Origin of the sequence: Bacillus sp. L75, assembly GCF_003676355.1 — a bacterium.
Classification (GTDB): domain Bacteria; phylum Bacillota; class Bacilli; order Bacillales; family Bacillaceae; genus Bacillus; species Bacillus velezensis.
Map to the genome: position 1 here is coordinate 344628 of NZ_ML064901.1, position 115343 is coordinate 459970.

General features: G+C 48.8%; 114 protein-coding genes, 1 other RNA gene and 1 other annotated feature (2 of these 116 cut by a window edge). Of the genes, 89 read left to right on the forward strand and 26 right to left on the reverse strand.

Annotated elements, in window-relative coordinates; translation table 11 throughout:
• Nucleotides 1–197, forward strand: partial view of a YczE/YyaS/YitT family protein gene (locus D5S11_RS01800; protein WP_020956380.1) — the 3' portion only. It extends 433 nt beyond the left edge of the window; only the last 197 of its 630 coding nucleotides appear in the window; the start codon falls outside the window, past its left edge; it ends in the stop codon at nt 195–197.
• Between the two features lie 78 nt (nt 198–275).
• Nucleotides 276–806 (forward strand): dihydrofolate reductase family protein, encoded by a 531-nt coding sequence (locus D5S11_RS01805; RefSeq protein ID WP_032867038.1) that lies wholly within the window; start codon nt 276–278, stop codon nt 804–806.
• A gap of 31 nt (nt 807–837) precedes the next feature.
• On the opposite strand, the gene D5S11_RS01810 is transcribed toward D5S11_RS01805, so the two are convergent.
• The 3 genes from D5S11_RS01810 to slrR form a co-directional block, all read right to left on the reverse strand.
• Nucleotides 838–1038, reverse strand: coding sequence for a hypothetical protein (locus D5S11_RS01810; RefSeq protein WP_020956378.1), 201 nt, complete (start codon nt 1036–1038; stop codon nt 838–840).
• A gap of 151 nt (nt 1039–1189) precedes the next feature.
• Entirely contained in the window at nt 1190–2638 is a 1449-nt protein-coding gene (locus D5S11_RS01815) for a carboxylesterase/lipase family protein (RefSeq protein ID WP_020956377.1), read from the reverse strand.
• An 80-nt stretch (nt 2639–2718) separates the two neighbouring features.
• Nucleotides 2719–3174 (reverse strand): HTH-type transcriptional regulator SlrR, encoded by a 456-nt coding sequence (slrR, locus tag D5S11_RS01820; protein WP_007407395.1) that lies wholly within the window; start codon nt 3172–3174, stop codon nt 2719–2721.
• 244 nt (nt 3175–3418) lie between these two features.
• Between slrR and D5S11_RS01825 the strand changes: the two genes are divergently transcribed.
• The 15 genes from D5S11_RS01825 to D5S11_RS01895 all read left to right on the forward strand — a co-directional run bounded on the left by D5S11_RS01825 (nt 3419) and on the right by D5S11_RS01895 (nt 19133).
• On the forward strand, nt 3419–4126 hold the full coding sequence (locus D5S11_RS01825) for a YveK family protein (RefSeq protein WP_007407394.1): 708 nt from the start codon (nt 3419–3421) through the stop codon (nt 4124–4126).
• A gap of 5 nt (nt 4127–4131) precedes the next feature.
• Nucleotides 4132–4812, forward strand: a complete 681-nt coding sequence (locus D5S11_RS01830; protein WP_007407393.1) for a protein tyrosine kinase EpsB — start codon at nt 4132–4134, stop codon at nt 4810–4812.
• A 221-nt stretch (nt 4813–5033) separates the two neighbouring features.
• Nucleotides 5034–6851 carry a polysaccharide biosynthesis protein gene (locus D5S11_RS01835; RefSeq protein WP_020956376.1) on the forward strand — a complete coding sequence of 606 codons (1818 nt, stop codon included), beginning with the start codon at nt 5034–5036 and terminating at the stop codon, nt 6849–6851.
• Nucleotides 6852–6866: 15 nt separating this feature from the next.
• Nucleotides 6867–8006, forward strand: a complete 1140-nt coding sequence (locus D5S11_RS01840) for a glycosyltransferase family 4 protein (protein ID WP_020956375.1) — start codon at nt 6867–6869, stop codon at nt 8004–8006.
• Nucleotides 8003–8845, forward strand: a complete 843-nt coding sequence (gene epsE, locus D5S11_RS01845; RefSeq protein WP_020956374.1) for a glycosyltransferase EpsE — start codon at nt 8003–8005, stop codon at nt 8843–8845. Before D5S11_RS01840 ends, epsE begins: the two co-directional genes overlap by 4 nt.
• Nucleotides 8838–9974 carry a glycosyltransferase family 1 protein gene (locus tag D5S11_RS01850; protein ID WP_039063685.1) on the forward strand — a complete coding sequence of 379 codons (1137 nt, stop codon included), beginning with the start codon at nt 8838–8840 and terminating at the stop codon, nt 9972–9974. Before epsE ends, D5S11_RS01850 begins: the two co-directional genes overlap by 8 nt.
• A gap of 3 nt (nt 9975–9977) precedes the next feature.
• Nucleotides 9978–11081, forward strand: coding sequence for a biofilm exopolysaccharide biosynthesis protein EpsG (locus D5S11_RS01855; RefSeq protein WP_032867035.1), 1104 nt, complete (start codon nt 9978–9980; stop codon nt 11079–11081).
• Between the two features lie 18 nt (nt 11082–11099).
• On the forward strand, nt 11100–12137 hold the full coding sequence (locus D5S11_RS01860) for a glycosyltransferase family 2 protein (RefSeq protein WP_108724720.1): 1038 nt from the start codon (nt 11100–11102) through the stop codon (nt 12135–12137).
• A gap of 4 nt (nt 12138–12141) precedes the next feature.
• Complete coding sequence (locus tag D5S11_RS01865; protein ID WP_032867031.1) at nt 12142–13218, forward strand: polysaccharide pyruvyl transferase family protein; 1077 nt, start codon at nt 12142–12144, stop codon at nt 13216–13218.
• Nucleotides 13215–14249 (forward strand): glycosyltransferase, encoded by a 1035-nt coding sequence (locus D5S11_RS01870; protein ID WP_108724721.1) that lies wholly within the window; start codon nt 13215–13217, stop codon nt 14247–14249. Before D5S11_RS01865 ends, D5S11_RS01870 begins: the two co-directional genes overlap by 4 nt.
• Entirely contained in the window at nt 14246–15763 is a 1518-nt protein-coding gene (locus D5S11_RS01875) for an MATE family efflux transporter (RefSeq protein ID WP_007407384.1), read from the forward strand. Before D5S11_RS01870 ends, D5S11_RS01875 begins: the two co-directional genes overlap by 4 nt.
• On the forward strand, nt 15760–16368 hold the full coding sequence (locus D5S11_RS01880) for a sugar transferase (protein WP_032867027.1): 609 nt from the start codon (nt 15760–15762) through the stop codon (nt 16366–16368). Before D5S11_RS01875 ends, D5S11_RS01880 begins: the two co-directional genes overlap by 4 nt.
• Nucleotides 16365–17012 (forward strand): acetyltransferase, encoded by a 648-nt coding sequence (locus D5S11_RS01885; protein WP_007407382.1) that lies wholly within the window; start codon nt 16365–16367, stop codon nt 17010–17012. Before D5S11_RS01880 ends, D5S11_RS01885 begins: the two co-directional genes overlap by 4 nt.
• Before the next feature lie 4 nt (nt 17013–17016).
• Complete coding sequence (locus D5S11_RS01890) at nt 17017–18189, forward strand: DegT/DnrJ/EryC1/StrS family aminotransferase (protein ID WP_007407381.1); 1173 nt, start codon at nt 17017–17019, stop codon at nt 18187–18189.
• Nucleotides 18168–19133, forward strand: a complete 966-nt coding sequence (locus D5S11_RS01895; RefSeq protein ID WP_032867025.1) for a polysaccharide pyruvyl transferase family protein — start codon at nt 18168–18170, stop codon at nt 19131–19133. Before D5S11_RS01890 ends, D5S11_RS01895 begins: the two co-directional genes overlap by 22 nt.
• 13 nt (nt 19134–19146) lie before the next feature.
• Here D5S11_RS01895 and yvfG read toward each other — a convergent pair whose 3' ends face one another.
• Nucleotides 19147–19365, reverse strand: coding sequence for a protein YvfG (yvfG, locus tag D5S11_RS01900; protein ID WP_003151570.1), 219 nt, complete (start codon nt 19363–19365; stop codon nt 19147–19149).
• A gap of 77 nt (nt 19366–19442) precedes the next feature.
• On the opposite strand from yvfG, the gene rpoN reads away from it, so the two are divergent.
• Entirely contained in the window at nt 19443–20753 is a 1311-nt protein-coding gene (rpoN, locus tag D5S11_RS01905; protein WP_015240629.1) for an RNA polymerase factor sigma-54, read from the forward strand.
• Between the two features lie 37 nt (nt 20754–20790).
• Here rpoN and lutP read toward each other — a convergent pair whose 3' ends face one another.
• Entirely contained in the window at nt 20791–22467 is a 1677-nt protein-coding gene (gene lutP, locus D5S11_RS01910) for an L-lactate permease LutP (RefSeq protein WP_007407378.1), read from the reverse strand.
• A 205-nt stretch (nt 22468–22672) separates the two neighbouring features.
• Here lutP and lutR point away from each other — a divergent pair, with 205 nt between their 5' ends.
• The 5 genes from lutR (at nt 22673) to D5S11_RS01935 (ending at nt 27691) form a co-directional block, all read left to right on the forward strand.
• A complete protein-coding gene (gene lutR, locus D5S11_RS01915; protein ID WP_007407377.1) occupies nt 22673–23392 on the forward strand; it encodes an L-lactate utilization/bacilysin biosynthesis transcriptional regulator LutR in 720 nt (239 codons plus the stop codon).
• A 30-nt stretch (nt 23393–23422) separates the two neighbouring features.
• Nucleotides 23423–24613, forward strand: coding sequence for an aminotransferase-like domain-containing protein (locus D5S11_RS01920; protein ID WP_042635505.1), 1191 nt, complete (start codon nt 23423–23425; stop codon nt 24611–24613).
• Nucleotides 24614–24794: 181 nt separating this feature from the next.
• The gene (locus tag D5S11_RS01925) at nt 24795–25511 is read left to right on the forward strand and encodes a (Fe-S)-binding protein (protein WP_007613889.1); all 717 of its coding nucleotides are present in this window, start codon (nt 24795–24797) and stop codon (nt 25509–25511) included.
• Nucleotides 25512–25538: 27 nt separating this feature from the next.
• Nucleotides 25539–26969, forward strand: a complete 1431-nt coding sequence (locus tag D5S11_RS01930) for a LutB/LldF family L-lactate oxidation iron-sulfur protein (RefSeq protein WP_007407375.1) — start codon at nt 25539–25541, stop codon at nt 26967–26969.
• Complete coding sequence (locus D5S11_RS01935; RefSeq protein WP_032869628.1) at nt 26969–27691, forward strand: LutC/YkgG family protein; 723 nt, start codon at nt 26969–26971, stop codon at nt 27689–27691. The genes D5S11_RS01930 and D5S11_RS01935 overlap by 1 nt, the downstream gene beginning before the upstream one ends.
• A gap of 35 nt (nt 27692–27726) precedes the next feature.
• On the opposite strand, the gene D5S11_RS01940 is transcribed toward D5S11_RS01935, so the two are convergent.
• The 3 genes from D5S11_RS01940 to D5S11_RS01950 all read right to left on the reverse strand — a co-directional run bounded on the left by D5S11_RS01940 (nt 27727) and on the right by D5S11_RS01950 (nt 31656).
• The gene (locus D5S11_RS01940; protein WP_007407373.1) at nt 27727–29055 is read right to left on the reverse strand and encodes a GntP family permease; all 1329 of its coding nucleotides are present in this window, start codon (nt 29053–29055) and stop codon (nt 27727–27729) included.
• Nucleotides 29056–29081: 26 nt separating this feature from the next.
• On the reverse strand, nt 29082–30626 hold the full coding sequence (gene gntK / locus D5S11_RS01945) for a gluconokinase (protein ID WP_007407372.1): 1545 nt from the start codon (nt 30624–30626) through the stop codon (nt 29082–29084).
• A gap of 172 nt (nt 30627–30798) precedes the next feature.
• Complete coding sequence (locus tag D5S11_RS01950) at nt 30799–31656, reverse strand: MurR/RpiR family transcriptional regulator (protein ID WP_007407371.1); 858 nt, start codon at nt 31654–31656, stop codon at nt 30799–30801.
• Between the two features lie 151 nt (nt 31657–31807).
• Between D5S11_RS01950 and D5S11_RS19810 the strand changes: the two genes are divergently transcribed.
• Both D5S11_RS19810 and D5S11_RS01955 read left to right on the forward strand, forming a co-directional pair.
• Nucleotides 31808–31966 carry a hypothetical protein gene (locus D5S11_RS19810; RefSeq protein WP_007613883.1) on the forward strand — a complete coding sequence of 53 codons (159 nt, stop codon included), beginning with the start codon at nt 31808–31810 and terminating at the stop codon, nt 31964–31966.
• A gap of 91 nt (nt 31967–32057) precedes the next feature.
• Nucleotides 32058–32297, forward strand: a binding site (T-box leader).
• Nucleotides 32298–32359: 62 nt separating this feature from the next.
• A complete protein-coding gene (locus D5S11_RS01955; protein WP_007407366.1) occupies nt 32360–33700 on the forward strand; it encodes an amino acid permease in 1341 nt (446 codons plus the stop codon).
• A gap of 33 nt (nt 33701–33733) precedes the next feature.
• Here D5S11_RS01955 and D5S11_RS01960 read toward each other — a convergent pair whose 3' ends face one another.
• The gene (locus tag D5S11_RS01960) at nt 33734–34651 is read right to left on the reverse strand and encodes a DMT family transporter (protein WP_003151595.1); all 918 of its coding nucleotides are present in this window, start codon (nt 34649–34651) and stop codon (nt 33734–33736) included.
• 97 nt (nt 34652–34748) lie between these two features.
• On the opposite strand from D5S11_RS01960, the gene D5S11_RS01965 reads away from it, so the two are divergent.
• Nucleotides 34749–35627 carry a LysR family transcriptional regulator gene (locus D5S11_RS01965; RefSeq protein WP_020956365.1) on the forward strand — a complete coding sequence of 293 codons (879 nt, stop codon included), beginning with the start codon at nt 34749–34751 and terminating at the stop codon, nt 35625–35627.
• A gap of 33 nt (nt 35628–35660) precedes the next feature.
• On the opposite strand, the gene D5S11_RS01970 is transcribed toward D5S11_RS01965, so the two are convergent.
• Nucleotides 35661–36068: a hypothetical protein gene (locus D5S11_RS01970; RefSeq protein WP_003151600.1), complete on the reverse strand. Its 408-nt coding sequence runs from the start codon at nt 36066–36068 to the stop codon at nt 35661–35663.
• A gap of 275 nt (nt 36069–36343) precedes the next feature.
• On the opposite strand from D5S11_RS01970, the gene D5S11_RS01975 reads away from it, so the two are divergent.
• Nucleotides 36344–37351 (forward strand): LLM class flavin-dependent oxidoreductase, encoded by a 1008-nt coding sequence (locus D5S11_RS01975; protein ID WP_007409952.1) that lies wholly within the window; start codon nt 36344–36346, stop codon nt 37349–37351.
• 35 nt (nt 37352–37386) lie between these two features.
• On the opposite strand, the gene araR is transcribed toward D5S11_RS01975, so the two are convergent.
• Entirely contained in the window at nt 37387–38475 is a 1089-nt protein-coding gene (gene araR, locus D5S11_RS01980) for an arabinose utilization transcriptional regulator AraR (RefSeq protein WP_020956364.1), read from the reverse strand.
• 256 nt (nt 38476–38731) lie between these two features.
• Between araR and araE the strand changes: the two genes are divergently transcribed.
• From araE to D5S11_RS02070, 17 genes are all read left to right on the forward strand, one after another.
• Nucleotides 38732–40126 carry an arabinose-proton symporter AraE gene (gene araE / locus D5S11_RS01985; RefSeq protein ID WP_032867015.1) on the forward strand — a complete coding sequence of 465 codons (1395 nt, stop codon included), beginning with the start codon at nt 38732–38734 and terminating at the stop codon, nt 40124–40126.
• 264 nt (nt 40127–40390) lie between these two features.
• The gene (cggR, locus tag D5S11_RS01990) at nt 40391–41425 is read left to right on the forward strand and encodes a gapA transcriptional regulator CggR (RefSeq protein WP_003151607.1); all 1035 of its coding nucleotides are present in this window, start codon (nt 40391–40393) and stop codon (nt 41423–41425) included.
• A 33-nt stretch (nt 41426–41458) separates the two neighbouring features.
• Nucleotides 41459–42466, forward strand: coding sequence for a type I glyceraldehyde-3-phosphate dehydrogenase (gap, locus tag D5S11_RS01995; protein WP_003151611.1), 1008 nt, complete (start codon nt 41459–41461; stop codon nt 42464–42466).
• Nucleotides 42467–42787: 321 nt separating this feature from the next.
• Complete coding sequence (locus D5S11_RS02005; RefSeq protein ID WP_108724722.1) at nt 42788–43972, forward strand: phosphoglycerate kinase; 1185 nt, start codon at nt 42788–42790, stop codon at nt 43970–43972.
• A gap of 25 nt (nt 43973–43997) precedes the next feature.
• Nucleotides 43998–44759 (forward strand): triose-phosphate isomerase, encoded by a 762-nt coding sequence (gene tpiA / locus D5S11_RS02010; protein WP_003151618.1) that lies wholly within the window; start codon nt 43998–44000, stop codon nt 44757–44759.
• Nucleotides 44752–46287 (forward strand): 2,3-bisphosphoglycerate-independent phosphoglycerate mutase, encoded by a 1536-nt coding sequence (gpmI, locus tag D5S11_RS02015; protein ID WP_003151620.1) that lies wholly within the window; start codon nt 44752–44754, stop codon nt 46285–46287. Before tpiA ends, gpmI begins: the two co-directional genes overlap by 8 nt.
• Nucleotides 46288–46314: 27 nt before the next feature.
• Complete coding sequence (gene eno, locus D5S11_RS02020) at nt 46315–47607, forward strand: phosphopyruvate hydratase (protein ID WP_007409956.1); 1293 nt, start codon at nt 46315–46317, stop codon at nt 47605–47607.
• A gap of 168 nt (nt 47608–47775) precedes the next feature.
• Nucleotides 47776–49056: a M20/M25/M40 family metallo-hydrolase gene (locus tag D5S11_RS02025; RefSeq protein ID WP_032867010.1), complete on the forward strand. Its 1281-nt coding sequence runs from the start codon at nt 47776–47778 to the stop codon at nt 49054–49056.
• Nucleotides 49057–49319: 263 nt separating this feature from the next.
• A complete protein-coding gene (locus tag D5S11_RS02030) occupies nt 49320–50654 on the forward strand; it encodes a nucleotide sugar dehydrogenase (protein WP_108724723.1) in 1335 nt (444 codons plus the stop codon).
• A 48-nt stretch (nt 50655–50702) separates the two neighbouring features.
• The gene (locus D5S11_RS02035; RefSeq protein WP_012118481.1) at nt 50703–51833 is read left to right on the forward strand and encodes a DegT/DnrJ/EryC1/StrS family aminotransferase; all 1131 of its coding nucleotides are present in this window, start codon (nt 50703–50705) and stop codon (nt 51831–51833) included.
• On the forward strand, nt 51830–52759 hold the full coding sequence (locus D5S11_RS02040; protein WP_020956362.1) for an NAD-dependent epimerase/dehydratase family protein: 930 nt from the start codon (nt 51830–51832) through the stop codon (nt 52757–52759). The genes D5S11_RS02035 and D5S11_RS02040 overlap by 4 nt, the downstream gene beginning before the upstream one ends.
• A complete protein-coding gene (locus tag D5S11_RS02045; RefSeq protein ID WP_032867002.1) occupies nt 52725–53981 on the forward strand; it encodes an aminotransferase class V-fold PLP-dependent enzyme in 1257 nt (418 codons plus the stop codon). The genes D5S11_RS02040 and D5S11_RS02045 overlap by 35 nt, the downstream gene beginning before the upstream one ends.
• Before the next feature lie 11 nt (nt 53982–53992).
• Nucleotides 53993–54874 carry a GNAT family N-acetyltransferase gene (locus D5S11_RS02050; RefSeq protein ID WP_032867000.1) on the forward strand — a complete coding sequence of 294 codons (882 nt, stop codon included), beginning with the start codon at nt 53993–53995 and terminating at the stop codon, nt 54872–54874.
• Nucleotides 54847–55605, forward strand: coding sequence for a WbqC family protein (locus tag D5S11_RS02055; RefSeq protein WP_007409964.1), 759 nt, complete (start codon nt 54847–54849; stop codon nt 55603–55605). Before D5S11_RS02050 ends, D5S11_RS02055 begins: the two co-directional genes overlap by 28 nt.
• The gene (locus tag D5S11_RS02060; protein ID WP_032866996.1) at nt 55568–56245 is read left to right on the forward strand and encodes a PIG-L deacetylase family protein; all 678 of its coding nucleotides are present in this window, start codon (nt 55568–55570) and stop codon (nt 56243–56245) included. The genes D5S11_RS02055 and D5S11_RS02060 overlap by 38 nt, the downstream gene beginning before the upstream one ends.
• 7 nt (nt 56246–56252) lie before the next feature.
• The gene (locus tag D5S11_RS02065; RefSeq protein ID WP_043020634.1) at nt 56253–57173 is read left to right on the forward strand and encodes a TIM barrel protein; all 921 of its coding nucleotides are present in this window, start codon (nt 56253–56255) and stop codon (nt 57171–57173) included.
• On the forward strand, nt 57148–58383 hold the full coding sequence (locus D5S11_RS02070; protein ID WP_042635497.1) for an MFS transporter: 1236 nt from the start codon (nt 57148–57150) through the stop codon (nt 58381–58383). The genes D5S11_RS02065 and D5S11_RS02070 overlap by 26 nt, the downstream gene beginning before the upstream one ends.
• 43 nt (nt 58384–58426) lie before the next feature.
• Here D5S11_RS02070 and D5S11_RS02075 read toward each other — a convergent pair whose 3' ends face one another.
• The gene (locus tag D5S11_RS02075) at nt 58427–58888 is read right to left on the reverse strand and encodes a GNAT family N-acetyltransferase (protein ID WP_007409969.1); all 462 of its coding nucleotides are present in this window, start codon (nt 58886–58888) and stop codon (nt 58427–58429) included.
• A gap of 131 nt (nt 58889–59019) precedes the next feature.
• On the opposite strand from D5S11_RS02075, the gene D5S11_RS02080 reads away from it, so the two are divergent.
• On the forward strand, nt 59020–60810 hold the full coding sequence (locus tag D5S11_RS02080; RefSeq protein ID WP_015240608.1) for a zinc ribbon domain-containing protein: 1791 nt from the start codon (nt 59020–59022) through the stop codon (nt 60808–60810).
• A 40-nt stretch (nt 60811–60850) separates the two neighbouring features.
• On the opposite strand, the gene D5S11_RS02085 is transcribed toward D5S11_RS02080, so the two are convergent.
• Nucleotides 60851–61561 carry a hypothetical protein gene (locus D5S11_RS02085; RefSeq protein ID WP_032869650.1) on the reverse strand — a complete coding sequence of 237 codons (711 nt, stop codon included), beginning with the start codon at nt 61559–61561 and terminating at the stop codon, nt 60851–60853.
• 438 nt (nt 61562–61999) lie between these two features.
• Between D5S11_RS02085 and D5S11_RS02090 the strand changes: the two genes are divergently transcribed.
• Entirely contained in the window at nt 62000–62632 is a 633-nt protein-coding gene (locus D5S11_RS02090; RefSeq protein WP_007409973.1) for an NAAT family transporter, read from the forward strand.
• Between the two features lie 20 nt (nt 62633–62652).
• Here the strand turns inward: D5S11_RS02090 and D5S11_RS02095 are convergent, their stop codons facing one another.
• Nucleotides 62653–63210, reverse strand: a complete 558-nt coding sequence (locus D5S11_RS02095) for a GbsR/MarR family transcriptional regulator (RefSeq protein ID WP_007409974.1) — start codon at nt 63208–63210, stop codon at nt 62653–62655.
• Nucleotides 63211–63470: 260 nt separating this feature from the next.
• Here D5S11_RS02095 and opuCA point away from each other — a divergent pair, with 260 nt between their 5' ends.
• From opuCA to opuCD, 4 genes are read left to right on the forward strand one after another with little or no spacing between them, the layout of a single operon-like run.
• Nucleotides 63471–64610: an osmoprotectant ABC transporter ATP-binding protein OpuCA gene (gene opuCA / locus D5S11_RS02100; protein WP_003151651.1), complete on the forward strand. Its 1140-nt coding sequence runs from the start codon at nt 63471–63473 to the stop codon at nt 64608–64610.
• A gap of 20 nt (nt 64611–64630) precedes the next feature.
• Nucleotides 64631–65284 carry an ABC transporter permease gene (locus tag D5S11_RS02105; protein ID WP_003151654.1) on the forward strand — a complete coding sequence of 218 codons (654 nt, stop codon included), beginning with the start codon at nt 64631–64633 and terminating at the stop codon, nt 65282–65284.
• Nucleotides 65285–65321: 37 nt separating this feature from the next.
• Nucleotides 65322–66215, forward strand: a complete 894-nt coding sequence (gene opuCC, locus D5S11_RS02110) for an osmoprotectant ABC transporter substrate-binding lipoprotein OpuCC (protein WP_087920808.1) — start codon at nt 65322–65324, stop codon at nt 66213–66215.
• A gap of 17 nt (nt 66216–66232) precedes the next feature.
• Nucleotides 66233–66907, forward strand: coding sequence for a glycine betaine/carnitine/choline/choline sulfate ABC transporter permease OpuCD (gene opuCD, locus D5S11_RS02115; protein ID WP_012118473.1), 675 nt, complete (start codon nt 66233–66235; stop codon nt 66905–66907).
• Between the two features lie 33 nt (nt 66908–66940).
• On the opposite strand, the gene D5S11_RS02120 is transcribed toward opuCD, so the two are convergent.
• Nucleotides 66941–67474, reverse strand: coding sequence for a GbsR/MarR family transcriptional regulator (locus tag D5S11_RS02120; protein WP_003151660.1), 534 nt, complete (start codon nt 67472–67474; stop codon nt 66941–66943).
• 285 nt (nt 67475–67759) lie between these two features.
• Between D5S11_RS02120 and D5S11_RS02125 the strand changes: the two genes are divergently transcribed.
• From D5S11_RS02125 to D5S11_RS02165, 9 genes are all read left to right on the forward strand, one after another.
• Nucleotides 67760–68905 (forward strand): betaine/proline/choline family ABC transporter ATP-binding protein, encoded by a 1146-nt coding sequence (locus D5S11_RS02125; RefSeq protein ID WP_007409976.1) that lies wholly within the window; start codon nt 67760–67762, stop codon nt 68903–68905.
• Between the two features lie 16 nt (nt 68906–68921).
• On the forward strand, nt 68922–69575 hold the full coding sequence (locus tag D5S11_RS02130; protein WP_007409977.1) for an ABC transporter permease: 654 nt from the start codon (nt 68922–68924) through the stop codon (nt 69573–69575).
• A 14-nt stretch (nt 69576–69589) separates the two neighbouring features.
• A complete protein-coding gene (locus D5S11_RS02135) occupies nt 69590–70507 on the forward strand; it encodes an osmoprotectant ABC transporter substrate-binding protein (protein WP_108724724.1) in 918 nt (305 codons plus the stop codon).
• 18 nt (nt 70508–70525) lie between these two features.
• On the forward strand, nt 70526–71203 hold the full coding sequence (locus D5S11_RS02140; RefSeq protein ID WP_042635496.1) for an ABC transporter permease: 678 nt from the start codon (nt 70526–70528) through the stop codon (nt 71201–71203).
• A gap of 111 nt (nt 71204–71314) precedes the next feature.
• The gene (locus D5S11_RS02145) at nt 71315–72028 is read left to right on the forward strand and encodes a lantibiotic protection ABC transporter ATP-binding protein (RefSeq protein ID WP_003151665.1); all 714 of its coding nucleotides are present in this window, start codon (nt 71315–71317) and stop codon (nt 72026–72028) included.
• A complete protein-coding gene (locus D5S11_RS02150) occupies nt 72025–72759 on the forward strand; it encodes a lantibiotic immunity ABC transporter MutE/EpiE family permease subunit (protein ID WP_015240599.1) in 735 nt (244 codons plus the stop codon). Before D5S11_RS02145 ends, D5S11_RS02150 begins: the two co-directional genes overlap by 4 nt.
• Nucleotides 72756–73526 (forward strand): lantibiotic immunity ABC transporter MutG family permease subunit, encoded by a 771-nt coding sequence (locus D5S11_RS02155; protein WP_020956353.1) that lies wholly within the window; start codon nt 72756–72758, stop codon nt 73524–73526. Before D5S11_RS02150 ends, D5S11_RS02155 begins: the two co-directional genes overlap by 4 nt.
• A 21-nt stretch (nt 73527–73547) precedes the next feature.
• Nucleotides 73548–74210, forward strand: a complete 663-nt coding sequence (locus D5S11_RS02160) for a response regulator transcription factor (protein ID WP_007613820.1) — start codon at nt 73548–73550, stop codon at nt 74208–74210.
• Nucleotides 74201–75604 carry a sensor histidine kinase gene (locus D5S11_RS02165; RefSeq protein ID WP_020956352.1) on the forward strand — a complete coding sequence of 468 codons (1404 nt, stop codon included), beginning with the start codon at nt 74201–74203 and terminating at the stop codon, nt 75602–75604. The genes D5S11_RS02160 and D5S11_RS02165 overlap by 10 nt, the downstream gene beginning before the upstream one ends.
• Before the next feature lie 84 nt (nt 75605–75688).
• Here D5S11_RS02165 and D5S11_RS02170 read toward each other — a convergent pair whose 3' ends face one another.
• The 3 genes from D5S11_RS02170 to rghR form a co-directional block, all read right to left on the reverse strand.
• Nucleotides 75689–76006 (reverse strand): catDE operon transcriptional regulator CatR, encoded by a 318-nt coding sequence (locus tag D5S11_RS02170; RefSeq protein WP_003151672.1) that lies wholly within the window; start codon nt 76004–76006, stop codon nt 75689–75691.
• Nucleotides 76007–76087: 81 nt separating this feature from the next.
• Nucleotides 76088–76519, reverse strand: a complete 432-nt coding sequence (locus D5S11_RS02175) for a helix-turn-helix domain-containing protein (protein WP_003151674.1) — start codon at nt 76517–76519, stop codon at nt 76088–76090.
• Nucleotides 76520–76543: 24 nt separating this feature from the next.
• Nucleotides 76544–76954, reverse strand: a complete 411-nt coding sequence (rghR, locus tag D5S11_RS02180; protein WP_007409985.1) for a transcriptional repressor RghR — start codon at nt 76952–76954, stop codon at nt 76544–76546.
• A gap of 195 nt (nt 76955–77149) precedes the next feature.
• On the opposite strand from rghR, the gene D5S11_RS02185 reads away from it, so the two are divergent.
• The 8 genes from D5S11_RS02185 (at nt 77150) to D5S11_RS02220 (ending at nt 83330) form a co-directional block, all read left to right on the forward strand.
• A complete protein-coding gene (locus tag D5S11_RS02185; protein WP_087920807.1) occupies nt 77150–77335 on the forward strand; it encodes a helix-turn-helix domain-containing protein in 186 nt (61 codons plus the stop codon).
• Nucleotides 77336–77458: 123 nt separating this feature from the next.
• Nucleotides 77459–77689 (forward strand): preprotein translocase subunit SecG, encoded by a 231-nt coding sequence (secG, locus tag D5S11_RS02190; RefSeq protein ID WP_003151681.1) that lies wholly within the window; start codon nt 77459–77461, stop codon nt 77687–77689.
• Nucleotides 77690–77807: 118 nt separating this feature from the next.
• On the forward strand, nt 77808–78548 hold the full coding sequence (locus D5S11_RS02195; RefSeq protein ID WP_007409986.1) for an alpha/beta hydrolase: 741 nt from the start codon (nt 77808–77810) through the stop codon (nt 78546–78548).
• A gap of 18 nt (nt 78549–78566) precedes the next feature.
• Nucleotides 78567–80900, forward strand: coding sequence for a ribonuclease R (gene rnr, locus D5S11_RS02200; protein WP_031378334.1), 2334 nt, complete (start codon nt 78567–78569; stop codon nt 80898–80900).
• Nucleotides 80901–81039: 139 nt separating this feature from the next.
• Nucleotides 81040–81510 carry an SsrA-binding protein gene (gene smpB, locus D5S11_RS02205; protein WP_003151688.1) on the forward strand — a complete coding sequence of 157 codons (471 nt, stop codon included), beginning with the start codon at nt 81040–81042 and terminating at the stop codon, nt 81508–81510.
• A 167-nt stretch (nt 81511–81677) separates the two neighbouring features.
• Nucleotides 81678–82040: a transfer-messenger RNA gene (gene ssrA / locus D5S11_RS02210) on the forward strand.
• A 75-nt stretch (nt 82041–82115) separates the two neighbouring features.
• On the forward strand, nt 82116–82421 hold the full coding sequence (locus D5S11_RS02215; protein ID WP_015240594.1) for a barstar family protein: 306 nt from the start codon (nt 82116–82118) through the stop codon (nt 82419–82421).
• A gap of 114 nt (nt 82422–82535) precedes the next feature.
• Nucleotides 82536–83330, forward strand: coding sequence for an SDR family NAD(P)-dependent oxidoreductase (locus tag D5S11_RS02220; RefSeq protein ID WP_015418226.1), 795 nt, complete (start codon nt 82536–82538; stop codon nt 83328–83330).
• Between the two features lie 38 nt (nt 83331–83368).
• Here the strand turns inward: D5S11_RS02220 and D5S11_RS02225 are convergent, their stop codons facing one another.
• A complete protein-coding gene (locus D5S11_RS02225; protein WP_015240592.1) occupies nt 83369–84259 on the reverse strand; it encodes a LysR family transcriptional regulator in 891 nt (296 codons plus the stop codon).
• 151 nt (nt 84260–84410) lie between these two features.
• Between D5S11_RS02225 and D5S11_RS02230 the strand changes: the two genes are divergently transcribed.
• The 10 genes from D5S11_RS02230 to azoRB all read left to right on the forward strand — a co-directional run bounded on the left by D5S11_RS02230 (nt 84411) and on the right by azoRB (nt 92299).
• Nucleotides 84411–84950, forward strand: coding sequence for a GNAT family N-acetyltransferase (locus D5S11_RS02230; protein WP_003151702.1), 540 nt, complete (start codon nt 84411–84413; stop codon nt 84948–84950).
• Nucleotides 84947–85759, forward strand: coding sequence for an amino acid ABC transporter substrate-binding protein (locus D5S11_RS02235; RefSeq protein WP_020956347.1), 813 nt, complete (start codon nt 84947–84949; stop codon nt 85757–85759). Before D5S11_RS02230 ends, D5S11_RS02235 begins: the two co-directional genes overlap by 4 nt.
• A gap of 25 nt (nt 85760–85784) precedes the next feature.
• Nucleotides 85785–86597, forward strand: coding sequence for an amino acid ABC transporter substrate-binding protein (locus D5S11_RS02240; RefSeq protein WP_020956346.1), 813 nt, complete (start codon nt 85785–85787; stop codon nt 86595–86597).
• A 22-nt stretch (nt 86598–86619) separates the two neighbouring features.
• Nucleotides 86620–87342 carry an amino acid ABC transporter permease gene (locus D5S11_RS02245; protein WP_108724725.1) on the forward strand — a complete coding sequence of 241 codons (723 nt, stop codon included), beginning with the start codon at nt 86620–86622 and terminating at the stop codon, nt 87340–87342.
• 15 nt (nt 87343–87357) lie between these two features.
• Nucleotides 87358–88065 carry an amino acid ABC transporter permease gene (locus D5S11_RS02250; protein WP_020956345.1) on the forward strand — a complete coding sequence of 236 codons (708 nt, stop codon included), beginning with the start codon at nt 87358–87360 and terminating at the stop codon, nt 88063–88065.
• The gene (locus D5S11_RS02255; protein WP_108724726.1) at nt 88062–88841 is read left to right on the forward strand and encodes an amino acid ABC transporter ATP-binding protein; all 780 of its coding nucleotides are present in this window, start codon (nt 88062–88064) and stop codon (nt 88839–88841) included. Before D5S11_RS02250 ends, D5S11_RS02255 begins: the two co-directional genes overlap by 4 nt.
• Nucleotides 88838–89845, forward strand: a complete 1008-nt coding sequence (locus D5S11_RS02260; protein WP_012118455.1) for an LLM class flavin-dependent oxidoreductase — start codon at nt 88838–88840, stop codon at nt 89843–89845. The genes D5S11_RS02255 and D5S11_RS02260 overlap by 4 nt, the downstream gene beginning before the upstream one ends.
• 11 nt (nt 89846–89856) lie before the next feature.
• The gene (locus D5S11_RS02265; protein ID WP_108724727.1) at nt 89857–90144 is read left to right on the forward strand and encodes a glutaredoxin family protein; all 288 of its coding nucleotides are present in this window, start codon (nt 89857–89859) and stop codon (nt 90142–90144) included.
• Nucleotides 90141–91469, forward strand: a complete 1329-nt coding sequence (locus tag D5S11_RS02270) for an LLM class flavin-dependent oxidoreductase (RefSeq protein ID WP_108724728.1) — start codon at nt 90141–90143, stop codon at nt 91467–91469. Before D5S11_RS02265 ends, D5S11_RS02270 begins: the two co-directional genes overlap by 4 nt.
• Nucleotides 91470–91663: 194 nt before the next feature.
• Nucleotides 91664–92299, forward strand: coding sequence for an FMN-dependent NADH-azoreductase AzoRB (gene azoRB, locus D5S11_RS02275; RefSeq protein WP_003151719.1), 636 nt, complete (start codon nt 91664–91666; stop codon nt 92297–92299).
• A gap of 44 nt (nt 92300–92343) precedes the next feature.
• Here azoRB and D5S11_RS02280 read toward each other — a convergent pair whose 3' ends face one another.
• Nucleotides 92344–93384 (reverse strand): oxidoreductase, encoded by a 1041-nt coding sequence (locus tag D5S11_RS02280; RefSeq protein ID WP_020956340.1) that lies wholly within the window; start codon nt 93382–93384, stop codon nt 92344–92346.
• 138 nt (nt 93385–93522) lie between these two features.
• Here D5S11_RS02280 and csoR point away from each other — a divergent pair, with 138 nt between their 5' ends.
• From csoR to D5S11_RS02310, 6 genes are all read left to right on the forward strand, one after another.
• Nucleotides 93523–93828, forward strand: a complete 306-nt coding sequence (csoR, locus tag D5S11_RS02285) for a copper-sensing transcriptional repressor CsoR (RefSeq protein ID WP_003151723.1) — start codon at nt 93523–93525, stop codon at nt 93826–93828.
• A 75-nt stretch (nt 93829–93903) separates the two neighbouring features.
• Complete coding sequence (copZ, locus tag D5S11_RS02290) at nt 93904–94110, forward strand: copper chaperone CopZ (RefSeq protein WP_015240581.1); 207 nt, start codon at nt 93904–93906, stop codon at nt 94108–94110.
• A gap of 83 nt (nt 94111–94193) precedes the next feature.
• Nucleotides 94194–96623 carry a heavy metal translocating P-type ATPase gene (locus tag D5S11_RS02295; protein ID WP_108724729.1) on the forward strand — a complete coding sequence of 810 codons (2430 nt, stop codon included), beginning with the start codon at nt 94194–94196 and terminating at the stop codon, nt 96621–96623.
• Between the two features lie 149 nt (nt 96624–96772).
• Nucleotides 96773–98884 carry a heavy metal translocating P-type ATPase gene (locus D5S11_RS02300; protein ID WP_108724730.1) on the forward strand — a complete coding sequence of 704 codons (2112 nt, stop codon included), beginning with the start codon at nt 96773–96775 and terminating at the stop codon, nt 98882–98884.
• Between the two features lie 117 nt (nt 98885–99001).
• Nucleotides 99002–99673, forward strand: a complete 672-nt coding sequence (locus D5S11_RS02305) for a disulfide bond formation protein BdbD (RefSeq protein ID WP_012118444.1) — start codon at nt 99002–99004, stop codon at nt 99671–99673.
• The gene (locus D5S11_RS02310) at nt 99663–100082 is read left to right on the forward strand and encodes a disulfide oxidoreductase (protein ID WP_007410015.1); all 420 of its coding nucleotides are present in this window, start codon (nt 99663–99665) and stop codon (nt 100080–100082) included. Before D5S11_RS02305 ends, D5S11_RS02310 begins: the two co-directional genes overlap by 11 nt.
• Before the next feature lie 33 nt (nt 100083–100115).
• Here D5S11_RS02310 and D5S11_RS02315 read toward each other — a convergent pair whose 3' ends face one another.
• The gene (locus D5S11_RS02315; protein ID WP_007410016.1) at nt 100116–100916 is read right to left on the reverse strand and encodes a zinc-dependent metalloprotease; all 801 of its coding nucleotides are present in this window, start codon (nt 100914–100916) and stop codon (nt 100116–100118) included.
• 222 nt (nt 100917–101138) lie between these two features.
• Between D5S11_RS02315 and D5S11_RS02320 the strand changes: the two genes are divergently transcribed.
• The 5 genes from D5S11_RS02320 to D5S11_RS02345 all read left to right on the forward strand — a co-directional run bounded on the left by D5S11_RS02320 (nt 101139) and on the right by D5S11_RS02345 (nt 110324).
• A complete protein-coding gene (locus tag D5S11_RS02320) occupies nt 101139–101747 on the forward strand; it encodes a trimeric intracellular cation channel family protein (protein WP_007410017.1) in 609 nt (202 codons plus the stop codon).
• A 171-nt stretch (nt 101748–101918) separates the two neighbouring features.
• Nucleotides 101919–104234 (forward strand): RNA polymerase recycling motor HelD, encoded by a 2316-nt coding sequence (helD, locus tag D5S11_RS02325; RefSeq protein WP_108724731.1) that lies wholly within the window; start codon nt 101919–101921, stop codon nt 104232–104234.
• Between the two features lie 174 nt (nt 104235–104408).
• Entirely contained in the window at nt 104409–106217 is a 1809-nt protein-coding gene (locus D5S11_RS02330) for an assimilatory sulfite reductase (NADPH) flavoprotein subunit (protein WP_042635485.1), read from the forward strand.
• 27 nt (nt 106218–106244) lie between these two features.
• The gene (gene cysI / locus D5S11_RS02335; protein ID WP_052827842.1) at nt 106245–107960 is read left to right on the forward strand and encodes an assimilatory sulfite reductase (NADPH) hemoprotein subunit; all 1716 of its coding nucleotides are present in this window, start codon (nt 106245–106247) and stop codon (nt 107958–107960) included.
• 348 nt (nt 107961–108308) lie between these two features.
• Nucleotides 108309–110324, forward strand: a complete 2016-nt coding sequence (locus D5S11_RS02345) for a Na+/H+ antiporter (protein WP_108724732.1) — start codon at nt 108309–108311, stop codon at nt 110322–110324.
• A 39-nt stretch (nt 110325–110363) separates the two neighbouring features.
• Here D5S11_RS02345 and D5S11_RS02350 read toward each other — a convergent pair whose 3' ends face one another.
• The gene (locus tag D5S11_RS02350; RefSeq protein WP_108724733.1) at nt 110364–110849 is read right to left on the reverse strand and encodes a stress protein; all 486 of its coding nucleotides are present in this window, start codon (nt 110847–110849) and stop codon (nt 110364–110366) included.
• Between the two features lie 221 nt (nt 110850–111070).
• On the opposite strand from D5S11_RS02350, the gene D5S11_RS02355 reads away from it, so the two are divergent.
• Nucleotides 111071–111901: an aldo/keto reductase gene (locus tag D5S11_RS02355; protein WP_007410023.1), complete on the forward strand. Its 831-nt coding sequence runs from the start codon at nt 111071–111073 to the stop codon at nt 111899–111901.
• A 33-nt stretch (nt 111902–111934) separates the two neighbouring features.
• Here D5S11_RS02355 and D5S11_RS02360 read toward each other — a convergent pair whose 3' ends face one another.
• From D5S11_RS02360 to D5S11_RS02375, 4 genes are all read right to left on the reverse strand, one after another.
• Nucleotides 111935–113080 (reverse strand): ABC transporter permease, encoded by a 1146-nt coding sequence (locus D5S11_RS02360; protein ID WP_108724734.1) that lies wholly within the window; start codon nt 113078–113080, stop codon nt 111935–111937.
• Between the two features lies 1 nt (nt 113081).
• On the reverse strand, nt 113082–114176 hold the full coding sequence (locus D5S11_RS02365; RefSeq protein WP_108724735.1) for an ABC transporter permease: 1095 nt from the start codon (nt 114174–114176) through the stop codon (nt 113082–113084).
• Nucleotides 114177–114199: 23 nt separating this feature from the next.
• On the reverse strand, nt 114200–115135 hold the full coding sequence (locus D5S11_RS02370) for an ABC transporter ATP-binding protein (protein ID WP_020956334.1): 936 nt from the start codon (nt 115133–115135) through the stop codon (nt 114200–114202).
• 119 nt (nt 115136–115254) lie between these two features.
• On the reverse strand, nt 115255–115343 hold the final stretch of the coding sequence (locus D5S11_RS02375) for a sensor histidine kinase (RefSeq protein ID WP_047936429.1). The gene runs 1015 nt beyond the window's last position; 89 of the gene's 1104 nt are visible here — the last part of the coding sequence; its start codon lies beyond the right edge, outside the window — the gene reads right to left on this strand; its stop codon occupies nt 115255–115257.

The window sequence follows — 115343 nt, forward strand, 5'->3', positions numbered from 1 at the left end:
TCTTTTTTTCAAGAACGGTCATTTACTTCATATTTTTCATACTGGCCGTGATGCTAAAAGGTCCGGTAGGCATCGGAACGTTATTAACCGTTTGTTTAGGAGGGGTCATTCTCCATTTCTTTATGCCGATTACCGGAAGATGGATAGACGGCATAGTAACAGCATCTCCAAAACAGGAAGAAACGAAAACCCGGTAGCGGGGGTTTTTACCCGATTCTATCATTTTTCATTTCATCCGCATGTTCAAGGTATAATAAAAAAGGGGAGGGATTTTTATGAGCGGTCAAAGAAAGCTCGTTTTTTACGGAGCTGTCAGCGCAGATGGCTATCTTGCGCGGGAAAATCACTCTTTAGATTGGTTAATCGGAACTGAAGGTGAAGACGGCACCGATTATGAAGCTTTCTATGAATCTGTCGATACGATCATCATGGGCAGAAAAACATACGAGGACATATTGGTTTTATTGCCTGAGGAATTTCCGTACAAAGGTAAAGAATGCTATGTGTTTTCGCGGACATTGACCGGGCGTACTGAACATGTGCGGTTTGTTCATGAAGAGCCTGCCGATTTTATAAAAGCATTGAAACGCCAAGAAGGCAAGCGGATTTGGATTGTCGGCGGGAGTGATCTGCTGCACCCGGTTTTGGAGGAAAAACTTGTCGATGAGTTTATCATTCAGATCGCCCCCGTTCTGCTCGGACGCGGAATTTCTTTGTTCAAACCCGGAGACCGGGAGACAGGACTGAAGCTGACTGATGTCAGGCGTTACAAACAATTTGCGGAGTTGCATTATGAAGTGAGATAAAATGAAGTGTATGAAAGAAACCCAGTAAAGGTTACCGGGTTTCTTTTTCATGTCTGTTTTTATGTTTTGAAATGGTGTGGGCCGGCCCGCATGAAAATCCTGCAATCATGATAACAACCCCTATCCACCTCACGGCATAGAAATCAGTGTCGCGCAGGAAGATAAATGAAACTAAGGTCATAAGCGCCCCGATTATAACGGCAGCTGTGCCGATAATACTTGATTTCTCCATATAAAAACTCTTTTATGAATGTTTGGTTAACTTATTGGGTTAGAATATAACATATCAGGGGTAATGTGGAAATGGATATACTGCGAAACTGACTGATGTCTGAAGTAAGATGAAAACGAAACGCCAAGGGAGCCGGCTCCCTTGGCGTTTTTTATGCTTGAAACAGGATGCGGCGTTTTGCTGAATCGGGATCACTTTCGACAGCGGTATCCGTGTTGAAAAGCAAAGTTTCGCGTGAATCGGTATCATATTCAGGCCAATTGAAGTGAGAGGTGTTCGGGTTTCCGGTTTTTGCAAAAGTGAGCCATGCGGATTGGATTTGTTTGGAAAGCTGTTCTGCGTCATCACCGAGCGGTTCTTGCAGCGTCTTTCTCAAAGAATCAAAGTTTCCGAACACAAACGGCAATTCCAGAGCGTGAACGGCTTTATGAAACGGCGGTGTTTCGCCATGCCAATCAAAGCGGTACATCCAGACCGGTGCGTGCTGCGACTGTCCTTGTGCGAAAGCGACAGCCGGCCGCCAGAAAATCAGATCCGTCATCATATCGATTTGTCCCTTTAATGAATGCGGATATAAATCTGCCGCTTGCTCAGTGCAGTTCTCTCCGAGATGATAATGCAAATAATCTTGCTGTTTTTTCTCGGAATGAATGTCTGTATCAGGGGTGAAAAACAAATATGCTTCATCACGATTGGTTCCGATGATCATAGGTATGCCTTCTGCGGCCCCGTCTGCTATGGCTTTCACCGGTTCCGCAGGCAATGTGGCCGGATCGATGGCGGGCTGAAACAAAAGCTGAAAAATGTTTTGATCTAGTGAGCGCCGCACTTTATCCGCAGTCTTAAGCAGGTCATTAACGGAAAGCTCCTGCAATTGATCAGTGCCGGCTTCATGAATAAATGCCGCCGCGATGTCTTTTGCCATGTCCGCCGGGATCGTATGAGAGGCGCCGCTTTCTAAAATGGCTTTATGAAACAGGCCTTTTGCGTCAGGCATTGCCATAAGGGAGGCGATGCTCATGCCGCCTGCCGATTCACCAAATATCGTGACGTTATCCGGGTCTCCTCCAAATTCGGATATATTGTCCTTCACCCAGCGCAGGGCGGCGATCTGATCGAGCAGCCCGATATTGGCGGAATACGCGTCATGAATAGAAGACAAATGTAAAAAGCCGAACGGTCCGAGCCTGTAATTGAGTGTCACTACAATGACATCTCCGTCAGCGGCAAGGGCAGATCCGTCGTAAAGCGGTTCGCTTCCGGCACCTAAATAAAATGCCCCGCCGTGTATCCATACCATGACAGGCTTTTTTTCGCCCTCTGAATCGGGGGCGAAAACATTGAGGTAAAGGCAATCTTCAGATTGAGGCGGTACATCTCCGGAAAACGATATAGACAGCATATCATCCGGCTGCGGACAAACCGGTCCGAACGAATCGGCATGTTTTACGCCGTCCCAAGGTGCGGGCGGCTCCGGCGCTTTAAATCTGAGCTCTCCGACGGGCGGCTTCGCGTACGGTATGCCCTTCCATGTGCGGGCACCGCGGCCGGCAGTTCCTTTCAGTGCGCCGGAGCGGGTTTGAACGGTAAGTTTTGTCATGATTTCATCCCCTTTTTTCTTTTCATTATAAACAGAGATGAAGATATGAAGCGAATAAAAGCCCTTTCATCAGCATATCATCAGTAACGCTTCCGTTCTAAAAATGATCTGACTTCCTGAACGGACAAGCCGAGTTCTTTTGCTTCCTGCATCAGCGCTTTCCATTCTTCAATGTTGGATTCAGTCAGTTTTCTGTTGCGGTAGGGTGCGGGCTCCGGGCGTTTTTCAGTCAGTTTGTTCGTAAAGGTGAACAGTTCTTCTTTCGGCATGCCCGACTGCACGGCCTGCACAAGGTGGATGCGCCACTCATCTTCCGTGTCTCCCATGTGGTGCAGCATCGTTTCGGCATCAAAAAGCTCCGTCAGATCGACCTGCAGGGTGGCGGATACTTTTTTCAGAAATTGGATGGACGGATTTGAGTGAACCCCCCGTTCTATCTTGCTTAAATAAGATTTAGAGACACCTGCTTCAACTGCTAGCTGATTAATAGAGTAGCCTTTTCTTCTGCGGTATAAACGAATTATTCTTCCAATCATTGTGCTGAATTCTCCCCTGTATACTGGCATTTTTTTGTTCATTATAAGAAATTTTTCGTTCTTTATAAAATTTAAAATTATAAGGTAAGTGCAGTAAATAAGAGGAAAATCATGATAATGTTCTTTAAAAAGAACCAAATGGCTTAATTTGAAATTTTCAAATTTCGACCTTTTCTTTTATAATCCAATCATTAACAGAAGGGGGCGTTTAAGCCTGATGCAATAAGGATGAGGCTGTAATTACATGAATGAGAATATGAGTTTTAAAGAATTATTTGACATTATTAAACACAGACTTTTACTGATTTTTATCATGACAGCAGTTGTAACGCTGGTGACGGGATACATCCAATTCCGGGTGATTTCGCCCGTTTATCAGGCATCGACCCAAGTGCTCATTCATGAAACAAGCGGTGAAAAAAATTCGAATCTCAGCGACGTTCAGCTGAATCTTCATTACAACAATACATTTCAAACGATAATGAAAAGCCCGGTTGTGCTTGAGAAAGTGAAGCAGACGCTGCATCTTTCTGAGACGGCATCCGCTTTAAAAGCAAAGATCACGACAAGCAGCGAAACCGATTCAGAGATCATTACCGTAGCGGTGCAGGACGAGAACCCGAAACAGGCTGCCGCTATAGCGAACACGCTGATGAAGACATTTAAAAAAGAAGTCCGTGACAGGATGAATATAAAAGGCGTCATTGTTTTGTCTGAGGCAAAAGCATCGGAAAGCCCGATGGTCAAGCCTTCGCGCATCCGAAATATCATGATGGCGTTCGGTGCGGCTCTCATGGCGGGTGTGACGCTTGCGTTTTTTCTCCACTTTCTTGATGAAACCGTTAAAAGCGAGCGGCAGCTCAGCGAAAAAACAGACTTGCCTGTTTTAGGGGTTGTGTATGACATCAAAAATCAGCAGACACGGTCTGATGAAAAACATTTCGGGGAGTGAGGCGTTTGGGATTCAGAAAAAAGAAATCAAGAAGGGGACTGGCTCAAATATCCGTTTTACATCACAAATCATTGGTGGCTGAACAATACCGCACCATTCGGACAAATATTGAGTTCTCCTCTGTTCAGACCCATTTGCGCTCTATTCTCGTCACTTCTTCCGTTCCGGGAGAAGGAAAATCATTCAGCGCCGCCAACCTTGCCGCGGTATTTGCGCAGCAGGAAAAAAAGGTGCTGCTCGTCGATGCGGATTTACGAAAACCGACGATACACGAGACCTATCAGCTTGAAAATGTACAAGGCCTTACGAATGTGTTAGTCGGAAACGCTTCCCTCGGCGAAACGGTGCAAAAAACGCTGATTGATAACCTTTACGTCTTAACGAGCGGACCGACGCCGCCGAATCCGGCTGAACTTTTATCTTCAAAGGCGATGGGAGAGCTGATTCAGGAGATGTACAGCCGGTACAGTCTGGTTATTTTCGATTCACCTCCGCTTTTGGCTGTGGCGGACGGACAGATTTTAGCGAACCAGACAGATGGAAGCGTTCTCGTCGTCTTGAGCGGAAAAACGAAAATGGATACCGTCCAAAAGGCGAGAGACGCGCTCCAGCAGTCAAAGGCAAAGCTTTTGGGGGCGCTGCTGAATAAAAAGAAAATCAAAAAAACGGAGCACTACTCTTATTGAGCGGTGCAGGTGATGTCTCCTTACCTTTATCAACGGAGGCACTCGGCTCTGCTGTGGGCGGCGTTTTCCGCCGCCTTAGATGCTGGTCGTCGGTGGCGGGGTGTGAGGACGGGTTAAATGCCCAATTTTATCTTAAGATGATGCATTGTTATCGGCTTAGCTGTTATGTCTGTTTTTACGAAAACCGTATCAGCTAAACCGATAAATGAGGAGGGGAAAGATTGACTTACCGGAGAAGACTTTCAATGATTTTTGCATTGGATACGTATCTCGTTTTACTTTCCGTTGTTATAGGATATCAATTTTTTGAGGATTCTTATCACTTTTATGACTCCGGAGCGTTGCTGCTGACTGCCGTGAGCATGCTGATCAGCCATCATGTATGCGCTTTTATGTTTCACCAGTATAAGCAGGTATGGACGTACACGGGAATAGGCGAGCTGCTTGCCTTGATGAAGGGGATCACGCTGTCAGCAGCCGTAACGGCGGCCGTCCAATACGGGGTGTTCCACACGATTTTGTTCCGGCTGTTGGCCGTCAGCTGGATGGTTCAGCTATTGTTCATCGGAGGAAGCCGGATGATTTCCCGGGTGCTGAAAGAAACGATCGGCAGGAAGCAAAATGACTCTTCCCGGGCGCTGATCATCGGCGCAGGTGCGGGGGGGACGCTGCTCGTCCGTCAGCTTACCCAGAAAAATGATCTCGGAATCATGCCTGTGGCTTTTATTGATGATGATCAGACGAAGCATAAGCTCGAAATCATGGGCCTGCCCGTCATCGGCGGAAAAGAAAGCATTATGCCGGCGGTGCAGAGGCTGAGAATCCACCATATTATCATTGCCATTCCGTCTCTTTGCACCCATGAGCTTCAGACGTTATACAAAGAATGTGTGCAGACGGGCGCCCATATTAAAATCATGCCGCAATTTGATGAGATCCTGCTCGGAACGCAGGCTGCCGGACACATCAGAGATGTAAAAGCCGAAGATCTCCTCGGCAGAAAGCCGGTCACCCTTGATACGAGCAAAATTTCTGACAGCATCAAGGGAAAAACGATTCTGGTCACGGGCGCCGGCGGCTCAATCGGTTCTGAGATCTGCCGCCAGATCAGCGCGTTTCTTCCGCGGGAAATCGTCCTTCTCGGCCACGGGGAGAACAGCATTCATTCCGTACATACCGAGCTGTCCGCACGCTTCGGCAAAGAGGTGCTCTTTCACGCGGAGATCGCCGATATTCAGGACAGAGATAAAATCTTTACTTTGATGAAAAAATACGAGCCGCACGTCGTCTATCATGCGGCTGCCCATAAACATGTGCCGTTAATGGAACATAATCCGGAAGAAGCCGTTAAAAACAACATTATCGGCACGAAAAATGTCGCCGAAGCCGCCGACATGTGCGGAACGGAAACATTCGTGCTGATTTCTTCTGACAAAGCGGTCAATCCGGCCAATGTCATGGGCGCGACGAAACGGTTTGCGGAAATGGTCATCATGAACCTCGGAAAGGTCAGCCGCACCAAATTCGCCGCCGTCCGTTTCGGAAATGTGCTCGGAAGCCGCGGCAGCGTCATTCCGATTTTCAAAAAGCAGATTGAAAAAGGCGGACCCGTCACCGTCACGCATCCGGCGATGACAAGATATTTTATGACGATCCCCGAAGCGTCAAGACTCGTCATTCAGGCGGGGGCGCTTGCAAAAGGGCGGCAGATTTTCGTTCTTGATATGGGAGAACCCGTCAAAATCGTCGATCTGGCAAAAAACCTGATTCATTTATCAGGCTATACGACAGAACAGATTCCCATCGAATTCTCCGGCATCCGTCCGGGAGAAAAGATGTATGAAGAATTGCTGAATCATAATGAAGTACATACGGAGCAGATTTTTCCGAAAATCCATATTGGGAAAGCGGTGGACGGGAATTGGGCCGTGCTCATCCGTTTTATGGAGGAATTCAGCCGTCTGCCTGAAGAAGAGCTGAGAAAAAGGCTGTTTGAGGCGATCGAATCAGTACATGAAGAAGCGGCCGCAGGCGTGTGATGGGAGGACAGAAAGATGACGAAAAAAGTATTATTCTGCGCCACTGTCGATTATCATTTTAAAGCCTTTCATCTCCCGTATTTTCAATGGTTTCAGGATATGGGGTGGGAGGTGCACGTCGCGGCAGGCGGCAATATGAATCTTCCATTTGTTGATGAAAAGTTTTCCATTCCAATTCGGCGCTCGCCGTTTCATCCCGAAAATCTTTCTGTTTACAGGCGGCTGAAACGGCTCATTCAGGACAACGGCTACGACATGATTCACTGTCATACGCCGGTCGGCGGCGTGCTGGCACGCCTTGCGGCGAGACAAGCGCGCCAAAAAGGGACAAAGGTGCTGTACACCGCGCACGGCTTTCACTTCTGCGACGGAGCGCCCCTGAAAAACTGGCTTCTTTATTACCCGATCGAAAAATTTCTTTCTTCTTACACGGATTGTTTAATTACGATTAATGAAGAGGATTACGAACGGGCCAAGCAAATGAAAAAAACAGCTTGCGGCGCGAAAAAAATACACGGCATCGGGGTGAATACAGACAGGTTTCGCCCTGTGAGCCGGGAAGAGAGTGAACGTCTGAGAGAAAAATACGGCTTCGGCGCCGGGGAATTTATTCTCGTATACCCCGCTGAATTAAACGGCAATAAAAATCAGGGACTTCTCATTGAGACTGCGGCACTGCTGAAGAACCGCATCCCGGAGCTGAAACTCGTATTTGCCGGAGAAGGCGCGATGGAAGAGCCGTACAGAAAAAAGGCTGAATCACTCGGTGTATCTGACATTGTGCGGTTTTACGGTTTTTGCCGCGATATTCATGAACTGATTCAGCTTGCTGATCTGTCTGTCGCCTCAAGCATCCGCGAAGGGCTCGGCATGAATCTGCTTGAAGGGATGGCTGCCGAAAAGCCGGCCGTTGCCGCGGACAACAGGGGACACCGTGAGATCATCGAAGACGGTGTGAACGGTTTTCTCGTGCCGGCCGGGGACAGCGCGGCGTTTGCCGATCGGATTGAAAAGCTGTACCGCTCCCCGTGTCTGCGAAAAGCAATGGGGCAAAAAGGGCGCAGCACGGCGGAATGTTTTTCTGAAACACGTACGGTAAAGGAAATGGCGCACATTTACGCCGGTTATATGGATAAAAAGGAGAAAAGCGTATGAATGCAGGAGCACAACCGAAAATTTCCGTCATCATGGGAATTTATAATTGCGAAGAGACTTTAGCGGAGAGTATTGAATCCATCCTGAGCCAATCTTATAAGAATTGGGAACTGATTATGTGTGATGACGCGTCAACTGACGGAACGTATCAGATTGCGCGCCGTTACGCGGATCATTACGGCGACCGGATTACGCTGATTCAAAATAAGACAAATCAACGGCTTGCCGCTTCGCTGAACCGCTGTCTGACATACGCAACGGGGGATTATATCGCCAGGCAGGACGGTGATGACATCTCCAACCCGAGGAGACTGGAAAAACAGGCCGCTTTCTTAAACAAGCACGCCCACTATCAAGTCGTAGGCACGGGGATGCTCGTATTTGACGAATTCGGTGTAAGGGGCGCCCGCCTTTTGCCGCCCGTGCCGAAACCGGGAATTATGGCGAAAGGCACACCGTTCTGCCACGGCACCATTATGATGCGGGCTGAAGCGTACAAAGCGCTTGGGGGCTACCGGTCAGTCAGGCGGACGCGGCGGATGGAGGATATCGATTTGTGGCTGCGCTTTTTTGAAGCGGGTTTCCGGGGGTACAATCTTCAAGAAACGCTGTATAGAGTCAGAGAGGACAGTGATGCGTTTAAAAGGAGATCGTTTACGTATTCCATTGATAACGCGGTCCTCGTTTTTCAGGCATGCAGACGGCTGAAGCTGCCGCTTTCCCATTACGCGTATATCGCAAAACCGCTCATCCGCGCCATTACGCCGCCCGCGGTCATGAACCGTTATCATAAAAACAGGGACATCCGCCAAAAAGAAGGGCTTGCCGAACATGACTGACAAACCGATGCGGGTGCTGCACATCTTCAGCGGGATGAACAGGGGCGGCGCAGAAACGATGATGATGAATTTGTACCGGAAGATGGACAGAACGAAGGTGCAGTTTGATTTTTTAACCCATAGGAACGATCCGTGCGCTTATGATGAGGAAATTCTCGCTCTCGGCGGACGGCTTTTTTATGTGCCGAGCATCGGCAGCACAAACCCGATTACATTTGTGAAACAGGTCAAGCGGGTGATTCAGGAAAAAGGCCCGTTTGCCGCCGTGCACGCCCATACCGATTTTCAGTCGGGATTCATCGCGCTTGCCGCTCGTTTAGCCGGCGTCCCGGTGCGGATCTGCCATTCGCACAGTACGTCGTGGCGGGGGCGGGCGTCGCGGCTTGCCGGGATGCAGCTGTTTGTTTTCAGACGGCTGATTACCGCAAACGCCACGGCATTGTGCGCCTGCGGGGAAGACGCGGGCCGTTTCTTATTCGGGAAAGAAAAAGACGTGCATCTTTTGCCGAACGGCATTGATCTCGACTTATTTGCCGGCGGGTGCGCGGACACAGAAGTTGAAAAAAGGAAGCGGGGCATTGCAGTCGGCCGTTTGGTGATCGGCCATATCGGCCGCTTTACAGAAGAAAAAAACCATGAATTTCTGCTCCGGCTGGCCGCTGATATGAAAGAGCGGGGCATCGGTTTACAGCTGATTCTCGCCGGAGACGGTCCGCTTCGCACCGATATGGAAAATCTGGCGGCGAAGCTGGGGCTTGATGATGATGTGCGTTTTATCGGCATAGAAGACCGCGTTCATGCCCTGCTGAAAACGCTGGATGTATTTGTCATGCCGTCTCTTTATGAAGGGCTGCCCGTCACGCTCGTTGAAGCGCAGGCCTCCGGGGTGCCGTGCGTAATATCAGACGGCATAACGGAAGAAGCCGATGCCGGGCTCGGGCTGGTCAAAAGGCTCAGCCTCAAAGAACCGCCCGGACAATGGGCATCCGCGGTTTTACGGGCAGCAGAGGCGGCAAAGCCTGACGGGGAGCGCATTAAAGAAACCCTCAGACGGCAGGGATATGACGCGGGAGAAAATGCGGGGGCTGTTATGAAGCTTTACAATATGAATTGGAAAAAGGAACAGTAACGAATGATTGTATATGTAGTCAATATGGGAATTGTGTATATTTGGTCATGGTTCGCGAAAATGTGCGGCGGGCGTGATCAATCGCTTTCGACCGGATACCGGCCGAATCAGCTCGTCATGATCGTTCCGCTGCTATCGCTCGTATTGGTCTCCGGTTTGCGCTACAGAGTCGGGACGGATTTTCAGACGTACGCGCTGATGTACAAGCTGGCGGGAAATTACGGCAGCATTTGGGAGATCTTCGGGTTCGGAGCGAAAAAAGCAGCCGTTGATCCGGGGTTTACGGCTCTCATCTGGCTCATGAATTTTATCACGAAAGATCCGCAAATCATGTATTTCACCGTGGCGGTCGTGACGTGCAGCTTTATTTTAAAGGGGCTCGTTGAGTTCGGCCGTCCGTTTGAGCTGAGTGTGTTTTTGTTTTTGGGCACGTATCACTATTACGCTTCCTTTAACGGGATCAGGCAGTATATGGTGGCGGCCGTTTTGTTTTGGGCCGTCCGCTACGTGATCAGCGGAAGCTGGAAGCGTTATATGTCAATCGTGCTGCTGTGTTCGCTTTTTCATTCCTCAGCGCTGATTATGATTCCGGTTTATTTTCTCGTCAGAAAAAAAGCCTGGTCGCCCGCGATTTTCGGACTGTCGGCATTGTTTCTTCTTATGACGTTTCTGTATCAGAAGTTCATTTCGCTTTTTGTCGTCGTGCTGGAAAACAGCTCATACGGCCATTATGAGAAATGGCTGATGACCAATACGAACGGGATGAACGTCGTAAAAATCGCGGTGCTGCTTCTGCCGCTGTTTTTGGCTTTCTGCTATCGGGAGCGGCTGCGGAAGCTCTGGCCCGACATTGATGTCATCGTGAATTTCTGTCTGCTCGGCTTGCTCTTCGGTCTTTTGGCGACAAAGGATGTTATTTTCGCCCGGTTTAATATATATTTCGGCCTGTACCAAATGATCCTGATCCCTTATTTTGTGAGGATTTTTGATGAAAAATCAAATGCGCTGATTTATATCGCCATTATTGTCTGTTATTTTCTTTACAGTTACTTGCTTATGCCGGTCGATTCGTCTGTGCTTCCGTACAGAACGATTTTTTCCCGGTAATGGATATTGGAGGTTTATATGGAAACACCCGCGGTCAGTTTATTAATTGCTGTGTATAATACGGAAACTTATTTAGAAAGATGCTTAGATTCATTGCTCAATCAGTCGCTCGCCAATATCGAAATCGTGGCTGTTAATGACGGGTCAACGGATCAAAGCCCGGCGATTCTTGAAACCTATCAGAAGCGGGATGAGAGAATCCGGGTCATTCATCAGCAAAACCGGGGGCTCGGCGCAGTCCGCAACAAGGGGATCGAGGCGGCGCGCGGCGAATTTATCGCTTTTATTGATGCGGACGACTGGGTTGAACCTGATTATTGCCTGCGCATGTATGAAAAAGCGAAGGTTGATCAGGCTGATCTCGTGATTTGCGAATATGCGGCCGAATTTGCGGATACGGGGAAAACCGCCGTTTCAACGATCGCTTCAGCGTACGCGGGGCGCCCGAAACAATGGTACCTGAAAGATTTATTTGAAGGAAGGGTCAGCGGTTTTTCATGGAACAAGCTGTACAAAAGAACCATGATCGAGCATCATCAGCTGCGCTTTCCGCTTCGTGATGAGCTGGAGCACGTGGAGGATCAGTACTTCAGCCTCCGGGCGCATGTTTTCGCAGGTGCGGTCTCGTACGTGGATCAGCCGCTCTATCATTATCGGATTCACTTGACTTCCATTGTGCAAAGCTATCAGAAAAAGCTGTTTGACTCAGGTCTCGTTCTCTATCGGCTGAACGAGGCTTTTTTGCGTGAAAACGGCTGCTTACAGGAATACCGGCAGGAGCTGGATTTTTTCATCGTTCAGCACGGAACAGTCTGCCTGCTGAATGAATGGAAGCGGAATAACGGCGGCCGGTTTTCTGAGAAGTGGAAGAATATCAGCCGGATATGCGCTGATCCCGTGTTTCGCCTGAGCCTTTCCAAAACCGGAACGGCGCCGTTTGACGCCAAACGCTCATGCCTTCTGCTTTTGGCGAAGCTGAAGCTGATTCCGTTCGTGTCGCTGGCATCAGCCGCGTATCAGCGGGCAATCGAGTACAAAATGAAAATCAGAGGGTGAAGACATGTCGATACAATCTTTAAAAATCAATCTCGCGGAATGGCTGTTGCTTAAGGTCAAATACCCGTCCCAATTTCATTTCGGAACGGCAGCGGATGGGGCGGGGCTTACAGCGGCAAGAAAAAAGATCATTCTGACGCTGCTCCCGTCCCACGATAATCTCGGCGATCACGCCATCGCCTACGCAAGCAAAACGTTTCTTGAACGGGAGTATCCCGATTTTGACATTGTCGAGGTGGATATGAAGGATATATACAGATCCGCAAAAGCGCTGATCAAAAAGCGCCACCCCGATGATATGGTATTCATCATCGGCGGCGGGAACATGGGGGATTTGTACCGGTATGAGGAATGGACACGCCGCTTTATCATCAAAACATTCCGGGAATATCGGATCGTTCAGCTTCCGGCGACGGCTCACTTTTCTGAATCAAAAAAGGGACGGAAGGAACTGAAGCGCGCCCGAAAAGTGTACAATGCGCATCCCGACCTTTTGTTAATGGCGAGAGATGAGACGACGTATCAATGGATGAAGCGTCATTTTCCCGGAAAAACAGTGCTCAAACAGCCTGACATGGTCTTATATTTGGATAAAAGCGAGCGGCGCATCCCGCGGGAAGGGATCTACCTCTGTTTACGGGAGGATAAGGAGAGTGCGCTGACGGCTGAGGACAGAACGATGGTAAAAGAAGCTTTGGCAAAAGAGTACGGCGAGCTGCATTCCTTTACCACGACGGTCGGCCGGAGGGTCAGCCGCCATACACGTGAAAAGGAGCTGGAAGAGCTTTGGAATACGCTGAAAGGCGCGGAAGCCGTCGTCACTGACAGGCTTCACGGGATGATTTTTTGTGCGCTGACGAAAACGCCTTGTGTCGTCATTCGTTCGTTTGATCATAAAGTGATGGAAGGCTATCAATGGCTGAAAAACATACCGAACATGACATTGCTTGAACGTCCAGACCCTGAAGCCGTAACGGCCGCCGTAAACCGGCTGCTCAGCGGCAAGCATGAGGAAGGCGGTTCTTTGCGCAGTGTTTATTTTGCCGGGCTGCGCTCGAAAATCAGCGGTGATGCCCAATGACCGCGCCGCTTGTGAGCGTGATCGTGCCGATGTATAAGACAGAGCCTTTTATGAAAAAATGCGCGGTTTCTTTAACAAAACAGACGCTGAGAGACATCGAAATCATTTTCGTCAATGACGGTTCACCGGATCGGTCAGGCCGGATTGCTGAACAATTCGCCGCAGAAGATGCGAGAATCCGGGTGATTCATAAAGAAAACGGCGGCCTCAGCTCGGCCCGCAATGCCGGAATAAAAGCCGCCCGCGGCCGTTATATCGGTTTTGTGGACGGCGATGACTATGTGACGGAAACGATGTTCGAGCGGCTTTATGAAGAAGCGGAGAAGAACCGGCTGGATATCGCCGGATGCGGCTATTATAAGGAAACGCCGTCTAAGAAAAGAACATATATGCCGCCGTCCCTTCCGCCGGGTCGCGTCTTCACAGCGGATGAAATGACTGCATTGCTGACCCGTGCGCACGAACATCGGTTTATTTGGTATGTGTGGCGCTATATATACCGGCGAGAATCATTGCAAGGGCTGTTGTTCCATGAAGATATCCGGTTTGCCGAAGACTCTCCGTTTAATTTGGCAGCGTTCCGCCAAGCCGCGCGTATCAAAGTGATAGACGAAGGGCTGTATATCTACCGGGAAAATCCGCAAAGTCTTACAGAAACACCGTTTAAGCCCCACTTAGATCACGAACTGCAAAAGCAATATAAAGCGAAAATGGCTTTTTATGAGGAAAACGGGCTGACGGACGCCTGCCGGAGCGATATCAATACATATTTGTGCAAGCATCAGATTCCGATGCTGATCGCCAACGCATGCGCCGCCCCGCAGCCGTCACATCAGATTACGGCGCACATCGGCAGAATCTTAACGTATGACATGGTAAAAACGGCGGTGCGCAGGACGCCGTGCCGCCATAAACAGCTGCTGGCGGGGGAGCGCGTGGTGCTCGGCCTGTGCAAAATGCGCCTTCCTCTTCTTCTGCATGCGTTTTTCGAACGGAAATCGAAAGAGAAAGGCAGTGCGGAAGGAGCATGAAATTTGCCATTAATTTCGGCGCCAATGTGACGGCGTTTTTACTATCGGTGTTTTTATCAGTGTGGATGACGCCCTTTATTGTGAAAACATTAGGTGTGGAGGCTTTTGGATTTGTCCATCTGACACAGAATATCATTAACTATTTCTCTATTATTACCGTTGCGCTGAGCTCTGTCGTTGTGAGGTTTTTCTCCGTCGCCGCCCACAGGGGGAACAGGGATGAGGCCAATGCGTATGTAAGCAATTATTTAGCCGCGTCTGTCGTGATATCTCTATTACTCGCTGTGCCGCTCGCCGGGACTGCTTTTTTTATTGACAAGATTATGAATGTGCCGGCCGGGCTCTTAACGGATGTGAGGCTCTCTATCGTGATCGGCAGCGTGCTGTTTATGCTGACGTTTTTTATGGCGGGGTTCGCAACGGGGCCGTTTTTTGCCAACAAGCTTTATATCACAAGTTCCATTCAGGCCGTGCAAATGCTGGTCAGGGTGCTGTGTGTGCTCGCTCTGTTTACGTGCCTGCCGCCGAAAATCTGGCAGATCCAGCTTTCGGCATTAGCGGGAGCCGTCTGTGCGGCCGTGCTGACTTTTTTCTTCTTTAAGAAATTGATTCCGTGGTTTTCTTTCAGCCGTAAAACCTTGTCATTACAGACGAGCAAAGTACTGTTTTCGGCCGGTGCCTGGAGTTCTGTCAACCAGATCGGCGTGCTGCTGTTTCTGCAGATTGACCTCATGACGGCCAACCTCGTTCTGGGGCCGTCTGAGGCGGGTGTCTATGCGGCGATTATTCAATTCCCGCTTCTGCTCAGAAGTCTTGCAGGGACGCTTGCTTCACTGTTTGCGCCGGTTTTGACTTCCTATTACTCAAAAGGGGATATGGAAGGTCTCCTGTCTTACGCCAATAAGGCTGTGCGGATGAACGGGCTTCTGCTCGCGCTTCCCGCCGCATTATTAGGAGGGCTTGCCGAACCGTTTCTGGCGATTTGGCTGGGCCCGTCGTTTGTGCAGACGGCGCCGCTTTTATACATTCACGCCGGGTATTTGGCGGTCAGTCTCTCTGTCATGCCGCTTTTTTACGTATGGACGGCTTTTAATAAACAAAAAACGCCCGCCGTCGTTACTTTATGTTTAGGCGGACTGAATGTCATATTGGCCGTGGTTCTCAGCGGACCGGCACATCTCGGGCTGTACGGCATCACCATCGCCGGTGCAGTCTCTCTCATTTTGAAAAATGCCGTCTTCACGCCGCTGTATGTTTCGCATATTACCGGTTTTCAGAAAACCGCGTTTTACAAAGGAATGTTCGGCCCGTTGGCGGCGGCCGTATTTGCCTGGGCTGTCTGCCGGGGTATCCGGCTGTTTTCACCGCTTGACAGCTGGGCCGGTCTGATCGCCGCGGGGCTTGCCGTATGCATGAGCTATGCCGCATTCGCTTTTTTCTTCATTTGTACGAAAGAAGAAAGGCGGCTTGCTTTACAGAAATGCCGAAAAGTGAAAGGAGCTGTTCAGATTTGAAGGCGAAACGTGTATTTGATATAGCGGCCGCGATGTTGTTATTGTGCGGCGCGAGCGTCATCCTTCTCTTCGCCATGGCAGCCGTCAGATGCGCCATCGGGTCTCCGGTATTGTTCAAACAGACGAGACCGGGGCATAACGGGCGTCCGTTTACGTTGTATAAACTCAGAACGATGACGGATGCGCGTGATGAAAACGGTGTGCTGCTTCCGGATCATCTCCGTCTGACCAAAACGGGAAGGCTGATCAGAAAACTGAGCATCGATGAGCTTCCCCAGCTTTTTAATGTGCTCAAAGGAGATATCAGTCTTGTCGGCCCCCGCCCTTTGCTGATGGATTATCTGCCGCTTTACACGGCGGAGCAGGCGCGGCGCCACGAGGTGAAGCCGGGGATTACGGGCTGGGCGCAGATTAACGGGAGAAACGCGATTTCATGGGAGGAAAAATTCAAGCTCGACGTGTGGTACGTCGACAACCGCACATTTCTTCTCGACTTAAAGATTCTGCTTTTAACAGTGAAAAAAGTTCTCGTGTCAGAAGGCATACATCAAGCCGGCCATGTGACGGCAAAACGCTTCACAGGCAGCGGAGGTATGTCATCGTGAAAAAGGTCGTGCTGATCGGAAACGGCGGACACGGAAAAGTCGTGAAGGAAATCGTGCAGGCCCGTTCCGATATGGAGCTTGCGGGCGTATTGGATGACGAATTCAGCGGTTTTGCCGTTCGGAACGGTTTATATACGGGCCGGACGAAAGACGTGCACATGCTTCGGAAACTCGTCCCCGAGGCCGTATTCACGATATGCATCGGCCGCAACGGCGTCAGAAAGCAGTTCGCTGAAACGCTTGGGCTTGAAGATGACGATTATGCCGCACTCATTCACCCCGGGGCGATCGTCAGTGAAACGGCTTCCGTCGGACACGGAACGGTTGTGATGGCGGGAGCCGTCATTCAGGCGGGCGCTGACATCGGCGCCCATTGCATCATCAATACGGGGGCGGTTGCCGATCATGACAATACAATCGGAGATTACGTCCATCTTTCACCGCGCGCGGCGCTTGCCGGCGGAGTGAAAGTCGGGGAAGGAACGCACCTCGGAATCGGCGCGTCCGTCATACCGCAGATTGACATCGGCCCTTGGTCCGTTATCGGCGCGGGGGCTGCGGTCATCAGCCGGCTTCCCGGCCATGTGACGGCGGTCGGCGTTCCGGCCCGCGTCATCTCCCCTATCCATAACGAAAAAGGATGATTTCATGCAAACAAACAAACGGATTTATTTGTCTCCGCCTCATATGAGCGGAAAAGAACAGGAATACATCGCAGAAGCCTTCCGTTCCAATTGGATTGCCCCGCTCGGTCCGCTCGTCAATTCGTTTGAAGCGCGGCTCGCGGAATATGCGGGAGTGAAAAGCGCGGCGGCCGTAAGCTCGGGAACGGCCGCCATCCATCTTGCCCTGCGGCTTGCGGGTGTGAAAAAAGGAGACGTTGTATTTTGTCCTTCCTTTACGTTTGTCGCCACGGCGAATCCGATTGTGTATGAGCAGGCTGAGCCCGTTTTTATTGATTCGGAATGGGAGACGTGGAATATGTCGCCCGATGCGCTTGAGCGGGCGCTGCGGGATGCAAAGCGGCGCGGCAGACTCCCGAAAGCGGTGATCGCCGTCAATCTTTACGGCCAAAGCGCGAAAATGGATGAATTAATGAGCCTTTGTGACGCATACGGCGTGTGTCTGATTGAAGACGCTGCCGAGTCCTTAGGATCAACATATAAAGGCAGGCAGAGCGGCACGTTCGGCCGTTTCGGCATTTATTCCTTTAACGGCAACAAAATCATTACAACATCGGGAGGCGGCATGCTCGTGTCTGACGATGAAGCCGCGATTGAAAAAGCGAGGTTTCTTGCGTCCCAGGCGAGAGATGCCGCCGTTCATTACCAGCACAGCGAGCTCGGGTATAACTACAGGCTCAGCAACATTCTCGCGGGCGTGGGGATATCGCAGCTGGAAGTGCTCGAAGATCGCGTTCGGGCGAGGAGAGAAATCTTTCACAGGTATCGGGAAGCGCTGGAAACGTATCCGGGCATCCGCATGATGCCGGAGCTTGAAGGAACGGTTTCAAACCGCTGGCTGACGGCTCTGACGCTTGATAACGGCGTGACGCCGGAAGAAGCCGTCGCCTGTCTTGCGGAACAGAACATTGAGGCCCGGCCGCTGTGGAAACCGCTGCATACGCAGCCGCTTTTCTCATCTTCCGTCTTTTATCCTCACAGCGAACATGAGCGTGTCTCTGAGAACCTTTTCAGCCGGGGCATCTGTCTGCCGTCCGGGTCTGACTTGTCTTCTGAGGAGCAGCAGCGTGTCATTGACGCACTTGCGCAACTGTTTGAAACGAAAGGGGAGAAAACATGGACAGCCGCCATGTTATGAGCCGATTAAAAGAAACGCTGACGGGTCTGCTCAGCGTTATACCGCCGCAATCTGACATCATATATGCCGACTATCCCCTCTATGGAAATGTAGGGGATTTATTGATAATGAAAGGGACGGAGGCGTTTTTTAAAGCGCACGGCATCCGCGTGAAACAGCGCTGGAATCCCGACAATTTTCCATTCGGGCGCCGGGCGGACAAAAAGACGATCATCGTCTGTCAGGGTGGCGGAAATTTCGGGGATCTCTATCCGTACTATCAGACGTTCAGGGAAAAAATCGTCAAATCCTTTCCGGAAAACAGGATCGTCATCCTGCCGCAATCGATCTATTATCAGGATGAGACACGGCTTGAGAAGACATCGGCGCTTTTTGCGGAGCACAAGGATCTCCACCTGTTTACGAGAGATCATGTGTCATACGAAACTGCAAAACACTTCTTTTCGGCGAATCATATCGGGCTTATGCCTGACATGGCCCATCAGCTGTATCCGATGGCGGCGTCAGCGGCTCCGTCACGCGGCAGGCTTCATTTTATCCGCACGGATGGGGAAATCAATCCGAAGCTGCAAAACAATTCTTCCGTTAAAAGCTGCGACTGGCAGGATGTGCTGTCAGCAAGCGACCGCAGGGGAATCGCTTTTTTCCAAACGCTGAATGTTTTGAATAAAAAAGCGGGAAACCCGCTGCCGATTGCGCGGTTTTGGAAACGCTATTCCGATTTCTTAACGAAGAAAGCGGTCCTGTTTTTCAGCAGGTACGAATCGGTGGAAACGTCAAGGCTTCACGGCCACATTCTGTCCTCACTTCTCGGGAAACCGAATACCGTCATTGATAATTCATACGGGAAAAACGCCAACTATTATTACACCTGGATGCACGAAGCGCCGGATGTCCGTCTGATCGGGGAAACCGCCGGCACGAAGGAAAACCTTCCGCTTTGAATGAGCGGAAGGTTTATTTTGTTTCTCCGCGTTTTACTTTGTTGTACGCCTCATCCAAATGCTGAATTCTTTTGAGCACAACCGAGTTTTTCGTCAGCTGATCCTGAACAAGGGTTGAAACGACGGAACGGTAATAGCTGTTCATCGCATGAATTCGGTCTTCATTCGGATTCATTTCAATGTGCTGTGTAAAGTTTTCAATAAAATAAGGAACAGAAAAAAGTTCTGACATCTATAAAGCAACTCCTTTTAATAAGTATATACGGTATGAAACCAATCATGTACAATGAAAAAAGGGGAGTGAGCATGATGGATATCAAACTTCAGCAAACACAAATGTTAAAGCCTCAATTAACGCAAGAGCTTAAACAGGCTATCACATTACTCGGATACAATTCCGCGGAACTGGCCGGATATATTGATGAGCTCTCACTGGAAAACCCTCTGATTGAACGAAAGGAAACAGACACGCCGCCACTATCTTACCATAAAACAAGTAAAAACAGGATGAAAGAACGGGACGGAAGCCAGCAGATCAGACTTACCCGCAAAACACTGCAGGATTCGCTCAAACAGCAAGCCTTAGATATGAAGCTGTCCGATGATGAGAAAAAGATTTTCAATTATCTGATACATTCATTGGACTCAAACGGATATTTAAAAGAGGACATACCAGCTGCCGCCGACCATGTATCCGCTTCACAAGAGGAGACGGAAGCGGTTCTGAAAAAGCTTCAATCCCTTGAGCCCGCGGGAATCGGCGCCAGGTCTTTGCAGGAATGCATCCTTCTTCAGCTCCGCCGTCTTCCCGAGCGGAACGAACAGGCGGAATGGATTGCCGACGCCTATTTTGAGCTATTTGCAAGAAAGAACTGGAAAGCGCTTACACTAAAAACGGGCATTCCGCTTAAAGACATTCAGGACATCGCTGACATGATCAGCGCCCTTGATCCGAGGCCGGGGCTCCGTTATGCGCATGAGGAGCCGGGTTTTTACGTGGAACCGGATATTTTCATCACGGTGAAAAACGGCATCATTCAAGCGCGGCTCAACAGCCGTTCGTTTCCTGACATCCAGCTTCATACCCATTATCAGCCGCTCTTGTCAGCTGCCGGGTGCCGTGACACGAAAAATTATCTGTCGGCAAAATATCAGGAATGGCGCTGGCTGAACCGGGCTTTGTCGCAAAGAAAACAAACGATCACGAGAATTATCGGCGTCCTGACTGAACGGCAGGAATCCTTTTTTCTCACAGGAAAAAGCGGAATGCAGCCGCTGACCTTAAGAGAGGTGGCGGAAACGCTGGAGCTCCACGAATCAACGATCAGCCGGGCCATCAAAGGGAAGTACGTTCAGACGCCGTACGGACTGTATGAAATGAAAACATTTTTCTCGGCGAAAGCTGAATCGTCGGGGGACGGCGGCGCCTCCAATTATGCCGTAAAAGCGCATCTGGAGGCATTGGTCGGTAAAGAAGATAAAAAGAAACCTTTTTCAGACCAAAAGCTTGCCGATCTGCTGCATGAACAATATGACATCCGAATCTCAAGGCGCACCGTCGCCAAGTACCGTGACCAATTAAATATTCCGCCGTCATCGGCGAGAAAACGGTACAGCTGAAACCTCCCCGAGCCAAACCCCGGGGAGGTTCTCCGTGTTACGGGATCATCCATGAAAACAGATGATGCTGTAAAAATGTAATGAGACAGACGAGCAGAAGCAAAAACAGACTGTGCTTAATCGTAAAACGGAAAAGGTCGGCCTCCTTGCCCGCCAGACCGACAGCGGCACAGGCAACCGCAATGGATTGCGGAGAAATCATTTTTCCGGTGACACCGCCCGATGAATTGGCGGCAACGGAGAGAACCGGGTCCATCCCGACAGAGAGCGCCGTCACCTTTTGCAATCCGCCGAACAATAGATTGGCGGACGTATCAGAGCCGGTAATAAACACGCCGAGCCAGCCGAGCACTGGCGAAAAAAAGGTAAACATCGCGCCCGTCATGGCAAGCGCAAGACCGAGTGTCGTGCTCATGCCGGAAGCATTCGTCACATAAGCAAAGCCGACAACAGAAACAATGGTCACGACCGGAAGCGTTAACTCTTTCACCGTTTCTATAAACGCTTCGCCCCATGTCTTCCACGACATGCCGAGGGCGAACTTGGAGATGACGGCGGCAATCAGAATCGCCGTCCCCGCTGAACCGAAAAGCTCAAGTTTGTACACGGCTTCAATCGGCGTGCCGTCCGCCTGAAGAATCTGCTGATTTACAAATGGGACGGGAGGCGTGAAGGTCAATGCACGCCCGGCTGCATTCAGCCAGGAAAGCCACATTGACGTTCCTTCATAATGACCGGTTAGGGCAGCCTTCACGCCGGGAATCCCCCAGACGGATATCATGGCCGTCAGAAGAAGGAAAGGAGACCACGCTTTAAACACCGCGGCGCCCCCGTACTTGATCGGCGCCCGGTCAGCGGCCGCTGCTGATTCCCGTTCTGCCGCGAAACGAAAGGCCGTTTTCGGTTTCCAAAATTTCAAAAACAGAGCGAGCGCGGCCATGGAAACAAGCGCCGACAGCACATCCGGAAGCTCAGGCCCTAAAAAATTCGAGCTTGCGTACTGCACGGCCGCAAAGGAGACGCCGGAAACAAGAATGGCCGGCCATACCTCAAAAGCTTTTTTAAACCCGCTCATCAAAATGATTAAGTACAGCGGAATAAAGACGGATAAAAACGGAAGCTGCCGGCCGACCATTTGAGAAATTTCCATTGCCGGTATCCCGGTCGGACCTTCGACGGCGGTAATCGGAATGCCGATCGCGCCGAAGGCAACGGGTGCCGTATTGGCAATCAGGCAAATTCCCGCCGCATACAGCGGCTGAAAACCAAGTCCGACGAGCAAAGCGGCCGAGATCGCGACGGGAGCGCCGAAACCGGCGGCGCCTTCTAAAAACGCCCCGAATGAAAAGGCGATGAGCAGCGCCTGCAAACGCCGGTCATCTGTAATTGAGAGCACCGAACTCCGGATAATCTCAAACTGTCCCGTTTTCACGGTGATTTTATACAGAAAGACCGATGTGACGATAATCCAGCCGATCGGAAGCAGCCCGTACACCGCTCCCTGAGAAGCGGACATCACCGCTTTTTCCGCCGGCATGCCGTAAACAAATACAGCGATTAAAAGTGAAACGGCTAACGTTAAAAGCCCCGCGATGTACCCCTTCATCCGTTTCACCGCAAGCGCCCAAAAAAAGAAGATAATCGGCACGAGCGCGCAAGCTGCCGATAAAAGCAAATTTCCCCCTAAAGGAGCGTACCCCTGTGTCCATTGCATCCCTAAAAAACCCCTCCTTATGTCATGTAAGCGATTACTTTTTATGATAAGGTCATCTGATGACCGGGTTAATTAGCATTATATTTTGAAAGTTTTGAAAGTACAATACTTTTCTTGAACAAATTGTCTGAACCTGTCGGCGGTGCGAAAAAAGAAGTATAATAGACGATAAACATCAAGATTCACAAGTGACGGGGTGATCGCGTTGAAATATAAACAAATTAAAACGAAAAAAATCTACGAGGAAGTCGCTGACGCATTGCTGGAGAAGATAAAAGCGGGCGAGCTTAAGCCGGGTGAAAAGCTTGATTCCGTTCAGGCGCTTTCTGAGAGTTTTCAGGTCAGCCGCTCGGCGGTCAGAGAAGCGCTGTCGGCTTTGAAAGCGATGGGGCTCGTCGACATGAAGCAGGGAGAAGGCACATACATAAGAGAATTTGAGCCGTCTCATGTTTCCCAGCCGCTTTCTTCCGCCCTTTTGATGAAAAAAGAGGACGTCAAACAGCTGCTCGAAGTCAGAAAGCTGCTTGAACTCGGCGTCGCCGCCATGGCCGCTGAAAAACGCACCGAAGACGATTTACAAAAAATCCGCCAAGCTCTCCTGGAGATGAAAGACATTGACGGAGACGAAGAATTGGGCGAAAAAGCGGATTTCTCCTTTCACATGGCGCTGGCAGAAGCATCACAAAACGGGCTGCTCAAGCATCTCATGAATCATGTCTCCGCGCTCCTTTTGGAAACGATGAGAGAAACGAGAAAAATTTGGCTGTTTTCTAAACGAACGAGCGTGCAGCGATTGTATGAAGAGCATGAACGCATTTACAGCGCCGTCGCCGCCAAAGACGCGGATGAAGCGGAAGCCGCGATGACGGCGCACCTGACGAATGTGGAAGACGTGCTGGGGGCTTATTTTGAAGAAAATGTATAGAAGCTGACTTGTGAAAGGGGATAACATCACATGCAGGCCGAATCTTTTTTTTCCGACCATGTAAAGAAAGCTCTGACAAACGATCCTCCCGGGGAATGGATGCCGGCAGTTCCGAAAGCGTGCATCCCCCTGCATTCCGGCTATCCCGATCCCGCACTCGTTCCTGACAAGGAGCTGAAAGAAGCCGCCGCCCGCCTTCTGGATGAGGAGCGCGATCTGCCGCTGCATTATATGGGAAGCCCGAGGACGGCCGTTTTAAAAAAGCAGATTCAAGAACGGTTAGCCATCCGCGGCATTCACTGTCGGGACGATGAGCTGCTCGTGACGTCAGGCGCCTGTCAGGCGATAGATCTGGCTGCACGTGTTTTCCTCGATGAACAAACCGCCGCTGCCGTTGAAGCTCCGGTCTACATGGAAGCGCTCGAGATTTTTAAAAATTACACACCGCATATCATGAGCATTCCGACAGATCAAGAGGGCCTGCAAACAGAAACATTAGCGTTCATGCTTGAGGAAAGAAAACGAAAAGGGCTTCTGCTTCCCCGTCTTCTCTACACGATACCCGCTTTTCAGAATCCTGCGGGAACCGTAATGTCAGCGAAGCGGAGAACCCGCCTGCTTCAGCTTGCCGAAACGTATGATTTTCTCATCGTGGAGGATGATGCATACGGCGAGCTCGGATTCACCGATATTCCGCCGCCCTTGAAAGCCATGGATCAAAACGGCCGGGTGCTGTACGCCGGTTCATTATCAAAAGTCATCGCCCCGGGTATGAGGATCGGCTGGATTGCAGGGGACGCCGCATTCATCACGGCATTGTCATGGTTAAAAAAAGACTTAGGCCACCCGTTTTCCCAAGCGGTGACTGCCGTCTATCTGGAACAAACGAATGTTGAAAAACGGCTCGCCGCCTTGCGGGAAGCATATCAAAGCAAACGTGACGTTTTGCTCGCCGCATCAGCGCGATATCTTCCGGAATCCGCATCCTGGCACGTGCCGGAAGGCGGTTACTTTGTATGGGTGAAAGCGCCGGGAGCGGATACATCCGCAATGCTGGCGAGGGCTCTTTCTCACGGCGTTTCCTATGTCCCCGGTAAATATTTTTTTCTGCATCAGGAAGACGGTGCGGAATATCTTCGCCTGTCGTTCAGTTATGCCGGTAAAGCCGCGATAAAAGAGGGTGTGCAAAAACTGGGACGTCTACTGGAAAACGGGATGTAGAGCAGCTTGAGGAGCTTTCGGGCTTCTCTTTTTTTGTCCCCTTCAGCGCATCGGACGAAAGGATTTTTCAGAAAAACCTTCCAATCCATATTCAGAATAGTGTAGGATATTCATAGAGCTTTCCCAAAAACAGGTCATCAGATGACCGGATCACATATTGAGGATGAAAGAGGGGTTCATCATGAAAGTCTCATTATTTGTCACGTGCCTTGTGGATATGTTCCAGACCAATGTCGGAAAGGCGACGGTTGAGGTGCTGGAACGGCTCGGGTGTGAGGTGGATTTTCCCGAGGGGCAGATTTGCTGCGGGCAGCCCGCATACAACAGCGGGTATGTGACGGATGCGAAAAAAGCGATGAAGCGGATGATTGCCGCGTTTGAAGAAGCGGAGTACGTCGTCAGTCCGTCAGGTTCCTGTACGACGATGTTCCGTGAATATCCGCATCTGTTTCAGGACGATCCGAAGTGGGCGGCAAAAGCGCAGCAGCTTGCGGACAAAACATATGAGTTAACGGATTTTATCGTCAACGTTCTCGGGGTGGAGGATGTCGGGGCGGTGCTGCATAAAAAAGCGACAGTCCATACATCGTGCCACATGACGAGGCTGCTCGGCGTGTCGGAGGAGCCGATGAAGCTTTTGCGCCATGTCAAGGGGCTCGAGCTGACCGCGCTTCCCGGAAAGCACCAATGCTGCGGATTCGGAGGAACATTTTCTGTGAAAATGGCTCAAATCTCTGAACAAATGGTGGATGAGAAGGTCGCCTGCGTGGAAGACACGGAGGCCGAAGTGCTGATCGGGGCGGATTGCGGCTGTCTGATGAATATCGGCGGGCGTCTTGACCGTAAGGATAAAAACGTCAGAGTCATGCACATCGCCGAAGTGCTGAACAGCAGATAACACGAGAAACAACAAGGGGGGAAAATCATGGCGATGAAAATCGGTACCGCCGCTTTTAAAGAGCGGGTATCAGAAGGAATAGATAATGAGTTTATGAGAGGAGCCGTCTCCGGAGCGCAGGAACGGCTCAGGACAAGAAGGCTGCAGGCGGCCGAAGAATTGGGAAACTGGGAGGATTGGCGTTCACATGCGGAAGAAATCAGACAGCATGTGCTGGACAATCTTGATTTCTATTTGGAACAGCTCGCCGAAAATGTCGCCAACAGAGGCGGACACGTCTTTTTCGCCGAAACGGCGGAAGAAGCGTCCTCCTATATCCGCGATGTCATCCGGCAGAAAAACGCCAAAAAAATCGTGAAATCCAAATCCATGGTGACAGAAGAAATCAATATGAACGAAGTGCTTGAGGAAGAGGGCTGTGAAGTCACAGAAACGGATCTCGGCGAATACATTCTCCAGATTGACGATCACGATCCGCCGTCACATATCGTTGCTCCCGCTCTTCATAAAAACAAAGAGCAGATCCGTGACGTGTTTAAAGAGAGACTCGAATACAAACAGACGGAAAAACCGGAAGAGCTCGTCATGCACGCGCGCAGCGTTCTCCGGAAAAAATTTCTCGAAGCGGATGTCGGCATTACAGGCTGCAACTTTGCGATCGCGGATACCGGATCGGTCAGTCTCGTGACGAACGAAGGAAACGGCCGCCTTGTGTCCGCGCTGCCGAAGACGCAGATCACCGTGATGGGAATGGAGCGGATCGTTCCGTCATTTTCTGAGTTTGAAGTGCTTGTCAGCATGCTGACGAGAAGCGCGGTCGGCCAGCGGCTTACAAGTTACATTACGGCGCTGACGGGACCTCGGCAGCAAGGAGAAGCGGACGGGCCTGAGGAATTCCACCTCGTGGTTGTGGACAACGGGCGTTCCCGCATACTCGGCACGGAATTTCAATCAGTGCTGCAATGTATCCGCTGCGCCGCCTGCATCAACGTCTGTCCCGTGTACCGGCATGTCGGCGGACACTCGTACGGGTCCATCTATTCGGGTCCGATCGGCGCCGTCTTATCGCCTCTTCTCGGCGGATATGACGAATACAAGGAGCTCCCGTACGCATCTTCCTTATGCGCGGCCTGTACGGAAGCATGTCCCGTTAAAATTCCGTTGCACGAGCTGCTGCTCAAGCATCGGCAGAACATCGTGGAAAAAGAGGGCAAAGCGCCGATCAGCGAAAAACTGGCGATGAAAGCCTTCGGGCTCGGCTCGTCATCCCCGTCCCTTTATAAAATGGGATCGAAATGGGCGCCTGCCGCCATGACGCCGTTTACGGAAGATGACAAAATATCAAAAGGGCCGGGGCCGTTAAAAGAATGGACGGCAATACGGGACTTCCCGGCGCCGCATAAATCGAGATTCAGAGATTGGTTTAAAGACCGGGAAAAACAAAAGGGGGAAGAATGATGATGAAAGGGACGGTTACACATCAGGAATCCTTTTTAAACCGGATCGCCGAAAGTCTGGGCAGAGAGCGCAGGAAATCAGGCGTGTCCCTGCCTGAATGGAAGTATCAGCCTCAATATCAAACGCATGCGGGCTGTACGGAAGACGATCTTGTCACGATGCTGAAAGACCACTGCGTCAACATTCATACCGAACTGATCGAAACGGATGCAGCCGGGCTTTACGACGCTTTGCGCACGCAGGTGAACCGCTTTGAAGGAGGGCCTGTCATCATTCCGAAGGACAGCCGGTTTGAAACGTACGGCTTGCAGACCCTTATGACAGAAGAGTGGCCGGATGAAGGGGTTCCCGTTTGGGAATGGGACGCGGAACAAGGAGCGAAAAATATTGAAAAAGCGGAACAAGCGAATGTGGGCATCACATTCAGCGAGATCACGCTTGCGGAATCAGCCACCGTTGTTTTGTATGCGTCAGAGCATGCCGGCCGTTCTGTCAGCCTGCTTCCGACCACCTATATCGCAATCATCCCGAAATCTTCCATTGTGCCGAGAATGACACAGGCCAGCGATATACTGAAACAGCAGATCAGAGACGGCGTCACCGTTCCTTCCTGCATCAACTATATTACTGGACCGAGCAACTCGGCCGATATCGAAATGGATTTGGTTGTCGGCGTCCACGGACCCGTTAAAGCCGCTTATATCCTCGTGAATGACCGATAAAAAAACAACCCCCGGTTTGCGGCCGGGGTTTGTTTTTATATAAACGCGTTAATGATCATGATAAAACAGATTGCACTGACAGAAATAATCGTTTCCATCGCCGTCCATGTCAGGAACGTTTCTTTGACCGTCATTCCGAAATACTCTTTAATGAGCCAGAAACCGGAGTCATTGACATGTGACAGAATCAAAGAGCCCGCTCCCGTTGCCAATACGAGAAGCTCACTGCTGACGCCCGGCATGACAGATGCAATCGGTGCAACAATGCCGGCCGCCGTCATCATGGCGACAGTCGCTGAACCTGTGGCGACACGGATGACCGCCGCGATCGTCCAGCTTAAAAGAACGGGAGAGAAGCTTGAATGCTTCGCCATGTCAGCGATATACGTGCCGACGCCTGAATCAATCAGGACGTTGTTAAAAGCGCCGCCGGCTCCGATCACAAGCAGAATGGAAGCAATCGGTCCCAGACAGTCATTGCTGAATTTTAAAATGCTTTCTCTGTCAAAGCCCTGATAAAAACCAAGGCTGAAAAAGGAGTAAACCGTGGCGATCAAAAGCGCCGTGACAGGGTCGCCGATAAATTTAAAAGTTTCATAGAGCGTGCTTTTTTCCGGAAGCGCAATTTCGGCAAGCGTTGCCATAAGCATCAGGATCACCGGTACCAATATCGTAAACAATGTATTTGCGAATCCCGGAAGCTTGCGTTTTTCATTCCGTTCAATAAATTGTTTTTTCAACAGTTCGGGAACGGGTTTATGAATGCGCTTACCAATCCATTTTCCGTAAAGCGGCCCCGCGATGATGGCAGTCGGAATCCCAACGATTAAAGAAAACAAAATCGTTTTTCCGACATTGGCGTGATAAATGCCGACAGCCGCCATCGCCGCCGGGTGGGGCGGAACCAATCCGTGCACGACGGAAAGTCCCGCAAGGAGCGGAATTCCGATCGTCACTAATGAAACCCCGGTTTCAATCGCAATCGTAAACAAAAGCGGCACGAGCAGGACGAAGCCGACCTGGAAAAAGACCGGGATGCCGACAATAAAAGCGACGGCCATCATCGCCCAATGCACTTTCTTTTTGCCGAAGCGGCCGATCAGGGTGTGGGCGATACGCTCCGCACCGCCTGATTCAGCCATCATTTTTCCGAGCATCGTACCGAGGGCCAGCACGATCGCAAGCAGCGACAGCGTATTGCCGAGCCCGGTTTTCATCGAAGCGATAATGTCCGGCAGATTCATGCCCGTTGCGAAACCGACAAGGATGGATGTAATCAAAAGACTGATAAACGGATTTAATTTAGCGACCGTAATCAATAAGAGTAAAACGATAATAGCGGCAATGACAATAAACAGTAACATGACCTTTTCACCCTTTCAAAGAAGAATTAACGGCTTTGTTTGAGCTGAAATTCACTGATGACGTCAAATTCATCTTTGAGCTTGTCATACAGCCGCTCGTATAAGTAAAACAGCTCAATATATGTTTCGCTGTTTTTGACGTTCGGTTCATGGCGGTGAGAAATTCTGATCCAGTCCTGAACATCCTCGATCCGTTCCATTTCGCCAAGGCTGTGCAAAGCGAGAACGGCCGCTCCGAGCGCCGAGGCTTCGTAACTTTCCGGAACGAGGACTTCCCGTCCCATCGTATCGGACAAAATCTGCCTCCACAGCGGCGATCTCGCAAATCCTCCCGAAGCCCGCACGTCTTTTGCGGGGCCCGCCAAATCTCTCAGTGCGACACCGATTGAAAAGACGCTCATGATGACGCCTTCCAGCACCGCTCTGATAAAATGCTCCCGTTTATGGCGGAGGCTGATGCCGAAAAACGTTCCGCGGGCATTCGGATTCCAAAACGGCGCGCGCTCCCCTGATAAAAACGGCAGAAACAGCAATCCCTCAGAGCCTGCGGGCACTTTATCAGCGATATCAATCATTAAATCATACGGATCAATGCCGAGCCGCTTCGCCGTTTCGACTTCCGGAGAAGCGAATTCGTCTCGAAGCCAGCGCAGCATAATGCCTCCGTTATTCGTCGGGCCTCCGATGACCCAATGCTTGTCAGTCAGCGCGTAACAGAATGTCCGCGCTTTTTCATCCGTAATCGGCGCATCCGTCACCGAACGCACGGCTCCGCTTGTTCCGATCGTAACGGCCACTTCGCCTTTGCCGATCGCGCCGACTCCAAGGTTGGCGAGCACGCCGTCATTTGCGCCGATAATAAACGGTGTATCCGCATGAATGCCCATCCGTGCAGCGATTTCCGGCGCAAGGCCGCGCAGCTGATGAGTGGTCGGCACGATGTCCGACAGCTGATCTTCCCGGATTCCGGCAATCCGGAGCGCTTCTTCATCCCAGGAAAGCGTATCTAAACGGAACAGCCCCGTTGCCGAAGCGATCGAATAATCGACGACATAAGTTCCGAAAAACTCGTGCAGAATATATTCTTTAATACTGATGAATTTGGCGGTTTTCGCGAATGTCTCCTTGTCCTGTTCTTTCATCCACACAATTTTGGAAAGCGGAGACATCGGGTGAATCGGCGTACCCGTTCTTTTATAAATATCAAAACCGTTCATCTCTTTTAAAATACGTTTTGATTGCTCGGCGCTGCGGTTGTCCGCCCAAATGATGCTTTTGGTCAGCAGGCCGCCGTTTTGATCGACAGCTATCAATGAGTGCATGGCGGTGCTGATGCCGATTGCAAGCAGATTGTCAGGGCTCAGTCCGGCCTTTGTGACGGCGCCTCTGATGCTTCCGATAACCGCTTCCAGAATGTGCTCAGGATCCTGCTCGGCCCATGCCGGCTTTGGCTGTATTAAATCATAGTGAACCGAATGCTTGGCTAACACTTTGCCTCTTGGTCCGAACAGAACGGCTTTCGTACTGGTCGTGCCGATATCCAGACCGATAACAGCTTGGGTTTCCTTCATAATATATCCCGCCTAATCTGATTGAATAATAAGATAGATTGATAATGTATGCCCTTACAAAGTCAATTATAGGAATAATTTTTTTATAAATCAACGATGAAGAAGAAAATTTTTTTCATAAAATTGCCTCAATTCCCGCTGTATCGGCATTCTCTCTTTTGAAAAATAAATATTACAAACGTTTGTGCGCGATCATTTTTCTGATTTGCTGCAAGTTGGCGAGCGTTTTCTCCTGCCGCAGCCGGGCCGTGGCGAAATACAGTGTATCAATGACCGACAGCTGGGCAAGCCTTGCGGACATTGCTTCCGTTCTGAAAGCCGTCTCCCTTGTTGATGTATACAGCACCACGTCGGAAATCTGGGTGAGCGGCGACTTTTGGTAGCTTGTAATGCCGATCGTGCCGGCGCCGAGCGATTTGGCCGTTTTCACCGCGTCGAGCACGTCCTTGTTGCTTCCCGAATGAGAAATACCGATGACTGCGCTTTCAGGACCGAGAAGACCCGCTGACATCGCCTGAAAGTGAGAATCCGTGTGCGCGATGCAATTTATACCCGTACGCATAAATTTATGATACGCGTCTATGGCGATCAGCCCGGAACCGCCGTTTCCGTAAAATTCGATTCTGTCTGCGCGGTGAATCATTTCTACCGCTTTTTCAACGTCGGCCGGGTCTAATAAATGAAAGGTATCGGTCAGACCGGAAATGTTTGTGCGGAAAACTTTCCGGATGATGACTTCGATATCGTCGTCGGGGCTCATTTCTTCATGAATGTGCTGCACCGGCTCCTGAACGATCTCCTGAGCCAGCGTGATTTTTAAATCCTGATAGCCGGAAAAACCGAGCCGTTTGCACAGCCTGAAAATCGTCGCTTCAGAGCTTTTCGTTTTTTCCGCCAGCTGAATGATGGAAAGGTGAACCACGTCTTTCGGTTCCTTCACGATATGGTCTGCAATCGCTCTCAATTTTGGCGACAAACCTTTGCTGGCCGCCTGAATCTTCCCGATGCTGCTTGAATTCACAGGGGTCATGCTATAACCTCCCTACTCGAATGTAAACGCATACTTTTATGATAAAGCAAGTTTCAATATAAGGAAAACAGAATTTTAAAATTGTTTTTTCAATTTGGCGTATAAAAAAAGAGAAAAAGCCGCCGATGATAGAAAGTGAGGAGGCATCTGGATGAAAAAAGCATGGATTCTCGTCATATCATTCGGCATTGCGCTTGCGCTGTTTTTATACGCAAACACAAAGGTGAAAGCGGAAAGCGCGGCGCCCGGAAAGCAAAGCCTTGTGTCCGGATTTCAGCTGAGACTTTCGAATGACCGGGAAGGACAATAGACGGCAAAAATTAGTATTGACTTTGAAAATAGAAGACTGTATATTATGTTACTATATTCAGAAAATAAAAACTCAAAAGATTCATTTAACATAAAACACTGTGAACGGGAGCAGTAAAAGAATCCAATCAGAAAAAGAGAGCCGCGGGTTGGTGCAACGCGGACTGATTGTTCTTTGAACTCGCCCGGAAGTGGCAGGGCGGAACGGAATTATCGGAATATTCCCTATGTCCTAACGGCTGACCTTCGTTAAAAGGTTTTTAAGCTGGATTCCGGATATTCGGGATCAACAAGAGTGGTACCGCGGCTGCCTGAGGCACGCCGTCTCTTTTCTAAAAAGAGGCGGCGTGCTTTTTTATGTGATGAACACTTTTTGCGAGAGGGCGTGTGATAGATGGAAAAGGACAAGCAAACGTTAAAACGGACGATGTCGTCCAGACACATTATGATGATGGCGCTTGGAGGCGCAATCGGGGCCGGGCTCTTTAAAGGCAGCAGCACGGCGATTGATGAAGCGGGGCCGTCCGTGTTATTGGCCTACCTCCTCGGCGGAATCATTCTGCTGTTTATTATGCAGGGGCTGGCCGAAATGGCTGTCAGAAACAAACATGCAAGGACGTTCCGTGATTTGGTTCAGCAGTCTCTCGGGTCGTACGCTGCATACTTTTTAGACTGGATCTATTGGAAAATGTGGGTGCTCAATATTGCCGCTGAGGCGGTCGTAGCCGCCATTTTCATTCAATATTGGCTGCCGGAATGTCCGATATGGATATTGGCTTTGATCATTTCCATCGTGGTGACGGTCGTAAACATGCTTTCTGTGAAACTGTTTGCCGAGACGGAGTACTGGCTCGCGCTCATTAAAATTACAGTGATTGTCATCTTTATTTTATGCGGGATTCTGCTTTTATTTTTCTCATTCGGCAATCACACGGCGCCGGGGCTGTCTCATTTAACGGATCACGGAGGGTTTTTCCCGCATGGAGCGGGGGGTGTCATTACGGCGATGCTCGTCGTGATCTACTCATACGGCGGAACGGAAATCATCGGCGTCACGCTGGCGGAGACAAAAAACCCCGAAAAGGTGATCCCGAAAGCTGTCCGTAGCACGTTAACGCGGATTGTCGCTTTTTACTTGCTGCCGTTTTTCATCATCGTCAGCCTGATTCCTTGGAATCAAGTCAACAGCGTTCCCGAAAGCCCGTTTGTCATAGTATTTAAGATGATCGGAATTCCGGGTGCCGACCATATTATGAATGCCGTCATTCTTCTTGCGATTATCTCGTCTATGAACTCGGGACTGTACGGATCATCCCGCGTCTTGTTTACGCAGGCTTCTGACGGCCGGCTGCCGAAAATCTTTTCAAAACTATCGAAGAAAAAGGTTCCCGTCTATGCGATTCTGACTTGTACGTCATTTTTATATGTAGGCGTCCTGATTTCTTTATTCGCGGGAAGCCAGACGTTTAATTATTTGATGGGTTCCCTCGGCTATACCGTGCTGTTCATCTGGCTGATTATCGGATTCGCCCATTTGAAATCAAGAAAACATTCAACAGAACAGCCGGCTTATTACGTCAAATGGTTCCCGTACACGACATGGTTTGCGGTGCTTGCGCTTTTGGCCATCCTGATCGGCGTAATTGCGACGACATCCATCGTCATCACATGCATCACTGCGGCCATCTATCTCCTCATTACGGCTGCGTATCTCGTGAAAGGGAGACGTCAATAAATAAAAAACTCTTGCCCCGCGGCAAGAGTTTTTTTAATGAACGGCCTTTTTTTCTGCGGCCAGAGCAGGTGTTTTCAGTTTCTTCGGTGTTATATTCACAAAACAAATGCTTGTGACGATCAGAAGCAGTCCGGCTAAAAGGCTGACGGTCAGCGGCTCATGCAGGAATATCGAGCTGACGACAATGGATATGAGCGGGATCAGGAAGGTGTAAGAGGCAACCTTGCTTGCTTCCCCTGAACCGACAAGCGTAAAAAAGGCGAGCCAGCCGAGCGCGATAACAAAAACTGAAATGAACAGAAGGCTGAGAATGAACGGAGCTTTCCATTGAATCGCTGAAAAGCTTTCTGAAAAATGGCCGGAGCTGACAAGCAGCACGCCGCCGATCAGAAGCTGAAGAGCGACCATCCAGATAGAGTCCGCGCGTCCGCCCGTTCTTTTCACATATACCGTGCCGAGCGCCCAGCTGACCGCGGAGCCTAAGGCCAAAAGAATGCCGGCGATGGAAATATGGCCTCCGAAACCGGCTGCGCTGATGACGGCGACACCGGCAAAGCCCAGAATAAGACCGGCTATTTTTAAAGGATACATCGATTCCCCGAGCCACAGCCAAGAAAAAACGCCCATTAAAACCGGCTGGAAAAACACGATGGCTGAAAATAAGCCGGCAGGCAGGTAATTCAAGCCGACCGTTTGCAGGCCGTAAAATAAAGTAATATTTAAAATGGCAGAAATAAGATAGATCGGCCACGTTTCTTTAAAACGCAGCTTTTTAAAACGGGGCAGCGCCACCATTAATAATAGAAGTCCGCCGATCAGCGTGCGGATTCCGGCAAACAGAAGAGGCGGCGAATAGGCAAGCGCGGCCTTTGTCAGCGGCCAGTTAATTCCCCACACCGTGACTAGAAACGCCAGCATAAGAGCCGTCTGTATTTTCGAAAGCTGTTTCACGTCGTTCACTCCTTGTAGAACAATTCCATCATATGATACGGTAATCAGTAAGATAAATAAAATGAATCTTTTTTATAAGGAGCATAAGTAAAACGTTATGACGATTACACAACTGCGGGTTTTTGTTCAAATCGCTGAAACGGGAAGCTTTACAAAAGCGGGGCAGGCGCTGAATATGACGCAGCCCGCTGTCAGCCATGCCATCTCTGCGCTTGAGTCAGAGCTCGGCATCAAGCTGATCATCCGCGAGCGCCGCAACGGCGTAAGGCTCACGGACACGGGCGGAAAAATTCTCGTCCATATCAGAGAGGTGCTCAAAGGCATAGAAAAAGCCGAGCAGCTGGCGGCCGCGGAAAGAGGGCTTGAACAGGGAACGATTCACATCGGCACATTTCCGGCCGCTTCCGCTTATTTCATTCCAAAGCTGATCAGCGTGTTTAAAAAACGGTATCCGAAGCTTGAGTTGGTGCTTCATGAAGGAACGGTTAACGAAGTAAAGGAATGGCTCCGCTCCCGGGTAATAGATGTGGGTATCACTCTTTTTCCTACGGAAGACATGGAATATCTGCCGCTGAAAAAAGATAAAATGGCAGTCGTGCTTAGAAATGATCATCCGCTTTGCAGCTGTGAGTCAATCACTCTGAAAGATCTTGACCGCCAGCCGATGATCATCTGTGACGGAGGATACGAATCACCGTTTATTGATATGTTTAAGGAGGCAGGATCTGTGCTGACTGCCGCATTCACTGTTTACAACGTCAATACGTCCATCAGCATGATCAAAGAGGGGCTGGGAATTGCGATATTATCACAAATGTCTATGTCGGGAATATCGCTGCCGGAAAATGTCGTGACAAGAGAACTCAATCGTGCGGTGTACCGAGATGTTCTGCTTGCCGTTCCGTCCGTAAAGGAGGCTTCATTGGCGGCAAAACTTTTTATTCAAATCGCACAGGAACTCACAAAGAACGAATAAAAAAAGACCCTAATAATCATAGGGCCCTGAATCTTATCGGTTAATTTTAAAAGAATTTGTCGTATTGACAAGTTTTGAACCGCTGAACGTGGCTTTGACACGATAATAACCTGTCTTGCATCCTTTTAAAGAGAATGACTTAGTCACCCTTACTGAGAAAGAAAAGGTTGTTTTTTTACAAGTCGTCCATTTCTTTCCGGACTTTCGCTGTAAGTATAGGTTTCCTTTAAAAGTTCGATCTGACGGATACGCTGTACTGAGAGTAAAATCGACACTTTTCGCTTTTTTCGTGTAGTAGGAGGCATCGGTAAATCCGCTTACATTTAAATGCTGCTGAGTGCCGGAGTAAAAGTCTGCGGCATATGCCTTATCGGTGTTTCCTGTAAAGAAGATTGCTGCCAGTAAAGCTGTTGTGAGTGCCATTAAGATTTTTTTACGCATATAGACAATGACTTCCTTCCTATTCAATATCATACATATCTTAACATTATTGGGTTTGTTCTTTCAACGATAGATTTTCACTTTTATAGGATGAAAAGCTCATCATATCTGAATGTAATAGATTCATTCATACAGAGTTCACTAGTGACGACCGCTGACTGATTGTTCGAAGATCATCGAATCAAATTGTTTAACTCACGGGAAAAGCTGTGGTAAGGTGTGTGGTAGAGACCTTGTTTAAGATCTGCTTACACTAAACCGCAAAGGAGAAAACGATGGCTGAACATACATTGAAAGATACTGCGTTTTCCGTATTGAATTTATCGCCGGTCGTACAGGGGGGAACGGTTGCTGAATCGTTCCGCAACAGCATGGATTTAGCGCGCCGCGCCGAGGAGTGGGGCTATAACCGCTATTGGCTTGCGGAGCATCATAATATAGAAGGAGTTGCCAGCTCGGCAACGGCGGTGCTGATCGGCCACATCGCCGGCGGCACGAAAAAAATCCGCGTCGGTTCTGGGGGTATTATGCTGCCGAATCATTCTTCACTTGTGATCGCGGAGCAATTCGGAACCCTTGAAACGTTATATCCGGGGCGGATTGACCTGGGGCTCGGACGCGCGCCGGGGACCGACCAATTAACGGCCAGAGCCTTACGAAGAAACATAAACAGCGGGGAAGATTTTCCGGAGCAGCTTGAAGAATTGAGAAATTACTTCAAACCGACAGGCAATGTGCGCAATCAAGTCCGCGCCATTCCGGGCGAAGGGCTGGACGTGCCGATCTGGCTTCTGGGCTCAAGCGGATTCAGCGCGCGTCTTGCGGGAGAGCTCGGGCTTCCGTTCGCCTTTGCGGCTCACTTTTCACCGAAAAACACCGTGCCCGCCCTTGAGCTGTACCGCAGCTCCTTCCGTCCGTCAGACGTACTGGATCAACCGTACGCGATGGTCGGCGTCACCGTCATTGCCGCCGATACGGACGAAAAGGCGGAGCATCTGGCAACATCGCATTATCAAAGATTTTTAGACCTCGTCCGCGGCACGCCGAACCAGCTGAAGCCTCCTGTTGAAGACATGGATCAAATCTGGTCGCCGTATGAAAAAGCGATGGTCAATGAACAGCTCAGTTCAACGATCGTCGGCGGACCGGAGCGTGTGAAGGAAAAGCTGGAAAGCTTCATCCGGACAACACAGGCGGATGAAATCATGGTGAATTCAGAAAGCTTTGAGCATGCCGACAGAATGAGATCATTTGAGATCATCGCCGAATTAAAAAACAGCTGAGCAAAAAAAGCAATGTGCCGCGCACATTGCTTTTTTTATTCGCCGATCCGCCTGACTGAATTCCGGATGACGAGTTCCGGTTCATACACGACGTCATCCTTCTTCGGTTTTTTATGCTCTAAGCAGTCGATGACGTATTTTGCCGCCGCTTTCCCCATAATGGATTTCGGATGCTTGACAGAGGTGAGCTTCACCTCGGAAATCTGGGCGAAATGTGAATCGTCATAGCCCATGACCGATACGTCATCAGGCACCTTTAACCCGAATTCCCTGAGAAGATTAATCGTCTTCAGCGCAATTTCGTCATTGTAGCAAAGAATGGCCGTCGGGTGTGATCCGCTGTTTTGCTCAAGGGTATGCTTAATTTTTTGGAGAAGCACGGTTTCTTTTTCTTCAGTCGTGTAAGTGACGATCATGTCCGGAGACGGGAAAATCCCGCGCTCCCGATGCGCCTGCAGATAGCCGTTCATCCGTTTGACGCCCTGCGTGTCATCCGCTTTAAAGATTCCCATAATGTGCGTGTGGCCGAGGGACATGACGTATTCGCAAGCCATCATGCCGCCTTTGACATCATTGACGGAAAAGCTTGGTGCGGCCAGCTCCGCATAAGAGGCGTTAATCATGGCAAACGGAATGCCGTTTTTCTCCAGATTGAGATAGTAGCCGATGTTGGGCGTCTGCAGCGCGCTTTTCGTAGGCTCGACAATCAGCCCGTCTATATTTTTGGACAGCAGGTTTTCAAGGCCGCGCCGCTCACTTTCTGTATTGTTGTTGGTGCTCGTCAGCAGCATGGAATAGCCCTGTTCGCTTAAATAAGATTCGATTCCCCTGATGATGCTCGGAAAAATATAGTCTGATATGTACGTTGTAATGACGCCGATCGTTTTGTTTGAATGCATGGCTGATTTCGCCGTGCGTGAAGCGACAAAGGTGCCTCCGCCCTGAACGCTGTACAGCAGCCCCTGCGAGACCAAATCTCCGATCGCCTTTCTGATGGTATGGCGGCTGACGCCGAACTGCTGCATCAGCTCATTTTCCGTAGGCAGCTTTTCGTCCGGCTGTATTTTTCCTTGATTCAGCCATGAACAAATTTCTTCTTTTACTTGAGCATATTTCGGTAGCATATCAATTCCTCCAAAATGTATACGGACAAATTCCAGTATAACATAGTAAGCCCTTTCATCAAGCTGTAAAAATAATTGACAGATTATGAAAAACTGCTTATTCTTTATTTGTACGTACTAATTTCCCTTATTTTTAGATAAAATTCTTTATAAGTACGTACAAATGTGGCGGTTCTGAAGAAAACAAAGCAACATCAAGCGCCGCACTCAGATTTGTAAGCGTTTTTATTCTATTATTCGCGGGAGGGTAAAATTCATGAAGAATCACCCGGCACCAATTGGCTCAAATGTACCTGTCACTCGGCAGCATTCCAAGTGGTTTGTCATTCTCATCTCATGCGCGGCCGGACTGGGAGGGCTTTTGTACGGTTATGACACGGCGGTGATTTCCGGCGCTATCGGTTTCCTGAAAGATTTGTACCGCTTAAGTCCTTTTATGGAAGGGCTCGTGATTTCAAGCATTATGATCGGCGGTGTTTTCGGCGTCGGGATTTCCGGATTTTTGAGTGACCGTTTCGGACGGAGAAAGATTTTGATGGCAGCGGCGCTGTTGTTTGCGGTGTCAGCGGTTGTCTCTGCGCTTTCTCAAAGTGTGTCTTCCTTAGTGATCGCCAGAGTCATCGGCGGTCTGGGAATCGGCATGGGCTCCTCGCTTTCTGTCACGTATATTACCGAAGCCGCTCCGCCGGCCATACGCGGCAGTCTGTCTTCACTGTATCAGCTGTTTACGATATTAGGGATATCCGGCACTTATTTTATTAACCTCGCCGTCCAGCAGTCCGGCTCGTATGAATGGGGAGTGCACACCGGCTGGCGGTGGATGCTCGCTTACGGCATGATTCCGTCCGTCATCTTTTTTATCGTGCTGCTTATCGTGCCGGAAAGTCCGCGCTGGCTTGCGAAAGCAGGGCGCCAGAATGAAGCCCTCGCCGTGCTGACGCGCATTAACGGCGAGCAGACCGCGAAAGAAGAAATCAAACAAATCGAAACGTCTTTACAATTAGAAAAAATGGGTTCATTGTCTCAGCTGTTTAAGCCGGGGCTGAGAAAAGCGCTTGTGATCGGGATTCTGCTGGCTTTATTCAATCAGGTCATCGGCATGAACGCAATTACGTATTACGGGCCGGAAATTTTCAAAATGATGGGCTTCGGACAGAATGCGGGGTTTATCACGACATGCATCGTCGGTGTCGTCGAAGTGATTTTCACCATTATCGCGGTTCTTTTAGTCGATAAGGTAGGCCGGAAAAAGCTGATGGGGGTCGGATCTGCCTTTATGGCGCTGTTCATGATCTTAATCGGGGCATCCTTTTATTTTCAGCTTGCAAGCGGGCCGGCTTTAGTCGTCATTATATTGGGATTCGTCGCCGCTTTCTGCGTTTCAGTCGGGCCGATTACGTGGATCATGATTTCAGAAATCTTTCCGAACCACCTCCGCGCACGCGCCGCCGGTATCGCGACGATATTCCTGTGGGGGGCGAACTGGGCGATCGGCCAGTTCGTGCCGATGATGATCAGCGGGTTAGGGCTCGCGTACACCTTCTGGATATTCGCCGTCATTAATATTCTCTGTTTCTTGTTTGTCGTGACGATCTGCCCTGAGACGAAAAATAAATCATTAGAAGAAATAGAAAAACTCTGGATAAAATGAAAGCGTTTTACGACAAAAGTCCGCTCCGGCGGGCTTTTGTCTGTCACCTTCATTCCGTTTCTGTATATAATGACTGTATCAAGGAGATACTGGAAAATCCTGCGAAGAATGTCGAGGAATTGACCTTTAACAGTTGAATTAACAATGTCATCCTGTTAAAATAATTAAAGAAAGCAGACATAATTTTTTTTGGCTATGATGGGACGTTTTTTGTCATAGCGGGACATTTTCTGTCCAGTATGAATAGGAAGGAACGTTTGAGTCATGAACCAGTTAATACAAGCTCAAAAAAAATTATTGCCTGATCTTTTGCTTGTGATGCAGAAAAGATTTGAAATCTTGCAGTATATCAGGCTTACCGAACCGATCGGCCGCAGAAGTCTTGCTGCCAGTCTCGGATTGACCGAGCGCGTTCTCAGAAGCGAGGTTCAGTTTTTGAAAGAACAGAATCTCATCGATATTAAAACAAACGGCATGACAATGACGGAAGAGGGCTATTCACTGCTTTCGATTCTGGAAGATACGATGAAGGATGTTTTAGGATTGACGCTTCTGGAAAAGACATTAAAAGAGCGGCTTAATCTGAAAGACGCCATTATCGTTTCCGGAGACAGCGACCAATCTCCTTGGGTCAAAAAAGAATTAGGGAGAGCGGCCGTTGCATGTATGAAAAAGAGATTTTCAGGCAAAAATATCGTCGCTGTAACCGGCGGTACGACAATTGAAGCCGTCGCCGATATGATGACGCCGGATTCAAAAAACCGCGAACTCCTGTTTGTGCCCGCAAGAGGCGGTTTAGGCGAAGATGTGAAAAACCAGGCGAACACCATATGCGCGCATATGGCGGAAAAGGCTTCAGGCACTTACCGGCTTTTGTTCGTTCCCGGGCAGCTGTCACAAGGCGCCTACTCATCTATTATTGAAGAGCCTTCCGTAAAAGAGGTGCTTCACACGATTAAATCAGCGAGTATGCTCGTTCACGGAATCGGCGAAGCTAGAACAATGGCGGAGCGAAGAAACACGCCTTTGGAAGATTTGAAGAAAATAGATGACAATCATGCGGTGACAGAGGCATTCGGCTACTACTTTAATGCGGACGGAGAAGTCGTTCACAAGGTGCATTCAGTCGGAATGCAGCTTGATGACCTCGATGCCATTCCCGACATTATCGCGGTAGCGGGCGGATCATCAAAAGCAGAAGCAATCGAAGCTTATTTTAAAAAGCAGCGAAACACGGTTCTCGTCACGGACGAAGGAGCCGCAAAGAAGTTATTAAGGGATAACAGTCCCTCAATATAAATATCTCTCACTTATTTAAAGGAGGAAATAATCATGGCAGTAAAAGTCGGTATTAACGGTTTTGGTCGTATTGGACGTAACGTATTCCGCGCAGCATTAAACAATCCTGAAGTTGAGGTAGTAGCGGTTAACGATTTAACAGACGCTAACATGCTTGCTCATCTTTTACAATATGATTCCGTACACGGAAAATTAGATGCAGAAGTTAAAGTTGACGGCAGCAACCTTGTTGTTAACGGCAAAACAATCGAAGTTTCTGCTGAGCGCGATCCTGCGAAACTCAGCTGGGGCAAACAAGGCGTTGAAATCGTAGTTGAATCTACTGGTTTCTTCACAAAACGCGCAGACGCTGCGAAACATTTAGAAGCAGGCGCGAAAAAAGTTATCATCTCTGCACCTGCTAACGAAGAAGATATCACAATCGTTATGGGTGTTAACGAAGACAAATACGATGCGGCTAACCACCATGTTATCTCTAACGCATCTTGCACAACAAACTGCCTTGCGCCGTTTGCAAAAGTACTTAACGACAAATTCGGCATCAAACGCGGTATGATGACAACTGTTCACTCTTACACAAACGATCAGCAAATTCTTGATCTTCCGCACAAAGACTACCGTCGTGCGCGTGCAGCAGCTGAAAACATCATTCCTACATCAACTGGTGCTGCTAAAGCAGTTTCCCTTGTTCTTCCTGAACTGAAAGGCAAACTGAACGGCGGAGCTATGCGTGTGCCGACTCCAAACGTTTCTCTTGTTGACCTAGTTGCTGAACTGAACAAAGACGTAACGGCTGAAGATGTAAACGCAGCTCTTAAAGAAGCGGCTGAAGGCGATCTTAAAGGAATCCTTGGCTACAGCGAAGAGCCATTAGTATCCGGAGACTACAACGGCAATGCTAACTCTTCTACAATCGATGCTCTTTCTACAATGGTTATGGAAGGCAGCATGGTAAAAGTAATCTCTTGGTACGATAACGAAAGCGGCTACTCTAACCGCGTTGTTGACCTTGCAGCTTACATCGCAAAACAAGGTCTTTAATTCATAGCTCCCGGAAAGGGCCGGACTTGGTTCTTTCGGACAGAAACGCTATAATGAAAGCGGACAAGGGAAGGGGACGGACTCCCTTTCCCTTTTTCCATGAGAACCGGCTTTCAGAAAGCGCCGGATTGCTGCAGAACGTCCGCGTTTTGAAGTTTCCGCGGCACTTTCGTTTTCTGAGCCGCCTGCCCTGGCTCAGAAGACGATCTGCCCCGTGCCCGGAAGCTGCAATCTGCCCCGCGGCGGAAGCATCATGAGGCGGTTTCACGTTTCACGTTTTTCGTGCTATGCAAACCATTTTGAAGGAGGATCTCCTAAGGCATGAATAAAAAAACAGTAAAAGACATCGACGTAAAAGGCAAAGTCGTATTCTGCCGCGTTGACTTTAACGTTCCAATGAAAGACGGGGAAGTAACAGACGATACTCGTATCCGCGCTGCGCTTCCAACAATCAAACACCTTGCAGACCAAGGCGCGAAAGTCCTTCTTGCGAGCCACTTAGGCCGCCCGAAAGGCGAAGTGGTTGAGGAGCTTCGTTTAACTCCTGTCGCTGCACGCTTAGGCGAACTGCTCGGCAAAGAAGTGAAAAAAGCGGATGAAGCTTACGGCGATGCTGTAAAAGCACAAATTTCTGATATGAAGGACGGAGACGTTCTTGTATTGGAAAACGTACGTTTCTACCCTGGTGAAGAGAAAAACGATCCTGAGCTTGCTAAAGCATTTGCTGAGCTTGCGGATGTATATGTCAATGACGCATTTGGTGCTGCCCACCGTGCTCACGCATCTACAGCCGGAATTGCCGAGCAGCTGCCGGCGGTTGCAGGATTCCTGATGGAAAAAGAGCTTGACGTTCTCGGCAAAGCCGTGACAAATCCTGAGCGCCCGTTTACGGCAATCATCGGCGGCGCGAAAGTAAAAGACAAAATCGGTGTAATCGAAAGTCTGCTTGATAAAGTGGACAACCTGATCATCGGCGGAGGTCTTGCTTACACATTCGTAAAAGCGCTTGGCTATGAAGTCGGTAAATCTTTGCTTGAAGAAGATAAAATCGAACTTGCAAAATCATTCATGGACCGCGCGAAAGAAAAAGGCGTTAAATTCTATATGCCGGAAGACGTTCTCGTTGCTGATGATTTCTCTAACGATGCAAACGTCCAAATCGTGCCGATCTCTGAGATCCCAAGTGATTTAGAAGCGATCGACATCGGAACGAAAACCCGCGAAACGTACGCTGAAGTTATCAAAAACAGCAAACTTGTCGTGTGGAACGGACCGATGGGCGTATTCGAAATCGACTTGTTCGCTCAAGGCACAAAAGCGGTTGCAGAAGCATTGGCAGAGGCTAATGATACATACTCTGTCATCGGCGGAGGAGACTCTGCGGCAGCCGTTGAAAAATTCGGCCTTGCTGACAAAATGAGCCATATCTCAACAGGCGGCGGCGCATCCCTTGAATTCATGGAAGGCAAAGAGCTTCCAGGTGTAGCTGCGCTGAACGATAAATAAAAACTGCTATAAGGAAGTGGAACAGATGAGAAAACCAATTATAGCCGGTAACTGGAAAATGAACAAAACACTCGGCGAGGCTGTCAGCTTCGTTGAAGAAGTGAAATCTTCCATTCCAGCAGCAGACAAAGCGGAAGCCGTTGTTTGCGCACCAGCTCTTTTCTTAGAAAAGCTGACTTCTGCTGTTAAAGGAACTGACCTGAAAGTCGGCGCCCAAAACATGCATTTTGAAGAAAACGGTGCGTTCACAGGTGAAATCAGCCCGGTCGCTCTGAAAGACCTTGGCGTGGATTACTGCGTCATCGGCCACTCTGAGCGCCGTGAAATGTTCGCTGAAACTGATGAAACAGTTAACAAAAAAGCGCATGCCGCTTTCAAACACGGCATTGTGCCGATCATTTGCGTAGGTGAAACGCTTGAAGAGCGCGAAGCCGGAAAAACAAATGATCTTGTTGCCGATCAAGTGAAAAAAGGTCTTGCGGGTCTTTCTGAAGAGCAAGTTGCCGCTTCCGTTATTGCGTACGAGCCAATCTGGGCAATCGGAACAGGCAAATCTTCTACAGCGAAAGATGCTAACGACGTCTGCGCGCATATCCGTAAAGTCGTTGCTGAAAGCTTCAGCCAGGAAACTGCTGACAAGCTCCGCATTCAATACGGCGGCAGCGTAAAACCTGCAAATATTAAAGAATATATGGCAGAGTCCGATATTGACGGTGCTTTGGTCGGCGGCGCAAGCCTTGAACCGCAGTCATTCGTTCAATTATTGGAGGAAGGTCAATATGAGTAAAAAACCAGCTGCACTCATCATTCTTGATGGGTTCGGATTACGCAATGAAACAGTCGGAAACGCAGTCGCACAAGCGAAAAAACCGAATTTCGACCGTTATTGGAACCAATACCCTCATCAGACGCTGACGGCATCAGGCGAAGCAGTCGGACTGCCTGAAGGACAGATGGGGAACTCTGAAGTCGGTCATTTGAATATCGGCGCAGGACGTATTGTGTACCAAAGCTTAACACGCGTGAACGTTGCCATCCGCGAAGGCGAATTCGAACGCAATCAAACGTTCCTTGACGCCATCAAAAACGCGAAAGACAACGACAAAGCGCTGCACCTGTTCGGCCTTCTTTCTGACGGAGGCGTACACAGTCATATCAATCATTTATTCGCGCTGCTGAAGCTTGCGAAAAGTGAAGGACTGACGAAGGTGTATATTCACGGTTTCCTCGACGGCCGCGATGTAGGTCCGCAAACGGCGAAAACTTACATTCAGCAGCTGAATGAGCAGATCGAAGAAATCGGTGTCGGCGAAATCGCCAGCATTTCCGGACGCTACTACTCCATGGACCGCGACAAACGCTGGGACCGTGTGGAAAAAGCGTACCGCGCAATGGCTTACGGCGAAGGCCCGTCTTACCGCAGCGCGATGGATGTAGTCGACGATTCTTATGCGAACGGCATTCATGATGAATTCGTCATTCCGTCCGTCATCACAAAAGAAAACGGTGAACCCGTTGCGAAAATTCATGACGGCGATTCTGTGATTTTCTATAATTTCAGACCAGACCGCGCCATCCAGATTTCAAACACGTTTACCAACAAAGATTTCCGCGATTTCGACCGCGGTGAAAATCATCCGAAAAACCTGTATTTCGTCTGCCTGACTCACTTCAGTGAATCTGTTGACGGATATGTGGCTTTTAAACCGGTAAACCTTGACAATACAGTCGGTGAAGTATTGGCACAGCACGGGTTAAAACAGCTTCGCATTGCAGAAACTGAAAAGTATCCGCACGTTACGTTCTTTATGAGCGGCGGCCGCGAAGAAGAATTCCCGGGCGAAGAGCGCATCCTCATTAACTCGCCGAAGGTCGCGACATATGACCTGAAGCCTGAAATGAGCGCGTATGAAGTGAAGGATGCTCTTGTAAAAGAAATCGCGGCTGACAAGCACGACGCGATCATCCTGAATTTTGCAAACCCTGACATGGTCGGCCACTCCGGAATGGTCGAACCGACGATTAAAGCAATTGAAGCAGTGGATGAATGCTTAGGCGAAGTGGTTGACGCCATCATCGCTAAAGGCGGACATGCCATCATTACCGCTGATCACGGTAATGCGGACATTCTGATTACAGAAACAGGCGAACCGCACACTGCCCATACGACAAACCCAGTCCCTGTCATTGTGACGAAAGAAGGCGTGACGCTGCGCGAAGGCGGAATCCTAGGCGACCTCGCACCAACGTTATTAGACCTTCTCGGTGTTGAAAAACCGAAAGAAATGACCGGAACATCTTTAATTCAAAAATAAGCGTAAATCAAAAGGAGAGACAAACTCATGCCATACATTGTTGATGTTTATGCACGCGAAGTCCTTGACTCCCGCGGCAACCCAACAGTTGAAGTTGAAGTATATACAGAAACAGGAGCTTTCGGCCGCGCATTAGTGCCAAGCGGAGCTTCTACAGGTGAATACGAAGCGGTTGAGCTTCGTGACGGCGACAAAGACCGTTACCTTGGAAAAGGCGTGTTAACTGCTGTTAACAACGTAAACGAAATCATTTCTCCAGAGCTTCTCGGCTTTGACGTAACTGAACAAAACGCAATCGATCAGCTTTTAATCGAGCTTGACGGAACTGAAAACAAAGGCAAACTCGGTGCGAACGCAATCCTTGGCGTATCTATGGCTTGTGCGCGCGCAGCTGCTGATTTTTTACAGATTCCTCTTTACCAATACCTTGGAGGATTCAACTCAAAAACGCTTCCTGTACCGATGATGAACATCGTAAACGGCGGAGAGCATGCTGACAACAACGTAGACATTCAAGAATTCATGATCATGCCTGTAGGCGCGCCTAACTTCCGTGAAGCGCTTCGCATGGGCGCTCAAATCTTCCACAGCCTGAAATCAGTTCTTTCTGCTAAAGGAATGAACACAGCTGTAGGTGACGAAGGCGGATTCGCTCCGAACCTTGGTTCTAACGAAGAAGCGCTTCAAACAATCGTTGAAGCAATCGAAAAAGCCGGCTTCAAACCTGGCGAAGAAGTGAAACTTGCGATGGATGCTGCATCTTCTGAGTTCTACAACAAAGAAGACGGCAAATACCATCTGTCTGGCGAAGGCGTTGTGAAAACATCTGCTGAAATGGTTGACTGGTACGAAGAAATGGTTTCTAAATACCCAATCATCTCTATCGAAGACGGACTTGACGAGAACGACTGGGAAGGCCACAAACTTCTTACAGAGCGTCTTGGCAAAAAAGTTCAGCTTGTCGGAGACGACCTTTTCGTTACAAACACGAAAAAGCTTGCTGAAGGTATCAAAAACGGCGTAGGCAACTCTATCCTGATCAAAGTAAACCAAATCGGTACATTGACTGAAACGTTCGATGCGATCGAAATGGCGAAACGCGCGGGCTACACTGCCGTTATCTCTCACCGTTCAGGTGAAACTGAAGACAGCACAATCGCTGACATCGCTGTGGCAACTAATGCAGGACAAATCAAAACAGGTGCTCCGTCCCGTACGGACCGTGTTGCGAAATACAACCAGCTTCTTCGCATCGAAGATCAGTTGGCTGAAACTGCTCAATACCACGGTATCAACTCTTTCTATAACTTGAATAAGTAATGGAATGGACGCCGGGAGATATTCTCCCGGCGTTTTTTTATGCTCCCGGGCTTTTCCCTCCTTTTTCATCATCTTCATTTGGTCAATAATATTCATTTTTCCCCTTTTTAAAGGAATCAGTGTTCTTCAATCGAAAGGGAAGAGGTGTTAATAAGAGGAGGGATTATGATGAAATTTTCATTTATGTCAGCCGCGGTGGCAGCAAGCGTCATATGGGGCGCGTCTGCCGGGCCGCTGTCCGAAACTCATGCTTATTCAGCCGTGGCCGCGCCGGTTTTTGATGCTGATGAGGCATTGGACACGATGCATGATCTGAGTGAAACCATCGGACCGCGGGAAACCGGAACTGCGAAAGAAAAGGAAGCGGCTGAATACATATCGAATCGCCTGCGGGCTCAGGGCGCCAGTGTCAAAGTACAGTCATTTCCATTGAAAAAGTACTTTTCAGGTTCAGTCACAGCGGGAGATCATGAATTCCCGCTCCGCTCCGCTGATCAATCCGCTGTTGAAAAAGAGCTGAGAATTGAGGGAGGGATTTTTGACGGCGGCTGCGGATCACGCGATGACGTAACAGGAGCCAAAGGAAAGATTGCAGTGATACGCGAAGGAAAGATCCCCGTTTCTCAAAAGATCAAACATGCCGAACAAGCGGGAGCCAAAGCAGTCATTATTTATAATCAGACAACAAAACCGCTCGCCGTCCGTCCGCATACCGATAAAGGAATCACGATACCGGCGGCGGGTATGAAAAAAGAAGACGGTGAAGCACTGCTGCAGGAAAAGCAGGCAGTCATTCAATTTAAAAACTATAAAAACCGCACCTCACAAAATATTATAGGAACGCGCAAAGCGGCACAGGCCAACTCTTCTGATGCTGATATTATTTATGTCACAGCGCATTATGACAGCGTAAAAGGCGCGCCCGGAGCGGATGATAACGCCTCAGGCACATCTGCCGTTCTGGAAATCAGCAAGCAACTCAAACACATACCGAAAGACAAAGAGATCCGCTTTATCCTGTTCGGTGCAGAAGAATTATGGTCTGCGGGTTCATCTTATTACGTCAGTACACTCACGAACAATGAAAGAAAGCACAGCCAGGCCAATTTTAATGCCGATATGATTGCGACTGACTGGGAAGAAGCGAGTCAAATGTGTGTCACGACTCCTGACGGCAAGGAAAACCCGAGCGTCCGGTATGCTGAAAAAGCCGCTGAAAAATCCCGGTTGGTCAAGCCAAACCTGATTCAGCTCGGTTACTCAGACCATGTCTCTTTTTATGAAGCAGGGATTCCGTCGGCTAACTGGATTTGGCTCAGCCCCGATACACAGGAGCCGGGGCCCTGGTATCACACTGAGAATGATAATATGAAACACATCAGCAAAGAACGATTAGAGAAAGCGGGATCACTCGTTTCTGCGGCTGTAACTGAGGCAGTGAAAGAATAAAAAACAGGCTTCGGCCTGTTTTTTTATTATTTTCTGTATATTCTCTCAATTAAGGGAGATTTTCTCACTCGTTACCAGATATATACCATTTGACAGGATTTTATTTTACAAATAAAAGAAAAATAAATAGATAATACCTAATTTATAAAAGGATGTAAAACTCATTTATCAAATTTTAACTTTTGTTATAATTGCGATATCGATCGATATTTGTTTTAAATTGTAAAAAACAATACTCTTTTCTATCTATTAGGGGGCGAAAAATGAATACTGTCACAAAAGAAGCCAGCAACCTTGGTCAAAAACGGCTGTTACATCTGATTGAAACGAAGCAGGCGATTGTAGGCGTGTTAGGCATGGGATATGTGGGATTCCCTCTTGCGCTGGAATGTGTCGATAAAGGATACAATGTTATCGGATTCGACAAAAACAGTGAAAAGGTTTCCTTGTTAGCCGCCGGAAGCAGCCATATTCAAGATATAGAGGACGACAGACTGAACTCGGCTTTACAAACAAAACGCTTTCAAATCAGCGCCGACATGTCGCTCATCCAACAATGCGACATCATTGTGATATGTGTGCCGACACCCCTGAACAAAAAAGACAAGATCCCCGATTTAACCTACATCGACAGTGCAGTTGACAGCATGATTGCTTATGGAAGGCAGCATCAGCTTTTAATTTTAGAAAGCACCACCTATCCCGGAACAACGAAAAAAAAGATTGCCGACAGAATGGCATCAAGCCGCGGCATGAAAATAGGAACAGACTTTTTTACGGCTTATTCTCCGGAAAGAATCGATCCGGGCAACAGGCAATATGAAGTTTCAGATATTCCTAAAGTAGTCGGCGGAACCACACAGACTTGCACAGAACTTGCCTCAGCGTTTTACAGCACCATTGTTACAAGCATTCACCCGGTCACCTCACCCGAAGTAGCTGAAACAGCTAAACTCCTAGAGAATACTTATCGTTATGTCAATATAGCTCTTATCAATGAAATGGCGCTTAATTGCCGTGAACTTGATATTGATATATGGGAAGTCATCTGCGCGGCGGACACGAAGCCGTTCGGCTTTCAAAAATTTATCCCGGGCCCCGGAGTCGGAGGCCATTGTATCCCGATTGATCCTTTTTACTTCAAATGGATCGCGAATGAAAAAGGGCTGCAGACAAAATTAATTGATCTCGCGGACGAAATCAATTCCAACATGCCGATTTCTGTCTCTGACTATGCTTTGAAACTGGCGGGCAAAGACAAATGCAGCATCTTAATAATAGGGGCCGCTTATAAAAAAAATACAAATGACCCGCGTGAATCCTCAGTGTTTACGATAATGGAAGAATTGATGGACAAGGGATGCGCGATTGATTATCATGATCCGTTTATCAGCGAGATCCGCTTGAATGACGGAAGCCGCAAACAATCTGTCCCTTTCACAAAAGAACAAATCAATCAGTACGACGTCATCATCATTCATACAGATCACGATGTCATCGACTACAGTATTTTGAAGGATGCCTCACCGATTATCTTTGACACAAGAAATGTATGCAAGGAAAAATCAGCCGACAATTGCAGAGTTGTCACTTTATAGGAGGGAACGGTCATTAGTAATCGATTTATCTCTTTTCACAGACCTGATATGACAAACGAAGAAATCGCAAGCGTAACCGAAACGATTCAATCGGGCTGGATTTCGAAAGGCCCGAAGGTAATCGATTTTGAAAAAAAGCTGGGAGAATGTATAGGAGCCGAACACGTCATCAGCTGTAATTCAGGCACCGCTGCATTACATATGGCTTTATTGGCGCTCGGGGTGGGAGAAGGCGATGAAGTCATCGTGCCGAGCTTCACGTTCTGTTCCAGTGTCAATGTCATCCTGCACGCCGGAGCCGTTCCGGTGTTTGCGGATATATGCGAGAAAAGTCTATGTGCCGATCCTGAAGATGTCAGGAAGAAAATAACGCCGCGCACAAAAGCGGTAATTGCGGTTCATTTTGCCGGCTATCCGGCTGATCTGGAAAACTTGCAATCCATTTGTAAAGAAAACGGATTGTATCTGATTGAAGACGCCGCTCATGCGCTCGGTACAAAATATAACGGAAGCATGATCGGCACTCACGGCGATGCCGTGTGCTTCAGCTTTTATGCCACCAAAAATATTACAACGGGGGAAGGCGGAGCCCTCGTTATGAAAGACGAACAGGCCGCAGAAAGAGCGAGGCTGTACGGATGGCACGGCATCACAAAAAATGCCTGGAACCGGTACGGTGAAAAAGGCAGCTGGAGATACGACGTTTTACTGCCGGGCTTTAAATATAATATGACGGATATTCAGGCCGCGCTCGGTCTGGTTCAATTGAAGCGCGCAAACGACATTCAAGAAAAACGGGAACAGATCGCTCAATTTTATGTACGTGAACTGTCAGGTCAATCTGACAAAGCGGCGCTTCCGCTTTCTGACATTCCAAGCGGCATAACGCACTCATGGCATTTATTTATTTTGCGGATTCGAGAAAACGGCGGTATGGACAGAGATCTGTTTATTGAGAAAATGAAAGAAAAACAAATCGGGCTGAGCGTGCACTTTATTCCCGTGCATTTGCATCCTTACTATAAAAAACATTTTCCTGCCGAGCTTCCGGTAACTGAACGTGTTTTCCGGGAGATCGTATCACTGCCTCTTTACAGCCAGTTATCAGATGAGGATTGCAGCTATATTGTCAAGTCTATAAAAGAAGTTTTGACTATCAGCCAGGAGGTAGGATCATGAAACATATTGCGATTATCGGAGGGGCCGGTTTTATCGGAAGCGAACTGGCGGCATTATTACAGGCTAAAGGTTATCACACCATCATTGCAGACCAAAAGAAGCCGGCTTTTGACACTGAATACCGCCAAACGGATATCCTTGACCGGACGTCCCTCCGCGAATCACTGCGGGGAGCGGATGCGGTTGTCCATTTGGCGGCAATGGTCGGAGTGGACAGCTGCCGAAGCAATGAAGAAGACGTCATACGGGTCAATTTTGAAGGAACGAAAAACGTCACTGAGGTATGCGGTGAATTGGGAATCAGCACACTTCTTTTCTCATCGAGTTCAGAAGTGTTCGGAGATTCACCGGATTTTCCTTATACCGAGACAAGCAGAAAGCTTCCGAAATCGGCTTACGGAAAAGCCAAACTGCAATCAGAGGAATATTTGAGAGAACAGGCTTCCGACGAACTTCATATTCGGGTCGTCCGGTACTTTAATGTATACGGGCCGAAACAGCGCGAGGATTTTGTCATCAACAAGTTTTTCAGCCTGGCCGAGAATGGCTCTGAGCTGCCTCTTTACGGGGACGGCGGACAAATACGCTGCTTCAGCTACATCAGTGATATCATCACCGGAACTTATCTCGCTCTCATTCATGAAGGAGCCGTCTTTGAAGACTTCAATATCGGGAACGACCAGCCGATCACGATAAAAGAACTGGCTGAAAAAGTCAATGTGCTCTCAGGCAGAGAGAAGGATAACTATCTGTTTAAAAAGCTGGGCGAAGACGGCGTGAGGGGAAAAGACATCGAGATTTTTAAACGGGCGCCGTCAATCGAGAAGGCGAAACGTTTGCTCGGTTACGCTCCGAAAGTAAGTCTGAATGAAGGCCTGGAGATCATAAAAGATGAAAGACAAAAGCACAAACTTTCACTTTCCTAAAAACCCGGAAGTGGTCAAATATCCCGTTTATCCCGGACAGTTTTCCGTCAGCGGCCGTCTGCGCGCAGTGAAACACTTGCTTACTGCCGGACAAAGCGGACTGACTGAAAAACTGGAAAAACGTTACGGGAAAGGGGTTGTGCTGACCTCCAGCGGCAGTGCGGCACTGGTGCTCGCATTAACTTATTCGGGGGCCGGGCCGGGGAAAGAAGTGATTTTCTCATCCTTCAGCTGCCCGAATGTCATTGATGCCGTACTGCAATCCGGTGCGACGCCTGTGTTTGCGCAGCTGGATGAGCATCTATTCTTATCTTTTGAGGATGTCAAAAAAAAAGTGACGAGGCGTACGTGTGCGGTTATCCTCACACATGTATACGGCCGGAGAGAAAATACCGCCATCATTGACTGGGCGAAGGAAAACGGAATTGCTGTCATTGATGATGCCGCTCAAGCCATGTTTACAAAACAAGCCGATACATTTGCCGGCGGTTTGGGCGATTTCGGCATTTTAAGCTTCGGCCCCTCAAAGCCGCTTGCGAGTATCGGAGGCGGCGCGTTAATCGCGCCGAAAGAATGGCTTCGGCAAAAAGCAAATCTCCCGATGGAACAGCGCAGCCAAGTGGCAGCTGACTATCGAATCTATATCAGAAATCAAAGAATCCAAGCTGTAATGAAACGGAAACGGCATCATCCTATTTCATATATGTTTAGAAAAGCGGGCGCCATGCCTTCCATGAAAGCCACAAAGCTCGAAGCTCTGCCGGATAAACCGGCTGTTGTACCCGTGCTTCGTATGCATCCGGCAAGGGAAGCCATTATTGATGATCAGCTTTCACGTATAGATCAGCTTGTAACAGCTTCGCTCCGAAACTTAGAGACGGCGGGAGAAATCTTTGCAAAGGCGGAAGAAACAAACGGCATAAGAATGATCCAGCCCCAAGAAGGAGAACATCTGAATTATTTAACAATTGTATTTCCCCGGGATGAAGAGCGGTACGGGTGTTCCGTTTATTTAGCTGAAAGAGGCATCCAAACATGCTGGAACTATCTTCCCCTCGGACGTATTCCGATTTATGAAACATACGCGGGGGAAGGCGGGGAAGACCCGCTTTGGAAGAGAGTTCTTTCCCTGCCGTTTAAACCTCCTCTTCAAAAGGAGCAAGTCAGATATATAGCCGAATCCGTTTTATCATATTGTGAGCAACAGAATAAGACTGAATAGTGGTGATAACTATGCAAAAAACAGCAGTATGCACGACCCGCCAGGCATGGGATCGGGCCGCTGACATGTATCAGGCGGGATTGTTTCAAAGCTATGATTGGGGAATCCTCATGGAAGAGCTTCCCGGCACGTCATTTCACCCTGTCAGACTGACAACGGACGGAGGACAAGTCATCTATCTTCCGCTTTTTGAACAGAAGGGCGTATTATCCGGCAACATGATCGGATACGGCGGCGTTATTTCAGATCGCCCCATCTCATTTGAATGGCTTCAAAGTGAAATCCAGGCCATATTCGGTCGGAACATATCCCGGATGCTGCTGCCGTACGGTCAGACTTCTTTTACAGAAGAAATCAGGGAAGGATGGACGGAAAAGGCAACGCGGATTCTTTCGCTTCCGGACACGTTTGACGAGCTTTGGACGGGCATTTCCGGAAAAGCCCGGACGGCAGTCAGATACGCTGAAAAAGAGAATATTGTCACCCGGCTGATCGGGCGAAAAGAACTTGGCGCGTTTTATGACCTCTACAAAGAGCATACAGCGTCAATCGGCGCAGCTTATGTGCTGAGCCAGGGCTTTTTCCAAAAGCTGCTTGACACGTTTGCGGACCGGATGTTTTGGATCGGAGCATATCAGGATGAGACGCTGATCAGCAGCAGTATTTTTCTCTATGACCGCTCTCATTTCTATTATTGGCAGAATGTAAACAGCCTGGCGGGAAAAAAAGCGCAGGCCTCTTACTTATTGATGCGTGACGCCCTGCAATTCGCCATTTGCCGCAAGCTTCAATGGGCTGATTTTGGCTATTCACACAGTAAAGAAATCGCGAGACCGAAACGATATTGGGGAGCTGAAGAAAAACAATGCCGACTTTTTACGAAACCGGAATGAAAACAATAAGCGGCCATCAATCCAGTTATCTGCCGTGGTACGGTTTTTTTGAAAAAATGTATAAGTCGGATCTGTTTGCCATTCATGACACAGCCCAATTTGAGAAAAAAGGATTCCTCAACCGCAACAGAATCAAAACGCCGCAAGGCCCCAGATGGCTGACAGTGCCTTTGCAGATGAAACAATATAAAGACATAGAGCTTCGGCATATGAAAATCGACCAGACACAGGATTGGCGGAAAAAACATTGGATGGCGATTAAAATGAACTATGCGAAAGCTCCCTATTTTGAGCGATACCAGCATTTTTTTCAAGATGTCTATCAGCGGGAGTGGGAATATCTCCATGATTTGAATATGCACATCATTGAATTTTTCCGAAAAGAGCTCCGAATTGAAACGCCGCTCTGTTATGTCTCTGAGCTTGAATGCCGGAAGGAGAAAAAAAGCGATTTTGTTTTAGCGCTTTGTCAGGAGCTGGGGGCGGACCGTTATTATTCAGGCAGTCAGGGTTCCGACTATTTAATAGAAAGCGATTTTGAAAGAAACGGAATTGTCATTGAGTATCAGCAGATCCGACATTTTGGCTATCCTCAATTATTCGGGGAGCATATCCCTCACCTCTCCATGCTCGATATGCTGATGAACTGCGGAGCGGATACAGCTGAAATGTTAGTTAAAGGAGGGCAATATGATGAAAGTAATGGTATTTGCAGCGCATCCCGACGATGAAATTATCGGCGTCGGCGGCACGCTCGCCAAACATGTCCGCCAAGGTGACAGCGTGTCGGCAGTCATTATGGCGGAAGGCAAGTCATCAAGAAAAACGGATTACAAAAAGCCTGAAGATTCCGTTATGGAGCATTCTAATCAAGAAACGGAGCAGGCGCTCAGCACTTTGGGCATCCATGATTTTGTCAGGCTGAACCTTCCTGATAACAGAATGGATTCAATGGATTTGCTGGATGTCGTGAAGGAAGCGGAGAAACAAATCAATCGTTTTCAGCCTGACATTGTGTATACCCAGTACGGCGGTGACATTAATATTGACCACTCTGTCGTATTCAGAGCGGTCATGACGGCAACCCGTCCGCTTCCCGGTCATACGGTAAAACGGGTTTTTGCCTATGAAACATTGTCTTCGACGGAATGGAATTACTGTCAGAAGGATCAGTTTCATGCCAATTTCTTCGTTAATATTGAAGACGAGCTTGAAACGAAATTGAAATCGATGGCGTGTTACGGCTCCGAGCTCAGAGACTTCCCTCATCCCCGCTCTTTGCAGGCGATCGAACATAATGCCCATGTGTGGGGAGCAAAAGCGGGTTTTTCGGCTGCGGAAGCGTTTATGCTGGTGAGAGGAACATGGTGACTGTCCTATGATTGCTCAAATTCCGTTTTTCGGACTTGATCCGAAGCAAATCGATGAGAAATGGGTGGAAGCGGGATACGGTCTGGAAGCGAATATTTTTGACGGCCATTCCTTTGAGGAAGCGGATTATATCAAAACATTTAATCAGACGCTGGAATATGCGAAACAGCTTGATCCTTCATTATTAACGCTGCATTTCCCGACAGATCATGCCGATTATGTGAATGAAGATCACATCAAAAAACAGCTTTATCACTTTGCGGAGCTCGCTGTGAAATACGGCGCCAAAGGCATAACCGTTCATGCGAATCAATTTATGACGGTTGAGGAATTTCAAGTCTACGACCTGGAAGGAAACCGTAAAAAAATCGTTGAGTTTTTCGCGGAGTTTGATGAGCGGCTGAAAGGGACGGACATTTGGATCGGTGTGGAAAACCTTCCGATCATCGGGAATCTGGGAGAGGATTTTGATCCGATTTTCATTTATCCTGAGGATTTTACAGAGCTGGTGCAGATGGATCTGAAGCATGTCGGTATTACGTGGGATCTGTGCCATTGGGCGATTACCTATCAGACTCACTTGTCTTCCGCCCTTATGTTCAGAAATGATCAGCTGAAATATCCCGATTTCTTTCAGTTTCTTTCGATAAAAGAGAGCATTAAGCATTATCACTTCAGCTCATTTCGCCAGCTTGCGTTCCCGCATGGCGGCGTCCGCTGTTTTGAGGGCCGCCATCCGAGTGAAGGGACAATCGCTGAGGAGCTGCTGAGACGTGCTGCAGATACTTTGCAGGAGCTTTATCGGACTCAAGATACCGGCATTGTATTTGAGGTGATGGAAGAGGATTATACGGAAAGACGGGAATCATGGAGAACGCTGGAATGGTTCGGCGGTGTTTCTGATGACGAGGATCAAAAAAGGGTCTGATATGACATATCGAACACCGAACTATGCAAAGCTTTGGTGTGCACAGGTGTTTTCTTCAGCAGCGGATGGGGTCTGGCTCATTGCTTTGCCGCTGTTAGTGTTAGAATTGACCGGCAGCAAAATTCTAGTCGGCGTTATTTCTTTTATCGAACTCGTGCCCTTGACATTTGGCGTGCTGGCGGGGCCGCTGATTGATTTATTCCGAAAAAAGTCGATCTTGTATTTGTGCAATACGGGCCGGGCCGCCATTATGATCCTCTTGGCGGTGCTCAGCGCGAACGATTTATTAACCGTGTGGATAGCCGGGGTGTGCGCCTTTTGTCTATCTCTGCAATCGATGCTGTTTGCGCCGGCGAAAGTCGCGATCATTCCGCTGCTCGTCCGCAAACAGCATCTTGATCAGGCGACATCTCTGATCAATACGAGTGACTTGATCGGACTCATCGTCGGAAAATTGATCAGCGGGATCATGATTGCGGCTATTCCGTTCGGGATGCTGTTTGCCATAAACGGAACTGCTTTTTTGATCTCCGCGGCATTTATCGCGTTCATTCGTATTTCAGAACAGCCCGATGAAAAAAGCAACGGAACTGAAGATGTAAAAGCCGGTTACAGAATGCTGAAAGGAAATGCGGCATGGCTGACATCGGTCGGATACTTTTTCGTCGTAAATCTCGTCATTGCCGGCCTTATTTCAGTAATGGGGCCGATTCTTGCTGTGGAGCGTTTTCAGCAGAACTATTCTGTATGGTTTGCCGTCATGTATTCAATGTTTCAGGCGGGGATGCTTTTGGGCAATCTGGCCGTATTTTTCAAATGGAATACAAAACGCTTGAACCGGCTGTACCCGCGGACGTTAACGGCAGCGGGACTGCTCATTATGCTCCTGTTTTTTCCCCTTCATGGGTTTGAGTGCATCATCTTCCTGGTGCTTGGCATCATCATCTCGTATATTGATGTGCAAACGGTGCTGTATTTCCAAAAGACGGTTCCGGCCGCATATTTCGGAAGGGTCTTTGCACTGATTTTTTCCATTGTCAAAATGGGTGAACCGCTGTCGGCCGCTGTCTACACAGGGCTTCTGCTGTTGATGAATGCGGATTATATTTTCGCGGCGGTCGGACTGACCCTTACGATCGTTTTTGCTGTTTTTTCAGTCAGACAAGGGAGTCAAAGAAATACAGAGAAACAAGCGGATCAATCCGTCTGAATGGTAAACGAAGGGGCGCCGATGTCAGCCGGCGCCCTTTTTATCATAAATCCAAATAAAGCCGTATCATATCCCGGCATTGAATGCCGTTTTCAAAAATGTCTTCATCATAATGTCTGATAAAAAAATCATGGTCGACAGCCTGAATGCGGAATCCGCATTTTTGATAGAGTGACAGCTGATGAATACTGGAATTTCCGGTGCCGATTTCAATCGTGTCAGCTCCCGATTGTCTCGCTTTTTCAATGGCATCCCGCACCAGCTGTTTTCCGAATCCCCTGTTCTGCAGCGATTCTTTTACCGCGATGTTTACGATTTCTATCGTTTTAGGCCTTGTTTGCAATAAAACGTAAACCCCTGCAAGCTCGTCTGACGTCCAAGCCGTATAGCATTCTCCTCTTACAAGATAATCATCGACAATCTCTTTCGACGGATCGGCCAGCAGCAATAGTTCATACAGCGCTTCATCCGGCTCCGCGGCTTTTCGGATGCTCAGTTTTTGCATGTCTGTTTCTCCTCCTCCGTTATGATCGACAGCTATTTTTCAAAATAACTCCAAAATCATTCTACTTTATTATAAAATATGAAACATAGGAAAAGTTATACAAGTTTTGCAGATTGAATAGGAGGAAAGTCATGTTTTTTTGTAAGCATTGCGGCCAGCAGAACAATGAAGAAGCGCATTTCTGTAAAGAATGCGGAAAACCGATCGGGAAAGGAAGCCGGCTGGAGCGGCAGGCGGCTGTAAAAGCGGCTGAATCTGCTTCACAAATGAGAAAGCCGATCCCTAAAAAAACGCTCTTCATGTGGGGCGGCATTGCCGCAGCGCTGATCTTATTGATTGCCGCATATAAAACCGGAGCCTGGCTGACATCTGAAAAAAGGCTCACGGATCAATTCGAACAGGCGGTTCATGACGGGGACACGAAAAAGCTCGCAGCCCTGCTCACTCCTTCAGACAAAAAACTGAAGCTGAATGAGACCAATGTCAAACCGCTCCTTGCATACGCAAAGAAACACGATGAACTGCTGGCAGCGCTTCGCGGCAATTCATCAGAAACAGATGCGGTATATGTCAAAAAAGAGGGAAAAACCCTTCTTTTGTTTGACCATTACGAACTGAAAGTCGATCCGGTTTATTTCCGCGTCACAAGCAATTATAAAGGCGCCGATCTTTATATCAACAGCGAGAAAACAGGTACGGTCAAAAAAGCCGATGAAACCCAAATCTTCGGCCCGTATGCACCTGGTGTCTACACGGCGGAAGCCAAGCTTAAAAATGAGACGGTTGACGTTGTCAAAAAGCAAGAGGCAGAGGCGGCCGGAAGCCGGAATGTTGAGTTTGACCTGCCGTTAGACGCCGAGGATGTGACATTCACTCCGGCAGATAGCTTCAAAAGCGCGAAAGGCGATCTGCTGATAAACGGCAAGTCCGTCCATAAAGATCCGTTTACATCCGTTACATATGGTCCGCTCTTAACTGACGGTTCCATGACAGCCGCCGTGGAGGCTGATTTTCCTTGGGGGAAAATGAAAACTGCCGATGTCCCGATCAACAGTACTGATGTGGACTTAACGCTTATCCCGGATCAAGATACACAGCAAACAATCATGGACACGATTGTCAAAACAACGAAGCAGTATACAAAAGCGATGGCAGACGGAAATACCGATCAGATGACCGAGGCTGGTTCCGCCTGGAAAGAGCAGACGAAAGAAGTGGTATCCGGCATGAAGAGTTCCGGCACCTTTTTGAAGGATCAGTATAAAGAGACAAGCTTTGATCTGGATTCATTTGCGATTTCTCAAGAGAACGGCCGCTGGCAAGTAACTGTTACGGGTAAAGAGCTTCATGAGTCTGCTTATTTCGACGGGAATACGAAGCCTGATATGGAAGAGGCTGAGCCGAGCTTTCACTATGTACTCTCATATGATACAAAACATAAAAAATGGGTTTTCGAAAAAGCTGACCCTGCCTCAGATTCTTCTGGGACAAATGTAAAAAAAATAAAAAACGACCAGCCGAAAACCTATACATCCGCATGGGCATCTTCCAAAGGAAACACAGCTTCAGGCAGCGTGACAAACGAGCAAGTCACATCGTTTATGACTGATTACCTGACAAATCAATCAAGCGCCGTCAGCCTTAACAATTTTGCCATCATGGCGGGTAATTTAGAAGAGGGAAGCCCTTTGTATGCTGATCAGCAGAAACTGGTCAAAAAACTGCACAGCGAGGGGACGACCGAAGTATTTAATGAAGTGAATGTCAAAAGCTTTTCACAGAAAGGCTCTCATCTGACGATTCACACGTACGAGGAGTTTTATATTACGAAAGCCGGCGGCAGTCCGAAGCTCAGAACATACAATTGGACGTATGGCGGCGTTGTTAAAGACGGAAGAATTTATTTAACATCCATTCAATAAAAAAACCCCCGCGCCAATCAGGCGGCGGGGGTTTCCGTTTTTAAAAGAAGAAATAATTCATGAGTTCTTTTATATAATGCTTGATCGTGAATTGAAACGTTACGCAAATGATCAAATAGATGACGATAACAGAATAAATGATATCCGCCTTAGTAGTGAGCTGATGCTGATAGCTCGCCAGCATGAGCGGAGGCACGGCAAACGCCGCTCCTAAAAGACCGACAGCCAGAATGGTGAAGCAAACGGTTGTATGAAGCAGCATAAAAATGAGGGCAAGAAGCAAAATAGCTGTAAACGGAATCAAAAATGCCCCGAATCTGGACAGCGAATCTTTAAATGACACCTGGGCGCCGCCGGCCTTCAAAGCGATAAAAATCAAGAGATACAGGCAAAAAACGCATAATGCAAAGGTAAGCGCCGGCTTGATCACAACCGCGGTAAAACTGACGTCACGAAAGCCGTCTGATAAGAGAATATAAAACATAACCGGCGTCACCAGGCAGAAAAGCACCATGTTGATGATGCTGCTGACAAGCTGTTCGCCGCCTGTCGTTTTACATGTTTGATACGGTCGCTTTAACACATCAAGCACGAATAAGGCAAATTGCTTTGAAGCCTGCTTAGCCGCGGCGCCGGCCTGAGCGGCCTGGCCTTGCGTTTGACCTGCGCCTCCCTGCCCGGGCTGGGGCGCCCCGCACTTTTCACAAAATTTTCCGCCATCAGTATGATGGCCGCATTGAGAACAATACATTCTAAAACTCCTTTTACAAGTAATATAGGGATTTTGTTCAATATTTACATTATAAAAGAAAATAGGACGGATGTAACGGAGTTTTCTAAAGATATACAAATCACCTTCTCTATGAATTGATAATAGAGAAAAAGTACCCTTTATGGTAGAATTTTATTGGAGCTGATAGATATCATGTCTCTCGGCGCATTGATTCAGAGTGAAAAAGGAAATTAACGCATGCTAAAAAAATTGAAAATGCTTTATCGGCTGTTAAAATTCGGAAAAGGCTTATGGAGATAGCAAACAGAAAAAACCGTCCTTACAAGGACGGTTTTTTTCTGTTTCCGGATCGTCCGGCTGAGGTTATAAAAAGCAGACCCCGGGGTAAAAACCATGCATAAGAAACAGCGGAGAACAAAACATAACTCAATAACGGCAAGTCATAAGGAGGTACGCATGTTTTCATTCATCATTCATGTCTTCATTTCACTGTTTGCAGTCTCCAATCCCATCGGAAACGTGCCGATTTTCCTTTCACTGACGGAAGGGTACTCGGAGAAAGAACGGACAGCGATCGCGCGCAAGGCTTCCGTGCTGTCGTTTATCATCTTGGCGGCTTTTTTAATCTTCGGCCATCTGATCTTTAAACTGTTTGACATTAACATTCATGCCTTACGTATCGCGGGCGGCATTTTTATTTTCGGCATCGCTTATAATCTTCTGAACGCGAAGAAATCTCATGTACAGTCTCTCCATCATGAAGAGAAAGGGGAGAGCAAGGAGAAAGCCGATATATCTGTGACGCCTTTGTCGATTCCGATTATCGCCGGACCCGGTACGATCGCGACGGTGATGAGTCTGTCGGCCGGCCATGGCGGCATCTTCCATTACATCAGCGTGCTTATCGGCATTGCGGCCGTCATCGCGATGACGTTCATCTTCTTTCACTATTCATCTTTCATCAGCAATAAGCTCGGGAAAACCGAAATGAACGTCATTACCCGACTGATGGGGCTGATTTTGGCGGTGGTGGCCATCGGCATGATCGGCGCCGGTCTGAAAGGCATGTTCCCGATATTGGTTTCCTGACTTAAAAAAGCAGCGCCCGGTTATCTTCGGGTGCTGCTTTTTTCTATTTTCGGCACATGCTGAAACACTTCTTCACTCTCAAAAAATTCTATCAAACGGCTCAGCCAGTCATAATAATGGAGCCAATCCGTCAGTTCATCCAAAAGCTGACGGGCTTTTTCTTCAATATCGGGACTGAGATTTTCCGATTCCAGAAGCTCAGTCAGCTCGCGGTTCAGCTTTTTATAGAGCATTTTGTTTTTGCTGACCGCCTTTGTCCAATTTGCCGTAAACAGGGAGATAAACGTCTGGTAATAATCACGCTCCACGTCATAAAGGTCTTTCCGAACGCCTTTTTCAAACACTTTTTCAGCCAGATTGACATCGGTCATTTCGCGGACCACCTGGCTCATCCTCGTTTTGCTCATCCCGGTCGCCTCTGACAGCTCATTTAACGTCATCGGCTTGCGGTTCATATAAATAATACCGAGCACACGTCCCAGTGTGGCCGGCATTCCGAATGTATGCATATTCTCGGCGATTCTCTCAATGAGATGCTCTTCAGCATGCCCGATGATATCAAGAGCGTTTTTTTCCACGGCTGATCATCCCTTCACTGGCTTTTCATGCTGACAATATATCATATTTTTTACAGTTGATGAAAAAGATGATGCGGCAGGATATGCGAGCTATCGGGAGCGATTGTAAGAACATCCGCATTGTCAGCGGGATAACATGAAAAAATACGTATATTGTATATAATTTCAACACATTGTAAACTTTTTATTTTACAAATTTCATCTTATAATAAAGATTATACTTTTCAGAAAAATAACGGAACCCTTCGGAGGTGCACGGATTGCTGAGATTAGAAAATGTATCAAAAGTCTATAAAGGCGGAAAAAAAGCTGTCAACAGCATTGATTTAAATATCGAAAAAGGCGAATTTATTTGTTTTATCGGGCCGAGCGGCTGCGGAAAAACGACGACGATGAAAATGATTAACAGACTGATTGAGCCGTCATCCGGAAAGATTTTTATCGATGGCGAAAACATTATGGAGCAGGACCCGGTGGAGCTGAGACGGAAAATCGGCTACGTCATTCAGCAGATCGGACTTTTCCCTCATATGACCATTCAGCAGAACATTTCCCTCGTGCCGAAACTGCTGAAATGGCCGGAACAAAAGCGGAAGGAACGGGCGCGGGAGCTTTTGAAGCTCGTCGATATGGGCCCGGAATATTTAGACCGCTATCCTCACGAGCTGAGCGGGGGACAGCAGCAGAGAATCGGCGTGCTGCGCGCCCTTGCAGCGGAACCGCCTCTTATTCTTATGGATGAACCGTTCGGAGCGCTTGATCCGATTACGCGGGATTCCCTTCAAGAAGAATTCAAAAAACTGCAAAGAACATTGAATAAAACGATTGTCTTTGTAACCCACGATATGGATGAAGCCATTAAGCTGGCTGACCGGATCGTCATTTTAAAAGCGGGAGAGATCGTTCAGGCCGGCACTCCTGATGACATTCTCCGGAATCCGGCTAATGAGTTTGTCGAAGAATTTATCGGCAAAGAACGGTTATTGCAATCAAGACCGGATATTGAACGCGTCGAGCAGATGATGAACAAAAAGCCTGTCACCGTTACGGCGGACAAAACGCTTTCGCAGGCGATACAGGTGATGCGGGAACACCGTGTCGATTCCCTGCTTGTCGTTGATGACCTGAATGTGCTGCAAGGATATGTTGATGTCGAAATCATTGATCAGAACCGGAAAAAAGCGAGCCTTGTCGGCGACGTGCTCCGCTCTGATCTGTATACAGTCGAGCAGGGGACACTGCTGCGCGATACCGTACGCAAAATTTTAAAGCGCGGAATGAAATATGTACCCGTCGTTGATGAACAAAGGCATTTAGTCGGAATTGTCACGAGAGCGAGCCTTGTCGACATCGTTTACGATTCAATCTGGGGTGAGGAAGACCAGCTGGTGACAGGCTGACAAGGGGAGGAACGCTTACAATGAATGAAATGATCAAGTTTTTGCAGACGAACGGCGGAGAACTGTTATATAAAACGTGGGAGCATTTATACATTTCGATCATCGCCGTCATATTAGGCATTGTCGTCGCCGTTCCGCTCGGAGTGGCGCTTACGAGAATGAAAAAGGGCGCAGGCGCCGTCATCGGCGCCGTCAACATTGTGCAGACCTTGCCGAGTCTCGCGATACTGGCGTTTTTTATCCCGCTGTTAGGCGTGGGAAAGGTGCCCGCGATCGTCGCGCTGTTTTTCTATTCGGTGCTGCCGATTCTCCGGAACACGTATACCGGCATTCAAGGCGTAAACAAAAATCTGCTGGAATCGGGAAAAGGCATCGGCATGACGGTCTGGGAGCAGATCAGGCTTGTGGAACTGCCGCTTGCGGTTCCGGTGATCATGGCGGGCATCCGCACATCCACCATTTATCTGATCGGCTGGGCGACGCTTGCTTCCTTTATCGGGGGCGGCGGGCTCGGAGACTATATTTTTATCGGCCTGAATCTCTATCAGCCTGAATATATTATCGGCGGCGCCGTGCCGGTCACCATTTTAGCCATTATCATTGATTATCTGCTAGCGGCGACGGAACGGAAGGTGACGCCGAAAGGGCTGAAAGGACTGAAGGAAGTATCATAAGGAGTTGGCTGTTTTGAAAAGAAACCAAAAGAGATGGATGTGCGCACTGGCGCTGTCAGCTGCTCTGCTTCTAGGCGGCTGTTCCCTTCCCGGCCTGAGCGGGGCTTCCGATGATACGATCAAAATCGGGGCGCAAAGCATGACGGAATCAGAAATTATCGCCAATATGATCGCACAGATGATTGAGCACAATACAGACTTGAATACGGCATTAATTAAAAACCTCGGATCGAACTATGTCCAGCAGCAAGCGATGCTCGGCGGTGAAATCGATATCGCCGCGACGCGCTACTCGGGAACGGATTTAACGAGCACCCTCGGCATGGAAGCGGAAAAAGACCCGAAAAAAGCATTATCCATCGTACAGAAAGAATTTGAGAAACGCTTCCATTACAAATGGTTTGATTCTTACGGATTTGAGAACACATACGCTTTTACCGTCACGAAAGAGCTTGCGGAAAAAGACCATTTAGACAAAGTGTCCGATATTAAGAAGCATGCGGATCAATTTAAGCTCGGTGTAGACAATGCGTGGCTGAAAAGAAAAGGTGACGGCTATAAAGGCTTTACCGACACGTACGGCTTTGAATTCGGCACAACCTATCCGATGCAGATCGGACTTGTATACGATGCCGTGAAAAACGGGAAAATGGACGCCGTCCTCGCTTATTCAACGGACGGACGGATCAAAGCGTACGATCTAAAAATTTTAAAAGACGACAAGCAGTTTTTCCCGCCGTATGACTGTTCGCCGGTCATTCCCGACAGCGTGCTGAAGCAGCATCCTGAACTGAAGGGCATTGTGAATAAACTGATCGGCAAAATCGATACGGAAACGATGCAGGAATTGAATTACGAGGTGGACGGCAAGCTGAAAGAACCGTCCGTCGTCGCTAAAGAATTTTTGGAGAAACATCATTATTTTGAATAAGAAATGAGGTGGGGCAAATGGAAGTGCTGCAGCAGCTCGGCACTTATTATTCTCAAAACGGCGCCTATGTGCTTCAGGAGTTTTACCGCCATTTTCTCATGTCGGTATACGGCGTTTTATTTGCGGCGATCGTCGGGGTTCCGCTCGGCATCTTCATTGCCAGGCACAGAACATTAAGCGGCTGGGTATTCGCGGTGACAAACGTGATTCAGACCGTGCCGGCGCTTGCGATGCTTGCGGTGCTGATGCTCGTCATGGGGCTCGGCGCCAATACGGTGATATTGTCGCTGTTTTTATATTCGCTTCTTCCGATCATCCGGAATACGTACACGGGCATCGCCAGCATTGAACACGCTTATCTTGAATCGGGAAAAGCGATGGGCATGACCAAATTTCAGGTGCTCCGCATGGTGGAGCTGCCGCTTGCGCTTTCCGTCATCATGGCGGGGCTGCGGACGGCGCTCGTCATCGCGATCGGCATTACGGCAATCGGTACGTTTGTCGGCGCGGGCGGACTCGGTGACATTATTGTCAGGGGCTCAAACGCCACGAACGGAACCGCGATTATTTTGGCCGGCGCCATTCCGACAGCGCTGATGGCCGTTATCGCAGATCTTGTGATGGCATGGCTGGAGCGGGCGCTGAGTCCGGTGAGAAAGAAAAAACGAACCAAAGCGCCGAATGCGGCATGAAAAAAACGCCTTGCGGGTCAGGGCGTTTTTTTCTTATGGCTTCGGAACATGCTTGAAAATTTCTTCGCTTTCAAAAAACTCGATCAGACGGCTGATCCAATTGTAGTAATCTAGCCAATCCTTTAATTCTTTCAGCAGTTCGTTGATTTTTTCCTCAGCTTCTTCCGGCACGCCGTTTTCAAGGACGGCTGTCAGTTCGCGGTTCAGCTTTTTATGCATCATTTTATTTTTGCTGACGACCTTGCTCCATGTGGCCGTAAACAGCGTAATAAAGGTTTGGTAATAATCCTGCTCGACGTCGTATAAATCTTTGCGGACGCCTTTTTCAAACACTTTTTCCGCCAGATTGACGTCAAGCATTTCACGGACCGCCTGACTCATTCTCGTCTTGCTCATGCCGGTCGCTTCTGATAATTCAGTTAAGGTCATCGGCTTGCGGTTCATATAAATAATGCCTAAAATGCGCCCCACCGTCGCGGGCATTCCGAATGTATGCATATTTTCAGCGATTCGTTCTATCAAATGATCTTCAGCTTGTTCGATTACGTGTAACGGATCTTTCTCCAACAGTTTCAATCCTTTCAGTCAGCAATTCCGATGTCAATATACCACATTTTTAAACCGGCGGAAATGCTCTTCCGAGAGAATTTGGCAGTAATCCGGAGCAATAAGAAGAACTTTGCCGGTCAATACGGGTTAATCAGTGCTTACACAACCTTTATATATAATATGGACAAATTGTAAACTTTTTAATTTACAAAGTTTAATTTATAATGGAAAACGTTCAATTGTCTGAAAAGTTAAATTTGAATTTAACGAATTGAATAAACTTAATCGTGGAGGTGTGAGTGTTTGCTGACATTAGAAAATGTCTCGAAAATGTATAAAGGCGGGAAAAAAGCCGTCAACAGCATCAACCTGAATATCGCCAAAGGCGAATTTATTTGTTTTATCGGGCCGAGCGGCTGCGGCAAAACGACGACGATGAAAATGATCAACCGCTTAATTGAACCGACAGAAGGCAGAATCCTGATAGAGGGCCGAAACATTATGGAACAAGACCCGGTGGAACTCAGAAGAAGCATCGGCTATGTCATCCAGCAGATCGGGCTGTTTCCGCATATGACCATTCAGCAGAACATTACGCTCGTTCCGAAGCTTTTAAAGCATCCTGCCGAAAAACGGAAGGAACGGGCGCGGGAGCTTTTAAAGCTCGTTGATATGGGGCCTGAATATTTAGACCGTTACCCTCATGAACTGAGCGGAGGACAGCAGCAGCGAATAGGTGTATTACGGGCACTTGCCGCAGAGCCGCCGCTCATCTTAATGGATGAACCGTTCGGGGCACTTGACCCGATTACGAGAGATTCCCTTCAGGAAGAATTTAAAAAACTGCAAAAAACCTTACATAAAACCATCGTATTTGTTACCCATGATATGGACGAAGCCATCAAGCTTGCGGACAGAATCGTCATTCTGAAGGCGGGAGAAATCGTCCAGGCCGGAACGCCTGATGAGATTCTCAGATTTCCGGCGAATGAATTTGTTGAGGAGTTTATCGGCAAGGAACGGCTGATCCAATCATCCAGCCCTGATATTGAACGGGTGGAACAGATCATGAATCCCGATCCCGTGACGGTAACACCTGAGAAAACACTGTCAGCCGCCATTCAGCTGATGCGTGCCGAGCGGGTGGATTCGCTGCTCGTCATTGATGAAAAGAACGTTCTCCAAGGTTATGTCGATGTGGAGATGATTGACCGCAAACGAAGACAAGCGGTAACCGTCGCGGAAGTGCTTGAGCGGGATCTGTACACGGTCAGAAGCGGCACTCTGCTTCGCGACGCCGTCCATAAAATTTTAAAAAGAGGCATAAAATTTGTGCCGGTCCTTGATGAAGCCGGCCGGCTAACGGGAATCGTGACAAGGACAAGCCTCGTTGACATCGTCTATGACTCCATCTGGGGAGAAGAGAATCAGCTCGCGGTGATGTCATGAGGAGGCTTCAATTGATATGAATCAGACCGTGCAATTTTTACAGGCAAATGGAGGAGAGATGCTTTATAAAACATGGGAGCATCTGTACATCTCATTAATCGCCGTCATGGCGGGCATTCTCGCCGCCGTTCCGCTCGGCGTCCTGCTGACGAGGATGAAAAGAGGAGCCGGCGCCGTCATCGGCATCGTCAACATCATTCAAACCTTGCCGAGCCTTGCCATTCTTGCGTTTTTTATTCCGCTTTTAGGCGTAGGAAAGATCCCGGCCGTTGCGGCGCTGTTTTTCTATTCCATGCTGCCGATTCTCAGAAACACGTATACGGGGATTCTCGGCGTCAATCGGCATCTTCTGGAATCGGGAAAAGGAATCGGCATGACGGCATGGGAGCAGATCAGGCTTGTAGAACTCCCGCTTGCCGCTCCTGTCATCATGGCGGGCATCAGGACGTCTTCGATTTATTTAATCGGCTGGGCGACGCTCGCCTCCTTTATCGGCGGAGGCGGGCTGGGAGATTACATTTTTATCGGCTTGAACCTTTATCAGCCGGAGTATATTATCGCAGGCGCCGTTCCGGTCACAGTGCTGGCGGCAGCCGTCGATTACATGCTGGGGATGACAGAACGGAAAGTCACGCCTGACGGGCTGAAAAGCATAAAGGACGCTTCATAAGGAGGAGGTCTCTCATGGGGAATAGATGCAAAAAACGGCTGCTCGCAATCGCCTGTATCGGCATGCTGCTCCTTGGCGGATGCTCGCTCCCGGGATTGAGCGCCGCATCGGAGGACACCATTAAAATCGGCGCGCAAAGCATGACCGAATCAGAAATCATCGCGAGCATGCTCGGACAGATGATCGAACATCACAGCGGGTTGAAGACAACGGTTATTAAAAATCTCGGCTCCAATGCCGTACAGCAGCAGTCCTTGATCAACGCTGATATTGATATCGCCGCGACGCGCTATACAGGAGACGCGCTGACGGGCACGCTTCGCATGGAGCCGGAAAAAGACCCGGACAAAGCGCTGCGGCTCGTTCAGCGTGAATTTCAAAACAGATATGACATGAAATGGTTTGATTCTTACGGCTTTGATAATACATACGTCTTTACCGTTTCCGGACAGCTTGCCCGCAAGTATCATTTAGAATCGGTATCCGATGTCAAAAAAGAAGCGTCTCATCTGAAATTCGGCGTCGATAACTACTGGATGAAGCTGAGAGGCAACGGATATCAGGATTTTATGAACACATACGGAATGTCATTTGAAGGCACGTATCCGATGCAGATCGGCCTTGTTTACGACGCCCTGAAAAGCAGAAAGATGGATATCGCGCTCGCTTATTCCACCGACGGAAGAATCATCGCTTACGGACTGAAAACGCTGAAGGATGATAAGCGGTTCTTTCCTCCGTATGACTGTTCACCCGTCGTTCCGGATCAAGTATTAAAAGAGCATCCCGAACTGGAGGGCGTGATCAATAAAATGATCGGCGCGATTGATACAAAGATGATGCAGAAAATGAATTACGAAGTTGACGGCCGATTAAAAGAGCCGTCCGTCGTGGCCAAGGAATATTTAGAAAAACATCATTACTTTGAATAACGGAAAGGAGATGTGCGGATGGACACGATGAAGGAGCTGTTTACGTATTATGCTCAAAACGGCAGTTATGTTCTGTATGAGTGCTGGCGGCACTTTCTCATGTCGGCGTACGGCGTCGTTTTCGCCGCCATTTTCGCCATTCCGGCCGGAATTGTGACAGCAAGGCACGGGCGTCTCGCCGGCTGGGTGTTTGCTGTGGCGAACGTGATTCAAACCGTTCCGGCGCTTGCGATGCTCGCCGTCCTGATGCTCGTCATGGGACTCGGCGCCAATACGGTCATCACGGCTTTGTTTTTGTATTCACTGCTGCCGATTCTCAGAAATACGCACACGGGCATTATCAATATCGAGCACGCTTATCTCGAGTCGGGAAAAGCGATGGGCATGACGAAATACCAAATCCTTCGTATGGTGGAGCTGCCGCTTGCGCTTTCCGTCATTATGGCGGGTCTCCGAACGGCGCTCGTCATTGCGATCGGCATCACGGCGATCGGCACCTTCGTCGGGGCGGGCGGCCTCGGCGATATGATCGTCAGAGGGTCGAACGCGACAAACGGAACCGCCATTATTTTGGCGGGCGCCATCCCGACCGCGCTGATGGCGGTAGCCGCAGACCTGCTGATGGCGTGGCTGGAACGAGCCCTCAGCCCGGTGAAAAAACAAAAAAGAAAGCTGATCGTACGCTCAGCCTCATGAAAAAAAGCATTCTTCCGCGTGAAGGATGCTTTTTTTTGATTTCTTGATTAAATTTTGATAACTGCGCTGTAAAGTCTTACTTATCAAATAACAAAGCAGAGGGGTAATCAAATGAGCAACATCATAGAAACGAGACAGCTGCAAAAATCATTCGGCAGACAACAGGCAGTGGCTGATGTGTCTCTATCAGTAAAACGCAACAGTATATACGGCCTGCTCGGTCCGAACGGCGCGGGAAAATCAACGACACTTAAAATATTGACCGGCATGCTGCAGCAAACATCCGGCGAGGTTCTGTTCGACGGACATACATGGAAGCGCGAAGATTTGAAAAGCATCGGTTCCCTGATTGAAGCGCCGCCGCTTTACAGCAACCTGACAGCCGCTGAAAATCTGAAAGTCCGCTGCGTGATGCTCGGACTGCCTGATTCAAGAATTGCGGAAGTGCTGGAAATCACGGGATTAACGGGAACCGGAAAAAAGCGCGCCGGACAATTTTCTATGGGAATGAAGCAGCGTCTCGGCATTGCGTTAGCATTATTAAACCGTCCGTCGCTCTTAATTCTTGATGAGCCGACAAACGGATTGGACCCGATGGGAATTCAGGATTTGCGGGAATTTATCCGCTCTCTGCCCGGACAGGGAATGACGGTTATTTTATCTAGCCACCTGTTATCAGAAGTCGAGCAGATCGCAGACCATATCGGAATCATCAGTGACGGCGTTTTAGGATATCAGGGAGAAATCAGCCGGGAAGACGATCTGGAGCGGCTGTTTCTGGAGGTTGTCAAATCAACACGGGAGAAAGCGGGGACTGGGAAATGATTCAGTACATGCAGGCGGAACATCTTACATCTAAAAGAACATTTATCAGAAAGCTGATCATTCTTATCCCGCTTCTGAACACGGCTTTTTCTTTTCTGCTGAATGCCGCCTATTTTATGACGGGCACGTTCAATTGGTGGGCGGTTATTTTCATGCCGCTCATGATTGCTCTAATGTGCGGTTTATCTGTTAAAAAAGAGAAAAAATCAGCGAATGACCGTGCGGTGTACTCACTGCCGGCTGACTTGAAGAGCATATGGTTCTCAAAAATAAGCTTGATCGCGCTGTATTCACTCCTGTCGCAAATCGTCTTTTTAGTCATCATGTTTTTTCTTGGCCTTGTGTTTCCGGCAATTGCTGCGGTTCAGCTGAAAGGTATTGAAGCAAGCTCCCTTCTGTGGCTGTCTACGCTTTGGGAAATTCCGTTCTGCTTATGGATTGCCAGACAGTTCGGGTTTACGGCAGTGATCCTCATGAATATGATCGCCGCCTTTGTTTTAGGCATTGTGCCGGCGTCAGGCTCATTGTGGTGGCTGAGTCCATGGAGCTGGTCAGTCCGGCTGATGTCACCGATTCTCGGGATCCATCCGAACGGAATTCCGCTTCCTGCAAACAGCGGCTTATTAAACGGAAACGTGATCATTCCGGCTATTATTCTTTCTATTCTTTCTTTTATCGCGGTAAGTTTTGTTTCCGCCGTGTCTTTTTCAAAAGGGGGAAACCGGTCATGACCGTGCTTTTACGATATATGTGGGCCGATGTATTAAAAATGAAGCGTACGCCGCTCATATGGATGCATGCTGCGGCGCCGGTTTTATGCGCGGGATTTTTCCTGTTGTATATGTATGGAAGGGTTCAGGAGCCTTATATGCTGTACAGTGTGTTTTTCAGTGCGATTGCCGTTTTATACCCTTTAATCATCAGTATTGTCTGCGGCATGTCTGCCTCGGTTGAGGAACAGGCGGGCCATTTTCAGATGATGCTGGCGGTTCCGCATTCTAAAATCATCAGTTTTGCGGGCAAGCTGCTTTTGCTGCTCCTATTGAATGTGTTATCGGCAGGTCTCGCCATCTGTCTTTATTTGGCGGGGATGAAATTTGTTCTTCACATCAATGATCTCCCGTATCTTCTCTTTTTAAAAGGAGGGGCGTGGCTGATTGCCGGCAGTATTCCGCTTTATATGATGTCTTTTTTTGTCGGCATAAAGTACGGCATGGGACCGTCCGGGCTTTTGGGGGGTGCGGGATTATTAATGGCGGCGCTCATGAATACGGGACTTGGCGATACCATCTGGCGTTTTTTTCCGTGGGCATGGAGCGTGCGGCTTTCAGGCCTTGCAGGACTGCTGCATTTTGACAAAGTCAAAAAAGAGTTCCTCCCTTATGTAAGATACGATATGAGATTCGGAGAAATAATGTTATATTTTTCTATAGTGATATTATGTCTGGCCGGCCTCTATTGGTGCAGAAGATGGGAAGGGCGGCGTTCATATGAATAAAGGCAAGGAGCGATTCGGCCGGTGGCAAACATTTTAGCAATTGATGATGAAAAAGATATTCTCGTTCTGATCAGAAACATTTTACAGCGTGATCAGCATACAGTAACGATTCTGGAAAAAGCGGAGGATCAGTCATTGGATTTTTTTCAAGGCTATGATTTGATTCTTCTTGATGTCATGATGCCCGGAACGGACGGGATTGAACTCTGCCGGCGGATTCGGCCGCTGGTGGACAGCCCGATCCTGTTTTTAACGGCAAAGTCTGACGAAGAATCCATTGTGAAAGGCCTCATGACAGGCGCTGATGATTACATCACAAAGCCGTTCGGCGTACAGGAATTGATGGCAAGGGTAAACGCGCATGTCAGAAGGGAACGGCGGGAAAAGCATCAGACGAAACGGCTGATATCAGGCTTCATGTTTGATTTTGACAATAAAGAAGTATGGATTGATGACCGGAAACTGCCTCTTACGAAAAACGAATATAAAATCGTTGAATGTCTGGCACAGCATAAAAACAGAACATTCTCACGGGAGCAGATTTACGAGGAAGTGTACGGCTTGGACGGCGATGCGCTCTATTCAACCATTACGGAGTTTATCAGAACCATCCGGAAAAAATGTAAAGAACACGGGGCTGATCCGATCAAAACGGTGTGGGGTGTCGGATACAAATGGGAATAGCAAAAGGAAAATCCAGCATCCGCAAAGAGCTTGTCAAATTTACGATCACACTGTGTCTGAGCACGATGGGGGTGGCGGCATTATGTGTCGCCTTAAATGCCATTGCTATGAATGCCGGAGCGATCCTGCCCGCAAACTACAGCGAGCATGAGGCGGAACAGATCAAACCCCGCCTGAAATCAGCGGAAAAGATAACAGAAGACATGATCCCCGCAGGTATGACATACGCCGTTTTTGATAAAAAAACAAAGCGGATGACAAAAGGAACGATGACGGAACAAGATGCGGCCAACGCGAGAAAAAAGATTCAGCATCAGCCGTATTTTAATTATGCTCAAAAAGGATTCATGGTGATAAATCGGAAAGATGAATACGGCGTTCTCCAATATTCACTCAGGTCGGAATTTCAGTCGCCGCTGTTAAGGCGCTATCTGCCGAATTATGAATGGACGGGTCTTACGATTCTGATCACTTTGCTTCTTTTGACCGTTTTTATTGTGACGACGCGTTTCGCCAATCAGCTGAGACGGCATTTCAGCACACTCAGCTCCATTACGGCAAGCATTCAAAAACAGAATTTAAATATCAATCCAAAAAGGTCGCGTATAAAAGAATTTGACGATGTCATTGACTCTCTGCTGAAAATGAAAGACGCGCTTCAGGCATCTCTGGCGGCGCAATGGGAGGCGGAGCGGATAAAGAAAGAACAAATCGGCGCGCTTGCGCATGATATTAAAATTCCGGCAACGATCATTAAAGGAAATGCCGAACTGCTTCAGTTAACAGAGCCTGATGAGGAGCAGGCGGAATATGCGCAGTATATTCTGGATGCCGGAAACAAAATCGAGCATTATGTCGGACAGCTGATCCAGCTTTCTAAAGCGGAGGAGGCAGTTGCCGTTCATGTGGAATATACCGACCTCAAAGAGTGGATTCAAAACATATATCGTGACGCGGCGGCGCTTGCGGGGCCGAAACAGATTGATCTCGTCCTCAGCGAACGGGGAATTGACAGAAAAGAAGCGCCGATCGATCATGAGCTGCTCCACAGGGCGGTCATGAATATCGCGGCAAATGCCGTCGACTATACGCCGGAAGGAGGGGAAATCCGTGTGGACGTCCTGTGCACCGATTCCGCCCTCCATCTCGCCGTATCCGACAGCGGAAGCGGGTTCTCGCCGGAAGCGCTGAAAAGAGCGACACAGCTTTTTTACACGGAGGATAAAAGCAGACATTCGGCGGGGCATCACGGCATGGGGCTTACATTCGCCCATCATGTCGTACATCTTCACCACGGCGAATTAATACTTGAAAATCAGGAGTCTGGAGGAGCCCGGGCGGAGATTCGAATTCCGCTGGAAGGCGTCAGACAAAAACAAGCCCTGCACGCCTGAGGGCTTGTTTTTCTGTTTAAGAAAAGCAAAAATAAAAACGGCTGTCCGTTTGAGAGATCAGCCGCTTATGCGGAAAAGAGTTTATCAGGAAGGATCAATCCATGTTGAAGACCACTTGGAAATTTCCTCTAAAATAGGGGCTAATGCGCAGCCTTTTTCCGTTAAAGAATACTCAATGCGGACAGGCGTTTCGGGGATAACATCCCGTTTGATGACACCTTCTGTTTCAAGTTCTTTCAGACGTTCTGACAAGACTCTTCCGCTTAAATTCGGAAGCGCCGCTTCAATTTCGCTAAATCGCTGCTGTCCGTTCAATAACTGAAAGACGATTAGAGCCACCCAGCGTTTACTTAGGATGTCGACCGCTTTTTCGAATCTGGGGCACATTTCTGATTGGTTCATGCTTTTTCACCTCGTCTTCTGCTATTATACCGCAAAATCGGAGGGAACGTACGTCTGGCGCTTGTTAAGTTGAGGAGAGGATCAAAAAGAGGATGAGGAATCCGGGGAGCGCTTTTTCGCTTCAGCCGCGATAAAATCAAAGTATTTGCTGACGCTTTCAATATCTTCTTTTGTGAAGTGCTGCCACTTTTTGCTGTCAAACAGCGGCAGATGCTCCGCGCCTCTGTCAACGGCGGTCTGATAGATGGCGCAGATGGATTGATAGCTTTCGGAGGTTTCGCGGATTTCTTCCTGAAATGCCTTGATGTGTCCGGCCCGCGCCATTAACTCCTCGTACGGAATTTTTAATGTGTCCGCCAATTTTCGGATGGTCGCGGGTTTAGGAATGCCGCGGTGCCCGTTTTCAATTCTGGAAATGGTCGCCGAGCTGACGCCGGAATAGACGGCAAGCTGATTGACGGTAAGCTTCCGGGCGCGGCGCAGCTCTCTTAATTGCTTTCCGAATGTGTTCAATAAGATCGCCTCACATGTGCAAAGTCATGAGTCTTCATTTGTTCTTTTTTTGGCTTCAGCCGATAAGAACGCAAAGTATTTATCAAGCAGAACCAAGTCTTCTTTCGACAGGTGCCGCCAGTTCTCCCGCTCCAATAGGGATAAATCATGCAGCTCATACGTTTCGGCTTTTTCCAGCAAGGTGCAGCCCGTGTCGTACGGGGCTCTCGTTTCCTGGACGGTCTCTATGTATCCCGCCGTCTTCATCAGTTCCTCATACGGGATTTTTAACGCATCTGCGAGCTTTTTAATGGTTGCAGGTTTCGGCACCCCGCGTTTGCCGTTTTCAATCCGCGAGATTCCCGCGGCGCTGACGCCTGAATACGTTGCAAGCTGGTTCACTGTCAGATGCCTTTTTTCCCGCAATGTCCGCAATTGTTTCCCGAAGCTTTCCACAGTCTCTCCCCCTCCCGCGGTCTATTTATATTCTAGTATGTTTATTGACTAAAGGGAATAGCCAGGCTGGAAAAGTATTGACAAAAGTTAACAAAAGCCGTATCTTATGTATAAGAAAGAAAGTATTTGACAGAACGGAAGGTGAAGAAAGTGGTCGAAAAGATACAGATCAGAAGAGATTATGTGCTGCAGTATATGGTCAATAATGACTACTCGTTAAACCAGCTCGCCCTGGAGATCGGAATATCTCCCGCCACACTGAGCCGTGTACTGAATGGAGAGCGGAGGCCGGGCCAGCTGGTCATCGGAAAAATGCTCTATTACTTTGACATGAAATTTGAAGATCTTTTTTACTACGACTTTGTTGACAAAAGTCAATGATGATGGAAGATTCAAACGCATTTCCGTTTTTCTGACATGATGTGCACCGATACGGCGTGACATGCCTTTGTTTTTCATGTAAAATAGAAGCAATGTAGGCCAGTCAGTCTGGAGGTGTATGGGATGCACACATTATTGATTACCTTATTGGTCATCGTCAGTATTGCACTTATTATTGTCGTATTGCTTCAAACCAGCAAAAGCGCCGGTTTATCGGGTGCAATTTCAGGCGGGGCGGAGCAGCTTTTCGGAAAACAGAAAGCAAGGGGCCTTGATCTGATTCTTCACCGCACAACCGTTGTGCTGGCAGTCTTGTTTTTCGTGTTGACGATTTCGCTGGCGTATATCGTATAAGGCAATGTTTGTATAAGGTCTGATTTAATATCAGGCCTTTTTCTTGTTGAGAGACGGCGTTTGTTTCTCGCAAAACTGTGGAAAACTAAATTGAATGTGCAAAAAAGGGGTTATGAGCATGAAAATTGTGACACCAAAACCATTTACATTTAAAGGCGGAGACAAAGCGGTGCTTCTGCTGCACGGATTTACGGGAAATACGGCAGACGTCAGAATGCTCGGCCGCTACTTGAATGAGCGCGGCTACACTTGTCACGCGCCTCAATATAAAGGGCACGGCGTTCCGCCGGAAGAACTGGTACATACGGGGCCTGAAGATTGGTGGAAAGACGTCATGGACGGTTATGAATATTTACGGTCTGAAGGCTATGAAAACATTGCGGCCTGCGGACTGTCGCTTGGCGGGGTTTTTTCATTGAAATTGGGTTACACTGTACCCATAAAGGGAATTGTTCCTATGTGTGCGCCGATGCACATTAAAAGTGAAGAGGTTATGTACGAAGGAGTTCTCTCCTACGCGCGCAATTATAAAAAATTCGAAGGAAAACAGCCGGAGCAGATTGAAAAGGAAATGAAGGAGTTTGAAAAAACACCGATGAATACGCTCAAATCGCTTCAGGAGCTGATTGCCGATGTGCGCAAAAACGTCGACATGATCTATTCCCCGACATTTGTGGTTCAGGCACGGCATGACCATATGATTAATACAGAAAGTGCGAACATCATTTACAACGAGGTGGAAACGGACGACAAACAGCTGAAATGGTATGAAGAATCAGGTCATGTCATTACGCTCGATAAAGAACGGGACCTCGTTCATCAGGATGTGTACGAATTTTTAGAGAAACTCGATTGGTAACAAACAGGAGGTCGAATAATGGAAAAAGAAGCGTTTATGGACCGTCTTCTCGCGTTTATGAAGGAAGAGGCGTACAAGCCCCTTACCGTTCAGGAACTCGAGGAGATGCTGAACATCACGGAAGCAGATGAATTTAAAGAGCTGGTAAAAGCGCTGGTGGCGCTCGAGGAGACGGGACAGATCGTCCGCACCAGAAGCAACCGCTACGGGCTTCCGGAAAAAATGAATTTAGTAAAAGGAAAAATTTCCGCGCATGCAAAGGGATTCGCGTTTCTATTGCCGGAGGATACCTCTTTAAGCGATGTGTTTATTCCGCCGAATGAGCTGAATACGGCCATGAACGGCGATATCGTCATGGTGCGGCTCAATTCCCAGTCAAGCGGATCGAGACAGGAAGGCACGGTCATCCGCATCTTGGAAAGAAGCATCGACCGCGTCGTGGGCACATACACAGAAACGAAAAGCTTCGGCTTTGTCATCCCGGATGATAAGAAAATCACGAGTGATATTTTTATTCCGAAACATGCCAATAACGGCGCTGCGGAAGGCCATAAAGTCGTCGTCAAACTGACAAGCTACCCTGAAGGCAGAATGAACGCCGAAGGAGAAATCGTTGAAATACTCGGCCATAAAAATGATCCGGGCATCGATATTTTATCAATTATCCATAAGCACGGCCTGCCGGGAGATTTTCCGGCTGAAGCGATGGAGCAGGCAACAAGCACGCCCGATACCATCGATGAAAAAGACATCAAAGACCGCCGTGATCTCCGCGATCAGGTCATTGTCACCATTGACGGCGCGGATGCGAAGGATCTGGATGACGCGGTCACCGTGACAAAGCTTGATAACGGCAGCTACAAGCTCGGCGTCCATATTGCCGACGTCAGCCATTACGTCACGGAGAATTCCCCGATTGACAAAGAAGCGCTGGAAAGAGGGACAAGCGTGTACTTGGTTGACCGGGTCATTCCGATGATTCCGCACAGACTGTCTAACGGAATCTGTTCTTTAAATCCGAAGGTCGACCGGCTGACGCTTTCCTGCGAAATGACAATCAACCAGCAGGGCCAGGTGACAGAGCACGAGATCTTCCAAAGCGTCATTAAAACGACGGAAAGAATGACCTATTCAGATGTCAACCAGATCCTCACAGAAGACGACGCCGAGCTGAAAGAAAGATATGAGCCGCTCGTCCCGATGTTTAAAGACATGGAACGTCTGGCCGAAATTCTCCGGGCGAAACGGATGGACCGCGGCGCCGTGGATTTTGATTTCAAAGAGGCGAAAGTGCTCGTCGATGAGGAAGGCGCCGTTAAAGACGTCGTCATCAGAGAGCGCTCAGTAGCGGAAAAGCTGATTGAAGAATTCATGCTTGTCGCAAACGAAACGGTGGCCGAGCACTTCCATTGGATGAACGTGCCGTTTATTTACCGGATTCACGAAGAGCCGAACGCCGAAAAACTGCAAAAGTTCTTGGAGTTCGTCACGACATTCGGTTATATCGTCAAAGGAAAAGCCGGAGACATTCATCCGCGCGCGCTGCAAAGCATTCTTGATGAAGTGCGGGACCGTCCGGAAGAAACGGTGATTTCAACCGTCATGCTCCGTTCCATGAAGCAGGCGAAATACGACCCGCAAAGCCTGGGCCATTTCGGGCTGGCGACTGAATTTTATACGCACTTCACATCGCCGATCCGCCGTTATCCTGACTTAATCGTTCACAGGCTGATCAGAACGTATTTGATCAACGGACAATCGGACGAAGCGACTCAAGAAAAGTGGGCCGAACGCCTTCCGGAAATCGCTGACCATACGTCAACGATGGAACGGCGCGCCGTTGATGCAGAGCGGGAAACGGACGATCTGAAAAAAGCGGAATATATGCTTGATAAAATCGGCGAGGAATTTGACGGCATGATCAGTTCCGTCACGAATTTCGGAATGTTTGTCGAGCTGCCGAATACGATTGAAGGTCTTGTGCACGTCAGCTTTATGACGGATGATTATTACCGTTTTGACGAGCAGCATTTCGCCATGATCGGCGAACGCACGGGCAACGTTTACCGGATCGGAGACGAAATCACGGTCAAAGTCGTCGACGTCAATAAAGATGAGAGAAACATCGACTTTGAAATTGTCGGCATGAAAGGCACCCGCCGTCCGAGAGAAACGACAGGCGACCGCAGAAAACGCGGCAGACCGGCGCGGAAACGCGTGTTAAACAGCAATACCCCGGCTTCACCGCCGAAATCGGAGGAAAAAGGAGAATGGTTTACAAAACCAAAGAAGAAAAAGAAAAAACGCGGTTTCCAAAACGCGCCGAAACAAAAACGCAAAAAGAAGAAGTAAATGCGAAAAGCAAATGGGGCAAAATGCTCTGTTTGCTTTCTTTCGCAAGCCGCATTTTCATTGTCGCGGAACGCTCCATTTGCTAAAATAAAGCGTATCGCACACATGAACGGTTTTTGCGGAGAGAGGAGGATAAGGCATGCCAAAAGGATCAGGCAAAGTATTATCGCAAAACAAAAAAGCAAACCATGATTACTTTATAGAAGAAACCTATGAAACAGGCATCGTGCTGCAGGGAACAGAGATTAAGTCCATCCGCGCCGGCCGCGTAAACATGAAGGATTCCTTTGCGAAAATCGAGCGCGGCGAAGTGTTCCTCCACAACATGCACATCAGCCCGTACGAGCAGGGAAACCGCTATAACCACGACCCGCTCCGGACGAGAAAGCTTTTGATGCACAGGAAAGAAATCAATAAGCTGATCGGCCTGACAAAAGAGAAAGGCTATTCCCTCGTGCCGCTGAAGCTGTATTTGAAAAACGGCTTTGCCAAAGTGCTAATCGGCCTCGGAAAAGGGAAGAAAACATACGATAAACGTGAAGATTTAAAACGAAAAGACGCCAAAAGAGAAATCGAAAGAGCGTTCAGAGACAGACAAAAAGGCTTCTGATGCCTGAGCCTTGATGTGATAACTGCCGTATGCTATACTGTTCACACATCAAATTCACAGGCTGTTTATTGAAGACATTCCCAATTGAATTTGTCTGTGATCATGATATAATAACAGTACAGCCAGTTAAGCAAGAGCTTGATAGATCTCCCGTATACCCTTAACAAGGGGACGTTACGGATTCGACAGGGATGGATCGAGCTTGAGCTGCGAGCCGAGAGGCGATCTCGTTAACACGCACCTAAATATAACTGGCAAAACTAAAAGTTTTAACCAAAACTTAGCACTAGCTGCCTAATAAACGCAGCGAGCTCTTCCTGACATTGCCTATGTGTCCGTGAAGAGCACATCCAAGTAGGCTACGCTTGCGTTCCCGTCTGAGAACGTAAGAAGAGACTGACAGACTAGCTCTCGGAAGGCCCGCCCGCAGGCACGAAGACGAGTGAAACACGAAATATGCAGGCTACGCTCGTAGACGCTTAAGTAATCGATGTTTCTGGACGTGGGTTCGACTCCCACCGTCTCCATACATAACAGAGGAACCGCAGTGCCGTCACTTGACCGCACTGCGGTTTTTTCATACCGAAAAAAAGGAGTGAATGTAAATGGAAATCGTCATCATAGACGGAAAAGATGTTACAAGCACAGAAGCTTTACACCGAATCTTAAAAGATCAATTAGATTTCCCGGACTTTTATGGTGAAAATCTGAATGCCTTATGGGATTGTCTGACAGGCTGGATCGAACTTCCGCTGACTTTGGTGTGGAAGAATTTTGAGGCCAGTCAAAAGGCATTGGGCTCGGATGCTGATGATGTCTTGGAGCTGTTTCAAGAGGCTCAAGAAGAGTTAGGGAATCGGTTTGTCATTCAAATCGATCAGCCGTCAGCCGGGACAACGGACAGGCACTAAAAAGTGCGTACTTCCCCTCATCCATTTTTCTATCCGATAATAGGGACGGAGGGTTTCAGGCTTTCGATTTCAGTCCATATATAAGAAGAGACTTGCGATAGGGAGGAATGGATGATGGATTTGCAGTTGAAAGGGAAGACGGCGCTTGTGACGGGATCTACGTCAGGCATCGGGAAGGCGATCGCGGCTTCGCTGATTGCAGAAGGCGCGGCTGTGATCATTAACGGACGCCGTGAAGAAAAGGTGAACGAAACGATCCGGGAACTAGAGAAACAGACGCCGGATGCCCGTCTCTATCCGGCCGCATTTGATTTAGGCACGGCGGAAGGATGCGGGGCGATTTTTCAGCAGTACCCTGATGTGGATATTCTCGTCAACAATTTAGGAATCTTTGAACCTGCGGAATACTTTGATATTCCTGACGAGGAGTGGCTCCGGTTTTTCGAGGTGAATATCATGAGCGGCGTGAGGCTGACACGCCGGTATGCAAAGCGGATGATTGAACGGAAGGAAGGGCGGGTGATTTTTATCGCGAGTGAAGCGGCCGTCATGCCTTCTCAGGAAATGGCCCACTACAGCGCCACGAAAACGACGCAACTGTCGCTGTCACGCAGTCTGGCCGAGCTCACGGAAGGGACGAATGTGACGGTGAATACGGTCATGCCGGGCTCCACGAAAACAGAGGGCGTCGAAACAATGCTGGAGTCGCTTTATCCCGGTGAAAACCTGACAGCGGCTGAAGCGGAGAGACGATTTATGAAGGAAAATCGTCCGACGTCGATCATTCAGCGATTGATCCGTCCGGAAGAAATCGCCCACTTTGTCGCCTTTTTAAGCAGCCCGCTGTCGTCTGCCATTAACGGATCTGCATTGCGGATCGACGGCGGCTTGGTGCGGAGCATTATATAATATGAACGTAAAAAAACCCCCGTAAAGCGGGGGTTTTTTTAATGCGGATCACGCTGAAACCGGCTGATGATCCTGCTGATTAAATCTTTTGTGGCGGAGTCAAAATGCTCTTCTTTTTGGTTTGTCAACAGCCCGACCGGCGGTGAAATTGTTAAGTTATGGATCGGAATGACCTTCGTGCCCTCGATCGGTTCTGAGTGCGCCGTCGCTGTAAAGATTGAGACGCCGATATTTTCCCTGACATAGTATTGGTGAGCCATGCTGCTGGTCAGCTCCATTTTTCGATAGCGGCTGCCGATGGCCCGCTGCAGGTGCTGTTCAATTTGAATCCGGATCGGGCAATTGGCGGGCGTAAAAATCAGGCATTCATTTTCTAAATCCTCGAGATTGACGCTTGCTTTGGCGGCAAGGGGATGTCTGTCTGACACGATGACATTGAGCGAGTCATGGAAAAACGGATCGAAGTAATTTTCCAGAATCAGCTCCGGCTCGCCGCATACGGCAAAATCAATGGCGCCCTCCAGCAGTTTGCGGCTGCATGTATTGGCATCATCCACGCTGACATTGACCGACATGTCAGGATAATCATTTAAGAACCCCCGCAGTACGGCAGGGAAGATCAGGCTTGCCGTCGGTTCGGATATGCCGATGTGAATAAGGCCGGCCTGGCCCTGTCTGATATCGGCCAGAGTATGGTCAAGCACCTCGTATTGCGCGAGAAGCTGCCCGGCCCGCTCATGAAACAGCCGCCCCGCCCTTGTCAGCTTCAGCTTCTTTCCCCGTTCAAACAGCTGCGCGCCTACATCCTGTTCCAGCTGTTTAATCCGCATTGAAATCGTCGGCTGTGAGTAGTTCAGAATTTCGGCGGCTTTATAAAAGCTGCCTGACTGTACGATCGTATGGAACGTTTTAATGGTGCGTAATTCCAACGAAATCCCCTCCCGGCTGTTCATTAATTTTCTTGAACCTTTCCTTTACTTTTTTTGATTAGTCAAATAAATCAGTTTGCTTTATAGTATAAACAATCAAAGCTTAGTAAACAAATTGGAATTATATATTTTTGCGGGGAGAGTGACCGGAATGAGTGAAGACATATTTCGATTGGCTGAGAAAAAGGATGCGCCGGAGTTTTTAGAGCTGCTGTACAGCGCGTTTCAGCCGATCCGCAATTTGGAGATTGACTGGCCGTCGGCGCGGGCCGACATCGATATGGTAACAGAAAATATTGAAAATCATTCAGCCGTCGTGCTCGAACGGGACGGACGGCTTCTTTCAACCATTACGATCCGTTTTCCGTGGGAGAGTGACACGCCTCCGTCAAAATATCCGTTCGTCTGGTGGTTTGCGACGCTTCCTGAGCTGAAGGGGCAGGGCATCGGCAGCAAACTTTTGACTTATGTGGAGGAACACGTGCTGCGGGATACGCTGAAGGCCCCGGCCATCACGCTCGGCACTTCGGCGCGCAAGCATCCCTGGCTTGTAGATATGTACAGACGGAGGGGGTATGAAGTGTATTTTGAGCAGGAGAAAGACGGAGACATCGGAGTCATGATGAGAAAGGTGCTCATACCGGAGCGGTTTGACGCGTCGCTGTTAGGCACACCGAGCTGGGCGCAATGATAAAAAAACGGATCAGAGCCGGCTGTCTGCTTCTGCTGCTCGGCGTGCTGGCCGGGTGCGGGCAAGGAGAAAGCACAAAAGCGGGGAGCGGCGTGCAGACCGTCATTGTCGGCACGGGAACTGATTTTCCGAACATTGCTTTTATGGATGAAAAAGGCGAGCTGACCGGCTATGACATTGAAGTGATGAAAGCCATTGATAAACAGCTGCCGCAATACAAATTTGTCTTTAAGACGATGGATTTTTCGAATCTGCTTACAAGTCTCGGAAACCGGAAAATTGACGTGATCGCGCACAATATGGCGAAAAATAAGGAACGGGAGAAACGCTTTTTGTATCACAAGATCCCGTATAACTACTCGCCGATGTACATCACGGTGAAGGCGGATAATGACGCGATACACACGCTCCGGGATTTAAAAGGGAAAACCGTCATCGTCGGCGCGACGTCAAACGCGGCGGATTATATGACGGCATACAACAAAACCCACGGCAGCCCGATACATTTGAAATACGCCGGGCAGGGAGGCAATGATACAGCAAACCAAATGGAAACGGGACGCGCTGACGCCACCGTATCCACGCCGTTTGCCGTCGATTTTCAAAATAAGACGCACGCGTTCAAACAAAAGACGGTCGGTGATGTGCTGCTGGATACCGAGGTGTATTTTATGTTCAATAAAAACAGCCAAACCCTGGCGGACGATACGGATCGGGCGATTCAAAAGCTTGAGAAGGACGGCACATTGAAAAGACTGAGTGAAAAATGGCTCGGCGCGGATTATTCAAAATCAAGTTTCACGAAATAATTGAAGCAGAAAACGGGGCGATCACATGAAAATAAGATTGGCGGTCATGTCATTAACAATTGCCGCAACGGCGGCGTTATCAGCCTGCGGCGCGGGCGGGGAGGCGGCATCAGGAAATCAGAAAAACGTGAAGAACATTACGGTCGGCACCGGCACTCAATTTCCGAATATTTGCTTTATTGATGATAAAGGCAAATTGACGGGCTACGACGTTGAGCTGGTGAAAGAGCTTGACAGGCGCCTGCCGGACTATCGTTTCACTTTTAAAACGATGGATTTCTCCAACCTGCTTGTCAGCCTCGGCCAGCATAAAGTCGATATCGTAGCCCATCAAATGGAGAAAAGCGCCGAACGGGAGAAAAAATTTCTGTTCAATCAAGTCGCGTATAACAACTTCCCGCTGAAAATCACGGTGCTTCAAGATAACGGGAACATTCACGGCATTGAGGACTTGAAAGGAAAGCGGGTCATTACAAGTCCGACGTCAAACGGCGCGCTTGTGCTGAAAAAATGGAATGAAAAACACGGCAGTCCGTTTGAAATTGCTTATGCCGGCCAAGGCTCCAACGATGCGGCCAATCAGCTGAAATCCGGCCGCGCCGATGCGACGATTTCTACGCCGTTTGCCGTCGATTTCCAAAACAAAACGAGCGCGATCAAAGAAAAAACGGTCGGCGGGGTGCTGTCAAATGCCAAAGTGTTCTTTATGTTTAACAAAAATGAACAAACGCTGAGCGATGACATTGATAAAGCCCTGCAGGAAATCATTGATGACGGCACGCTTAAAAAGCTGAGTGAAAAGTGGCTCGGCGCGGATTATTCAAAGGAGCAATATTAAGTGAAAAAGAGAGGGATCGGCAATGGAAAAAGCGTTTGATATCAGTATGATCGCGTCCTTTGTGCCGACATTGCTCGGGTATTTGCCCGTCACGCTGTATATATTGGCGGTGTCTTTGCTGTTCGGCTTTCTATTGGGGATGCTTTTGGCGCTGCCCCGCATCTATCGCATTCCCGTTTTGAATCAGTTTGCGAAGCTGTATATCTCTTTTTTCAGAGGAACGCCCATCATGGTGCAGCTGTTCATTGTATTTTACGGTATTCCGGCGCTCACGGCGCTCGCCGGGATTGATACCTCCAAAATGGACCCTTTGTATGCGGCCATCGCCACGTATGCGCTGAGCAGCGCGGCAAGAGCGGCCGAAATCATCAGGGGAGGTGTGAACAGCGTCGACCGCGGGCAGGCGGAGGCGGCTTTCAGCATCGGGCTGAACGGGGGGCAGACATTCCGGCGCATCATTCTGCCGCAGGCGCTTGTGCAGGCCTTTCCCAACATCGGGAATATGGTGATCGGTTTCTTAAAAGATACATCGCTCGCTTTTTCGATCGGGGTGATGGATATGTCGGGCAGAGGACAGACCTTGATTACATCGAGCAATCATTCTTTAGAAGTGTATATCTCGCTTTCTGTTCTGTATTATGCGGCCGCCCTTTTATTTGAATGTGTCTTCAGATGGGCCGAAAAACGAATCAAGAAAGATGAGACGCGCCTTGTGACGGTTTTTGACATGAGCGCGCACGGCTGAAAAGGAGGGAGAACAGTGGAGCTGGATATTCCATTTATCGGCACTGCGATCAAACAAATGATGAAAACCGTTCCGCTTACATTGGCGATGACGGTCATTCCGATTATTGCCGGATTTTTCATAGCTCTCGGCAATATCACGGTGCGTATATTCCGCATCAAATGGCTGCTGGCCTGCTCAGCGTTTTACGTGTCTTTTTTCCGCAGCACCCCGGCGATTCTCCATATTATGCTGATTTATTTAGGGGTTCCGCTGATTGCCGATCAATTCAGCCGCGCGTTTCATCTCGGCTGGTCGGCCAATCAGATTCCGGTCGCCGTGTTTGTCATCATGGCACTGTCATTAACGGCAGGCGCTTATATGACGGAAATTCTCCGATCCGGGATCATGGCCGTCGATACGGGGCAGGCGGAGGCGGCATATTCAATCGGCTTGACGCGGGGCCAGATGATTCGGCGTGTGGTTCTGCCGCAGGCGTTCATGATATCGCTGCCGAACTTCACCAACATAGGCATCGGCTTTTTGCATACCACTTCCATCGCGGCCATTGTTGCGGTGCCTGAGATTACAGGAACGGCGACGATTGCGGCATCCGATAACTATGCATTTCTGGAAGCATTTATCGGGGCTGCCGTGATTTATTGGGGATTAACGCTGATTCTCGAAGCTGTAAACAGTCTGGCGGAAAAAAGGGCAGCCAGATATCAAGGAGGCGCATTATGATCGAAATCCGAAACATTCAGAAACATTTTGGCAGTCATCACGTGCTAAAGGGGATCAATTTAAGTGTCCGGAAAGGAGAAGTCGTGACCATCATCGGCCCGAGCGGTTCCGGGAAAACCACTTTTCTGCGCTGCCTTAATTTACTTGAGCGGCCGGATGAAGGCGCCATTTCGCTGCACGGTGAAGTCATTAACTGCAAAAAGCCTGCCAAAAAAGACATTCTCAGACTGAGGAAACAGACGGCGATGGTTTTTCAGCAATATCATTTGTTTTCGCATAAAACGGCGATTCAAAATGTTATGGAAGGCCTGACGATCGCAAGGAAAATGAAAAAAACAGATGCGTACGCCATTGCCGAGCGGGAACTGGCCAAGGTGGGGCTTCAGGATAAATTGCACGCCTATCCGAATCAGCTGTCGGGAGGACAAAAGCAGCGGGTCGGAATTGCCAGGGCGCTTGCCATTCATCCTGATGTGATGCTGTTTGATGAACCGACCGCAGCCCTCGATCCGGAGCTTGTCGGCGAGGTGCTCGAGGTGATGCTTAACATTGTGCGGACCGGCGCCACCATGATCATTGTCACACATGAAATGGAATTCGCCAGAAAAGTGTCCGACCGAATTGTGTTTATGGATGAAGGAGCAATCGTGGAACAAGGAACGCCTGAGGAAGTCTTTTACAAGACGAAAAAAGAAAGAACGAAGAAGTTCCTCCGCCGCGTGCTGCCTGATTACGGTTATGACATAAAAGAGCGCATAAAGGAGCCTGTCGTATGATTCGTTTAAGCATTTTAGACCAAAGTGTCACCGCGGAAAACCAAACCGCAGAAGAAGCCTTGCGGCAAACGGTGAGATTGGCTCAGGAGGCCGAACAATACGGATATGACCGTTTCTGGGCGGCGGAGCATCATAACAATGAAGAGATAGCGGGATCAGCGCCGGAAATTGTTCTGGGGTATCTTGCCGCAAGCACGAAAAAAATCCGTCTCGCGTCCGGCGGGGTGATGCTGCAGCATTACAGTCCTTATAAAGTGGCAGAGCAGTTCCGGGTTCTGTCCGCTCTTGCTCCCGGCCGTGTGGCGCTTGGTGTCGGCAAAGCGCCCGGCGGATTTCAGCTGTCAACCGATGCGCTGCAGCGGGAGCTTATCCAGCCCGCCCGTTTATTTGAAGAAAAGCTTGAGGAGCTGACTCATTTCATCCGAAATGATTTTCCGGACTCGCACCGCTACGCGTCATTGCGGCCGGCGCCGCATACTGAGTATGCGCCTGACCTCTTTTTGCTCGGCGGCAGCGCGGAAAGCGCGATATCCGCGGCCAAACTCGGCATTTCCTTCGTTTTCGCCTATTTCATAAACGGTGAAGAGGCTGCGTTAGAAAAAGCGCGCCACGCCTTTGACGAGCATCTGCCGAAAGGGTCTAAGGCGGAATTTCACCTTGCGCCGATGGTCTTTACCGCGCATACAAAAGCAGAAGCGGAAAAACACGTCGTATCGCGTGAGTCGGTCAAAATCATTCTCGAAGACGGCAAAAAGGTGAATGTCGGTTCCCGGGAACAAGCGGAAGCGTTTCTTGAACAAGTCACGCAGCCATATAAGCTGATTACACAAAAGACGGGTGTGATTGCCGGGACAAAAGAAGAGACTGCCGCCGAGCTGCGACGATTATCCGTTCAGTACAGCATTACTGATTTTGTGATTTTGTCGCCTATCAAAAACGCTGAGGAAAAACGATTGTCTTACCGGCTGTTAAGCGAAGCGGTGCAGCCGGCCCCACAATTATAGGAGGGATGAACATGAGTCATGAAGTAAACGTAGTGGTCTGGAGCAAACAGGGCTGCTCCTATTGCGATGAAGTGAAAGGATATTTGCGGGAAAAAGCCGTTGCATACGAAACAATTGATGTGACAGAGCGGGACGAATTGCGTGACGTGCTGCAGATGAAATACGGCATCCGTCATGTCCCCGTCGTTGAACTCGGTAGCGGTGACAGCCGTGTGTATCAGGCCGTTACTCAAGTCGGCATTGAACATGTAGAACGGGCGCTTGCCGATTACGAGGGGAAAAAGGGGGAGAGAAAATGAGCCGGACGGATCTTATTCAATTCGGAGCCATGATTCACGGTGTCGGCGGCACAACGGACGGCTGGCGTCATCCCGACGCCGATCCGACAGCAAGCACGAATGCGGCGTTTTACAGGCAAAAAGCGCAGACTGCTGAAAGAGGGCTGTTCAGCTTTGCTTTTATTGCGGACGGCTTGTTCATTTCTGAAAAGTCCATCCCGCATTTCTTAAATCGGTTTGAGCCGATCACTATTTTATCGGCGCTTGCCGCCTCTACAACCCATCTTGGTTTAATCGGCACATTTTCCACATCGTTCACTGAGCCGTTTACCATCGCAAGACAGCTGATGTCTCTTGACCATATCAGCGGCGGCCGGGCGGGCTGGAATCTCGTCACCTCTCCGCAGGCGGGAGCCGCGCGCAATCACAGCAAAGAAAGCCTTCCCGACCACAGCCGGCGCTATGCCATCGCCCAGGAACATGTGGACGTGGTGCGCGGTCTGTGGAATTCCTGGGAAGAAGATGCCTTCGTCCGCAACAAAGAAACCGGGCAGTTTTTTGACCCTGACAAACTGCATCGCCTGTATCACAAAGGCGAGTATTTTCAAGTGGAGGGCCCGCTGAATATCGGCCGGTCCAAACAGGGAGAGCCGGTCGTATTCCAAGCAGGGTCTTCAGAAACCGGCCGGTCGTTTGCCGCGAGGAATGCAGATGCAGTCTTTACGCACTCCAATTCACTTGAGGAAACGAAGGCTTTTTATGATGATGTGAAGAAGCGGGCGGCGGATTACGGCCGGGACGCTTCCAAGCTGCGGATTTTTCCGGGAATCAGTCCGATTATAGCCGGCTCACAAGAAGAAGCGGAAGCGAAATACCAAGAATTCGCCGAGCTGATTCCGATAGAGAACGCCGTTAAATATGTGGCCAGATTTTTTGACGATTATGATCTGAGCCGTTTTCCGCTGGATGAGCCGTTCCCTGATTTGGGCGACGTCGGGAAAAACGCGTTTCAAAGCACGACAGACCGTATCAAAAGGGAGGCGAAAGCCCGGAATCTTACGCTGCGTCAAGTGGCGCGCGAAGCCGCGTTTCCGCGAACCCATTTTATCGGCACACCGGAACATGTGGCATCATTAATTGAAACATGGTTTCAGCGGGAAGCGGCGGACGGATTTATTATTCATTCTGACATCCCGGGCATGCTTGAAGCCTTTGTGGATCAAGTCATACCGATCCTCCAGGAAAAGGGGCTGTACCGAAAAAGCTATCCGGCCGATACACTGCGGGGGAATCTCGGATTGGATATTCCGGTCTGTAAATCAAATCCGATTTTGAGCAGAAACTAAATGTTTCTGCTTTTTCCGCTGCTTGTCATTCCCGTCATTACAGCCTTTTCAAAAAAATACACTGATTTCGAGATATTATTGTTGCGAAAAGATTTTTTTGTAACTATAATTATTACAGAACTGATCAGTATAAAAAAACATTCATATTTCATAATAAATGTGTGTGTAATCTGAAAACGAAAGGGCTGTTTACAATGGCAAAAGTACTTTATATCACTGCTCATCCTCATGATGAAAAGACATCTTACAGCATGGCGACAGGAAAAGCGTTTATCGATTCTTATAAAGAATCAAACCCGAATGATGAGGTTGTACATATCGACCTTTACAAAGAGAACATTCCTCATATCGATGCGGATGTATTCAGCGGCTGGGGAAAACTTCAATCCGGCACAGGTTTTGAAGAGCTTTCTGAAAACGAAAAAGCGAAAGTCGGCCGTCTGAACGAGCTGAGCGATCAATTCGCGTCAGCTGACAAATACGTATTCGTCACACCACTTTGGAACTTCTCATTCCCGCCTGTTATGAAAGCGTACCTTGATTCTGTGGCTGTAGCCGGAAAATCATTCAAATATACAGAGCAAGGCCCGATCGGTCTGTTGACAGACAAAAAAGCGCTCCATATTCAGGCGCGCGGAGGCTATTACTCTGAAGGACCGGCGGCTGATATGGAAATGGGCCACCGTTACATCGGCATCATGATGAACTTCTTCGGCGTTCCTTCTTTTGACGGATTAATCGTTGAAGGCCATAATGCTGAACCGAATAAAGCACAGCAAATTAAAGAAGATGCGATTGCCCGCGCGAAAGAAGCCGGAAAATCATTCTGATCTTAAAAAAACCTCCCCGCCGTACGGCTGGGAGGTTTTTCATATTAAAGGGCAATCGTCCGTTTTTGTTCGCTGCTTTTCATCGCCGCTTCAATGACACGGATGACATCGATGCCTTCTTTTGCCGTAACGGGAAGCGGTTTTCCGTTTAAGATGCTGTCTGCCAGCAGTTTGTAGTACGTAAGGTAAGAGCCGTTCTCAGAGGGGATTGTTTCTGTATGCCGTTTTTCATCCGCTGCGATTGTCAGTTCTCCGAAGTTGTCAGGGTCATCGGCGCCCCAGCTCTCGTCAATCGGCTTTTGTCCGGCTGAAAGCGCATCTTCCTGTCCATCCATTCCGTATTTGATAAAGCTTGCATTCCGTCCGTGAATCTGATAGCGCGGGCCGCTTGCCGCATTCATGGAGCCGGATTGAAGAATGACCTGAAGTTTGCCGTAATGGAGCGCGGCCAGAAAATTATCAACGGTTTCACTGTTGTCCCGCTGTTTCATCACATGTGCGGTGACGGATTCCGGCATTCCGAAAAGCAGAAGTGTCTGGTCAATAATATGTGAACCGAGATCATACAGCGTTCCCGTGGCGGGTCCGTTCATTTCGCGCCATTTTTCCTGTACAACCGGGTTGTATAGATCGTAGCTGACTTGATATGTATGAATGTCTTGAAGCGCCCCGTCCCGAATCAGCTTTTGTATCGTTAAAAAGTCATTGTCCCAGCGCCGGTTGTGATACACGCTCAGCAAGACGCCTTTATTTTCAGCCGTTCTTCTCAGCTCCTCCGCTTCTGCTGAAGTCGCCGTCATCGGTTTTTCCACGACGGTGTGTTTTCCCGCCAGGAGACATTTCATCGCTGATTCATAATGCATTCCGCTCGGTGTCGTGACGATGACGAGATCAATGTCAGGATCACCGGTAATGTCTTCAATCGCGCGCACGGCTTCAGCCCCCGGCAGATCACGTTTGACCTCATCCGTTCTGGACGTCATGACTTTTTTGATCTGATAATCATCAAGGACGTCCAAAAGCGGCGCATGAAAGACTTTACCCGACAAACCATATCCCAATATGCCAACTTGTATCGTTTTCAATGAATTTCCCCCTCTTGATATGTGATAACATTATATACCCCGCGGGTGTACTGGTAAAACTTGTGTGTTGAAAATTTTTTACACCGGATTTTCAAGTCTGTATAATGAAGATAACGAAGAAAAAAACCGAGGTGGAAAATGGACAAACATACCGAGCATCAATCGTTAAATCATAAAAGCGCCAAAGAAAAAGACCAGATCCTGAACCGGCTGAAACGGATTGAAGGCCAAGTCAGGGGCATTCAGAATATGGTGGATAACGAACGATACTGCGTGGATATTCTCGTGCAGATTTCAGCCGTACAGGCGGCCATGCAGAAAGTCGCGTTTCATCTGCTGGAAGATCACGCCCATCACTGCGTAGCCGGCGCCATTGAGAGCGGAAACGGGGAGCAGGCGATTGCCGAGCTTCTTGATGTTGTGAAAAAAATCGCAAAATCGTAAAATAAAATGTTTTGATATACCCTACAGGGGTATGGTAACATGAAGAAGAAAAAACAAGACGTGGAGGGAATCATCATGGAACAAAAAACACTGCAAGTCGAAGGCATGTCCTGTCAGCACTGCGTCAAAGCAGTAGAGACCGGAGTGGGAGAACTGAACGGAGTGACGGCGGTTCAGGTGAAATTGGAAGCCGGACAGGTGGATGTGACGTTTGATGAGAACAAAGTCTCCGTATCAGATATAAAAGACGCGATTGAAGATCAAGGGTATGACGTCGTATAAGGTTTATCGCGCTTCGGGAACGGGCGCGGTTTTCTTTTATGAAAATGATACCCCCTGGGGGTTTGTGAGAAGAGGTGAGGGCATTGAGTGAACCGAAAGAGATGACCATTCAAGTGGGAGGCATGACATGCGCCGCCTGCGCTTCAAGAATTGAAAAAGGGCTGAAACGGATGGACGGCGTCAATGACGCTTCCGTCAATCTTGCGCTTGAGACCTCAAATATTTCCTATCAGCCTGACAAAATCGAAGCTGGCGCCATAAAGGATAAAATTGAAAAACTCGGGTACCATGTTGTGACGGAAAAAGCCGAGTTTCAGATTGAAGGCATGACGTGCGCCGCTTGCGCCAATCGGATTGAAAAGTGCCTGAACAAAACAGAGGGCGTTGTGGGCGCGCCGGTGAATTTCGCCCTTGAAACGGTCACCGTTGAATACAATCCGAAAGAGGTGACACCGAAAGAGCTGAAAGAGACCGTGGCAAAACTCGGCTACAGATTAGACGAGAAGAAAGCGGTTGATGGAGGCGGCGGATTATCCCAAAAGGAGAAAGAGCAGCGAAAACAGCTGATCAGGCTGATATTTTCTGCCGTTCTCTCATTTCCGCTTCTATGGTCGATGGTCAGCCATTTTTCTTTTACTTCTTTTATCTGGATGCCGGATATCCTGATGAATCCGTGGCTGCAATTCGCGCTTGCCACCCCGGTGCAGCTCGTCATTGGCTGGCCTTTTTATATGGGAGCGTACAAGGCGCTGAGAAACAAAAGCGCCAATATGGATGTTCTCGTTGCGCTCGGAACGACGGCCGCTTACGCATACAGCCTGTACATGACGATTGCGTCTCTCGGACGAGACGGACATGTAGAGGGGCTTTATTATGAAACGAGCGCCATTTTGCTGACTTTGATTTTGCTTGGAAAGCTTTTAGAGATGAAAGCAAAAGGCCGCTCATCAGAAGCGATTAAAAAGTTAATGAAGCTTCAGGCGAAGACGGCGGCGGTTGAGCGGGAAGGGAAGGTACAGGTGATTCCGATTGACGAGGTCCGGACGGGGGATATCGTATATGTGAAACCGGGAGAACGTGTTCCTGTCGATGGCGAAGTGATTGAAGGCCATTCCGCAATTGATGAATCGATGATTACGGGGGAGAGCATGCCTGTCGATAAGTCTCCCGGAAGCACCGTCACCGGGGCGACGATCAATGCAAACGGCTTTCTCAAAATCAGAGCGGTGAATGTCGGGAAAGATACCGCGCTTGCACACATTATTAAAATCGTGGAAGAAGCCCAAGGATCAAAAGCCCCCATTCAGCGGCTCGCAGATCACATTTCAGGCATTTTCGTCCCGATTGTGCTGGGGCTGGCCGTGCTGACTTTTCTCATTTGGTATGTATGGGCCGCGCCGGGACAGTTTTCTGAAGCGATCGGCAAATTCATCGCCGTGCTTGTCATTGCCTGTCCGTGCGCACTCGGGCTCGCCACTCCGACGAGCATTATGGCGGGCTCCGGCCGCGCAGCTGAATTCGGCATTCTTTTTAAAGGCGGAGAGCATTTAGAAAAAACACAGCGTCTGACGACCATCGTACTGGATAAAACAGGAACGGTGACAAACGGCAGACCGGTTCTGACAGATGCCGTACCGGCAGCGGGAATGAACGAAGAGGAACTCCTGCGGCTGGCGGCGGCCGCCGAAACGGGATCAGAGCACCCGCTTGGAGAAGCCATCGTGTCAGGAGCCGAAAAATGGGGGATTGCCATCCCGAAAATCACCCGGTTCCAAGCCCGGATCGGTTCGGGAATATACGCCGAGGCTGACGGCAGAACGATTCTTGCCGGATCAAGACGGCTGATGGAATCGGAACACATCGAACATGAGGCGCTGCTTCCTCACATGGCCCGCTTGGAGGCGGAAGGAAAAACGGTGATGCTTATTGCGGCAGACGGCAAAGCGGCGGGCCTTATCGCAGTCGCCGATACAATCAAAGACACATCTCCGGCCGCGGTGAAACGTCTGAATGATATGGGGCTTGACGTCATCATGATGACCGGTGACAACAAAAAGACCGCGGAAGCCATTGCAAAAGCCGCGGGCATCGGCAGCGTGATCGCCGAAGTGCTTCCCGAACAAAAGGCAGCGGAAATTTCCCGGCTGCAAAAAGAAGGCCGGCGCGTGGCGATGGTCGGTGACGGCATCAATGATGCTCCGGCGCTGGCTGTGGCCGATATCGGAATGGCCATCGGCACCGGCACAGATATCGCAATGGAAGCAGCCGATATTACGCTGATCCGCGGTGACCTGAACGGCATTGCCGACGCCATCAGCATGAGCAGGCTGACCATGAGAAACATCAAGCAGAATTTAGGCTGGGCATTGGGATACAACAGCATCGGCATTCCGATTGCGGCGGCCGGCTTTCTGGCCCCGTGGGTGGCAGGCGCTGCCATGGCGTTCAGCTCAGTATCGGTCGTCCTTAATGCTTTGCGTTTACAGAGGGTAAAAAAAGACAAAATAGGCTGAGGCCTGTTTTGTCTTTTTTATTGACACTTTATTCAAAGCCTGCATATAATAGAGAAAACACTTATATGAGTATATGTTCATATATATAAATTCGTTTAGCTGTATTGATGTTATGGGAATCCTATTACGGAAAGTAGGGTGAGTCGAAAATGAAAGCAGCCAAAGGTGAATTTGTATTAGACGGACTTGATTGCAGCAACTGTGCAAAAAAAATAGAAAACGGCGTAAAAGCCATTGACGGCATCGACGGCTGTGCTGTCAATTTTGCGGCAAGCACCATCACGGTCTCAGCCGGAGGCAAAAACGAACAATGGATGAAAGATGAGGTTGCGAAAAAAGTAAAGTCCATTGATCCTCATGTGACCGTTCGTTCGAAGCACGAAGACAAACCCGGCGAGGATGAATACCGCAAAAAGCTGCAGCTGATGTTAGTGAGGTTGGCTGCGGGAGCCGTTTTGGCCGTCATCGCTTACTTCGCGCACACGGGCGCCGTCCTTGAGTTTCTGCTCTTTTTTGCTTCATATTTGATTATCGGCGGCGATATCGTAGCCAGAGCGGGAAAAAACATTGTCCGCGGCCAGGTATTTGATGAGCATTTTCTGATGGCGCTTGCCACGATCGGCGCATTTATGATTCATCAGTATCCGGAAGGCGTCGCGGTCATGCTGTTCTACCAAATCGGTGAATTGTTTCAGGGAGCGGCCGTCAGCCGATCCAGAAAATCGATCAGCGCGTTATTGGACATCCGTCCTGAGTACGCCAATGTGAAAACGGAAAACGGCATGACTGCCGTTTCGCCGCAGGACGTCAAAGTCGGACAGGTCATCGTCGTGAATCCCGGAGAACGGATTCCGCTGGACGGAAAGGTGCTGAGCGGTTCTTCGATGGTTGATACATCCGCTTTAACGGGCGAATCCGTGCCGAGAAAAGCGGAGCCGGGGCAAGATGTGATGGCCGGATTTATGAATCAGAACGGCGTGCTTCATATTGAAACCTCTAAAGGATATGAAGACTCTGCCGTGTCAAAAATATTGGATCTGGTCGAAAATGCGGCCGGACGCAAAGCGAAAACGGAAAACTTTATTACGAAGTTTGCCAAGTACTATACACCGGCCGTTGTCATTGTTGCGGTGCTTCTCGCCTTTTTACCGCCGCTTCTCGTGCCTTCAGCCGCGCTATCCGACTGGGTGTACCGCGCGCTGATTTTCCTTGTGATTTCTTGTCCGTGCGCACTCGTCGTCTCCATTCCGCTCGGGTTTTTCGGCGGTATCGGAGCTGCGTCTAAAGCAGGGGTGCTCGTGAAAGGCAGCAACTATTTAGAAGCGCTCAATCAGGTGGCATACGCCGTGTTTGATAAAACGGGAACCTTAACGAAAGGCAATTTCGCCGTTACTGATATCAAACCGGCGGCAGGGTTTACGAAAGACAGCCTGCTTCATGCGGCCGCGCTTGCAGAAGCCCATTCCAATCATCCGATTGCTTCTTCCATCCGTGAAGCCTATAATCAACCGCTCGCGGCAGACGAGATTGAAGAATATGAAGAAATACCCGGACACGGCATTCGGGTGAAAACCGGCGGATCAACGATTTTAGCCGGAAATCAAAAACTGATGGCAAAAGAACAAATCGCTTCCGGCACAGCTGAAAACAACGGAACCGTCGTCTATGTCGCCGTTGATCAGCAGTATGCGGGGGCGATCGTGATCGCCGATGAAATCAAAGAGGACGCCAAACAGGCCATTGCCAATTTAAAAGCGCTCGGCGTGAAGCGGACAGTGATGCTGACGGGTGATTCAAAGCAGACCGGAGAAGCTGTCGGCCGAGAGCTCGGTATTGATGACGTGTACACAGAGCTTTTGCCGGGTGACAAGGTAGACCGCGTCGAAGAACTTGAAGCGGCGCTTTTACCGAATGAAAAACTGATGTTTGTCGGCGATGGGATTAATGATACGCCTGTGCTTGCCAGAGCTGACATCGGAGCTGCCATGGGGGCTCTCGGCTCTGATGCCGCCGTCGAAGCGGCCGATGTCGTCCTGATGACAGACCAGCCGTCAAAAGCAGCCGAAGCCATCCGGATTGCACGCCGAACACGCCGGATCGTCTGGCAGAACATCGGATTTGCTTTAGGCGTAAAAATCATTTTTCTCCTGCTTGGCGCATTCGGATTCGCCACCATGTGGGAAGCGGTCTTTTCAGATGTAGGCGTCACGCTGATCGCCGTTGCCAACGCGATGCGCGTCATGAGAGTGAAAGCGGAATAATTGTCAAAGATAATTCGTTTTTCAGGGTTTTCTTAAACAAGGTTGTCTTGGTAAAATAGAGAAGCGGGCCATCCGGCATCCGCTTCTTTTTTATTTTAAAAACAATGAGGTGTCTGAGTGAAAAAGAAACAATCGTCTGCGAAATTTGCGGTGATTCTGACGTTAATCGTTGTCGTTTTATTTGCGGCCATCGTAATTATTAACAACCAAACGGAAAAAGCGGGCGAAACAGTCGCCGAACAGCCTTCCATTAAAGGACAGCCCGTGCTCGGCAAAGACAGCGCCCCTGTTACGGTAGTTGAATTCGGAGATTACAAGTGTCCGTCATGCAAAGTATTTAACAGCGATATCTTTCCGAAAATCAAAAAAGATTTTATCGATAAAGGCGACGTGAAATTTTCATTTGTGAACGTCATGTACCACGGAAGCGGCTCGCGTCTGGCGGCTCTTGCTTCAGAAGAAGTGTGGAAAGAAGACCCGGCATCATTCTGGGCATTCCATGAAAAGCTGTTTGAACAGCAGCCGTCAAGCGAACAGGAATGGGTCACGCCTGCATTGCTTGAAAAAACGGTCAAAAGCACCGCGAAAAAGGTTGATCCTGACAAGCTGAAGGAAAACCTTGATAAAGAGACATTTGCAAAAGAGCTGAAAGCTGACACTGACCTGAATGATAAATTAAACATTACGGCGACACCGACGATTTACGTAAATGACAAAGTGATTAATGACTTCTCTAAATATGATGAGATTTCAAAAACGATTAAGAAAGAGCTGAAAAATGAAAAATAGAATCGTATTTTTATATGCTTCTTGGGTGATAGCTCTTGCTGCCATGCTCGGCAGCCTATATTTCAGCGAGATCAGAAAATTCATACCGTGCGAGCTGTGCTGGTATCAAAGAATTCTCATGTACCCGCTTGTCCTGATTTTAGGAATCGCCACCTTCCAGGGTGACACGCGCGTGAAAAAATACGTGCTGCCGATGGCCGTCATCGGCGCGTTTATATCGATCATGCATTACCTTGAGCAGAAGGTGCCCGGTTTCAGCGGCATCAAGCCGTGTGTCTACGGCGTGCCTTGCTCATCTGAATATATTAACTGGTTCGGTTTCATTACCATTCCTTTCCTGGCATTGACGGCATTTATTCTCATTATTATCTGCATGTGTTTTGTCAAAACGGAACGCACGGCAAAATAAAGAGCCTGCTCCATGGGAGCGGCTCTTTTTCTATTATTTGTACCAAGCTTTGTTTGTCGCAATCTGTCTGTTATGGGAGCTGTCCCAAATATCCACGGAATAGGCATAATCATAATTCATGACGCAGCGGATGCCGCTGCCTTGGGCGTCATGCTGAAGTCCGAAGTTATGGGAAAACTCGTGCTGTGCCGCTTTCGCCGTGTTGGCCGTTCCTTGATCAAGGTTCACGCTGAAAGCCGGGCCGCTCGGTTTGCCGTTATATACATACGCGATACCGCCGGCGTCAAAACTTGATTTTGCGGTAAAACCGACGACAAAATGATAATTTTGATTTCTGAAGCTGCCTTGGAGATTCGATAAAATCTGAGAACTGTTTGAGCCGGAGGAATTCCAAGCCTGCACGGCCTGTACGACGAAATCAATGTTGTGATCACGGTTAAAAGCAACATCCGCCTGCTCCACGATCTGGACGATTCGCGTTTGCCAGTCGCTGTATTTGGCGCGGTATTCAGCGTCCGCCACCGCCAGCACTCTGACCTTCTGGCTGCCCGTGCTGGCTTTAGTTGAGGCTTTATCCTGACTGACATTGGCATTGAATCGTTTCGTGCCGACCTGCTTGCCGTTTTCATCCAGAATTTTTGTGTCAACCGTCTGTTCGACTTGGACCGGGCCCTTCAGATCTTTAAAATGATCGGCTTTCGGAAGCGGGTCCGTATACACCGTTTTCGCCGGCTCCGCATGAGTGTGCGAATGCGTATGGCTTTCGGCTGACGGCAGGCCGGGAATTAATCCGGCGGCCAATAAAACAGGAAAAACAAGTGAACTGATTTTCATCTCATAACCCCCTTTTTCTTAGAGAAAGTATTCAATGAAACTTCCAATAAACCTCCCAAAATAGTATAAAATAGGTAAATGTTCTTGCTCCCAGCCGTTGCGAGTGAGGTTGTCCCGGATTAGGAATCAGAATCTTTCAAAAATAAGGTTGATTTTAAGAGAAAGCGATTATAAAATCTAATGGTTGTCAGAAAATTTAACAAATAAAAAGGAGCATATGGAATGGCCTGGGAGCTGCTTAGTGTAATCGGCATCATTGCGTTTGCGGTCAGCGGAGCGATTGTTGCGATGGAAGAGGAGTATGATATTTTAGGCGTGTATATCTTGGGGATTGTAACGGCGTTCGGCGGAGGAGCGATCCGAAATCTGCTGATCGGTGTTCCGGTCTCCGCCTTGTGGGAGCAAGGCGCGTTTTTTCAAATCGCTCTCGCATCAGTTACGATTGTCTTTTTGTTTCCGAAGCTGCTGTTAAGGCATTGGAGTAAATGGGGCAACCTATCCGATGCCATCGGGCTTTCGGCGTTTGCCATCCAAGGCGCTTTATATGCCGTGAAAATGGGCCATCCGCTCAGTGCGGTGATTGCGGCAGCGGTCCTCACCGGCAGCGGGGGCGGCATCATACGGGATTTGCTCGCGGGCAGGAAGCCGCTTGTGCTCAAGGCGGAAATTTACGCGGTCTGGGCCGCGCTCGGAGGGTTAATCGTGGGCCTCGGCTGGGCCGGGGATGCCGCCGGTTTGTATGTGCTGTTTCTTGTGCTTGTGGCATGCCGCATCTGCAGTTATGTGTTCAGGTGGCGCTTGCCGAATCGTTCCTATCATATAGATCAGTAAAAAACCGATTTCATAAAGAAATCGGTTTTTTTTTCATAACGGCTTCTGATAAAAAAAGACGCCCGATATGATAAGAAAAAGGGTATTTGACCATAATGCTGAATAATATGTTGCATATATGTTTGTAAGATGAAAGCCGGATTTGTCAGCTTGATGTCGGAGGTGCCGCTGATGGCAAAACGTGATAAAGAGTGGAAAGAAGAGCAGGAAAGACTCAATTTTGTCATGAAGGAACTGGAACAGAAACAAACTCATCTTGAAGCCTCATCGGGCGGATTGAAGCAGGATATTGTCGGGCTGAGAAAAACGTTTTGGGATGATGTCACCGTGAATATGGATGATGCCCATGAAGCGGCTGAGACATTTTCAAGCATTAAACAGCAGGCAGAAATGCTTTCAGAACGTGAACGGACGCATCGGCTTCAATACCGGCAGCTTCAAAAAATCCAAAAGCTGAAAACCTCTCCTTACTTCGGCCGTGTCGATTTTACGGAAAAAGGGGAGTCCTCTTCCGAGCGGATTTATATCGGGCTGACTTCTTTGATGGATGAAAACAACGAGCAATTTCTCATTTATGATTGGCGCGCGCCCATCTCATCTCTTTACTATCAATATTCCCCGGGAAAAGCCCGCTATGAAGTTCCCGAAGAAACGATAGAAGGAGACATCACACTGAAGCGGCAGTTTATCATTAAAAACGGGACGCTTAAAGCGATGTTTAACACGGATATGACGATTGGTGACGAAATGCTGCAAGAGGTGCTAAGCGGGCATTCTGGACAGCATATGAAAAACATCGTGTCAACCATCCAAAAAGAACAGAACGAAATCATCCGGGATGAAAAAAGCAAATATCTCATCGTTCAGGGAGCCGCCGGAAGCGGGAAAACATCCGCGGCGCTTCAGCGGGCCGCTTACTTGCTGTACCGCGGGCGCGGGGTGCTTGATGCCCGTCAGATTGTATTGTTTTCCCCGAACATTTTGTTTAACAGTTATGTTTCCGCCGTATTGCCGGAATTGGGAGAAGAGAATATGGAGCAGGCCACCTTTCAGGAATATATCCTCCGCCGGCTCGGACGAAAGTTTGATTGTGAAAGCCCGTACGAGCAGCTTGAATATTGCCTGACTGAACAAAATCAGGACGCACTTTTCGTAAGGCTCGCAGCCATTGCTTACAAAGCGTCACCAGCTTTCCAGGCCCTGATTGACCGTTATGCCGGATCGCTTTCGGTCTCCGGCCTGATGTGTAAACAGATCAGCTTCCGGGGAGACATCCTGATTTCAAAAGAGCGGATTGAAGCCTATTTTTATTCGCTTGATCAGCAGCTGCCGATTCCGAACAGAGCGGAGCTGACGGCGGAATGGCTTCTCGCGGAAATCAGCGCTCTCGAAAAAAAGGAGCGTAAGAAGGAATGGGTCTTGCAGGAGAGCGAGCTGCTTGATAAGGAAGACTATGCTGAGGTTTATCAAACACTCAAGAAGCAGGCGGCAGATGATGAACCTGCATTTGACGACCATCAGCGCGAACAGCGGCTGCTTGGCGCCATTATTGTCGGCAAAGCCTTTAAACCGATTAAGCAGGCCGTCAGACGGCTCGGCTTTCTCGATATAAAACGGATGTATCTCCGGCTGTTTTCAGATTGGGGAGCTGATGAAAAGCCCGATCATTGGGAGAGCATCGGCGCTTTGACCAGAAACGCATTTGCAGAACGGTCACTTCCGTATGAAGATGCCGCTCCGTATCTGTATTTGCAGGATCTGTTAGAAGGAAAAAGAAAAAACACACAAATGAAGCACGTCTTCATTGATGAAGCTCAGGATTATTCCCCGTTTCAGCTCACGTATATTCAAAGCATCTTCCCGGCGGCAAAGATGACGGTGCTCGGTGATGTCAGCCAGTCGATTTATGCCCACACCATTACGGGCCCTTCTTCCCTCGCCGGCTGCTTTCGCAATGGTGCAGAAAAGTATGTCAGCCTGAAGCGGACTTACAGATCGACGCGGCAGATTGTTGAATTTACGAAAGCGCTGCTGGCTGACGGCGATGACATTGAGCCTTTTAACCGGAACGGGGAAAAACCGCGTGTTTTGCGGACGGATACAGAAAATGCGCGGCAGGAACAATTGGCGGATACAATCCGGGAGCTCAGACAAAAAGGCTGGGAGACGGTCGCCGTCATCTGCAAAACGGCCGCGGAAGCCAAAAAAGTGTTTCAGGCAGTCAGCGCCGAGAGCGGTGTCCGCTTGATCAATAAAGAAAACCAGCCTTTTCAAAAAGGGGTATGCGTCATTCCCGTTTATTTGGCAAAAGGCATTGAGTTTGACGCCGTCATTGCCGCTGACGCCTCTGCTGTCCAGTACAAAAGCGAACATGACCGTAAGCTGTTATATACGGCCTGTACGCGGGCGATGCATCATCTGACCGTTTTGTCTCCGGGAGAACCCTCTCCTTTTATAAAAGAAGTGCCCGCCGGCTTATTCGTGTAAGCCCTTTGCCAAGTGCAAAGGGCTTTTTATCATTAGGAATCTTAATCATTGTCATCATGATTATATATTTTACTTACATACAAACTTTCGGTAAAGTTTCAATTAGAATATTATTTTGACAATTCCTATAGAAATAACGTACGTTACGTTTAATTCCTTGTGAGGTGGATATCGTTGCAACTTCAGGTCATGAACAGTCCGTTTAATCAGGAGCAGGCAGAGCTCCTTAACCGCCTTCTGCCGACCTTGACAGAATCACAGAAAATCTGGCTGAGCGGTTATTTGGCTGCGGCCCGGTCCGAATCCGGTGAAACAGCCGCACCCGCTGCTCCGGCTCCTGCAGAAAGCCCGGCAGTCTCGAAAGAAGTGACCGTATTATACGGATCGCAAACGGGAAATGCGGAAGGTCTTGCGAAACAGACGGTAAAGACGCTTGAGGAACGGGGATTCCAGGTCACCGTCGCATCGATGAACGATTTTAAGCTGAATAATCTGAAAAAAGTAAACAATTTATTGATCGTGGTGAGCACGCACGGAGAAGGCGATCCGCCGGATAACGCGCTGGCCTTTCATGAATTTCTTCACGGCAGACGCGCGCCGAAGCTTGAAGCGCTCCGTTACTCCGTTTTGGCGCTCGGGGACAGCTCGTATGAATTTTTCTGCCAGACCGGCAAAGAGTTTGACGAGCGTCTTCAAGAGCTCGGCGGCACCCAGCTTGCGCCGCGGGTTGATTGCGATCTTGATTATGATGAGCCGTTTTCTGAATGGCTTGACGCGGTCATCGGCGGTTTGAACGAAGGAGCGGGAAATCAAACAGCCGAAGCGCCTGCCGAGACGCCGGCTCTCGGTGAATCCGTTTATTCCAGAACGAACCCGTTTCGGGCGGAGGTTCTTGAGAACATCAATCTGAACGGACGCGGTTCGAATAAAGAAACACGCCATCTCGAGCTTTCGCTTGAAGGGTCGGGCCTCGCGTATCAGCCCGGAGACAGCCTCGGCATCTATCCGGAAAATGATCCGGCGCTCGTTGATGAGCTGATCAATGAGCTGAAATGGGACCCAAAACAGGAAGTGGCGGTGAATAAACAAGGAGAGCGCCTCCCGCTGAAAGATGCGCTTACTTCTCATTTTGAAATAACCGTCTTAACAAAACCGTTCCTGCAAAAGGCCGCACAGTTTACGGCTGACCAAAAGCTGAGTGAACTTTTGGCCGAAGGAAACGAAGAGCAGCTGAAAGCGTACATCAACGGCCGTGACCTGCTTGATCTCGTCCGGGATTTCGGGCCGTGGGAAGCGACAGCGGAAGACTTTCTTTCCATCCTGCGTAAAATGCCGGCCCGGCTCTATTCGATCGCAAGCAGTTTAGAAGCGAATCCGGAAGAGGTGCATCTGACAATCGGAGCGGTCAGATATGACGCGCACGGCAGAGAACGAAAAGGCGTCTGCAGCATTCTGTGTGCGGAAAGACTCCAGCCGGGAGATACGCTTCCGATTTACATTCAGCACAACCAAAACTTCAAGCTGCCGGACAATCCGGATACACCGGTCATTATGGTCGGGCCGGGGACAGGCATCGCGCCGTTCCGTTCCTTTATGCAGGAGCGTGAAGAAACCGGAGCTGAAGGGAAAACATGGCTGTTTTTCGGGGATCAGCACTTTGTCACTGATTTTCTGTACCAGACGGAATGGCAAAAATGGCTGCAAAACGGTGTTCTCACAAAAATGGACGTCGCTTTTTCCCGGGATTCGGAGGAAAAAGTATATGTGCAGCACCGCATGAAAGAACAAAGCAAAGAGCTGTATGAATGGCTGCAGCAGGGAGCCGCCGTATATATCTGCGGTGATGAACAGCATATGGCGCATGACGTGCACCAGGCGCTTCTCGATATCATTCAGGAAGAAGGCGGCATGAGCCGTGAAAAGGCGGAAAGCTTCCTGGCAGACATGCAGCAGAAAAAACGCTATCAGCGTGACGTATATTGATTTTGGTTTGAAAGGAGCTTATTCAGCATGGTGAACAACATTTTAAAAGCGCCGGAAGGCCCTCCAAGTGATGTTGAGGAAATTAAAGAAAAAAGTGATTATTTGCGCGGCACATTGAAAGAAGTCATGCTCGACCGGATTTCAGCCGGCATCCCGGACGATGACAACCGGCTGATGAAGCATCACGGAAGCTACTTGCAGGATGACCGCGATCTCCGTAATGAACGTCAAAAACAAAAGCTTGAACCGGCTTACCAGTTCATGCTGCGCGTTCGCATGCCAGGCGGCGTGTCAACTCCGGAACAATGGCTTGTCATGGATGAACTGGCGCAAAAATACGGAAACAATACATTGAAGCTGACAACGCGTGAAACGTTCCAAATGCACGGAATTTTAAAATGGAACATGAAAAAAACGATTCAGAAAATCAATGCGGCGCTGCTTGATACCATTGCGGCCTGCGGAGATGTCAACCGAAACGTCATGTGCGCTTCAAATCCGCACCAGTCTGAAATTCATGCGGAAGTATACGAATGGTCGAAGAAATTGAGCGATGACCTTCTTCCGCGCACGAGAGCCTATCATGAAATCTGGCTTGATGAGGAACGTGTAGCGGGCACTCCTGACACGGAAACGGAACCGATGTACGGGCCGCTGTACCTGCCGCGGAAATTCAAAATCGGAATCGCCGTGCCTCCGTCCAATGATATCGATGTCTTTTCTCAAGATCTCGGCTTCATTGCCATCGTGGAGGAAGGCCGTCTTATCGGATTCAACGTTGCAATCGGCGGCGGTATGGGAATGACGCACGGCGATACGGCCACTTATCCGCAGCTTTCAAAAGTCATCGGCTTCTGCAAACCGGAGCAGCTGTATGATGTAGCGGAAAAAACCATTACGATTCAGCGCGATTACGGAAACCGTTCCGTCAGAAAGAATGCCAGATTCAAGTACACTGTTGACCGTCTCGGGCTGGAAAACGTAAAAGCCGAGCTGGAAAACCGCCTCGGCTGGCAGCTTGATGAAGCGAAACCTTATCATTTTGACCATAACGGCGACCGTTACGGATGGGTGAAGGGTGTAAAAGGTAAATGGCACTTTACGATGTTTATCGAAGGCGGCCGCGTCACGGACTATGAGAATTATAAGCTGATGACGGGATTACGTGAAATCGCCAAAGTCCATACGGGAGATTTCCGTCTCACCTCTAATCAAAACCTGATTATCGGCAATGTCTCGAGCCAGAAAAAGAAACAAATCAGCGCATTAATCGAACAATACGGTCTGACAGACGGCCGGCAGCATTCCGCCCTCCGCCGCAGTTCAATGGCTTGCGTCGCGCTTCCGACATGCGGGCTCGCCATGGCCGAAGCCGAGCGCTATCTGCCGAAATTGATTGATAAGATTGAAGACATTGTTGACGAAAACGGGTTGCGGGATGAAGAAATCACCATCCGTATGACCGGGTGCCCGAATGGCTGCGCCCGCCATGCGCTTGGCGAAATCGGATTTATCGGAAAGGCGCCCGGAAAATATAATATGTATTTAGGAGCGGCGTTTGACGGCAGCCGTTTGAGCAAAATGTACCGGGAAAATATCGGTGAAGAGGAAATTCTGAGTGAGCTTCGCACCATTCTCCCGCGCTACGCGAAAGAGCGTGAGGAAGGCGAACACTTCGGCGATTTCGTCATCCGCGCGGGCATCATTAAAGCGACGACAGACGGCACGAATTTTCACGAATAAGATGAGCACTTAAAACCAAGGATAGAGACACACTGACGGTGCGTTCTCTATCCTTTACTAAGCAGCATAAACGCTGCACCGCGTCATAAAACAGATGACGCAGCTTGCGAAAAAGCCTGTTTTCAGAGAAAACAGGCTTTTTCTTTTTCCGGAAAAAATGTAGCTGAAGGCAAAAAAAGTTCGCCGTGAGCACGTTATGAGAAATTTTAAATAAAAACGGGTAAAATAAAAGAAGAATGGTTGCGTGCGGAAAATATATTGAATCTGCCCGATCATCGGCTCCGGCCTTTGGCAAAGACAGAGAACAGGCAATAATGATATGATGCAGCAGATGAAGGAGGTCATGCTTTGGACATATTTTTAGTCGTACTCGTACTTTTAACCATCATCGCGATCTCAAATATCGTAAATCGGTTTGTCCCCTTTATCCCAGTGCCTCTGATTCAGGTGGCGCTCGGTATCATTGCGGCGTCATTTCCGCAGGGGCTTCATTTTGAACTGAATACTGAATTGTTTTTTGTTTTGTTTATCGCTCCGCTGCTTTTTAACGATGGAAAACGGACGCCGCGTGCGGAACTTTGGAATTTAAGAGCGCCGATTTTGCTGCTTGCGCTCGGGCTCGTGTTTGCCACGGTGATTGTCGGCGGTTACACGATTCATTGGATGATTCCGAGCATCCCGCTGGCTGCCGCGTTTGGGCTGGCGGCGATACTGTCACCGACTGACGTTGTCGCGGTCAGCGCGCTGTCAGGGCGAGTGAAGATGCCAAAAGGCATTCTGCGTCTCCTTGAAGGAGAAGGACTGATGAATGACGCATCCGGCCTGGTCGCTTTTAAATTTGCGATTGCGGCTGCCGTGACGGGCGCATTTTCGCTGGCGCAGGCCGCCTTCAGTTTCGTTCTGATTTCAGCCGGCGGTTTACTCAGCGGTGTCGTCATTTCTTTTTTGATTATCCGTTTCCGGCTGTTTTTGCGCCGCCTCGGCATGCAGGATGTCACGATGCATATGCTGATTCAAATTCTGACGCCGTTCGTCATCTATCTCGCGGCTGAAGAAATCGGCGTTTCCGGCATTTTAGCTGTTGTGGCCGGCGGCATCACGCATGCGGTGGAGCAGGACCGTCTTGAATCAACGATGGTCAAACTGCAAATCGTCTCTTCAAGTACGTGGAATATTATTTTGTTCATTCTGAACGGTCTTGTTTTCGTTATTTTAGGGGCGCAAATACCGGATGTGGTTTCTGTCATATTTAATGATACCGCGTTTAACAATATGATGGTCATCGGGTACATTATCGTCATTACGCTGACGTTAATGATTCTCAGGTTTTTGTGGGTGCTGTTTTTTTGGAACGGCAAGTGGTTTTTTAACAAGGATCAGAGCATTTATAAACCCGGCCTGCGCTCGACCCTGCTGATTTCGGTTTCAGGCGTCAGGGGAGCGGTCACGCTTGCGGGTTCCTTTTCCATTCCTTACGTGCTCTCTGACGGCTCACCGTTTCCTGAACGGAATTTGATTCTCTTTTTAGCCGCGGGTGTTATTATGTGCACATTGGTGCTGGCGACAATCGTACTGCCGATTTTGACAGATAAGCCGGAAGACAATGTGAAAGAGAAGAAAGTCAAATTGCTGACAGCGAGACGGAAGCTGATAAAAGCTGCCTTAACCGCCATTAAAGAAAATATGAATGAGACAAACAAAACGGCTTCTTTTGCGGTCATTGCCGAATACAATGAGAAAATGAAAAATCTCAGATTTCAGCAGTTCACCGTCAAAAACCGCACGAAAAAAGATGAGCGGAAAGTCCGCGCCCAAGGGATACAGGCTGAACAGGAAGAATTGCTGCGGCTGATTGAGCGGGGCGACATACCGGAAGAAACGGCTGACAGCCTTCAGGAACGGTTGGATGAACTGGAAGTGCTGTATACGAATCCGTTTAAAGTCGGCTTATCTAAGAAAAAGCTGAAACGCCTGATGTACTGGATCTTTTTCGGTGAACAAAAAAAGCCGGAAATGACGATTTTAAATGAAGAAGGCCTCATCCGCGCCACAAGGGTTAAAACGGCAAAAGCGGCCATTGAAAGCCTGAAAAAACACATGACCGAAGAAAATAAAGATGTGACGCTTGCCGTCATTTCCTTTTACAATCACTTGATTTTCAGGCTGGGGCACTCGTATCACGAACAGAATCCGAGCCGCCGTTTTGAAAATCAAAAACTCGAAATCAAACTGCGGGCCGTGCAGGCCATCCGCAATGAAATCCAAACATTATTCGAAGAGCGGGAAATTTCCCGGGACATGTCACATGAGCTTCGCCAGTACATTAATGATGTGGAAGCGGCAATGCTTGACGGAGATGAATAAATCAAAAAAGTCCGGCATCTGTCGCCGGACTTTTTTTGATTACGGACGATGGAATTCGACGTGATCGCCGTCGCGGTCAAACCAGCCTCTGAAGGCCCAGTTGATCCAGCCGCCATCACCTTTATTGGTGAAGCTTCCGTCTTCAAACACCCAAATGCCGTACGTGATGCCGTCATAAACGGCGGAACCGTAAAACTGAACGCCGTTAAAATGATCTTCATATTCCTGGCTTAAATTAAACACCATGACGTTATATTTTTGTCCGGAAGCGTAGAATGAAGATTCCATTAAGTTTTTGACGAAGCCGTCACGGTTTTGCGCCGACTTAATCGCGTCAGCAATCGAATTGCCGATGCCGAGCAGGTCAACGTCAATGTTTAATCCGACATCTTTTGCTGAGACATCTGATGATTGCTCTGCCATGTTTTGAGGGACCGGGGTTTCTTTTGCGGATACAAAGGACAGAGGAGTCAGAGACAAAGCGGCGCCAAGGGCAACGGACATCGGGATACGCATACGTTTCATATGATTTCCTCCTTCAATTGTGTGGTGGCTACAGTAGCGATTTACCCGGACAGTTACCCGGCTAACCGGAATTTTTGAAAAATAGGAAAATAATAACGGAAGTGGTGCTTGGGCACTAAAGATGGTTTTTGTGACGACGATGAGCGTATAATTGGTTTCTTACGGCGGAAATGTGAGATAATAATAACCGTTTACATAATGACTAGAAAGGATGGTTCAACGTGGCAAAAAGCTTAAAAGATACTGTAAAGCTTCATAATGGCGTTGAAATGCCGTGGTTCGGCCTTGGCGTCTTCAAGGTGGAAAACGGAAGCGTAGCGGCGGACTCCGTCGAAGCGGCAATCAGAAACGGCTACCGCAGCATTGATACGGCGGCTATTTATAAAAATGAAGAGGGTGTCGGCGAAGGCATCAGAGCTGCGGGCGTTGCAAGAGAAGAACTGTTCATCACATCAAAAGTGTGGAATGAAGATCAAGGATACGAAACGACACTTGACGCGTTTGAGAAAAGCCTTGAGCGCCTCGGCCTCGATTACCTCGATCTGTACCTGATTCACTGGCCGGGCAAGGATAAATATAAAGACACATGGCGCGCTCTTGAAAAGCTGTACAAAGACGGCAAAATCCGCGCCATCGGCGTCAGCAACTTCCAAGTGCATCATTTAGAAGAACTGCTGAAAGATGCTGAAATCAAGCCGATGGTCAACCAGATTGAATTCCACCCGCGCCTGACTCAAAAAGAAGTAAGAGATTTCTGCAAAGCGCAGGGCATTCAAGTGGAAGCATGGTCTCCATTGATGCAGGGACAGCTCCTCGATAACGAAGTGCTGTCACAAATTGCGGAAAAACATAACAAATCGGTTGCTCAAGTGATTTTGCGCTGGGATCTTCAGAACGAAGTCGTTACCATTCCGAAATCGATTAAAGAGCACCGCATCATAGAAAATGCCGATATTTTTGATTTCGAACTGTCACAGGAAGAAATGGAAAAGATCAGCGCATTGAACAAAGACGAGCGTGTCGGCCCGAATCCGGACGAGCTTCTGTTCTAAGAAAAAAACAGCCCTTTACGGGGCTGTTTTTCTTTACATAAATGTCTGTGTCTGACGTTTTACGCTGAACCTGTATGCGGCTATTAATAACAGGGCGGCGGCGAAGGCTCCCAAAATGATGATGTTCAGCATCAGGCTTTGGAACGTGCGGCCTTGCTGCAATTGATCCACCGTATCGAGCACCCAGCGCTGAGGCAGAAATTCGGCGATTGTCTGCACCGTTTTCGGCATAATATTGCCCGGAAAGAAGCAGCCGGCCAGCAAGCATGTCGGCACGACGATCAAATTCAAAAGCGCCGATGCCGAAGCGCTGCTGTTGGAAAAACCGACGGCAATAAAGGCGACCCCGATCGCGCTTAATGCAAACAGCATCATCAGGACGAACAGCTGCCACAGCGGGAATGACGGATGAATATGAAAAGCGGCGCCCATAAAGAGAACGGCGAATAGAATTTGGACGGCCATGATAATGATATTCACCGCCGCGTTCGCCAATACATACTGCTTTGATGTGATCGGCGTTGACAGAAGCCTGTAGTATGTCCTGTTTTCTCTCTCTTTAATCATTAGTTCCGTCAGGTTGCCGGCGGAATAGAGCATAATGATAATGAGATACCCGATGACTGAGTAAGTCATTTCTTTATGGTTCGATGTATCTTGTAAAACAGCGGACTCCGTTTGAATGGGAGAATGCTTGAAATCGGCGTACATCGCCTGAAAGGCCTTAGCGTCTCCGCCGGAGGATTTGCCGATTGAGGCGACGCTGTTCATATAATTGTACAAATAAGAGCTGACATATCCGGTGACCTGGGCGCCTTTCAGCGAGGTCATGCCGATGTGAGACGGTTTCCCGTCTTTTACGCTTTGGGAGAAGCCTTTTTCAAACGTAATGAGCGCCTCCATTTTTCCTGAAGCGATCTTTGATGTGGCGGACGCAGCCGTTTCCTCCGAAATCTTCACATGATCCAGTCCTTTTAAAAACGCGGCCGTATCCTGCGCCACTTCTCCGCCGTCTTGATCGAGAATGCCGATATTGAGCGTTTCGGCCCCGCCGTTGGCATTGGTCATGAAGGAGAGGAAGACGCCGATCAGCGGAGCCCCGATATAAAGAATGAGCTGTTTTTTGCTTTTTGTAATCCCTTTGAGAGTGTGCGCAAACAGCCACCAGAAGTTTTTCATATTACAGTCCCTCCCGTCTTTGAAACGTAAATGCGGCGATCAGCAAAAAGAGTGCCGCCAATGCTGTATTTAAACCGAGTGCAGGCCATGCCGCTGATACATCATTTGCGTAAATGATGTTGTTAATCGCCTTATTGATCCAGGATAAGGGCGACAGAGCGGAAATTCCTCCGCCTTCATATTTGTAATAGGCGCCGCCGATAATGGACATCACCTGAACGATGATGACGGTGATTAATCTGGCGCTTTCGGGTTTTCTGGTCAAATAGCTCAGGCTGAGCCCGAAGCTGACGGCCAAAAGAATTTCAGAAACGAGAATCAAAAGCACAAGTCCCATGTGGCTGCCCCAATTCGCTTTTAAGATAAATTTGCTGAAGGCGACAACGGCAAGAATCGTCAGAACATTCACAGCCAAAATGCCGAGCATCTTTCCGAGAAAGATATCGCTTTTCCGGAGCGGGGCGGCGATCAGGCGATCTGCGGTGTGCCGTATTCTTTCCCCGCGGAATAAGCTGCTTGCAAAAATCGAGGCGTACAGCCCGATCATCGTCGTCATGGATATCGCGTAAAAATCTTTCGCTTTCGGTTCTTTCGCTTTGTGTAAAGACGTCTGCTTCATATAATCGCTTTTGATTTGTCCGGCGGAAGGCGCCTTATGCGCCTTGTAAGCGGCGGCGCCTGCTTTGTATTGATTGGTAAAAGCGGTCAGCATGCCTTGGACGATCGTGCCGTTTATGCCGCTCCGGTCATTTGTAAAGACTTGAAAACCGGTGTTTTTTACAGTGACGAAAGCATCCGCCTGATTTTCTCGAACCTCGTTTTTGCCTTTTGCCTCCGTGTCCGCTTTTTGAAAATAGACATGCTCTTTTTTTGCGGCTTTCATAAACTCAGTAAAATCATGAGAAAGAGGGCCGTTTGACTGGTCCGTATATACGACCTTGATATTTCCGACCGTCACCTCTGAATCAAAGGCGTTTGATAATGCCGCAGTAAAAATCAGCATGAAGACGATCGGAAAAGCAAGCATGAAAATAAAAGTCCGTCTGTCGCGAAAACTGATTTTGATTTCTTTCACGGCGATGTGCAGAATATTCATTTGCAATCCTCCTTTCAGTGAGGTCAGTCGCGCAGGCTTCTGCCTGTCAGCGTGAGAAATACCGTTTCTAAGTCAGGGGCCTGTTCCTGTAAGGAGCGGATTTCAATTCCTTTGTCCATGAAGTACCGGATCAGGCGGTTTAAATTGTTGACCCCTGTGTCAGAGCTGATTTTCACGCTGTTTTCTTCCAGTGTGGCGGCTCTGACGCCGGGCAGCTCCTGAATATCGCCGAGGCTGATGCCGTTTCCGGATGACAGCTCAATCACGACGTCCTTCGTGTCGGTAATGATGGAGGTCAGCTGTTCTTTTGTGCCTTCTGCGATGACTTTTCCGTGGTCGATGATGGCGATGCGCGTGCATATTTCTTCCACTTCCTCCATGTAGTGGCTCGTGTAGATGATCGTGCAGCCCATTTCATTCAGCTTTTTCACTGATTGCAGAATATAATTTCTTGATTGCGGGTCAATACCGACTGTCGGTTCATCCATGATGATCAGTTTCGGCCGGTGGGCAAGGGCGCAGGCGATATTGAGCCTGCGCTTCATTCCGCCGGAAAAATGCTTCGGCAAATATTTGTGTTTATCGCTCAAGCCGACGAATGTCAGGGCCTCCTCAACCCGTTCTTTCAGAGCCGCCCCTCTCAGGCCGTACAGCCCGGCGAAGAACTTCACATTTTCATAGGCGTTTAATTCTTCGTAAATCGCGAGGTCCTGAGGGACGATGCCGATATTCATTTTCGTTGCTTTGCTATATTTGAAAATATCTTTTCCGAGAAACAGAATGTCTCCGCCTGAAGGTTTTAAAAGGCCTGAGATCATATTGATCGTCGTGCTTTTTCCGGCTCCGTTTGCGCCGAGAAACCCGAAAATCTCACCTTCTTTTACGGCAAGCGACATCTGGTCAACGGCGGCATAATCACCGAATTTCTTACTCAGCTGTTTGAGCTCCAAAATGTTCATGTTTCCACCTCTATGTCTTATGATGCTCTTATTATAAAAAAAAGAATGAACGGCCGTTAGTGCAGCTGTTCATTCCTTTGACATGAGAATCTTCATATTTTTCACATGAAAACATTCACTTATTCAACCGGAAGCAATGTCGTGACGGAAAAACCGGCCGTGCCGTCAAAAATAACGGTTCCGTGCAGGACGGCTGCCCGTTCTTCCA

Excerpts from the sequence above, each read along its gene's own strand:
- yvfG (WP_003151570.1), bottom strand. The coding sequence starts at position 19,365 with ATGTCAGAACTTTTTTCTGTTCCTTATTTTATTGAAAACTTTACACAG.
- D5S11_RS02150 (WP_015240599.1), top strand. The coding sequence starts at position 72,025 with ATGATTCAGTACATGCAGGCGGAACATCTTACATCTAAAAGAACATTT.
- D5S11_RS02255 (WP_108724726.1), top strand. The coding sequence starts at position 88,062 with ATGATCGAAATCCGAAACATTCAGAAACATTTTGGCAGTCATCACGTG.
- D5S11_RS02240 (WP_020956346.1), top strand. The coding sequence starts at position 85,785 with ATGAAAATAAGATTGGCGGTCATGTCATTAACAATTGCCGCAACGGCG.
- D5S11_RS01975 (WP_007409952.1), top strand. The coding sequence starts at position 36,344 with ATGGCTGAACATACATTGAAAGATACTGCGTTTTCCGTATTGAATTTA.
- D5S11_RS01970 (WP_003151600.1), bottom strand. The coding sequence starts at position 36,068 with ATGCGTAAAAAAATCTTAATGGCACTCACAACAGCTTTACTGGCAGCA.
- D5S11_RS02365 (WP_108724735.1), bottom strand. The coding sequence starts at position 114,176 with ATGAATATTCTGCACATCGCCGTGAAAGAAATCAAAATCAGTTTTCGC.
- D5S11_RS02040 (WP_020956362.1), top strand. The coding sequence starts at position 51,830 with ATGAAACATATTGCGATTATCGGAGGGGCCGGTTTTATCGGAAGCGAA.
- D5S11_RS01930 (WP_007407375.1), top strand. The coding sequence starts at position 25,539 with ATGGCGATGAAAATCGGTACCGCCGCTTTTAAAGAGCGGGTATCAGAA.
- D5S11_RS01815 (WP_020956377.1), bottom strand. The coding sequence starts at position 2,638 with ATGACAAAACTTACCGTTCAAACCCGCTCCGGCGCACTGAAAGGAACT.
- D5S11_RS01810 (WP_020956378.1), bottom strand. The coding sequence starts at position 1,038 with ATGGAGAAATCAAGTATTATCGGCACAGCTGCCGTTATAATCGGGGCG.
- D5S11_RS02165 (WP_020956352.1), top strand. The coding sequence starts at position 74,201 with ATGGGAATAGCAAAAGGAAAATCCAGCATCCGCAAAGAGCTTGTCAAA.
- D5S11_RS02045 (WP_032867002.1), top strand. The coding sequence starts at position 52,725 with ATGAAAGACAAAAGCACAAACTTTCACTTTCCTAAAAACCCGGAAGTG.
- D5S11_RS02005 (WP_108724722.1), top strand. The coding sequence starts at position 42,788 with ATGAATAAAAAAACAGTAAAAGACATCGACGTAAAAGGCAAAGTCGTA.
- D5S11_RS02055 (WP_007409964.1), top strand. The coding sequence starts at position 54,847 with ATGCCGACTTTTTACGAAACCGGAATGAAAACAATAAGCGGCCATCAA.
- D5S11_RS02105 (WP_003151654.1), top strand. The coding sequence starts at position 64,631 with ATGAATGAAATGATCAAGTTTTTGCAGACGAACGGCGGAGAACTGTTA.
- D5S11_RS01875 (WP_007407384.1), top strand. The coding sequence starts at position 14,246 with ATGAAATTTGCCATTAATTTCGGCGCCAATGTGACGGCGTTTTTACTA.
- rpoN (WP_015240629.1), top strand. The coding sequence starts at position 19,443 with ATGGATATCAAACTTCAGCAAACACAAATGTTAAAGCCTCAATTAACG.
- D5S11_RS01965 (WP_020956365.1), top strand. The coding sequence starts at position 34,749 with ATGACGATTACACAACTGCGGGTTTTTGTTCAAATCGCTGAAACGGGA.
- D5S11_RS02265 (WP_108724727.1), top strand. The coding sequence starts at position 89,857 with ATGAGTCATGAAGTAAACGTAGTGGTCTGGAGCAAACAGGGCTGCTCC.
- epsE (WP_020956374.1), top strand. The coding sequence starts at position 8,003 with ATGAATGCAGGAGCACAACCGAAAATTTCCGTCATCATGGGAATTTAT.
- azoRB (WP_003151719.1), top strand. The coding sequence starts at position 91,664 with ATGGCAAAAGTACTTTATATCACTGCTCATCCTCATGATGAAAAGACA.
- D5S11_RS01940 (WP_007407373.1), bottom strand. The coding sequence starts at position 29,055 with ATGTTACTGTTTATTGTCATTGCCGCTATTATCGTTTTACTCTTATTG.
- D5S11_RS01850 (WP_039063685.1), top strand. The coding sequence starts at position 8,838 with ATGACTGACAAACCGATGCGGGTGCTGCACATCTTCAGCGGGATGAAC.
- csoR (WP_003151723.1), top strand. The coding sequence starts at position 93,523 with ATGGACAAACATACCGAGCATCAATCGTTAAATCATAAAAGCGCCAAA.
- D5S11_RS01890 (WP_007407381.1), top strand. The coding sequence starts at position 17,017 with ATGCAAACAAACAAACGGATTTATTTGTCTCCGCCTCATATGAGCGGA.
- D5S11_RS02260 (WP_012118455.1), top strand. The coding sequence starts at position 88,838 with ATGATTCGTTTAAGCATTTTAGACCAAAGTGTCACCGCGGAAAACCAA.
- cggR (WP_003151607.1), top strand. The coding sequence starts at position 40,391 with ATGAACCAGTTAATACAAGCTCAAAAAAAATTATTGCCTGATCTTTTG.
- D5S11_RS02130 (WP_007409977.1), top strand. The coding sequence starts at position 68,922 with ATGAATCAGACCGTGCAATTTTTACAGGCAAATGGAGGAGAGATGCTT.
- D5S11_RS02135 (WP_108724724.1), top strand. The coding sequence starts at position 69,590 with ATGGGGAATAGATGCAAAAAACGGCTGCTCGCAATCGCCTGTATCGGC.
- D5S11_RS01955 (WP_007407366.1), top strand. The coding sequence starts at position 32,360 with ATGGAAAAGGACAAGCAAACGTTAAAACGGACGATGTCGTCCAGACAC.
- smpB (WP_003151688.1), top strand. The coding sequence starts at position 81,040 with ATGCCAAAAGGATCAGGCAAAGTATTATCGCAAAACAAAAAAGCAAAC.
- D5S11_RS01895 (WP_032867025.1), top strand. The coding sequence starts at position 18,168 with ATGGACAGCCGCCATGTTATGAGCCGATTAAAAGAAACGCTGACGGGT.
- D5S11_RS19810 (WP_007613883.1), top strand. The coding sequence starts at position 31,808 with ATGAAAAAAGCATGGATTCTCGTCATATCATTCGGCATTGCGCTTGCG.
- D5S11_RS01925 (WP_007613889.1), top strand. The coding sequence starts at position 24,795 with ATGAAAGTCTCATTATTTGTCACGTGCCTTGTGGATATGTTCCAGACC.
- D5S11_RS01840 (WP_020956375.1), top strand. The coding sequence starts at position 6,867 with ATGACGAAAAAAGTATTATTCTGCGCCACTGTCGATTATCATTTTAAA.
- D5S11_RS02315 (WP_007410016.1), bottom strand. The coding sequence starts at position 100,916 with ATGAAAATCAGTTCACTTGTTTTTCCTGTTTTATTGGCCGCCGGATTA.
- araR (WP_020956364.1), bottom strand. The coding sequence starts at position 38,475 with ATGCTACCGAAATATGCTCAAGTAAAAGAAGAAATTTGTTCATGGCTG.
- D5S11_RS02350 (WP_108724733.1), bottom strand. The coding sequence starts at position 110,849 with ATGAAACGTATGCGTATCCCGATGTCCGTTGCCCTTGGCGCCGCTTTG.
- gpmI (WP_003151620.1), top strand. The coding sequence starts at position 44,752 with ATGAGTAAAAAACCAGCTGCACTCATCATTCTTGATGGGTTCGGATTA.
- secG (WP_003151681.1), top strand. The coding sequence starts at position 77,459 with ATGCACACATTATTGATTACCTTATTGGTCATCGTCAGTATTGCACTT.
- helD (WP_108724731.1), top strand. The coding sequence starts at position 101,919 with ATGGCAAAACGTGATAAAGAGTGGAAAGAAGAGCAGGAAAGACTCAAT.
- eno (WP_007409956.1), top strand. The coding sequence starts at position 46,315 with ATGCCATACATTGTTGATGTTTATGCACGCGAAGTCCTTGACTCCCGC.
- copZ (WP_015240581.1), top strand. The coding sequence starts at position 93,904 with ATGGAACAAAAAACACTGCAAGTCGAAGGCATGTCCTGTCAGCACTGC.
- D5S11_RS02185 (WP_087920807.1), top strand. The coding sequence starts at position 77,150 with ATGGTCAATAATGACTACTCGTTAAACCAGCTCGCCCTGGAGATCGGA.
- D5S11_RS01805 (WP_032867038.1), top strand. The coding sequence starts at position 276 with ATGAGCGGTCAAAGAAAGCTCGTTTTTTACGGAGCTGTCAGCGCAGAT.
- D5S11_RS02070 (WP_042635497.1), top strand. The coding sequence starts at position 57,148 with ATGACGAGGATCAAAAAAGGGTCTGATATGACATATCGAACACCGAAC.
- D5S11_RS02230 (WP_003151702.1), top strand. The coding sequence starts at position 84,411 with ATGAGTGAAGACATATTTCGATTGGCTGAGAAAAAGGATGCGCCGGAG.
- D5S11_RS02245 (WP_108724725.1), top strand. The coding sequence starts at position 86,620 with ATGGAAAAAGCGTTTGATATCAGTATGATCGCGTCCTTTGTGCCGACA.
- D5S11_RS02370 (WP_020956334.1), bottom strand. The coding sequence starts at position 115,135 with ATGAACATTTTGGAGCTCAAACAGCTGAGTAAGAAATTCGGTGATTAT.
- D5S11_RS02310 (WP_007410015.1), top strand. The coding sequence starts at position 99,663 with ATGAAAAATAGAATCGTATTTTTATATGCTTCTTGGGTGATAGCTCTT.
- D5S11_RS02075 (WP_007409969.1), bottom strand. The coding sequence starts at position 58,888 with ATGCAAAAACTGAGCATCCGAAAAGCCGCGGAGCCGGATGAAGCGCTG.
- rnr (WP_031378334.1), top strand. The coding sequence starts at position 78,567 with ATGGAAAAAGAAGCGTTTATGGACCGTCTTCTCGCGTTTATGAAGGAA.
- D5S11_RS01860 (WP_108724720.1), top strand. The coding sequence starts at position 11,100 with ATGGAAACACCCGCGGTCAGTTTATTAATTGCTGTGTATAATACGGAA.
- D5S11_RS02170 (WP_003151672.1), bottom strand. The coding sequence starts at position 76,006 with ATGAACCAATCAGAAATGTGCCCCAGATTCGAAAAAGCGGTCGACATC.
- D5S11_RS02080 (WP_015240608.1), top strand. The coding sequence starts at position 59,020 with ATGTTTTTTTGTAAGCATTGCGGCCAGCAGAACAATGAAGAAGCGCAT.
- gap (WP_003151611.1), top strand. The coding sequence starts at position 41,459 with ATGGCAGTAAAAGTCGGTATTAACGGTTTTGGTCGTATTGGACGTAAC.
- D5S11_RS01865 (WP_032867031.1), top strand. The coding sequence starts at position 12,142 with ATGTCGATACAATCTTTAAAAATCAATCTCGCGGAATGGCTGTTGCTT.
- D5S11_RS01950 (WP_007407371.1), bottom strand. The coding sequence starts at position 31,656 with ATGACCCCTGTGAATTCAAGCAGCATCGGGAAGATTCAGGCGGCCAGC.
- D5S11_RS01935 (WP_032869628.1), top strand. The coding sequence starts at position 26,969 with ATGATGAAAGGGACGGTTACACATCAGGAATCCTTTTTAAACCGGATC.
- D5S11_RS01920 (WP_042635505.1), top strand. The coding sequence starts at position 23,423 with ATGCAGGCCGAATCTTTTTTTTCCGACCATGTAAAGAAAGCTCTGACA.
- D5S11_RS02065 (WP_043020634.1), top strand. The coding sequence starts at position 56,253 with ATGATTGCTCAAATTCCGTTTTTCGGACTTGATCCGAAGCAAATCGAT.
- D5S11_RS01855 (WP_032867035.1), top strand. The coding sequence starts at position 9,978 with ATGATTGTATATGTAGTCAATATGGGAATTGTGTATATTTGGTCATGG.
- D5S11_RS02060 (WP_032866996.1), top strand. The coding sequence starts at position 55,568 with ATGAAAGTAATGGTATTTGCAGCGCATCCCGACGATGAAATTATCGGC.
- araE (WP_032867015.1), top strand. The coding sequence starts at position 38,732 with ATGAAGAATCACCCGGCACCAATTGGCTCAAATGTACCTGTCACTCGG.
- D5S11_RS02360 (WP_108724734.1), bottom strand. The coding sequence starts at position 113,080 with ATGAAAAACTTCTGGTGGCTGTTTGCGCACACTCTCAAAGGGATTACA.
- D5S11_RS02155 (WP_020956353.1), top strand. The coding sequence starts at position 72,756 with ATGACCGTGCTTTTACGATATATGTGGGCCGATGTATTAAAAATGAAG.
- D5S11_RS02215 (WP_015240594.1), top strand. The coding sequence starts at position 82,116 with ATGGAAATCGTCATCATAGACGGAAAAGATGTTACAAGCACAGAAGCT.
- opuCD (WP_012118473.1), top strand. The coding sequence starts at position 66,233 with ATGGAAGTGCTGCAGCAGCTCGGCACTTATTATTCTCAAAACGGCGCC.
- D5S11_RS02220 (WP_015418226.1), top strand. The coding sequence starts at position 82,536 with ATGGATTTGCAGTTGAAAGGGAAGACGGCGCTTGTGACGGGATCTACG.
- cysI (WP_052827842.1), top strand. The coding sequence starts at position 106,245 with ATGGTGAACAACATTTTAAAAGCGCCGGAAGGCCCTCCAAGTGATGTT.
- D5S11_RS02270 (WP_108724728.1), top strand. The coding sequence starts at position 90,141 with ATGAGCCGGACGGATCTTATTCAATTCGGAGCCATGATTCACGGTGTC.
- opuCC (WP_087920808.1), top strand. The coding sequence starts at position 65,322 with ATGTGCGCACTGGCGCTGTCAGCTGCTCTGCTTCTAGGCGGCTGTTCC.
- D5S11_RS02140 (WP_042635496.1), top strand. The coding sequence starts at position 70,526 with ATGGACACGATGAAGGAGCTGTTTACGTATTATGCTCAAAACGGCAGT.
- gntK (WP_007407372.1), bottom strand. The coding sequence starts at position 30,626 with ATGAAGGAAACCCAAGCTGTTATCGGTCTGGATATCGGCACGACCAGT.
- D5S11_RS02195 (WP_007409986.1), top strand. The coding sequence starts at position 77,808 with ATGAAAATTGTGACACCAAAACCATTTACATTTAAAGGCGGAGACAAA.
- lutP (WP_007407378.1), bottom strand. The coding sequence starts at position 22,467 with ATGCAATGGACACAGGGGTACGCTCCTTTAGGGGGAAATTTGCTTTTA.
- D5S11_RS02235 (WP_020956347.1), top strand. The coding sequence starts at position 84,947 with ATGATAAAAAAACGGATCAGAGCCGGCTGTCTGCTTCTGCTGCTCGGC.
- D5S11_RS02030 (WP_108724723.1), top strand. The coding sequence starts at position 49,320 with ATGAATACTGTCACAAAAGAAGCCAGCAACCTTGGTCAAAAACGGCTG.
- D5S11_RS01825 (WP_007407394.1), top strand. The coding sequence starts at position 3,419 with ATGAATGAGAATATGAGTTTTAAAGAATTATTTGACATTATTAAACAC.
- D5S11_RS02035 (WP_012118481.1), top strand. The coding sequence starts at position 50,703 with ATGACAAACGAAGAAATCGCAAGCGTAACCGAAACGATTCAATCGGGC.
- D5S11_RS01870 (WP_108724721.1), top strand. The coding sequence starts at position 13,215 with ATGACCGCGCCGCTTGTGAGCGTGATCGTGCCGATGTATAAGACAGAG.
- D5S11_RS02090 (WP_007409973.1), top strand. The coding sequence starts at position 62,000 with ATGTTTTCATTCATCATTCATGTCTTCATTTCACTGTTTGCAGTCTCC.
- D5S11_RS02025 (WP_032867010.1), top strand. The coding sequence starts at position 47,776 with ATGAAATTTTCATTTATGTCAGCCGCGGTGGCAGCAAGCGTCATATGG.
- tpiA (WP_003151618.1), top strand. The coding sequence starts at position 43,998 with ATGAGAAAACCAATTATAGCCGGTAACTGGAAAATGAACAAAACACTC.
- D5S11_RS02145 (WP_003151665.1), top strand. The coding sequence starts at position 71,315 with ATGAGCAACATCATAGAAACGAGACAGCTGCAAAAATCATTCGGCAGA.
- D5S11_RS02085 (WP_032869650.1), bottom strand. The coding sequence starts at position 61,561 with ATGTATTGTTCTCAATGCGGCCATCATACTGATGGCGGAAAATTTTGT.
- D5S11_RS02300 (WP_108724730.1), top strand. The coding sequence starts at position 96,773 with ATGAAAGCAGCCAAAGGTGAATTTGTATTAGACGGACTTGATTGCAGC.
- D5S11_RS02320 (WP_007410017.1), top strand. The coding sequence starts at position 101,139 with ATGGCCTGGGAGCTGCTTAGTGTAATCGGCATCATTGCGTTTGCGGTC.
- D5S11_RS02050 (WP_032867000.1), top strand. The coding sequence starts at position 53,993 with ATGCAAAAAACAGCAGTATGCACGACCCGCCAGGCATGGGATCGGGCC.
- slrR (WP_007407395.1), bottom strand. The coding sequence starts at position 3,174 with ATGATTGGAAGAATAATTCGTTTATACCGCAGAAGAAAAGGCTACTCT.